Annotated in this window: 93 protein-coding genes, 2 tRNA genes and 2 pseudogenes (2 of these 97 running past the window's edge); 54 read left to right on the top strand and 43 right to left on the bottom strand. The window is 74.7% G+C overall.

The genetic code is table 11. The annotated features are described in order from the left end of the window. From KOV94_RS07815 to KOV94_RS07825, 4 genes and pseudogenes are all read left to right on the top strand, one after another. Positions 1-203, top strand: partial view of a 4-(cytidine 5'-diphospho)-2-C-methyl-D-erythritol kinase gene (locus KOV94_RS07815; protein ID WP_218051735.1) — the 3' portion only. The gene continues 742 nt to the left of window position 1, outside the view; 203 of the gene's 945 nt are visible here — the last part of the coding sequence; its start codon lies off the left edge, out of view; its stop codon occupies positions 201-203. A 78-nt stretch (positions 204-281) separates the two neighbouring features. Beyond that, positions 282-764 (top strand): annotated as a pseudogene (locus KOV94_RS21395) (ATP-binding cassette domain-containing protein); the annotation flags it as partial. A 153-nt stretch (positions 765-917) separates the two neighbouring features. Next, positions 918-2,084, top strand: a pseudogene (locus KOV94_RS21400) (ATP-binding cassette domain-containing protein); the annotation flags it as partial. 28 nt (positions 2,085-2,112) lie between these two features. Next, positions 2,113-2,598 (top strand): hypothetical protein, encoded by a 486-nt coding sequence (locus KOV94_RS07825; protein ID WP_124343793.1) that lies wholly within the window; start codon positions 2,113-2,115, stop codon positions 2,596-2,598. A gap of 12 nt (positions 2,599-2,610) precedes the next feature. Here the strand turns inward: KOV94_RS07825 and KOV94_RS07830 are convergent, their stop codons facing one another. From KOV94_RS07830 to KOV94_RS07865, 8 genes are all read right to left on the bottom strand, one after another. After that, a complete protein-coding gene (locus KOV94_RS07830; RefSeq protein WP_124343792.1) occupies positions 2,611-3,126 on the bottom strand; it encodes a hypothetical protein in 516 nt (171 codons plus the stop codon). A 95-nt stretch (positions 3,127-3,221) separates the two neighbouring features. Further along, complete coding sequence (locus KOV94_RS07835; protein WP_218051737.1) at positions 3,222-3,845, bottom strand: GNAT family N-acetyltransferase; 624 nt, start codon at positions 3,843-3,845, stop codon at positions 3,222-3,224. Next, positions 3,842-6,100 (bottom strand): penicillin acylase family protein, encoded by a 2,259-nt coding sequence (locus tag KOV94_RS07840; RefSeq protein ID WP_218051738.1) that lies wholly within the window; start codon positions 6,098-6,100, stop codon positions 3,842-3,844. Before KOV94_RS07840 ends, KOV94_RS07835 begins: the two co-directional genes overlap by 4 nt. 88 nt (positions 6,101-6,188) lie before the next feature. Next, complete coding sequence (locus KOV94_RS07845; RefSeq protein WP_218051739.1) at positions 6,189-8,060, bottom strand: IucA/IucC family protein; 1,872 nt, start codon at positions 8,058-8,060, stop codon at positions 6,189-6,191. Then, positions 8,057-8,677, bottom strand: coding sequence for a GNAT family N-acetyltransferase (locus KOV94_RS07850; protein WP_124343788.1), 621 nt, complete (start codon positions 8,675-8,677; stop codon positions 8,057-8,059). The genes KOV94_RS07845 and KOV94_RS07850 overlap by 4 nt, the downstream gene beginning before the upstream one ends. Further along, positions 8,674-10,017: a lysine N(6)-hydroxylase/L-ornithine N(5)-oxygenase family protein gene (locus KOV94_RS07855; protein ID WP_218051740.1), complete on the bottom strand. Its 1,344-nt coding sequence runs from the start codon at positions 10,015-10,017 to the stop codon at positions 8,674-8,676. The genes KOV94_RS07850 and KOV94_RS07855 overlap by 4 nt, the downstream gene beginning before the upstream one ends. Further along, a complete protein-coding gene (locus KOV94_RS07860; RefSeq protein ID WP_218051741.1) occupies positions 10,014-11,474 on the bottom strand; it encodes a pyridoxal phosphate-dependent decarboxylase family protein in 1,461 nt (486 codons plus the stop codon). Before KOV94_RS07860 ends, KOV94_RS07855 begins: the two co-directional genes overlap by 4 nt. 194 nt (positions 11,475-11,668) lie before the next feature. Further along, positions 11,669-12,370, bottom strand: coding sequence for a TetR/AcrR family transcriptional regulator (locus KOV94_RS07865; protein WP_218051742.1), 702 nt, complete (start codon positions 12,368-12,370; stop codon positions 11,669-11,671). A 93-nt stretch (positions 12,371-12,463) separates the two neighbouring features. Between KOV94_RS07865 and KOV94_RS07870 the strand changes: the two genes are divergently transcribed. After that, entirely contained in the window at positions 12,464-13,204 is a 741-nt protein-coding gene (locus KOV94_RS07870; RefSeq protein WP_218051743.1) for a DUF4386 domain-containing protein, read from the top strand. A gap of 128 nt (positions 13,205-13,332) precedes the next feature. On the opposite strand, the gene aztD is transcribed toward KOV94_RS07870, so the two are convergent. Then, positions 13,333-14,607: a zinc metallochaperone AztD gene (aztD, locus tag KOV94_RS07875; RefSeq protein WP_218051744.1), complete on the bottom strand. Its 1,275-nt coding sequence runs from the start codon at positions 14,605-14,607 to the stop codon at positions 13,333-13,335. Positions 14,608-14,852: 245 nt separating this feature from the next. Here aztD and KOV94_RS07880 point away from each other — a divergent pair, with 245 nt between their 5' ends. Continuing rightward, on the top strand, positions 14,853-15,497 hold the full coding sequence (locus tag KOV94_RS07880) for a DUF6518 family protein (RefSeq protein WP_124343782.1): 645 nt from the start codon (positions 14,853-14,855) through the stop codon (positions 15,495-15,497). Between the two features lie 114 nt (positions 15,498-15,611). Here the strand turns inward: KOV94_RS07880 and KOV94_RS07885 are convergent, their stop codons facing one another. Genes KOV94_RS07885 through KOV94_RS07895 form a run of 3 tightly spaced genes read right to left on the bottom strand, consistent with a single transcriptional unit; the run spans position 15,612 to position 18,097 of the window. Continuing rightward, a complete protein-coding gene (locus tag KOV94_RS07885; RefSeq protein ID WP_218051745.1) occupies positions 15,612-16,874 on the bottom strand; it encodes an MFS transporter in 1,263 nt (420 codons plus the stop codon). Positions 16,875-16,907: 33 nt separating this feature from the next. Beyond that, the gene (locus KOV94_RS07890; RefSeq protein WP_124344215.1) at positions 16,908-17,432 is read right to left on the bottom strand and encodes a MarR family winged helix-turn-helix transcriptional regulator; all 525 of its coding nucleotides are present in this window, start codon (positions 17,430-17,432) and stop codon (positions 16,908-16,910) included. A gap of 53 nt (positions 17,433-17,485) precedes the next feature. Next, complete coding sequence (locus KOV94_RS07895; protein WP_124344214.1) at positions 17,486-18,097, bottom strand: TetR/AcrR family transcriptional regulator; 612 nt, start codon at positions 18,095-18,097, stop codon at positions 17,486-17,488. Between the two features lie 126 nt (positions 18,098-18,223). On the opposite strand from KOV94_RS07895, the gene KOV94_RS07900 reads away from it, so the two are divergent. The 5 genes from KOV94_RS07900 (at position 18,224) to pth (ending at position 22,848) form a co-directional block, all read left to right on the top strand. Beyond that, positions 18,224-18,295 (top strand) — tRNA-Gln (locus tag KOV94_RS07900). Between the two features lie 158 nt (positions 18,296-18,453). Beyond that, the gene (gene glmU, locus KOV94_RS07905; RefSeq protein WP_218051746.1) at positions 18,454-20,109 is read left to right on the top strand and encodes a bifunctional UDP-N-acetylglucosamine diphosphorylase/glucosamine-1-phosphate N-acetyltransferase GlmU; all 1,656 of its coding nucleotides are present in this window, start codon (positions 18,454-18,456) and stop codon (positions 20,107-20,109) included. Next, positions 20,106-21,089 carry a ribose-phosphate diphosphokinase gene (locus KOV94_RS07910; RefSeq protein ID WP_124342936.1) on the top strand — a complete coding sequence of 328 codons (984 nt, stop codon included), beginning with the start codon at positions 20,106-20,108 and terminating at the stop codon, positions 21,087-21,089. Before glmU ends, KOV94_RS07910 begins: the two co-directional genes overlap by 4 nt. Before the next feature lie 423 nt (positions 21,090-21,512). Beyond that, positions 21,513-22,142: a 50S ribosomal protein L25/general stress protein Ctc gene (locus KOV94_RS07915; protein ID WP_218051747.1), complete on the top strand. Its 630-nt coding sequence runs from the start codon at positions 21,513-21,515 to the stop codon at positions 22,140-22,142. Positions 22,143-22,227: 85 nt separating this feature from the next. Continuing rightward, complete coding sequence (gene pth, locus KOV94_RS07920; protein WP_218051748.1) at positions 22,228-22,848, top strand: aminoacyl-tRNA hydrolase; 621 nt, start codon at positions 22,228-22,230, stop codon at positions 22,846-22,848. 103 nt (positions 22,849-22,951) lie between these two features. Here the strand turns inward: pth and KOV94_RS07925 are convergent, their stop codons facing one another. The 4 genes from KOV94_RS07925 to KOV94_RS07940 form a co-directional block, all read right to left on the bottom strand. Beyond that, positions 22,952-25,159, bottom strand: coding sequence for a right-handed parallel beta-helix repeat-containing protein (locus KOV94_RS07925; protein WP_124342939.1), 2,208 nt, complete (start codon positions 25,157-25,159; stop codon positions 22,952-22,954). Positions 25,160-25,560: 401 nt separating this feature from the next. Further along, positions 25,561-27,183 (bottom strand): right-handed parallel beta-helix repeat-containing protein, encoded by a 1,623-nt coding sequence (locus KOV94_RS07930; RefSeq protein ID WP_124342940.1) that lies wholly within the window; start codon positions 27,181-27,183, stop codon positions 25,561-25,563. Positions 27,184-27,872: 689 nt separating this feature from the next. Further along, positions 27,873-28,973 (bottom strand): glycosyltransferase family 4 protein, encoded by a 1,101-nt coding sequence (locus KOV94_RS07935; RefSeq protein WP_124342941.1) that lies wholly within the window; start codon positions 28,971-28,973, stop codon positions 27,873-27,875. Next, positions 28,970-29,899: a glycosyltransferase family 2 protein gene (locus KOV94_RS07940; RefSeq protein WP_218051749.1), complete on the bottom strand. Its 930-nt coding sequence runs from the start codon at positions 29,897-29,899 to the stop codon at positions 28,970-28,972. Before KOV94_RS07940 ends, KOV94_RS07935 begins: the two co-directional genes overlap by 4 nt. A gap of 112 nt (positions 29,900-30,011) precedes the next feature. Between KOV94_RS07940 and KOV94_RS07945 the strand changes: the two genes are divergently transcribed. The 9 genes from KOV94_RS07945 (at position 30,012) to KOV94_RS07985 (ending at position 46,897) form a co-directional block, all read left to right on the top strand. After that, positions 30,012-31,124: a glycosyltransferase family 4 protein gene (locus tag KOV94_RS07945; protein WP_218051750.1), complete on the top strand. Its 1,113-nt coding sequence runs from the start codon at positions 30,012-30,014 to the stop codon at positions 31,122-31,124. Positions 31,125-31,309: 185 nt separating this feature from the next. Continuing rightward, positions 31,310-32,842, top strand: coding sequence for a sugar transferase (locus tag KOV94_RS07950; RefSeq protein WP_124342943.1), 1,533 nt, complete (start codon positions 31,310-31,312; stop codon positions 32,840-32,842). Positions 32,843-33,008: 166 nt separating this feature from the next. Continuing rightward, positions 33,009-34,256 carry a DUF1972 domain-containing protein gene (locus tag KOV94_RS07955; protein WP_218051751.1) on the top strand — a complete coding sequence of 416 codons (1,248 nt, stop codon included), beginning with the start codon at positions 33,009-33,011 and terminating at the stop codon, positions 34,254-34,256. Then, the gene (locus KOV94_RS07960) at positions 34,253-35,053 is read left to right on the top strand and encodes a CDP-alcohol phosphatidyltransferase family protein (RefSeq protein WP_124342945.1); all 801 of its coding nucleotides are present in this window, start codon (positions 34,253-34,255) and stop codon (positions 35,051-35,053) included. The genes KOV94_RS07955 and KOV94_RS07960 overlap by 4 nt, the downstream gene beginning before the upstream one ends. Beyond that, entirely contained in the window at positions 35,050-35,730 is a 681-nt protein-coding gene (locus KOV94_RS07965; protein WP_124342946.1) for a hypothetical protein, read from the top strand. The genes KOV94_RS07960 and KOV94_RS07965 overlap by 4 nt, the downstream gene beginning before the upstream one ends. A 210-nt stretch (positions 35,731-35,940) precedes the next feature. Further along, entirely contained in the window at positions 35,941-39,471 is a 3,531-nt protein-coding gene (locus KOV94_RS07970; protein ID WP_218051752.1) for a PKD domain-containing protein, read from the top strand. A gap of 270 nt (positions 39,472-39,741) precedes the next feature. Next, positions 39,742-44,451 (top strand): PKD domain-containing protein, encoded by a 4,710-nt coding sequence (locus tag KOV94_RS07975; RefSeq protein ID WP_218051753.1) that lies wholly within the window; start codon positions 39,742-39,744, stop codon positions 44,449-44,451. 59 nt (positions 44,452-44,510) lie between these two features. Beyond that, entirely contained in the window at positions 44,511-45,527 is a 1,017-nt protein-coding gene (locus tag KOV94_RS07980; protein ID WP_308160435.1) for a glycosyltransferase family 2 protein, read from the top strand. After that, positions 45,524-46,897: a flippase gene (locus KOV94_RS07985; RefSeq protein WP_124342950.1), complete on the top strand. Its 1,374-nt coding sequence runs from the start codon at positions 45,524-45,526 to the stop codon at positions 46,895-46,897. Before KOV94_RS07980 ends, KOV94_RS07985 begins: the two co-directional genes overlap by 4 nt. Positions 46,898-46,951: 54 nt before the next feature. On the opposite strand, the gene KOV94_RS07990 is transcribed toward KOV94_RS07985, so the two are convergent. From KOV94_RS07990 to KOV94_RS08005, 4 genes are all read right to left on the bottom strand, one after another. Next, positions 46,952-47,995 (bottom strand): glycosyltransferase family 4 protein, encoded by a 1,044-nt coding sequence (locus KOV94_RS07990; protein ID WP_218051755.1) that lies wholly within the window; start codon positions 47,993-47,995, stop codon positions 46,952-46,954. 175 nt (positions 47,996-48,170) lie between these two features. Beyond that, positions 48,171-49,220 (bottom strand): glycosyltransferase, encoded by a 1,050-nt coding sequence (locus KOV94_RS07995; protein ID WP_218051756.1) that lies wholly within the window; start codon positions 49,218-49,220, stop codon positions 48,171-48,173. Continuing rightward, the gene (locus KOV94_RS08000; RefSeq protein WP_218051757.1) at positions 49,217-50,578 is read right to left on the bottom strand and encodes an O-antigen polymerase; all 1,362 of its coding nucleotides are present in this window, start codon (positions 50,576-50,578) and stop codon (positions 49,217-49,219) included. Before KOV94_RS08000 ends, KOV94_RS07995 begins: the two co-directional genes overlap by 4 nt. A 39-nt stretch (positions 50,579-50,617) precedes the next feature. Beyond that, a complete protein-coding gene (locus KOV94_RS08005) occupies positions 50,618-52,411 on the bottom strand; it encodes a tyrosine-protein kinase domain-containing protein (RefSeq protein ID WP_218051758.1) in 1,794 nt (597 codons plus the stop codon). 408 nt (positions 52,412-52,819) lie between these two features. On the opposite strand from KOV94_RS08005, the gene KOV94_RS08010 reads away from it, so the two are divergent. Together KOV94_RS08010 and mfd are read left to right on the top strand one after the other, a co-directional pair. Continuing rightward, a complete protein-coding gene (locus tag KOV94_RS08010; RefSeq protein ID WP_124341023.1) occupies positions 52,820-53,272 on the top strand; it encodes an FAD synthase family protein in 453 nt (150 codons plus the stop codon). Positions 53,273-53,489: 217 nt separating this feature from the next. Further along, positions 53,490-57,167 carry a transcription-repair coupling factor gene (mfd, locus tag KOV94_RS08015; RefSeq protein WP_218051759.1) on the top strand — a complete coding sequence of 1,226 codons (3,678 nt, stop codon included), beginning with the start codon at positions 53,490-53,492 and terminating at the stop codon, positions 57,165-57,167. A gap of 61 nt (positions 57,168-57,228) precedes the next feature. Here mfd and KOV94_RS08020 read toward each other — a convergent pair whose 3' ends face one another. Together KOV94_RS08020 and KOV94_RS08025 are read right to left on the bottom strand one after the other, a co-directional pair. Beyond that, positions 57,229-57,537 carry a transcriptional regulator gene (locus tag KOV94_RS08020; RefSeq protein ID WP_218051760.1) on the bottom strand — a complete coding sequence of 103 codons (309 nt, stop codon included), beginning with the start codon at positions 57,535-57,537 and terminating at the stop codon, positions 57,229-57,231. Next, entirely contained in the window at positions 57,534-58,025 is a 492-nt protein-coding gene (locus KOV94_RS08025; RefSeq protein ID WP_124341020.1) for a hypothetical protein, read from the bottom strand. The genes KOV94_RS08020 and KOV94_RS08025 overlap by 4 nt, the downstream gene beginning before the upstream one ends. Positions 58,026-58,162: 137 nt before the next feature. Between KOV94_RS08025 and KOV94_RS08030 the strand changes: the two genes are divergently transcribed. From KOV94_RS08030 to KOV94_RS08090, 13 genes are all read left to right on the top strand, one after another. Beyond that, positions 58,163-58,768 (top strand): SurA N-terminal domain-containing protein, encoded by a 606-nt coding sequence (locus tag KOV94_RS08030; RefSeq protein ID WP_218051761.1) that lies wholly within the window; start codon positions 58,163-58,165, stop codon positions 58,766-58,768. Positions 58,769-58,778: 10 nt separating this feature from the next. Further along, positions 58,779-59,426 (top strand): nucleoside triphosphate pyrophosphohydrolase, encoded by a 648-nt coding sequence (locus tag KOV94_RS08035; protein ID WP_308160438.1) that lies wholly within the window; start codon positions 58,779-58,781, stop codon positions 59,424-59,426. 238 nt (positions 59,427-59,664) lie between these two features. Next, positions 59,665-61,227: a Re/Si-specific NAD(P)(+) transhydrogenase subunit alpha gene (locus KOV94_RS08040; protein ID WP_218051762.1), complete on the top strand. Its 1,563-nt coding sequence runs from the start codon at positions 59,665-59,667 to the stop codon at positions 61,225-61,227. Further along, positions 61,227-62,612 (top strand): Re/Si-specific NAD(P)(+) transhydrogenase subunit beta, encoded by a 1,386-nt coding sequence (pntB, locus tag KOV94_RS08045; RefSeq protein ID WP_124341017.1) that lies wholly within the window; start codon positions 61,227-61,229, stop codon positions 62,610-62,612. The genes KOV94_RS08040 and pntB overlap by 1 nt, the downstream gene beginning before the upstream one ends. A gap of 133 nt (positions 62,613-62,745) precedes the next feature. Beyond that, positions 62,746-64,779, top strand: a complete 2,034-nt coding sequence (locus KOV94_RS08050) for an endo-1,4-beta-xylanase (RefSeq protein ID WP_218051763.1) — start codon at positions 62,746-62,748, stop codon at positions 64,777-64,779. 156 nt (positions 64,780-64,935) lie between these two features. Next, a complete protein-coding gene (gene eno / locus KOV94_RS08055) occupies positions 64,936-66,219 on the top strand; it encodes a phosphopyruvate hydratase (RefSeq protein WP_124341015.1) in 1,284 nt (427 codons plus the stop codon). A gap of 423 nt (positions 66,220-66,642) precedes the next feature. Next, entirely contained in the window at positions 66,643-67,119 is a 477-nt protein-coding gene (locus KOV94_RS08060) for an FtsB family cell division protein (protein WP_124341799.1), read from the top strand. Between the two features lie 113 nt (positions 67,120-67,232). Then, on the top strand, positions 67,233-67,736 hold the full coding sequence (locus tag KOV94_RS08065; protein ID WP_124341800.1) for a DUF501 domain-containing protein: 504 nt from the start codon (positions 67,233-67,235) through the stop codon (positions 67,734-67,736). Positions 67,737-67,832: 96 nt separating this feature from the next. Further along, the gene (locus tag KOV94_RS08070) at positions 67,833-68,786 is read left to right on the top strand and encodes a Ppx/GppA phosphatase family protein (protein WP_308160439.1); all 954 of its coding nucleotides are present in this window, start codon (positions 67,833-67,835) and stop codon (positions 68,784-68,786) included. Between the two features lie 158 nt (positions 68,787-68,944). After that, on the top strand, positions 68,945-69,301 hold the full coding sequence (locus KOV94_RS08075) for a PadR family transcriptional regulator (protein ID WP_124341802.1): 357 nt from the start codon (positions 68,945-68,947) through the stop codon (positions 69,299-69,301). Beyond that, the gene (locus tag KOV94_RS08080) at positions 69,298-70,479 is read left to right on the top strand and encodes a hypothetical protein (protein WP_124341803.1); all 1,182 of its coding nucleotides are present in this window, start codon (positions 69,298-69,300) and stop codon (positions 70,477-70,479) included. Before KOV94_RS08075 ends, KOV94_RS08080 begins: the two co-directional genes overlap by 4 nt. Positions 70,480-70,571: 92 nt before the next feature. After that, positions 70,572-72,077: a GH1 family beta-glucosidase gene (locus tag KOV94_RS08085; protein ID WP_308160440.1), complete on the top strand. Its 1,506-nt coding sequence runs from the start codon at positions 70,572-70,574 to the stop codon at positions 72,075-72,077. A gap of 133 nt (positions 72,078-72,210) precedes the next feature. Then, the gene (locus KOV94_RS08090; protein WP_124341805.1) at positions 72,211-73,713 is read left to right on the top strand and encodes an NAD(P)/FAD-dependent oxidoreductase; all 1,503 of its coding nucleotides are present in this window, start codon (positions 72,211-72,213) and stop codon (positions 73,711-73,713) included. A gap of 58 nt (positions 73,714-73,771) precedes the next feature. Here KOV94_RS08090 and KOV94_RS08095 read toward each other — a convergent pair whose 3' ends face one another. Then, the gene (locus KOV94_RS08095) at positions 73,772-74,572 is read right to left on the bottom strand and encodes an alpha/beta fold hydrolase (RefSeq protein ID WP_235843338.1); all 801 of its coding nucleotides are present in this window, start codon (positions 74,570-74,572) and stop codon (positions 73,772-73,774) included. 98 nt (positions 74,573-74,670) lie between these two features. On the opposite strand from KOV94_RS08095, the gene KOV94_RS08100 reads away from it, so the two are divergent. Then, positions 74,671-74,744 (top strand) — tRNA-Leu (locus KOV94_RS08100). Between the two features lie 69 nt (positions 74,745-74,813). Here the strand turns inward: KOV94_RS08100 and KOV94_RS08105 are convergent. Continuing rightward, entirely contained in the window at positions 74,814-75,212 is a 399-nt protein-coding gene (locus KOV94_RS08105; protein ID WP_218051766.1) for a VOC family protein, read from the bottom strand. An 80-nt stretch (positions 75,213-75,292) separates the two neighbouring features. Between KOV94_RS08105 and KOV94_RS08110 the strand changes: the two genes are divergently transcribed. After that, positions 75,293-75,814 (top strand): flavodoxin family protein, encoded by a 522-nt coding sequence (locus tag KOV94_RS08110; RefSeq protein ID WP_124341862.1) that lies wholly within the window; start codon positions 75,293-75,295, stop codon positions 75,812-75,814. A gap of 98 nt (positions 75,815-75,912) precedes the next feature. Here the strand turns inward: KOV94_RS08110 and KOV94_RS08115 are convergent, their stop codons facing one another. The 4 genes from KOV94_RS08115 to KOV94_RS08130 all read right to left on the bottom strand — a co-directional run bounded on the left by KOV94_RS08115 (position 75,913) and on the right by KOV94_RS08130 (position 79,143). Beyond that, positions 75,913-77,139, bottom strand: a complete 1,227-nt coding sequence (locus tag KOV94_RS08115) for a saccharopine dehydrogenase family protein (protein WP_218051767.1) — start codon at positions 77,137-77,139, stop codon at positions 75,913-75,915. Continuing rightward, positions 77,136-77,495: an HNH endonuclease gene (locus KOV94_RS08120; protein ID WP_124341864.1), complete on the bottom strand. Its 360-nt coding sequence runs from the start codon at positions 77,493-77,495 to the stop codon at positions 77,136-77,138. The genes KOV94_RS08115 and KOV94_RS08120 overlap by 4 nt, the downstream gene beginning before the upstream one ends. 158 nt (positions 77,496-77,653) lie before the next feature. Continuing rightward, on the bottom strand, positions 77,654-78,520 hold the full coding sequence (locus tag KOV94_RS08125) for a siderophore-interacting protein (protein WP_218051768.1): 867 nt from the start codon (positions 78,518-78,520) through the stop codon (positions 77,654-77,656). Positions 78,521-78,687: 167 nt separating this feature from the next. Beyond that, positions 78,688-79,143 carry a MarR family winged helix-turn-helix transcriptional regulator gene (locus tag KOV94_RS08130; RefSeq protein ID WP_124341866.1) on the bottom strand — a complete coding sequence of 152 codons (456 nt, stop codon included), beginning with the start codon at positions 79,141-79,143 and terminating at the stop codon, positions 78,688-78,690. A gap of 73 nt (positions 79,144-79,216) precedes the next feature. On the opposite strand from KOV94_RS08130, the gene KOV94_RS08135 reads away from it, so the two are divergent. Next, complete coding sequence (locus tag KOV94_RS08135) at positions 79,217-80,455, top strand: MFS transporter (protein ID WP_218051769.1); 1,239 nt, start codon at positions 79,217-79,219, stop codon at positions 80,453-80,455. Between the two features lie 2 nt (positions 80,456-80,457). Here the strand turns inward: KOV94_RS08135 and KOV94_RS08140 are convergent, their stop codons facing one another. From KOV94_RS08140 to KOV94_RS08150, 3 genes are all read right to left on the bottom strand, one after another. Next, positions 80,458-81,564: a serine hydrolase domain-containing protein gene (locus KOV94_RS08140; RefSeq protein ID WP_218051770.1), complete on the bottom strand. Its 1,107-nt coding sequence runs from the start codon at positions 81,562-81,564 to the stop codon at positions 80,458-80,460. A 150-nt stretch (positions 81,565-81,714) separates the two neighbouring features. Next, positions 81,715-82,581: an ABC transporter permease subunit gene (locus tag KOV94_RS08145; protein ID WP_124341869.1), complete on the bottom strand. Its 867-nt coding sequence runs from the start codon at positions 82,579-82,581 to the stop codon at positions 81,715-81,717. Next, positions 82,578-83,522 carry an ABC transporter ATP-binding protein gene (locus KOV94_RS08150; protein ID WP_218051771.1) on the bottom strand — a complete coding sequence of 315 codons (945 nt, stop codon included), beginning with the start codon at positions 83,520-83,522 and terminating at the stop codon, positions 82,578-82,580. Before KOV94_RS08150 ends, KOV94_RS08145 begins: the two co-directional genes overlap by 4 nt. 241 nt (positions 83,523-83,763) lie before the next feature. On the opposite strand from KOV94_RS08150, the gene KOV94_RS08155 reads away from it, so the two are divergent. From KOV94_RS08155 to KOV94_RS08170, 4 genes are all read left to right on the top strand, one after another. Further along, positions 83,764-84,588, top strand: a complete 825-nt coding sequence (locus KOV94_RS08155) for a Bax inhibitor-1/YccA family protein (RefSeq protein WP_218051772.1) — start codon at positions 83,764-83,766, stop codon at positions 84,586-84,588. Positions 84,589-84,676: 88 nt separating this feature from the next. Further along, a complete protein-coding gene (locus tag KOV94_RS08160; RefSeq protein ID WP_124341872.1) occupies positions 84,677-86,083 on the top strand; it encodes a cystathionine beta-synthase in 1,407 nt (468 codons plus the stop codon). A 206-nt stretch (positions 86,084-86,289) separates the two neighbouring features. Beyond that, positions 86,290-87,324, top strand: coding sequence for an acetylxylan esterase (locus KOV94_RS08165; protein ID WP_218051773.1), 1,035 nt, complete (start codon positions 86,290-86,292; stop codon positions 87,322-87,324). A gap of 116 nt (positions 87,325-87,440) precedes the next feature. Beyond that, positions 87,441-89,132 (top strand): AMP-binding protein, encoded by a 1,692-nt coding sequence (locus KOV94_RS08170; protein WP_218051774.1) that lies wholly within the window; start codon positions 87,441-87,443, stop codon positions 89,130-89,132. Positions 89,133-89,260: 128 nt separating this feature from the next. Here the strand turns inward: KOV94_RS08170 and KOV94_RS21215 are convergent, their stop codons facing one another. Continuing rightward, on the bottom strand, positions 89,261-89,857 hold the full coding sequence (locus KOV94_RS21215) for a TetR-like C-terminal domain-containing protein (protein WP_218051775.1): 597 nt from the start codon (positions 89,855-89,857) through the stop codon (positions 89,261-89,263). Beyond that, the gene (locus tag KOV94_RS08180; RefSeq protein WP_218051776.1) at positions 89,850-90,692 is read right to left on the bottom strand and encodes an alpha/beta fold hydrolase; all 843 of its coding nucleotides are present in this window, start codon (positions 90,690-90,692) and stop codon (positions 89,850-89,852) included. The genes KOV94_RS21215 and KOV94_RS08180 overlap by 8 nt, the downstream gene beginning before the upstream one ends. Positions 90,693-90,806: 114 nt before the next feature. On the opposite strand from KOV94_RS08180, the gene KOV94_RS08185 reads away from it, so the two are divergent. Further along, positions 90,807-91,214, top strand: coding sequence for an FKBP-type peptidyl-prolyl cis-trans isomerase (locus KOV94_RS08185; protein ID WP_124341877.1), 408 nt, complete (start codon positions 90,807-90,809; stop codon positions 91,212-91,214). Positions 91,215-91,360: 146 nt separating this feature from the next. Here KOV94_RS08185 and KOV94_RS08190 read toward each other — a convergent pair whose 3' ends face one another. After that, positions 91,361-92,614, bottom strand: a complete 1,254-nt coding sequence (locus KOV94_RS08190; protein ID WP_218051777.1) for a D-arabinono-1,4-lactone oxidase — start codon at positions 92,612-92,614, stop codon at positions 91,361-91,363. A 48-nt stretch (positions 92,615-92,662) separates the two neighbouring features. Further along, positions 92,663-93,535 (bottom strand): CPBP family glutamic-type intramembrane protease, encoded by an 873-nt coding sequence (locus KOV94_RS08195; RefSeq protein ID WP_372449457.1) that lies wholly within the window; start codon positions 93,533-93,535, stop codon positions 92,663-92,665. A gap of 63 nt (positions 93,536-93,598) precedes the next feature. Here KOV94_RS08195 and KOV94_RS08200 point away from each other — a divergent pair, with 63 nt between their 5' ends. Further along, complete coding sequence (locus KOV94_RS08200) at positions 93,599-94,036, top strand: Rdx family protein (RefSeq protein ID WP_218051778.1); 438 nt, start codon at positions 93,599-93,601, stop codon at positions 94,034-94,036. Between the two features lie 318 nt (positions 94,037-94,354). Here KOV94_RS08200 and msrA read toward each other — a convergent pair whose 3' ends face one another. Continuing rightward, complete coding sequence (gene msrA / locus KOV94_RS08205) at positions 94,355-95,023, bottom strand: peptide-methionine (S)-S-oxide reductase MsrA (RefSeq protein WP_162351142.1); 669 nt, start codon at positions 95,021-95,023, stop codon at positions 94,355-94,357. Between the two features lie 184 nt (positions 95,024-95,207). On the opposite strand from msrA, the gene KOV94_RS08210 reads away from it, so the two are divergent. From KOV94_RS08210 to ilvA, 3 genes are read left to right on the top strand one after another with little or no spacing between them, the layout of a single operon-like run. Continuing rightward, positions 95,208-96,440 carry a cystathionine gamma-synthase gene (locus KOV94_RS08210; protein WP_162351143.1) on the top strand — a complete coding sequence of 411 codons (1,233 nt, stop codon included), beginning with the start codon at positions 95,208-95,210 and terminating at the stop codon, positions 96,438-96,440. Continuing rightward, a complete protein-coding gene (locus KOV94_RS08215; protein WP_443623168.1) occupies positions 96,437-97,849 on the top strand; it encodes an AI-2E family transporter in 1,413 nt (470 codons plus the stop codon). Before KOV94_RS08210 ends, KOV94_RS08215 begins: the two co-directional genes overlap by 4 nt. Next, on the top strand, positions 97,846-99,042 hold the full coding sequence (gene ilvA, locus KOV94_RS08220) for a threonine ammonia-lyase (protein WP_218051779.1): 1,197 nt from the start codon (positions 97,846-97,848) through the stop codon (positions 99,040-99,042). The genes KOV94_RS08215 and ilvA overlap by 4 nt, the downstream gene beginning before the upstream one ends. Positions 99,043-99,160: 118 nt before the next feature. On the opposite strand, the gene greA is transcribed toward ilvA, so the two are convergent. Together greA and KOV94_RS08230 are read right to left on the bottom strand one after the other, a co-directional pair. After that, positions 99,161-99,646, bottom strand: a complete 486-nt coding sequence (greA, locus tag KOV94_RS08225; protein WP_200829719.1) for a transcription elongation factor GreA — start codon at positions 99,644-99,646, stop codon at positions 99,161-99,163. Positions 99,647-99,928: 282 nt separating this feature from the next. Further along, positions 99,929-100,336, bottom strand: a complete 408-nt coding sequence (locus tag KOV94_RS08230; RefSeq protein ID WP_218051780.1) for a DUF4307 domain-containing protein — start codon at positions 100,334-100,336, stop codon at positions 99,929-99,931. Positions 100,337-100,455: 119 nt separating this feature from the next. Between KOV94_RS08230 and mca the strand changes: the two genes are divergently transcribed. Genes mca through KOV94_RS08245 form a run of 3 tightly spaced genes read left to right on the top strand, consistent with a single transcriptional unit; the run spans position 100,456 to position 102,463 of the window. Next, entirely contained in the window at positions 100,456-101,316 is an 861-nt protein-coding gene (gene mca, locus KOV94_RS08235; protein ID WP_225916351.1) for a mycothiol conjugate amidase Mca, read from the top strand. After that, positions 101,313-101,639, top strand: coding sequence for a hypothetical protein (locus KOV94_RS08240; RefSeq protein ID WP_218051781.1), 327 nt, complete (start codon positions 101,313-101,315; stop codon positions 101,637-101,639). Before mca ends, KOV94_RS08240 begins: the two co-directional genes overlap by 4 nt. Continuing rightward, entirely contained in the window at positions 101,636-102,463 is an 828-nt protein-coding gene (locus KOV94_RS08245) for a carbon-nitrogen hydrolase family protein (protein WP_218051782.1), read from the top strand. The genes KOV94_RS08240 and KOV94_RS08245 overlap by 4 nt, the downstream gene beginning before the upstream one ends. Before the next feature lie 61 nt (positions 102,464-102,524). Here the strand turns inward: KOV94_RS08245 and trhA are convergent, their stop codons facing one another. Continuing rightward, positions 102,525-103,220 (bottom strand): PAQR family membrane homeostasis protein TrhA, encoded by a 696-nt coding sequence (gene trhA / locus KOV94_RS08250; protein ID WP_124343082.1) that lies wholly within the window; start codon positions 103,218-103,220, stop codon positions 102,525-102,527. Between the two features lie 176 nt (positions 103,221-103,396). Between trhA and KOV94_RS08255 the strand changes: the two genes are divergently transcribed. The 4 genes from KOV94_RS08255 to KOV94_RS08270 all read left to right on the top strand — a co-directional run bounded on the left by KOV94_RS08255 (position 103,397) and on the right by KOV94_RS08270 (position 107,477). After that, positions 103,397-104,158: an isoprenyl transferase gene (locus KOV94_RS08255; RefSeq protein WP_124343081.1), complete on the top strand. Its 762-nt coding sequence runs from the start codon at positions 103,397-103,399 to the stop codon at positions 104,156-104,158. Between the two features lie 123 nt (positions 104,159-104,281). After that, positions 104,282-105,244: an AraC family transcriptional regulator gene (locus tag KOV94_RS08260; RefSeq protein WP_218051783.1), complete on the top strand. Its 963-nt coding sequence runs from the start codon at positions 104,282-104,284 to the stop codon at positions 105,242-105,244. Between the two features lie 397 nt (positions 105,245-105,641). After that, complete coding sequence (gene phoH2 / locus KOV94_RS08265) at positions 105,642-107,030, top strand: RNA 5'-3' helicase PhoH2 (RefSeq protein ID WP_124343079.1); 1,389 nt, start codon at positions 105,642-105,644, stop codon at positions 107,028-107,030. Between the two features lie 210 nt (positions 107,031-107,240). Continuing rightward, positions 107,241-107,477, top strand: coding sequence for a TM2 domain-containing protein (locus KOV94_RS08270; RefSeq protein WP_218051784.1), 237 nt, complete (start codon positions 107,241-107,243; stop codon positions 107,475-107,477). A gap of 85 nt (positions 107,478-107,562) precedes the next feature. Here KOV94_RS08270 and KOV94_RS08275 read toward each other — a convergent pair whose 3' ends face one another. From KOV94_RS08275 to KOV94_RS08290, 4 genes are all read right to left on the bottom strand, one after another. Then, positions 107,563-108,285: an ABC transporter ATP-binding protein gene (locus KOV94_RS08275; protein WP_124343077.1), complete on the bottom strand. Its 723-nt coding sequence runs from the start codon at positions 108,283-108,285 to the stop codon at positions 107,563-107,565. Beyond that, complete coding sequence (locus KOV94_RS08280; protein WP_200829720.1) at positions 108,282-109,271, bottom strand: ABC transporter ATP-binding protein; 990 nt, start codon at positions 109,269-109,271, stop codon at positions 108,282-108,284. Before KOV94_RS08280 ends, KOV94_RS08275 begins: the two co-directional genes overlap by 4 nt. A 106-nt stretch (positions 109,272-109,377) precedes the next feature. Then, positions 109,378-112,236, bottom strand: coding sequence for an FtsX-like permease family protein (locus KOV94_RS08285; protein ID WP_218051785.1), 2,859 nt, complete (start codon positions 112,234-112,236; stop codon positions 109,378-109,380). Next, positions 112,233-115,343, bottom strand: partial view of an FtsX-like permease family protein gene (locus KOV94_RS08290; protein ID WP_218051786.1) — the 3' portion only. 231 nt of this gene lie beyond the right edge of the window; 3,111 of the gene's 3,342 nt are visible here — the last part of the coding sequence; the start codon falls outside the window, past its right edge; it ends in the stop codon at positions 112,233-112,235. The genes KOV94_RS08285 and KOV94_RS08290 overlap by 4 nt, the downstream gene beginning before the upstream one ends.

The following is a 115,343-nucleotide window of genomic DNA, read 5'->3' on the forward strand; positions in this document are numbered from 1 at the left end:
CCGAGCCGCTGGCCGTCGCCGAGGACGCGGGGGCGCTCGGCGTCGTCGTGTCCGGGTCCGGCCCGACGGTCGCCGCGCTCGCGCGCAGCCGCCAGCACGCGCTCGTCCTCGCGGCCGCGTTCACGGCGTCAGGCGTCGCGGACCGCGTGCTCACGGCGGCCGGTCCGGTCGCGGGTGCGCGCGTGGTGTCGGCGACGGACTGACCGGCGTCGTCGCGCCCGCGGAGGCCTGACCAGCGCGGTCGTCGTGCGGCCTGGGGCGACGGGTAGCCTGTCGCCTCGATGGCTCACCTGCTCGGCGCGGACCGCGTCACCCTCACGCTCGGCACGCGCACGCTCCTCGACGAGGTCAGCCTCGGCCTGGACGACGGCCAGCGCATCGGCGTCGTCGGCCCCAACGGCGCCGGCAAGTCCACCCTGCTGCGCGTCCTCGCCGGCCTCCAGGAGCCCGACGCGGGACGCGTCACGCGCGCGGGCGGTGCGCGGGTCGCCGTGCTCGACCAGCGTGACGACCTGCCGCCCGGCACCGTCCTCGACGCGGTGCACGGGTCCGCCGACGCGCACGAGTGGGCGTCGGACGCCCGCATCCGCGCCGTGCACGCGGGCCTGCTGTCCGACGTCGGCCTCGACGCCGACGTGTCGTCGCTGTCCGGCGGGCAGCGCCGTCGGGTCGCGCTCGCGGCGCTGCTGGTCCGCGACGACGAGGTGCTCGTGCTCGACGAGCCGACCAACCACCTCGACGTCGAGGGCGTCGCGTGGCTCGCCGCGCACCTCGTCGAGCGGTACGCGCGCGGCTCCGGCGCGCTCGTCGTCGTGACGCACGACCGCTGGTTCCTCGACGCCGTCTGCACGCGCACCTGGGAGGTGCACGACGGCGGCGTCGACCAGTACGACGGCGGGTACGCCGCCTACGTGCTCGCGCGCGCGGAGCGTGCCCGGACCGCGGCGACCACCGAGGAGAAGCGGCAGAACCTGCTGCGCAAGGAGCTCGCGTGGCTGCGCCGCGGCGCACCCGCCCGCACGTCGAAGCCGCGGTTCCGCATCGACGCCGCGAACGCGCTCATCGCCGACGAGCCGCCGCCGCGCGACCGCATGGAGCTCGCCCGGATGGCGACGGCCCGGCTCGGCAAGGACGTGCTCGACGTCGAGGACGTGACGCTCGCGTTCGGCGACAAGGTCCTGCTCGACGACGTGACGTGGCGGCTCGGCCCAGGCGACCGGATCGGCGTCGTCGGCGTCAACGGCGCCGGCAAGACGACGCTGCTGCGCCTGCTCGCCGGGCGGCTCGCGCCCACGTCCGGGCGGGTCAAGCGCGGCAAGACCGTCGCGGTCGCCGAGCTGCGGCAGGACGTCGAGGACCTCGACGAGCTCGCGGACCTGCGCGTCGTCGAGGTCGTCGAGCGCGAGAAGCGGTCGATCGTCGTCGGCGGCAAGGAGCTCACCGCGTCGCAGCTCGTCGAACGGCTCGGCTTCCCGCGCGACCGCGCGCGCACCCCGGTCCGCGACCTGTCCGGTGGCGAGCGGCGGCGCCTGCAGCTGCTGCGGCTGCTGGTCGGCGAGCCCAACGTCCTGCTGCTCGACGAGCCGACCAACGACCTCGACACCGACACGCTCGCCGCGCTCGAGGACCTGCTCGACGGCTGGCCCGGCACGCTCGTCGTCGTCTCGCACGACCGGTACCTGCTCGAGCGCGTGTGCGACCGGCAGGTCGCGCTGCTCGGCGACGCGAAGCTCCGCGACCTGCCCGGCGGCGTCGAGCAGTACCTCGAGCTGCGCCACGCGGCCGGTGAGGCGCAGCCGCCCGCGGCTGTGTCGCCTGCCGCCGACACCGCTGTGCCGGGCGACGCCGTCGTGGCCGCAGGCACCACGCAGGCCGAGGTGCGCGCCGCGCGCAAGGAGATCGCGCGCATCGAGCGCCGCCTGTCGCGCATCGCCGACCTCGAGAAGGACCTGCACGACAAGATGGCCGCGCAGGCGACGGACCACCAGGCCGTGCTCGCGCTCGACGCGGAGCTGCGCACGCTCGCGGCCGAGAAGGACGAGCTCGAGGCCGCCTGGCTCGAGGCCGCGGAGGTCGCGGGCTAGGGCGTCCGGCGGCGCGAGGGTCGGGGACGTGCTGGCGACACCCGGTGTCGGCACGGTGCTGAGGCAGGGCGACGGCATGATGTGGGCCATGGGTCTGCTCACCGAGTACTTCGTCGCTCCGACCGACGAGGCCGCAGCCTCGGTCCACTCGGACTCGATCCCGGCGCACGCCGTCGACGGCGGTGGCATCGAGCCGGTCGTGCACCTGGGGACCCTCGAGGAGCTGCTCACCGGCAGGACGTTCGAGGAGGTCCTCGACGACGCACCGACGTCACCGGTCGCCGACCGTCACGGAGGGGAGGAGCTCGTCGTCCGGCTCACGGACGCGCTGACGCGAGCCCTCGCCGACGTGAGCGACGGCCGCCTCGACGAGGTCGCCGTCTCCTGGTCCGAGACCGACGAGCTGGAGGGCGCGGACCCCGCCGACCTGGCTGCGTTCGCCCGAGCGCTCTCCGCACTCGCGCGCCGGGCGCGCGCCGAGGGGGCGCATCTCTACTGCTGGCTGAGCCTCTGACTGCAGCGGATCTCAAGCGCCCAGCAGGTTCGACGCAGCCACTGCCGTCGCTGCCCCCACCACGAGCAGCAGCGTGCCGAGCATCGTGCAGATGCGGCCCGGGGAGAGGCCCGCCAGCACCTGCCGCACGGTGCCGAGGAACGTGCCGAGCTGTTCGAGCGTGGCGCCCGCCGGCAGCATCCCGCCGACCGCGGACTGCGGCTTGTCGGGGTCCGGTGAGATGTGCGGTCCGGGTGCGATCGCGAACGCGTCGGACCGGACAGCCTCCGCCGTGAGCAGTCCGACCCCGACGCCGACGAGCAGCGCCCCGACCGCGACCGCCGCGCCGATGCCGTACATCGCGAGCGCTCGGTCCGCCGACGTCCCGGCGACGACGACCGCGACCGACGCCGCGACGACGAAGCCCACGCCACCCGCGACGCTCCACCACCGCACCGACCGCAGCGCGCTCGCGCGGTCGTGCAGCGGCGCCCACGTGACCGCCCCGAGGTGCGGCTGCTGCTCCGGCTCGCTCGACGTCCCGGCCATGGCGAGGTCCCCCCGATCCTCGTGCGCCCGACCGGTCCAGCGTCCGCCCCTCGGGCGCGCGCGACAAGGATGATCCTCGGGCGCCGGTCGCGCGCTCAGGCCCCGGCGGTCGTGGGGCGCACCTCCGCCCAGCGCTCGCGCGTGAGGAACGCGAGCTGTGCGCGCTTGGTCGGGAGGTCGACGACGGGTCCGAGCACGAAGCCCTGGCGGGTGGCGCGTGACACCGCCCGGTCGTTGCGCGCGTCGGGCTCGATGACGACGCGACGTGCGGCCGGCGGTTGGAAGAGCGCGTCGAGCACCGCGCCCATGAGCAGCGTCGAGAAGCGCGGGGTCGGGCGGCCGCGCGCGCCGAGCAGGAAGTGCAGGCCGAGGTCGCCGGGCTGGACGTCGTAGGCCTCGCCGACGGGGTCGTGCTCGGGCTCGTACGTCTGCAGCAGCGCGACGGGCAGGCCGTCGCGGCGCAGCAGGAACGCGTGGTGGCTCGGCAGGCCGTCGACGAACGCGTACGTGTCGCGCAGCTCGGTGCGGCTCAGCCCGCCGAGGCCCCAGAACCCGGTGTGCGGCTGCGTGACCCAGGCGTGCACGGTGTCGAGGTCGCCGTCGGGGTCGAGGACCGTCGTCGTGAGGACGCCCAGGCCGGGCACGTCGCGCTCGTCGACGACCGTGCCGCGCGGGCCCGAGCGCAGGCGCGCGCCCGTCGTGGGGGCGGTGGTGGTCATGGCAGGTCCTCCCGGTGCAGCCGGTCCCAGTCGGTGACGACCTCGGTCGTGCGGGCGTCGAGCCACGCGTCGAGCTGGTCGAGGGCGTGCGGGTCGCCGGGCACGCCGCTCGCGCCGAAGGGGACGTTCCAGCGGCTGCGCTCGCGGTCGGCCAGGTCCCACACGTAGCGCGCGACCGAGCCGCGCCACGAGCGGTGCGTGACGCCGGGGGTCGACGACGTCGAGCGCACGCACTCCGTGTCGCCGCCGACGCCGGCGTCCACCCTGAACGGGGACGCGCACCCCGGGACCTCGTCGAGCACGTGCAGGGGGTGCAGGCGGTGCAGGTCCGCCCAGGTCGCGGCCTCGTCGTCGGCCGCGGTGCCGTCCGTCCGGGGGGCGTGCGCCTCGGCGATGACGTCCTCGAGCGCGGCACGGGCCAGGCCCGGTCCGTCGAGGCGCAGCCGGTCCGGGTCGGCGCAGTCGGCGTCGAGCAGCGCGGGCAGCGCGTCCGCGACCCGCGCAGGTACGACGAACCACGGCGCCAGGACCGGGCCGGCGCCCGCGTCGTCGTGCAGGGCAGCGAGCGACGGGTGCGCGGCGACGCGTCGGACGAGGGCCGACCGCCAGCGCGCGAAGTCGGCCGCGCTTGGGCTGTCGGCCGCCATCTCCCGATCCCATGCCAGGAGCCGGTCGCGCAGCCGGCGTGCGTCGGCCGACAGGTCCACGGCGTCGGCCGACCGGTCCGCATCGGCGGGCGGGAGGTGCGCGAGGAGACGCGCCGCGCCGTCGTGCCGCACGTCGCCGTGCACGCGCGCGGTGCTCGCCGCGGTCGCGGGCTCGTCGCGGGTCGCGTCGAGCAGCGTGCGGATGCGACGGGCCCGCTGCGGCGGCGCGTAGAGGGCGCCCAGGTCGTGGTCCGCGTGCGCGGGGCGCTCGTTGGCGTCGACCGCGACGTCCGTGACGGGCTCGGGGTCGACGGGCGACACCCAGCGCGGCGGGCGCCCGGCGTCGGACCATGCGTCGTGGGGGCGGTGCCGCAGGCCCGCGTCGCGGTCGGGGACCCGTCCGGCGACGACGCGCAGGACCGTGCCGTGCCGGTCCCCGACGAGCACGCGGTTGACCGGGTCGACCCAGTCCCGCAGCACGCCGGCGACCTCGTGCGCGGTGCGCACGTGCAGCAGCCGACGCAGGCACCCGACGCCCGCGTCCGCCGTCGCGCGCACGGGGAACCGCACGGACCACGCGTCGCGCTCGACCACGTCGTCGCCGGTGACGGCACCGCGTCCACCGGGAGGTGCGGCACGCACGACGTCGGCGACCTCGCGCGCGGGACCGTCGTCGGGACGTTCCCGCCACAGCAGCGGACCGCGCGCGGTCTCGCCGACCAGCACGGGGACGTCGGCGCCGCCGCGGACGCGGATCGACTCGGTGTGCACCGACGCGGGCTCCCAGCCGTCCGGCCCTCGCGCCCGCCACCCGTCGGACGACCGGCGCAGGCGCTCCCGGAACACCTCGACGTGGTGCGCCATCGCGTTCGTCACGCCCCACGCGACGTCGCCGGTGTGCGCGACGTGCGGGACCCCGGGAACTCCGGGGAAGGCCAGCCCGACGACGTCGACGCCGGGGCACGCGAGCCGGACCTGCTGGTAGACGCCCGGCAGCTCGAGCAGCCGGTGCGGGTCACCCGCGACGAGCGGGAGGCCGCTCGCGGTGCGCGACCCGTGCAGCGCCCACGCGTTGCTGCCGCCCGAGCCGGGGTCGCCCGCGCCGCCCGCGGCGTCGAACAGGCCGACGGCGTCGTCGCCGAGCGCGTGCGCGACGTGGTCGTTCCACAGCAGCCGCGGGAACGTCGAGAACAGCACGTGCGCGACGAGCAGCATTCCGACCGGTCCCCACGCGGGCCACGGCTCGCGCGTGGTGGTGCCGCCGAGGTGCGCGTCGAGCGCCTCGACCTCCGCGACCGGGCGCCCGCGCAGGCCGTCGTCGATCCCGCGGACGTACGCGGCCAGCCACGCGCGGTCGTCCTCGGGCAGCGCGTCGTGCACCCGGCGCGCGGTGTCGGCGATGCGCAGGCGACGCGCGAGCACGTCCCAGTCGACGCCCGCGGGTCCGAGGCGCTCGGCGAGCCGACCCTGCGCGCGCCACAGGTCGACCTCGACCTGCCACGCGCGGTCGACGGCCGTCACGAGGCCCTGGCCGTAGGCGAGGCCGAGCTCGTCGTCGGCGCGGACGTGCGGCACGCCCCACGCGTCACGGAACACCTCGACCGTCATGCGCCCACCCTGCTGCGGGCCCGAGCGGTCGCGCACGTCGTCACGCACGCGCGGGCGCGCGTCGCCGGGGACGCGGACGCGCACGCCGTCATGCGTCGCGCCGCCGGGCGACCGGGTTGGCGAGCGTGCCCGCGTAGATGAGCGAGCCCGACGGGTCGGTCAGGTCGACCATCTGCGCGGTGTTGCGCAGCTGCAGCCGGTTGAGGCACGAGTGCGCGAAGCGCCGGGCGCGCAGGTCGACGCGTCGGTGCAGGTCGGGGTGGCGTGCGGCGTGCGCGTCGATCACGTCCGCCACGAGGCCCCAGAACGCCCGCTCGTCGAGCAGCCCGTCGGTGTCGAGGATCGCGGCGAGGTGCCGCAGGAACCCGTCGAACACGTCGGTGAAGACGGCGAGCGCGGCCTCGTCGGCGTCCACTGGGTGCCGCACGCGCGCGACCTCGTCGGGCAGGGGCCGGTCGGTGAGGACGACGACCTCCTCGCCGATGTCCTTGAGGAACGCGCCGACCGGCACGTGCGCGTCGAGGTCGAGGATGACGTTCTCGCCGTGCGGCATGAACGCGAGGTCGTGCGCGAGCAGGCAGTGCACGAGCGGCGTGAGGTAGACGTCGAGGTAGCGCCGCACCCACGCGGTCGCGTCGAGCCCGGACGCGGCGACGAGCGCGCCGACGTAGGACGCGCCGTCCGCGTCGCGGTGCAGCAGCGACGCCATGGTCGCGAGCGCGTGCCCGGCCGGGACGAGCGGGACGGGGCTCTCGCGCCACAGCGCGGCGACCATCTTGCGGTGCGCGTTGGGCTGCGGCGTGCGGTGGTACGCGTCGCCGGTGTACCCGATCGCGACGCGCTCGCGCAGCACGCGGAACCCGAGGGCGCCCAGCACGGGGTCACCCGCGACGAGGTCCGCGACCCAGTCGTTGATCGCCGGCGTCGCCGCCATGTACGCGGGCGACAGGCCGCGCAGGAAGCCCATGTTCTGGATCGCGAGCGCGACCTTGACGTAGTGCAGCGACGGGTCGGACACGTTGAGCAGCGTGCGGATCGACTGCTGCGGCAGGTAGTCGTCGTCGCCCGTGCCCAGGAGGACGAGGTCGCGGCGGGCGACGTCGGGCGCGAACGTGATCGCGAGCCGGTGCTCCCACTGCCACGGGTGCACGGGCAGCCAGCGGTAGCCGGCCGGGTCGAGGCCCAGGTCGCGGAGCTGCGCGTGGAAACGCGCGATCGTCGCGCCGCCCAGCTCGGCGAGGTAGAAGTCGTCCTCGTCGAGCCCGTCGCCCAGCGCGAGGTGGCTCACGTCGCGCCGCACCGCGAGCCAGACGAGCCGCACGGGCCGGCCCGCCTCGGGCGCGTAGGCGGCGTGGTCGCCGACGCCGAAGCCGATGCGGCCGTTGTTCGCGACGAACGACGGGTGCCCCTCGGTCATCGCGGCCTCGACGTCCCACAGCGGTGCGCCGACGAGGTCGCCGGCCGACGGGCCGCCGTGGTGGGCCTTGAACGCGCCGCTCGCGAGGGTCGACGCGAGCTCCTCCAGGTACACCGCGAGCAGGTGGTCGGGGATGCGCAGCAGCGGCTGCAGCTCGAGGACCAGCGCCATCGCGTCGAGGGCCGCGGGCTCGCCGTCGACGTCGCGCGTGAGGCTCGCCTCGTCGAGCGCCCAGTGCTCGAGCGACAGGCGACGCGCGCGGAACCGGTACACGACGCGGCCGTGGTCGAGGACGACGCGGTAGTCGTGCGGGTCGCGCTCGTCGTCGACGGGCCCCGAGGGCTCCAGATGCTCGGCGGGAGCGGTGGCCGTCGCCGCGGCCTCCTCCAGGACAGGCGCGAGCAGCCGCTCGTGCGCGAGCTCCGACAGGGCCTTCGCGACGAGGTGCCGCTGCGCGACGGCCATGGCCTCGGGTCGCAGGTGCGCGGCGGTGCTCAGGACGGGCGCGTGCCCGGTGCCCGGACGTTCGGTGGTGGCGGTCATCGCAGGGTCCTTCCCAGGGGGCTCGCGGCGAGGTCGGCGCGCGTGCAGACGGACAGCAGCGCGCGCTTGCCGGGAAGGTCGACCTCCCGCAGCACGCGGAACCCGGCGGCCGCGTTCTTCGCGGCGATGCGGGTGTTGGTGACGTCGGGCTCGACGACGACGCGCGTCGCGCCGAGGTCGTCGAGCACGAACCGCACGACCTCGCGCATGACGGCCGAGGTCAGGCCGTGCACGGGGGCGCCGGTCGGCGGCGCGACGAGCAGGTGCATACCCACGTCGCCGGGCTCGGCGTCGTGGACCGCGGTGAGCAGCACGTGCGCGGGGTCGTACGTCTCGACGAGGAACGTCGGCTCCCCGTCGACGCGCCCCAGCCAGGCCTGCTGGTGCGGGTCGGCCGCGAGGTCGTCGAGGTACGCGCGCAGCTCGTCGACGGTCAGGTGGCCCATCTCCCACGCCGTGGACCGCGGGTGCGTGAGCCACGCGTGCAGGCGCGGGAGGTGGGCGATCACGTCGAGCGGCTCGAGCGTGACGACCGGCGACGGCGACCCGGCGGTCGTCGCCTGAGACCCGGCCGGTACGTCCGCCGCGACGGCCACGGGCGTGCCGGGCGCGCTCATCGCGCGCCCCCGACCAGCGCGTCGGCGTCCTCGGCGGACGCGACCCGCTGCGCGTCGGCGGGCACCCCGAACTCCTGGAACGCGATGCGGCGCTCGCGCGGGTAGACCTCGCGCCCGACGACGGCCTCGAGGATCGCCGACGACCGCCACGCGCCGAACCCGAGGTCGGGCGCGGTGACGCCGTGCGTGTGCTCCTCGCCGTTCTGCACGAACACGCGCCCGCGCCCGCCGTCGACGGAGTAGTCGCGCGCGACCGCGAACCGCCCGCGCTCGTCGAGGTCGAGGCGGTCGAGCACGGGGTCGAGGAACGCGGGGACCTGCGCGGCGTACCCGGTCGCGAGGACCAGCGCGTCGGTCGTCCGCTCGTGCTCGGCGTCGAGCTGCCCGTGCCGCAGCCGCAGCGTGAACCGCTCGCCGTCCCACCGCGCGCCGACGACCTCGGTGTCCGTGAGGAGCGTCGTCGGGACGGGTCCGGCGGCGCTCTTGCGGTAGAGCGTGTCGTAGATGTCGTCGACGAGCGCCGCGCTGATGCCCTTCGACAGCGCGCGCTGCTCGCGCCCGACCCGGTCGCGCACGTCCGGCGGGAGGCCGTGGAAGTGGTCCGTGTACTCCGGGGACGTCATCTCGAGCGTGAGCTTCGTGTACTCCATCGGGAAGAACCGCGGTGAGCGCGTGACCCAGTCGAGCCGGTAGCCGCACCGGTCGACGTCCTGGAGCAGGTCGCGGTAGATCTCGGCCGCCGACTGCCCGCTGCCGACGACGGTCACGCTGCGCGCCGCCTGCAGCGACGCCCGGGACGGCAGGTAGTCGGCGCTGTGCACGACAGGCCCGCCGAGGTCCCGCAGCGCGGACGGGACGACCGGCTGCGTGCCGACGCCGAGCACGACGTGCCGCGTCCGGTACGTCTCGACGCCGCCGTCGGGCCGCTGGGCGCGTACGAGGTAGTCGTCGCCGTCGGCCTCGACGTGCACGACCGTCCGCCCCCAGCGCAGCGTCGGCAGCTGGTCGGCGACCCACCGGCAGTACGCGTCGTACTCGGCGCGCAGCGGGTAGAACGACTCGCGGACGTAGAAGGGGTAGAGCCGCCCGGTGGCCTTGAGCCAGGCGAGGAACGAGAAGCGCGACGTCGGGTCTGCCATGGTCACGAGGTCGGCGAGGAACGGGACCTGGATCGTCGCGCCCTCGAGCATCATCCCGTGGTGCCACGCGAAGCCGTCGCGGCCGTCGAGGAAGACCGCGTCGAGCCCGAGCGGGTCGGCGAGCGCGGCGAGGCCCAGGTTGAACGGGCCGATGCCGATGCCGACGAGGTCGTGCGTGCGGGTCTGCTCGGCGGCGGTCATCGCGCCACCGCCGCCGCGTCCGCGACCAGGTCGTCGCCCTCGACGAGCGCGGCACCGGCCGCGCGCACGAGCTCGAGCACGCCGGCGACGTCGTCGAGCGTCGTGTCGGGGTTGAGCAGCGTGAGCTTGAGGCACGGCCGCCCGTCGACCACGGTCTTGGCGACGAGCGCGCGTCCCGAGCCGAACAGCGCGGCGCGGACCTGCGGGACGAGGGCGTCGGCCTGCGCGTCCGGGACCCCGGCGGGCTGGTACCGGAACAGGACGGTCGACAGCTGCGAGCGCCCGACGAGGACCAGGTCGTCGTCCTCGTCGACCCACCGGTGCGCGGTGGCGGCGAGGTCCAGCACCTCGTCGAACATCGCCCCGAGCCGGTCGGCGCCGAGCGCGCGCAGCGTCGTCCAGAGCTTGAGCGCGTCGAACCGGCGCGTCGTCTGGAGCGACTTGTCGACCTGGTTCGGCTCGTCGCTGTCCTCGGGGTTGAGGTAGTCGGCGTGCCACGCGACGGGCGCGAGGTCGGCGGGGTCGCGGACGAGGAGCGCGCTCGACGACACCGGCTGGAAGAAGCTCTTGTGGAAGTCGACGGTGACGGAGCGGGCGCGCTCGACGCCGTCGAGCAGGTGCCGGCGCGTGGGGGAGACGAGCAGCCCGCAGCCGTAGGCGGCGTCGACGTGCAGCCAGGTGCCGTCCTGCGCGCACGCGTCGGCGATCGGTGCGAGCGGGTCGATGCAGCCGCGGTCGGTCGTGCCCGCGGTCGCGACGACCGCCATGGGCACGTCGCCCGCGGCGCGGATCGCGGCGAGCGTGGCCGCGACGCCGTCGGACCGCAGCCGCCCGAGCGCGTCGACGGGGGCGGTGACGACGGCCTCGGTCGCGAGGCCCAGCAGGAGCGCGGCCTTCTGGACGCTGAAGTGGCTCGACGTGCTGGCGACGACGCGCAGCCGCGGCAGGATGGCGCCACGGTCGGCGACGCCGGCGAGCGCGTGCTCGCGCGCCAGCAGCAGCCCCTGCAGGTTCGACTGCGTGCCGCCCGACGTGAAGATCCCGTCCCCGGCGGCGAAGCCGATGCGGCGCGCGGTCCAGTCGACGACGCTGCGCTCGACGAACGTCCCGACCCCCGACTGGTCGAAGGTGTCGACCGACGGGTTGACGGCGGCGAGCACGGCCTCGGTCGCGACGGCGGGGAGCACGACGGGGCAGTTGAGGTGGGCCGCGTAGGTCGGCAGGTGGAACCACACCGCGTGCTCGAGGACGAGGTCGTCGACCTCGCGCAGCGCCGCGGGCGTGCCGATCGCCGGCCCGTCGAGGTCGACGGCGTCGACGAGCGACCGCAGCTGGGCGGGCGTCGCGCCGGAGTACGGCTGGGTGGTGGTCCGCAGGCGTGCGGCGATCCGGTCGACGGTGGTGTGGACCGTCTCGGCGTAGTGGTCGGCGGTGCGGGACGACAGCAGCTCGCGCACGCGAGGCCCCCCTGGGGTCGACGAAGTGGAGCACTCCGCCGGTGAGGTGATCCTTACCCAGCGAAGGCTCGCCTAACCTAACCGGGCTCACGCTCGCGTCAAGCCGCGCGCCGAGGCGTGGACGATCCCGGCGAGTCGGACGGGCGTCCGGATGGGAGGGCCGGGGCGCGCGTGCGGACCCGCGACGGCGCAGGTCAGGGGGTGCGGCGAGCAGCGCGCGCGGTCGTCGACGTCCACCCGTCGCGGTGCAGCCGCTCGATCCCGTCGAGCAGCAGGTCGAGCGAGAACTCGAACTCGAACCGGTCGTCGCAGCCGGCCTCGACGACGCTGCCGCGATCGTGCGACGCCGCGCTCGCGACCGCGACGACGTGCGGGAACGCGGCGACGAACATCGCGGCGGTCTCCTCGTCGAGCGGCGTGCCCGCGGCCGTCGACTCGGTGTGCAGCTCCTGGCTGAACCCCAGTGCACGGCTGCCGAGCGTGTGCATGACGTGGTGCGTGAGGTCGGTCGTGAGGCCGCCGCGCAGCAGGATCGCGATGGTCGCGTCGAGGTGGCCGAGGATGACCGGTGTCGGCGCCTCCTGCGCCTCGAGCACGCGGCGGGCCCACGGGTGCCGGAGCAGCGCGGCGCGCGCGTCGAGGATGCGCGTGCGCAGCGCGTCCTTCCACGGCAGGTCGGGGTCGGTCGCCGGGATCTCGCCGACGACGCGGTCGACCATCGCGTCGAGCAGCTCGTCCTTGTGCGCGACGTGCTTGTAGAGCGCCATCGGCACGACGCCGAGCTCCTGCGCGAGCCGCCGCATGCTCACGGCGTCGACGCCCTCGGCGTCGGCCAGGTCGACAGCGGCGTCCAGCACGCGGTCGCGTGTGAGCGGCGCGCGTCGCTCGTCCGCCATTCAGGTCACCTCCTTGACCGGTGTACACCGTACACCTATGGTCGGCAGACATCAGGTGTACGCCGTACACCTCCTCGACCCAGGAGTACCGCCATGAAGCCCAGCCGTGGGAACGCCGTCGTCGTCGGCGCCTTCTTCGTCCTCGCCGCCGTCGCCGCCGTCGCGGGGCTCGTTCTCTACCAGCCCGCGCTGAGCGACCCGGGGTACGTGCTCAGCGCCGGGGCCGACACCCAGGTCCTGCTCGGCGGCTTCCTCGAGGTTGTCCTCGCGGTGTCCTGCATCGGGACGGCCGTCACGATCTACCCCGTGATCCGGCGGCACGCGCCCGCGGCCTCGATCGCGTACGTCGCAGGTCGCCTGCTCGAGGCCGCCGTCATCTGCGTCGGCATCGTCGCGACGCTCGCGCTCGTCACGCTGCGCCAGGATCGCGCCGCGGGCGTCGAGGGGACCGCCGACGACGGTGCGCTCGTCGCCGTCGCGCACGGACTCGTCGCCGTGCACGACTGGACGTTCCTCCTCGGGCCTGGGCTCGTGATCGGTCTCAACACCCTCGTGCTCGCGGCCGTCGTCCACCGCGCGCGCCTCGTCCCGCGCGCGATCACGGTGCTCGGTCTCGTCGGCGGCCCGCTCGTCTTCCTGTCCTCGACGCTCGTGCTGTTCGGGGCGTACGCGCAGGTCTCGCCGGTCGCGATGGCCGCTGCGATCCCCGTCACCGCCTGGGAGATGAGCCTCGCGGTCTACCTGATCGTCAAGGGCTACCGCACCCCCGTGCAGCCGCCGGCCGCGAGCGACGTCGTCGACGCGGGCCGGCGCCCGGTCGCGCTGCCCGCCTGACCGACCCGCGCCCGGCGCGCCGGACCGGCCCTCGCGGCCCCTCCGGTTCGTCGCCGGGCCCCACGACTCACCGGTGCCCGCGCGGGTCACCCCACCGCGCGGGCACCGGGAGAGTCGGAGGGGCGGCGTCAGTGCGCGTGCCGCCCCGCCGCCGACGTCAGCTCGTTCGGCGTGACGTCGAGCTCGGCCGACCGCCACACCTCACCGGTCGCGACGTCGACCGCGAGCACCCTGTTCGTCGCCGGGTCCGTGACGTAGGCGGTCCGGTCGAGGACGTGCAGCGTCGGGCGCGGCTCCTGCCACTCGTCGGGCTCGGTCCACGCGTCGATCAGCGGGATCGAGCGCGTGAGCGTCCCGGCCTCGGGGTCGATCACGTGCAGCGACCCGTCGGTGCCGAGGACCAGCGCCTCGCCGTCGTGGCCGCGGCCGAGCGAGCGGAAGGTGTACGACGCGGGCAGGTCGACCAGGCGCAGCGACGCGGTGCGGGTGTCGACGAGCGACACGCGCGTCGGCCGCTCGAGCTCGGCGTCGGGGTCGGACTTGTAGTCGCCGAGCACCACGGCCGACTCCTCGCTGCCCGCCTGGTTGCCGATGCGCCCGTACGCGTCGGGGCTCGCGACCTTGGTGATCGTGTCCTCGCCGACGACGACGAGGCCGTCCTGGCAGCCCACGACGACCACCTCGTCCGCGGCGACCGCCTCGCCGTGCACGCCGGGGCACGCGTCGGTCGCGGCGACCTCGGCGTCGTCGGCGTCGAGCAGCCGCACGCCGCTGCGCTCCTCCTCGGTGCCGTCGGACACGACGAGCGCGTCGTCCCCGCGCAGCACCGCGACGCCGTGGTGCGGCGACGGGGTCGTGTACGTGCGGGTCACGGCGTCCTCGCCGCCCGCGACGTCGTGCACGTCGAGCACCGTCACCTCGCCGGTGCCGTCGTCGAATAGCGCGACGCGGTCGTCGTGCACGACGACGTGCCCCGGCTTCTCGGCGGCGTAGGTGACGTCGGTGAGGGCCGGGTCGGCGGTCCAGTAGTGGGCGTGGTCGCCGTGCTCCTCGGCCCAGGTGCCCGCGTCGAGCACCTGGAAGCCCGCGTCGGTCGACACCATCACGTGGCGACCGTCGCCGGCGGGGTTGACGCGCAGGAAGCCGTCCTTCTCGATGCGGTCGACGGTCTCGAGCGTGTCCGCGTCGAGCACGAGCAGGCCGCCGTCGTACGTGACGACGAGGCGTGGCTGGTAGGTCGCGGCCTCGGCGGCGTCGCTCGACGGGGTGCTCCCGGTCGCGGTGGACGCGGGGGTCGCGTCCTCGGCGGTGCCGGCGCACGCGGCGAGCAGGAGGAGGGGGAGCGCGGCGGCGGCCGCGCGGGTCGCGCCGCGGAGGCGGGGGCGGGTGTGGGTCTGGGTCATGAGGTCGTCAGGTGCCGCGCGGCGGCACCGGCTCCTTCCTGGTCGTGGCGCGACGCGGCTGCGTCACGAGCAGGACCGTAGCAGACGATGACTATCGTTCTCATTAAGGCGCCGAGGGGCCCGAGGGTCGACCTACGGGCGCACACGACGTCGTCGACCCGTCCGACCACGGGCCGACGTGATCGCGGCACACCCCTCCCGCGGACCGACGCGACGCACCCGTGCGCGGACCTAGCGTCGGGGCCGTGACCAGCACCGTCGACGTCCCCGGCGTCGCCCCCGCGCGCCGCACCACCGCGACCCTCGCCGTCCTCGGGCTCGCCGCGGTGCTCGGGCTCGCCTGGGGTGCCGCCACGTCCTTCCTCCAGACGGTCCTGCCCGCCCCGTTCGCCGGGCTCGCGAACGCCGTGTCCCCGTGGCTCGTCGTGCCGTTCCTCGTCGGCGCCCGCGCGCGGACCCGGCCCGTCGCCGTCGTCGCGGGTCTGCTCGCGTGCGTCCTGCAGGTCGTCGGCTACTACGTCACCGCGGACCTTCGGGGCTTCGGGCTCTCGCTCACGTCGATCGCCGAGTGGATCGTGACCGGCGTCGTCGGCGGGCCGGTCTTCGGGCTCGCCGGCCACCTCTGGCGCACCGCGACGGGACGCCTGCGCGGGCTCGGCGAGGCGCTGCTCGTCGCGGTCTGGGTGACCGAGTCCGTGGTCTCGTACGGCATCCGGCTGCACTACGTGGGCGACGCCCTCGTCTTCGGGTCGATCGCCGTCGCGCTGCTCGTCACCGTCGGACGCCGACCCGGGCCGCTGCGCGCGACGCTCCGGTGGCTCGCGGTCACGGTGCCCGCCGGCGTCGCCGGGATGCTCGCGCTCGACCCGCTGCTGCGCGTCGTCGGCTGACACGCGGCCGCGCGGCACCGACCTGCCCTCGCGGCGGCCGGCGCCCTGACGCCGGCCCGGCCCCGCGCCGGCAGGCCGCGCGCTCGCGCGCCCTCGCGCTCGAGCCGTGCGCCGTCAGGCCGTCCGACGCACGGTGCGCAGCGCGAGCTGCGCCGCCACGGCCATCGTGAGGATCGAGCCGAGCACCACCATGAGCGGCGCCTGCCACCCGCCCGACGCCGCGTGCACCGCGCCGAGCACGCTCGGGCCCGCGGCGCCGCACGCGTACCCGAAGCTCTGGACGGCGGCGGACATGCGCCGCGCCGCGCGCTGCGACCCCGCGGTCTGCGCCACGACCGTGAAGATCACCGCGAAGTTGCCGCCCTGCGCGACGCCCGCGAGCGTGCACCACACGCCCCACGCGCCGGGCGCGAGCACGAGCCCGATGGGCAGCGTGACCCACCCGAGCGCGATCGCGAGCGACACCACCCGCATCGGCACGTGCCGTGACAGCGCGATCGGCACCGCCACGCCGCCGACCATCCCGAACAGCTGGAACAGCGCCGCCGCACCGCCGGACGCGGTCGGGTCCATGCCGGTGCCGTCGTGCAGGACGGTCGGCAGCCACGCGCTCACGGCGTAGTACCCGAACGCCTGGCCGGCGAACGAGATCGCGAGCAGCCACGTCACCGGCCGGCGCAGGGCGTCCGGCACCGCGCGGCCCGCGTGCGCGCGCCCCGTCCCCGCCGCGTCGTCGCCCGACCCGGCCGCCGGTGCCTCGTCGTCGCCCGCAGCCCCCGCCGCCCGGACCCGGGGATCGGCACGCCGGCCGTACGCGCGCCGCCACACCACCAGCCCCACGACCGCCAGCCCGCCCCACGACGCCAGCGCCCAGCGCCACCCGACGAGCGACGCGAGCGGCTCGGTCAGGGTCGTGGTGAGCACGCTGCCCGCGTTGAGCGCCGCGGTGTACAGCCCCGTCGCCCGGGGGACCGCCGACGGGAAGTCGCGGCCGATCACGACCGGCACCGCGACGTTCCCCGCGGTGATCGCGACCCCGATCAGCACCGTCCCGACGAGCGCCGTGCCGAACCCGTCGACGGACCGCAGGACCGTCCCGACCAGCACCGTCACGAGCGACGCCGTCACGACACGCGTCGTGCCCTGCCGCGCGAGCAGGACGGCCACGAGGGGCGTCGCGAGCGCGAAGCACAGCACCGGCACACCCGTGAGCAGGCCCACGCCGGCCGCGGACAGGCCCAGGTCGGCCTGGACGTCGTCGACGACGGGAGCGAGCGCGGTGATGGGTGCGCGCAGGTTGAGCGCGTACAGCAGGACCGCGGCGAGCAGGAGCCCGCGCGCACCGTCCGCGGCAGCCCGCCGAGCCGCCGCCGTCATGCCCTCGGGGCCGGTCGGGCCGCCGTCATGCCCTCACGACGCGTCGAACGGTGCCACGACCTCACGCAGCAGGTCCGCGAGCCGCTGCCGGTCCGCCTCGTCGAGCTCGCCGAGCAGCCCGCGCTCGACGTCCAGCAGGTCCGCGAACGCGGCGTCGACCCGCGTCCGGCCCGCCTCCGTCAGCTGCACCAGCACACCGCGCCGGTCGTCCGGCGACGGCTGCCGCTCGACCAGACCGTGCTCGACGAGCCGGTCGATGCGGTTCGTCATGGTGCCGCTCGTCACGAGCGTCTGCGTGAGCAGCGCGCCAGGGGAGAGGCGGTAGGGGGCGCCCGCGCGGCGCAGCGCCGACAGGACGTCGAACTCCCACGTCTCCAGGTCGTGCCGCGCGAAGGCCCCGCGGCGGGCGAGGTCGAGGTGGCGCGCGAGCCGGCTCACGCGCGAGAGGACGGTCAGCGGGCGCACGTCGAGGTCCGGCCGCTCGCGCTCCCATGCGAGCACGATCCGGTCGACCTCGTCCTGCGCCCCGGGGTCGTCGGGCGCCGTCCCCGGCGTCATGAGCGCGAGATTACTCGACGTCGACACAACCGGACCGGGACCCGGGCGTGTCGTCACGCGACCGGCTCGGTGTTGCGCGTGAGCTCCGGGCGCCGCTCGAGCCCGGCCAGCCCGTTCCACGCGAGGTTCACGAGGTGCGCCGCGACCTCGGCCTTGCGCGGGCGGCGCGCGTCGAGCCACCACTGGCCCGTGAGCGCGACCATCCCGACCAGCATCTGCGCGTAGATCGGCGCGGTCCGCGGGTCGAGCCCCTGACTGCGGAACTGGTCGGCGAGCAGGTGCTCGACCTTCGTCGCGACGTCGCCGATGAGGCTCGAGAACGTGCCCGTCGCCTGCGCGACCGGCGAGTCGCGCACGAGGATCCGGAAGCCGTCCTCCGACGCCTCGATGTAGCTGAGCAGCGCGAGCGTCGTCCGCTCGACCAGCACCTTCGGGTGGCCGCCGCCCTCCAGGGCGCCCGTGAGCGCCCCGGTGAGGGCCGTGATCTCCCGGTCGACGACGACCGCGTAGATCCCCTCCTTGCCCCCGAAGTGCTCGTACACGACCGGCTTCGAGACCTCCGCGCGCGACGCGATCTCCTCGATGCTGGTCCCGTCGAAGCCCTTCTCGGCGAACAGGCGGCGGGAGACGTCGAGCAGCTGCGCACGACGTTCGGTCCCCGTCATGCGCGAGCGGGGTGCTCGCCTCGTCTCCGCAGCCACGGGGAACATCATGCCGTGTGCGCCCGCCGGGCCCGCCGTGGTCCGCCCCGCGGTCCCTGGCAGACTGTCGCCCCGACGGCACGGCGCCGGTCCGCCCTGGTGTAACGGCAGCACGCAGGCCTTTGGAGCCTTGCGGTCCAGGTTCGAATCCTGGGGGCGGAGCAGGGTGCACGACGGCACCGTGCGCGGCGCGTCCGGGGGGAGCGGTGCGCGCCGGCGGGACGGGCCGTCGGGACGCCCCGGACGCGGCGGTAGAGTGCAGGTGCCCACGGTCCCGCCGCCCGGAGTGCTCCGGGCAGACCCGCGAGGAGCACCCACAGGTGACGTTCCCCCGCCCGGCTGCCGTCGTCGTCCTCGCTGCTGGTGAGGGAACGCGGATGCGCTCGGCAACCCCCAAGGTCCTGCACACCCTCGCCGGCCGGAGCATGCTCGGCCACGCGCTCGCCACGGCGCGCGCGCTCGACCCCGGTCGGGTCGTCGTCGTGGTCCGCCACGGTCGCGAGGCCGTCGCGGCGCACGTCGCGGAGGTCGACCCGCAGGCGCTGCTCGCGGACCAGGACGACATCCCCGGCACCGGCCGCGCCGTCCAGGTCGCGATGTCGGCGCTCGACGCCGCCGCGCAGGCGCAGGCGGCCGGCGCGACCGGTCACGGCGTCGGTGAGCCCGGCTCCGCCGCGGGCGTGCTGCTCGACGGCGCGGTCGTCGTGGTCGCGGGCGACGTCCCGCTGCTCGACGCGGGCACGCTCGGCGAGCTGCTCGCCGCGCACCACGTGGACGGCAACGCCGTGACGGTCCTCACGACCGAGGTCGACGACCCGACCGGCTACGGCCGCATCCTGCGTGAGCCCGGCACGGGCGACGTGCTCGGCATCGTCGAGCAGAGGGACGCGGACGACGAGCAGCGCGCGATCACCGAGATCAACTCGTCGATCTACGTGTTCGACGCGGCGGTGCTGCGCGGCGCGCTCGGCCGGCTCGGTCGCGACAACGCGCAGGGCGAGGTCTACCTGACGGACGTGCTGGCGATCGCCCGCGCCGACGGGCGCCACGTCCGGGCGCTGCGGACGGACGACCCCGTGATCGTCGAGGGCGTGAACGACCGCGTGCAGCTCGCGCGGCTGCGGGCGGAGCTCAACCGCCGGATCCTCGAGGACTGGATGCGCGACGGCGTGACCGTCGTCGACCCGGCGACGACGTGGGTCGACGTGGACGTCGAGCTCGAGCGCGACGTCACGCTGCTGCCGGGCACGCAGCTGCACGGTGCGACGGTCGTCCGCGAGGGCGCGACGGTCGGCCCGGACACGACGCTCACGAGCGTCGAGGTCGGCCCCCGCGCGACGGTGAGCCGCACGCACGGCGAGCTCGCGGTGATCGGCGAGGGCGCGAGCGTCGGCCCGTTCGCCTACCTGCGGCCCGGCACGGTGCTCGGCACCGACGGCAAGATCGGCACGTTCGTCGAGACGAAGAACGCGCAGATCGGCACGGGCTCGAAGGTCCCGCACCTGTCCTACGTGGGTGACGCGACGATCGGCGAGCACACGAACATCGGCGCCGCGTCGGTGACCGTCAACTACGACGGCGTCAACAAGCACCGCACGACGATCGGCTCGCACGCCCGCACGGGCGCGGACAACATGTTCGTCGCGCCCGTCACGGTGGGTGACGGCGCGTACACGGGTGCGGGCAGCGTGATCCGGCGCGACGTCCCGCCCGGCGCCCTCGCGGTGTCCGCGGGCTCGCAGCGCAACATCGAGGGCTGGGTCGTGCGCGCCCGGGCCGGCACGGCCGCCGCCGACGCCGCCGCGCGTGCCGGTGTCGGCGCGGCCGACGAGCTGTCCCCGCAGGCGCGCGCCGAGCGCGAGCGCGCCGCCCAGGCCGCCAGCGGCCCGCGTCAGACGCCCCCGCCCGACCTGCCCGACCAGCCCACCCCGCTCGCCGACCCGGCCGGCACGACCCCTGAGGAGTCGGCGCGATGACCGGCATCGTCTCGAACGACGGCGAGAAGCGCCTCGTGCTCGTCTCCGGACGCGCGCACACCGAGCTCGCGACGGACGTCGCGGAGCACCTGGGCATCGAGCTCGTGCCGACGACGGCCTACGACTTCGCGAACGGCGAGATCTACACCCGGTTCGGCGAGTCGGTGCGCGGGTCGGACGCGTTCGTCCTGCAGTCGCACGCCCGGCCGATCAACCAGTGGATCATGGAGCAGCTGCTCATGGTCGACGCCCTCAAGCGGGCGTCCGCGAAGACGATCACCGTCGTCGCGCCCTTCTACGGCTACGCGCGCCAGGACAAGAAGCACCGCGGTCGCGAGCCGATCTCGGCCCGCCTGCTGGCGGACCTGTTCAAGACGGCCGGCGCGGACCGCCTCATGAGCGTCGACCTGCACACCGCGCAGATCCAGGGCTTCTTCGACGGCCCGGTCGACCACCTGTGGGCGATGCCGACGCTCATCGACTACGTGCGCACGCGCGTCGACTCGTCGAACGTCACGGTCGTCTCGCCCGACGCCGGCCGCATCCGCGTCGCGGAGCAGTGGGCGGCGAAGCTCGGCGGGGCGCCCCTGGCGTTCGTGCACAAGACGCGTGACATCCGCAGCCCCAACAAGACGGTCGCGAACCGCGTCGTCGGCGAGGTCGAGGGCCGGTCGTGCGTGCTCGTCGACGACCTCATCGACACGGGCGGCACGATCGCCGGCGCGGTGCGCGTGCTGCTCGACGCGGGTGCGAAGGACGTCATCGTCGCCGCGACCCACGGCGTCCTGTCGCACCCGGCGGCCGAGCGCCTGCAGGAGAGCGGCGCGCGTGAGGTGATCGTCACGGACTCGCTGCCGATCGAGGACGAGACGCGCTTCGAGAAGCTCACGGTCCTGTCGATCGCACCGCTGATCGCGCGCGCGATCCGCGAGGTCTTCGACGACGGCTCGGTGACGTCGCTCTTCGACGGCAACGCCTGACCTGCACCGACGGCCCCGGACCTGCGCGCGACGCGGGTCCGGGGCCGTCGCCGTGCCCGGCCCCGCACGACGTCCCGGGCACGGTCGCCGGGTGTGGTGACCGGGCGGTCACCCGGTCGTGGGCCGGCCGGGGGGAGTTGGGGATGGGTGCCGCCAGCGGGTAAGATCGTCAGGTTGCCTCGGCGAGGGACGTCGGACGGTCGTACGACGTGGCCCAGGTGCGGTGGAGGTCCACCGCCCGGGTCGCACGGCCGCCCCGCTCCGTGATCGACTGGGCGCACGCCTCCGCGTGCCCGTCCTGCGCCCCGCGTCGAGGCCACCACCCACGCCGTTCGTCACGTGCCGCCGCCCCGGTGGCGGCACCGTCATCTCACCGTCACCCCGTCCGCGCCCGGTCGCGGACGCCTGCTCCTGGGAGTCACCGTGTCCGAGGTCAAGCTCGTCGCCACCGCCCGCACCGAGTTCGGCAAGGGCGCCGCCCGCCGCCTGCGCCGCGCCCACCAGATCCCCGCCGTCCTGTACGGGCACGGCTCGGACCCGGTCCACGTGTCCCTCCCGGGCCACGAGACGATGCTCGCGGTCAAGCACGCGAACGCGCTCTTCGAGATCGAGCTCGACGGCAAGACCACCCTCGCGCTGGCCAAGGACGTCCAGATCGAGCCGGTGCGCAACGTCATCGAGCACGTCGACCTGCTCATCGTGAAGAAGGGCGAGAAGGTCTCCGTCGAGGTGCCCGTGCACGTCGTCGGCGAGTCCGCGCCCGGCACGATCCACGTCGTCGAGACGCAGGCCGTGTCCCTCGAGGCCGAGGCGACGCACCTGCCGCAGAACGTCGAGGTCGACATCGCGGGCCTCGAGGCCGGTGCGATCGTCCACGCCGGCGACATCACGCTGCCGAAGGGCGCGACGCTCGTCACCGACGCCGAGGCGATCGTGCTGACCGTCTCGCAGCCGCAGGCGTCGGCCGACGACATCGCCGCCGACGAGGCCGCTGCCGAGCTCGCCGCCGAGCAGTCGGCCGCCTCCGCCGCGGACGCCCCGGCCGAGGCCTGAGCCTCCAGCACCACCCGCGACGCCCGGTACCGTTCCTGCGGTGCCGGGCGTCGTCGTTCGTCCGACCTCGACGCAGGGAGCGTTCATGACCGACGGACCGTGGCTCGTCGTGGGTCTCGGCAACCCCGGGCCGCAGTACGCGGGCAACCGGCACAACGTGGGCCAGATGGTCCTCGACGAGCTCGCGCGCCGCACGGGCGCGTCGTTCGGCGGCAGGGGTGGCGGCGTGCTGTCGCGCCGGCCCCAGGCCGCCGTCGCCGAGGCCCGGCTCGGGACGCTCCCGGGCGGGGTACCCGGTCCGCGCGTGATCCTCGCGAAGCCGACGACGTACATGAACGTGTCGGGCGGGCCGGTGGCGGCGCTCGCGACGTACTACGGCGTGCCCGTCGAGCGGGTCGTCATGGTGCACGACGAGCTCGACATCCCGTTCGCGGACGTGCGGCTCAAGCGTGGCGGCGGAGAGGGCGGGCACAACGGTCTGCGTGACACGACGAAGGCGCTCGGGTCGAAGGACTACGTGCGGGTGCGCGTCGGCGTGGGCCGGCCGCCGGGCCGGATGGACCCCGCCGACTTCGTGCTGCGGGACTTCGCGAAGCCGGAGCTCAAGGACCTGCCGTGGCTGGTCGACGCGGCGGCGGACGCCGTGGAGGCGGTCGTGGTCGAGGGGCTCGAGAAGGCGCAGCTGCGCTTCCACACCAAGGCCTGACCGCGGGCCGTGCGGCGGCGTCCGCCGTACCGCCGCGCGCCTGGACGTGACCGAGGCCGGCACCCCGTCGATCGGGTGCCGGCCTCGGTCGTCCGCGCTGCCGTCAGTCGCCGCGTGAGACGCTCACGGGGCTGCCGTCGGTCCACGTGTTGCGCGCCACGGTCAGCACCTTGGTCGTGCTCGACGGGGCGATGATCGCGCAGTTCGCGACGCGCTGGTCGCGCGTGAACACGTTGTCGGTGATGACGACGCCCTGGAACGCGCCCTTGCCCTTCTCGGCGAAGTTCACGGTGCACCCGCCGCCGCCGGCCCAGTTCTTGGAGATCGTCACGTTCGAGACGACGCCCTGGTCCTGCGTGAACTGGATGCCGCTGTTGGTCGCGTCCTCGATGGTGTTGCCGACGATGGTGATGTTGGACCCGGCCTGGATCTGCACGGTGTCGTCGTGGCTCGGGGTGTTGTTCTGCAGCGGGTCCTTCTCGTAGTGCAGGTTGTCGTGCAGCCAGGACGACTCGATCGTCACGTTGCCGCCCGTGAGGTGGAAGACGTCGATCACGTCGTGGATGTTGCTGCGGCGCACGGTGATGTTCGAGCCGCGCACACCGTCGATGTGGGCGGACGGTGCCTGCGCGTAGAGCTCGCTGTCCTGGATCAGCACGCTCGCACCGCTCGTGTTGTTGGTGACGAGCGCGCGCTGGATGGTCGTCGCGTAGCCGCGGATGATCGAGTTCTTGATCGTCACGTTGGGCGCGGCGATCTTGACGAAGCCGCGGATGTCGAGCGAGTCGACGACCGCTCCGGGCGTGGTGACCGTGAGGTCGCCCTCGTGCACCGTCAGCCGCGTGCCGGCGGGGACGCCCGTGTTCGAGGCGCCGGGCTTGGCCGAGCCGGGTGCCGCCGTCGTCTGCGGCTTGGGCGTCGGCGTCGCCGTGGGGGCCGCGGTCGGCTTGGGCGTGGCGGTCGCGGTCGGCGTGGCCGTCGGGGTCGGCGTCGGGGTCGCGGTGGGCGTCGGCGTGGGGGTCACGGTGGGCGTGGGCGTCCGCGTCGGGGGCGGCACGGTGACGCCGCCGGGGCCGACGACGTACCCGACGACCTCGGGCGTGACGCGCACGCTCGCGTCGGTCGACGTGAGCGTGATGGTGTCGCGCGCCGAGCCGCCGAGCGGGACGAGCGCCTGGTTGCGCGCGGGCGCGTCGGGCGACGCGACGAGGAAGGACGTCTCGCGGCACTCGTCGGAGGCGGCGGTGCCCGGGCACGCGCTCACGCTGGTCGGGCGCCACGCTCCCTTGGCGGTCAGGCGGACCTGGACGGCGGTCGCGTTGGCGGGGACGTCGTCGAGCCGGAGCGACGTGCTCGCGCCGGACCTCACGACCGTCGCGCCGAGCGTGTCGGGCTCCTCGAGCGTCTGGAGGTTGCCGCCGGTGCTGCTGACGGTCCGGGCGACGTACCAGCCGTCGACGTCGACCGCGACGGTGTGATCGCCCTGCTGGTTGAAGAGCTGGAGGGTCCCGCCCGCGCCGAGGCGGACGACGAGCGACGCCTGCCGTGCGCGTTCCGGGATCGGGTTGAGCACCGACGTCGCGGCGCACGTCGCGGCGGTCTGGCCCTGGGGGCAGACGGCGACGTAGGACGTCTCGGTGCTGGCGGTCGACGTGAGGCGCAGGGCGACGGCGGTCGCGCCCTTCGGCGCCTCGGGTACGGCGACGGTCGTGGTGCCCCGGCCCGAGACGGTGGTCTCGAGCACGCGGTGCGGGTCGACGGGCACGTACAGCGAGTCCTCGGCCGCGGAACCCTTGGAGGCGTCGACGCCGAACCCGTGCAGGTCGGCGAACACGCGGGTGTCGGCGCTCGCCTGGAGCGTGACGGTCGGGTGGGCGGCGCTCACGGGCACGGAGACCGTCGCGGACGCGGGCTCCTCGGCCGTGACGACGAGCGCGGGGGCGGCGGTGCAGGCGTCGGTCACCGCGGTGCCGGGGCAGACGGAGACGCGGGTGGTCGCCGCGGTCGTGCGGGCGGCGGTGACCTGCAGCGTCGCGGACGTCGCGCCCGCCGGGACCGCGGGGAGCGTGACGGTGACGGTGCCGCCGGCGGCGAGCGTCGTGCCGGAGAGCACGCGGTCCGGGGCGACGGGGCGGTAGACGCCGATGGGCGCGGACTCCGCGGGGGCGATGATCGCGACGACGAGGGCGACGGCGAGTGCGGCGGCGGAGGCGACCGTGGTGACGAGGCGCCGCGTCGGTGCGGCCGCCCGTGGGCGGCGTGCTGCGCGGTGGGTCGGCGGGTGCTGCGTCTCGCTGTGTCGTCCTCGCACGGGCGGTCTCCGAAGGTCGGGGCCAGGTCGTCGAGCGGCGATCCGACAGGGTCCGTCACGGGTGGGAGCACCCGTTCGTGGAGGGTCCTGCCGTGCCCGCGAGAGCCCGGGCCTGCGACTTCGTCGCGTAGACGGCCCTGGCTCGCCGCGCACGCCGACTATAGGAGAAACACCCATTCGGCGGAATCACGGCGTCTCGGACACCCGTCCCGCACGCCGTGACCTGTTCGTGACCTGCGTCGGGACCGCGGGGCAACGGATCTCGACATGTGGGACGTCTTCACCCGGCCGTCCTGAGCCACCACGGACGGAGCCCGCCCCGGGGTGTCCGGGGCGGGCTCCGTCGTGCTCCTGCGCGGGCCCGGTGGGACCGGCGCAGCCGGGGTGTGCAGAAGGGCTGGTCAGCTGCCCTTGCGGACCGAGGCGACGACGCCGTCGGTGAAGTAGTTGTTCGAGGTCGTGACGACCGTGGTGGTCGGCGAGATGATCGCGCAGTTGTAGTTCTTGGTCGTGCGCCCGAACTTGTTGTCCTTGACGGTGATGCCCTGGAAGGGGCCCTTGCCCTTCTCGGCGAGGTTCACGGTGCAGCCGCCGCCGTCGAGCATGTTCTTGTCGATGGTGACGTTGGAGACGGTGCCCTGGTCCTGGGTGAACTGGATGCCGGTGTTGAAGGCGCCCGAGATGTTGTTGCCGACGATCCGCATGTTGTTGCCCTTCTGGATCTGGATGCTGTCGTCGTGGCTCGGGGTGTTGTTCTGCGCGGGGTCGACCTCGTAGTGCAGGTTGTCGTGCAGGTAGGAGGCCTCGATGGTGACGTTGTCGCCGTAGATGTGGGCCATGTCGATGACGTCGTGCAGGTTCACGCGCTTGAGCGTGAAGTTGTAGCCGCGCACGCCGTCGACCCAGGGGCCGGGGACGGAGTTGTAGAGCTCGGAGTCGACGACCGTGACCGACGCCGTGGAGGACGCGCTCGTGACGAGCGCGGTCTGCGTCGAGGTCGCGCGGCCGCGGATGATCGAGTTCTTGATCGTCACGTTCGACGCCGCGACCTTGACGAAGCCGCGCACGTCGAGCCCGTCGATCACGGTGTTCGGCGTCGTGATGGTCAGGTCGCCGTTGTGCACGGTGAGCTTGGTGCCGTTCGGGACGCCCGTGGTCGTGGCGTCGGGGACGTACGTGCCGACGGCACCCGGGGCGACGGGCGCGGGGACCGACGCCTCGGTCGACGTGGCGCGCACGTCGGCGACGCGGACCGTGATGGGGGCGTTCGTCACGGACGATCCGGTGTAGCCGGCGAACGCGATGCCGCCGGGGGCCTGCAGGGCCGCGGTGCTGTCGGTCGCGGTGAGCTGCCAGTCGGCGGGCTCGGTCGCGGTCGTCGACCAGACCTTCGCCTTGAGCGTGGTGGGCGCGGTGCCGGTGACGACCAGGCGCACGTTGAGCTGCTTGCCGGCCGTGCCCAGGCCCATGAGGGTCTGCGAGGAGAGCGTCGTGACGGTCGAGCCGTTCACGCTGATCAGCGACGCGCGGATGTTGCCGTCGGCCAGCACCTTCGCGCGCAGGCGGTAGGCCGCGGTGGCCGAGACGTTGCGGCCCGTGACGTCGGCGTCGACGGCACCGCCGACCGGCGCCTTGTCGAGGCTGACCACCGCACGGAGGTCGGTGTCGGTCGACTTCACGGTCGGCAGCGAGGAGCTGAGCTGCCAGCCGGCCTTGCGCACGGCCATGCTCGCGGTGCCGTTGGCGACGGTGTAGTCGGTCGCGTCGCCGCCGGCGGCGGCCCACGCCCCACCCGTGGTCGCGGTGCCCCAGCCGCCCTGCACCGTGCGCCCGAACGCGTCGACGGCGACGGTCTTCGGGGCGGTGGTGGTCGCGGCGAGCGACTGGGCGCTGCTGGTGTAGTCGGGCGTCGTCGCGGAGGCCGGGACCGCGAGGCTCACGAGGCCCACGGAGAGCGCACCGGTGAGCACCGCGAGGGCGGCGCGGCGGACCGGCGCGGAGGTGTGCAGGCGTGCGGAAGACATGCGAAAACTCCTCGGGGTATGAGAGTCGCTGGGGCCCTCGACCGGGTCGGGTCGTGGCCGGGGCAGGAGCCCTGGTGGTACCTGCGGGCTGCCTGGCCCGCGGTTCGCGACGCCACTCAACTTATCGGCGGGATTCCGCCGGACTTGGGCCGCTGGTCCCGACTTTATGTCAGCCGTTATGTCCCGAAGTGCGCGTGCGGCGACATCCGACATTCCCTGACCTGTGCCTTCACCGGCGAATGTCCGGATTGCCCGGGGTGACAAGTTTTCCAGGTGAGTTATGTCACAGGTGCGTCGCGTTTCGCCCACCCTGGTACCAATCGGACGAAATCGTTATCGATGCTGTCACCCGAACGGCCCTGGCCGGGCGTCGGGGCGGGTGCGGCGGGGCCCCGCCGGCGCGCTCTCCGGGTCGCCGCGCTCCGCCGCCCGGGGGAGTGGGCGCACCCGCGCGGCGTGCTTCTGCTAGGCGTGCGCGAGGGGGTGAAACCGCGCGTGCGCGACCGGCGGGGAGGGCCGGACGGGTGAACGCCTCGTCACGCGTCCAGGTGACGGACGGTCGTCCCGTCCAGCGGACGTGGACGGTCGGCGCGCCGCGACGGCCCGAAGGCGGGCCGCCTGCGACGAGACGGGGCGCGCTCGGCGCACGGAGGTGGTCCGGACGGGGCCGTTGCCGGCAGGACCGGCGGTCAGCGCGCGGCGGTCTCCCGGGGGGCGACCGCGCGACGCAGCGCCGCGACCAGCTCGTCGGCCGACCGGTCCCACCCGAACGCCTCCACGTGTCGGCGCGCCGCGTCGGCGTCGAGCACGAGCCGGCCCGCGAAGGCGTCCGTGAGGTGCGCGGCGAACGCGGCCGCGGCGTCCGGCGCCGCGAGGTCGACGTAGGTGCACGCCGCGCCCCCGGCCTCCGGGATGGCGGTCGCGTCGGACGCGACGACCGGGGTCCCCACGGCGAGCGCCTCGAGCACCGGGATGCCCCACCCCTCGCCCCGGCTCGGGAACAGGAACACGGTCGCGTGCCGGTACAGCTCCCACAGCTCGTCCTGCGGCACGTCGCTCAGGTGGACGGCGCGCGGCTCGGCGGCGAGGCGCGCGAGCGTCGCCGGGTCCTCGAAGTCGTCGCGCCCGACGACCACCAGACGCACGTCGGGGTCCTCGACCCGCGCGAACGCGTCGAGCGCGAGCGCGAGGTTCTTGCGCGGCTCCAGGCGCCCGACCATGAGCGCGTACCGCGTCCCGGCCGGCACCTGAGGAGGCAGCGTGGCGCTCGACGGCGGAGGCGGCTCGACGCCGTTGTGCACGAGCAGGACGTCCTCCGTGCGCCGGCCGTAGACGCGCGCGATCTGCGACCGCGAGTACTCCGACACCGTGGCGACCGTCCCCGCGCGCCGGGCCGACCAGCCCACCAGCAGCTTGTTGCGCCAGCGTGTCCCGCGGCCGAAGAACTCCGGGTGGGTCTCGAACAGCACGTCGTGCACCACGACGAGCTGACGGTCCGGGTGGCGCGGCGGGCTGAAGTACTGCGTCACCAGCACGTCGAGGCGGTCCTCGCGCATCGCGCGCGGCCAGAAGCGGAGGTTGCGGCCGACCGGCCCGCCGGGGGGCAGCACGCGGTGCTCGACCTCGACGTCGCCGAGCATCGCCGCCGTCCGCGCGGGGTCACCCGAGTACACGACGAAGGCGAGGTCGGGCGCGAGCGCCGGAGCGCGTCGCAGCGTCTCGAGCACCCACGTCCGCGTGCCCTGGAACTTGCCGTCGAGCACGTGGGCGTCGACCCCGACCCGCGTCACGCGGCCACCTCCGTCCGTCGTGCGCGCGCCACGGGGCGCACCAGGGCGCGCACCGCCCAGCCGACGCCCTCCGCGGAACCGCGGACGACCGCCCCCACCGGGCGCACGGGCCGCATCAGCTGCCGCCGCCCGCCGCGCAGCAGCACCTGCCACGCGTACGCGGGCGTGCGCCACAGCCAGCGGCGGACGTCGGCCGGGGGCAGGTTCTTCGCCGCGAACACGAGCCGGTTGCGGCAGTTGTAGCGGTAGTACGTCGGCGACTTCGCGCGGGACCCGGCCGTCTCCTGCGTGCCGCCGACGTCGTGCACGACGACCAGGTCGTGCCGGACCTCCAGCGTGCCGCCGGCCGCCGTCCAGCGCGCCGACAGGTCGACGTCCTCCCAGTAGAGGAAGTAGTCGTCGTCGAACCCGCCCACGCGCGTCCACTCGTCGACGTCCGCCGCGAGGCACGCGCCCGACAGCCACCCCGTCGTCTGCGGGCCCGCGGGCGCCTCCACGTTGCGCGTCCGGGCGCCGGCGACGTCGAGCGCGCCGCCCGTGAACCACGGACGGCCGTCCGGCCGGAGCACGCGCGGCGACACCAGGGTCCCGGGGGACGTGGCGACGGCGTCGGCGAGCGCGGCGAGCACCGCGGCCGTGACGCGCGCATCGGGGTTCACGACGACGACGGACGTGCAGCCGAGCGCCGCGGCCCGCGCCACGCCCGTGTCGACCGCAGCGCCGAACCCCGCGTTCGTCGGGTTCTCGACCAGCTCCCAGCCGTGCTCGGCGGCGACCGCGCGCACGTCGGAGCGCTCGCGCGGACCCTTGAAGTTGTCGACGACCACCACCGCGGCCGGTCGGCGCAGGGCGGCGACGTCGACGTCGGCGAGGTTCGCGCGCAGCAGCGAGGCGGAGCCGTAGCTCACCACGACGATCCCGAGCACGGACGAACGCTATCTTGTCGCACACCCCGCGACGGCGGCCGGGAGCGGGTGAGACCGCAGGCCGGACGGCCCTCCGGCCCCGCGGGGTCACCCGGACGACGAGGAGAGACCCGTGACGACAGCGAGCGCCGCAGGCACCGGCCGCACCGCGCTGCCGCGCGTCCGGCTCTACGAGACGCTGCGCACCGCGCACCTCGAGCGGGCCCACGAGCTCGCGCCCGCCTCGATCGTCTACCGGCGGCGTCGCTACGACTTCGACACGGCGCTCGCGCGCGGGCTCGACCTCGTCGAGGCGGGGCCCGCCCGCGCGGCGTGGGTGCTCGCGCGGTCCGACGTGCGCGAGGTCGAGGTCAACGAGCCCCTCATGGTGTCGAGCCTGCGGCGGTCCGCGCTCGCGCTCACGGCCGTCGACCTGTCGCGGCGCGTCCGGCGCCGGCCCCGCGCCCTCGTCGTCACCTACGCCATCGCGAACGACGACCCCTTCCGCCCGCCCGCGCGTCCCGGACCCGCCGGCCGCGCCCGGCGCTGGCTCGACGCGCGCCTGATCGCGCGCGTCGCAGGCCGCGTCGACCGCGTCGTGTTCGGGACGCCCGCCGCGCAGGAGCTCTACGAGGCGCGGGTCCCCGCGCTGCGGGGCGCGGACCAGGTGCTGCTGCCCGCGCTGCCCACGGCGTGCGCGTGCGGACCGCTGGACGGCAAGGACCCCGACGCGGTGCTGTTCGTCGGCGCGTTCGAGGAGCGCAAGGGCGTGCGTGAGCTGCTCGCGGCCTGGCCCGCGGTCGTCGCGGCGCACCCGGGGGCGCGGCTCGCGCTCGTCGGCAAGGGCCCGCTCCTGGACGAGGTGCGGGCGGCCGTGGCCGACCGGCCCGAGGTCACGGTCGTGGTCGACCCGCCGCGCGCGGAGGTGCACGCCCACCAGCGTCGGGCCGCCGTCGCGGTGCTGCTGTCGCGGCGGACGCGGACGTGGCGCGAGCAGGTCGGGCTGCCGGTCGTCGAAGGGCTCGCGCACGGCTGCGCGGTGCTCGCGACGACCGAGACGGGGCTCGCCGCGTGGCTCGCGGACCACGGTCACGGGGTCGTGGCGCCCGACGCGCCGCCCGCCGAGGTCGCCGCCGCGCTCGTCGACCTCCTCGCGTCGCGCCGCCCGGTGGCGTCGGTCCTGGCCGACCTGCCGGACGTCGACGGCCGGCTCGCCGCGGACGCCTGGCTGCTGCGCGCGCGCTGACCTGGACGGACACCCTGCACACGCGGAGAGCGCTGCCCGGAGGGGGCCGGCACCGGGTGAACACGATCGGGTGTGAGTCAGGGCACAGTGGGGCGCACGGGTGAAAAGCGGCCGAGCGTGATGAATCAGACATACACCCCGTATTACGTTCATCCACAGTTCTCGCACGAGGGGGGTGGGTGTTCATGACGCTGACAGCCGGGCACGGGTCCGAACGGACCGACGCGTGGCTCGAGCGGCGCCGACCCGCCAAGTTCCCCCGACGCTCGTGGGCGTCCCCGGAGCCGTTCGTGCGCCGGGCGACCGAGCACAACTCCGGCGAGGACGCGCTCGGCGCGCTCCCGTGGGTGCACAGCGCGTCCGGCTACCAGCGCGTGACAGTCGCCATCGACGCGATCGCGGTCGGCGCGGGCGTGACCGCGGCCGCGGCTCTCGGCGGGGACTCGTGGTCCTCCGCCCTGCTCCTCGGCGGGCTGTCCGCCGTCGCGCTGCCCGTCACGGTCGCCGCGATGCGCGGCTACGAGCGACACAACCTGGGCGACGGTCCGGGCGAGTTCCAGGTGCTGCTGCGCTCGTCGGTGCTGCTCGCGGCACTCGTCATGGCCATCGCCTACCTCACGACGCTGCCCGTCCCGCGTGAGGTCGTCCTCGTCGGCGTCCCCGTCGCGGCCGCCGCGGCGTGCACCGCGCGCTACGTGCACCGCCGGTTCCTGCACGCCCGACGCAACCGCGGGCAGGCGATGATGCGGACGATCGTGGTCGGCGACACCGTGGCCGTCGCCGACGTGATCGACGACCTCGGCCTCGCGCCCTACCACGGCTACCTCGTGATCGGCACGTGCCTGTCCGACGTCGAGCCCGAGACCGAGGTGCCGGTCCCGACGCTCGGGGCGCTCGCCGACATCCCGCAGATCGTGTCCGACTACGCCGTGTCGGTCGTCGTCGTCGCGGGTAACGCGCTGAGCGGGCAGGCCCTGCGCCGCCTGTCGTGGGCGCTGCGCCGCGCGGGTGCCGAGCTCGTCGTCGCGCCCGGACTCGTCGAGGTCGCGCAGGAGCGCGTCAGCGTGCACCCGACGGCCGGCCTGTCGCTGCTCCGGCTCGAGATCGAGCCCCCGCGGCGGCGCCTGGTCGCCAAGGCGGTCATGGACCGCGTGCTCGGCCTCGTGGCCCTCACGCTCGTCGCGCCGGTCATCCTCGTGGCCGCGCTCGCGGTGCGGCTCACGTCGCCCGGACGTGCCTTCTACACGCAGACGCGTGTCGGCGTCGACGGGCGCGAGTTCACGATCTGGAAGCTGCGCAGCATGTACCGCGACGCCGACCGGCGCCGCGCCGAGCTGCTCGACAGCAGCGACCGCGACGGGCTCATGTTCAAGATGGCGCGCGACCCGCGGGTCACGCCCGTCGGGCGCGTCCTGCGCCGGTTCTCGCTCGACGAGCTCCCGCAGTTCTACAACGTGGTCCGCGGCGACATGTCGCTCGTCGGCCCGCGCCCGCCGCTGCGCGAGGAGGTGCTCGGCTACCACGACGCCGTCCACCAGCGCCTGCGCGTCAAGCCCGGCATCACGGGGCTGTGGCAGGTCAGCGGCCGCTCCGACCTGCCGTGGGACGAGTCGATCCGGCTCGACCTGCGCTACGTCGACAACTGGTCCGTGACGATGGACCTCATGATCCTGTGGAAGACGTTCCGCGCCGTGGTCACCGGCGCCGGCGCGTACTGACGCAGCGCCGCCCGCACCGCGGCGAGCTCACCGGTCCGGTCGCGGCCGGAACGGACACAGACGGACGACCCGGACGGCGGTACCCGCCGCGCCCGCGGCGAGGGATGCTCGACGTCCCCCCACGGACCGGACCCACCCCCGCGTGCGGGACGACGGAAGGACCCTCATGACGCGCTCGCAGGACGGGCCGCTGCGCATCGCGCTCATCGGCACGCGCGGCGTCCCGGCTCGCTACGGCGGCTTCGAGACCGCGGTCGACGAGGTCGGCGGCCGGCTCGCCGCGCGCGGGCACGACGTGCTGGTCTACTGCCGCACGCCCGAGCCGGCGGACCGCGTCCCCGCGTACCGCGGCATGCGCCTCGTGCACCTGCCCGCGCTGCGCCGCCGCTCGCTCGAGACGCTCAGCCACACCGCGCTGTCGGTCGGGCACCAGGTGGCGCACCGGCACGACGCGGCGGTCGTGTTCAACGCCGCGAACGCCGTCTTCCTGCCCGCGCTGCGCGCCGCGCGCATCCCCGTCGCGACCCACGTCGACGGTCTCGAGTGGCGCCGCGCCAAGTGGGGCGGCGCGGGCCGTCGCTACTACCGGGCCGCCGAGGCGCTCGCCGTGCGCTGGTCCGACGCGCTGATCGCCGACGCCGCCGGGATCGCGGACTACTACACCGCCGAGTTCGGCGCGCGCACCGAGCAGATCGCGTACGGCGCGCCGCTGCTCGACGACCTCGGCACCGACAAGCTCACCGAGGTCGGGCTGGAGGCGCGCGGGTACCACCTCGTGGTGGCCCGGTTCGAGCCGGAGAACCACGTCGAGCTCGTCGTCGAGGGCTACCGCCGCTCGGGGGCACGGCTCCCGCTCGTCGTCGTCGGGTCCGCGCCGTACGCCGACGAGTACACGCGTCGGGTACACGCCGCAGCCGACGACCGCGTGCGGTTCCTCGGGGGCGTCTGGGACCAGGACCTGCTCGACCAGCTCTACGCGCACGCGCTCACGTACCTGCACGGCCACAGCGTCGGCGGCACCAACCCGTCGCTGCTGCGCGCGATCGGCGCGGGCGCCCCGACGGTCGCCTACGACGTCTCGTTCAACCGCGAGGTGCTGGGCGACGCGGGCCGCTGGTTCGCGACGCCCGACGACGTCGCGCGCCGGGTCGAGGACGCGGAGGCCGACCCGGCCGGTGCGCTCGTGCGTGGCGCGGCGGCCCGCCGGCGGGCCGAGGACTACGACTGGGACGACGTCGCCGACGGGTACGAGCGGCTGTGCCGCCGGCTCGCCGCGGGTGAATTCCGCGGCCGTCGCCGACCGTCGGGCCGCCGGCGTCCCGCGTCCGACGCGACGGCGGTACCGTCGCCTGACCCCGCACCCGTGCGCGTCCCCACCGACGCCGTCCCGGCCCGCCCGGACGGTGCCGCATGACGACCACGCCGCTGCACCAGGAGGAGCCGGTGACCACCTCGGTCTCGGAGTCGTTCAGCGAGACGCTCGGTCGTCTCGGCTCCGTCCAGAAGGGCGCCCGCGGGGCACCCGCCTACTCGCGGTTCGTCAACCGCCGGGCCGGGCGCGTGCTGGCCGCGTGGGCGTACCGCGCGGGTCTCACGCCCAACCAGGTCACCGCGATCAGCGCCGTCTGGACGTTCGCCGCGATCGGCGTGCTCGCCCTCGCGCCCGTCGCGTGGTGGACCGGCGTGGTCGTGTCCGTCCTGCTGCTGGTCGGGTACGCGTTCGACTCGGCCGACGGGCAGGTCGCGCGGCTGCGCGGCGGCGGCAGCATCGCGGGGGAGTGGCTCGACCACATCATCGACGCGGTCAAGGTGTCGAGCCTGCACCTCGCGCTGCTGGTCGGCCTGTACCGCGCCGACGTCGTGCCGGACGCGTGGCTGCTCGTGCCGCTCGCGTACTCGGCGGTGTGGTCGGTGCTGTTCTTCGCGATGATCCTCAACGACCAGCTCCGCCGGCAGGCGGGCGTGACGATGCGGGCGACCGCGGGCGGCGACCGGCCGTCGGTGCTGCGCTCGCTGGTCGTCGCGCCGACCGACTACGGCGTGCTGTGCCTGTCCTTCCTGCTCTACGGGTGGACCACGGGGTTCGGGGTCGTCTACGCGCTGCTCGCGCTCGCGACCGCCGGGTACCTCGCGCTCGCGCTCCGCTCGTGGTTCGCGGAGATGCGCACGCTGCGCCGTCCCGTCGGCGACGCCCGGGGTGGTGAGGCGTGAGCGAGGCACCTGCGCGCCGGCCCGTGCCGCGCTGGGCGGTCGTCGCCGTCGCCGTCCTCGTCGTGCTCGTGACGGGCGGGGTCGTCTGGGCCGCGGTGGCGCAGTCGGGGAGCGCCGAGGCGGGACCCACGTCGTCCGCGACCCCGTCCCGGTCCGCGGCCGACGCGACCACCGCACCCGCGACCCCGGTCGAGACGCCGACCGCACCCGCACCCGGTGAGCCGGGCGGCGGCGCGACGGACGACGCCGACCCCGCGGCCCCGTTCACGCCGGTCACCGAGGCCGCCGTCGCGCTCGACCAGCCCGCGACGTTCGCGTCGGGGGTGACCGCCGAGCTGACGAAGGTCGAGTCGGTCGCCGGCGAGGCGCAGGGCCCGGGCGAGGTCGCGGGGCCTGCGGTCCGCGTGACCGTCCGTCTCACGAACGGCACCGCCGCGGCCGTCCCGCTCACCCAGGCGGTCGTCAACGTCTACGCGGGGCAGGACCTGGCGCCCGGCGAGCCCCTCAGCGGGCCGGGCGGCAAGCCGTTCACGGGCTCGGTCCAGCCGGGGGCGACGGCCACGGGCGTCTACGTCTTCAACGTGCCGGCCGACCAGCGCGACCGGCTCCAGGTGACCGTGAGCTACGACCCGACCGTCACGACGGTCCTCTTCGAGGGCGCCGGCCCGAGCGCCTGAACACCCGACGCACGCCCGGCCCGAGCCGTACCCGGCGCGGGCCGGGCGACGTGCGTCTGCGCAGGTCATCGCGTCCCTCTCGCTCGGACGGGTGTCCGAGTATCACCCGTCGTGACCGGTGTTTTCACCCGTCCTGTCCTGTTTTGCGCGGTTTCGCGCTCGTAGGATCGTGCGCGTTCGCCCACTGTCCGAGCGCCCCGGGGTGTCGTCATGTCTCTGCGTCCAGTCACCGACCGTCGTCCGGTCGCTCGTGCGTGGGCCCTTCTCACCGCTGCGGCGACGGTCGCCGTCGGGCTGGTCGTCGGCGCCGCGCCGGCGCAGGCCGACACCGCCCCGCCGCCCGAGCTGCCCCCGACGGTCGCCGCCGACGCGCTCCCGACGGTGCAGATCAACGGCGTCGTCTGGCAGCAGACGATGGTCGGCAACCAGGTGTACGCGGGCGGCGACTTCCAGAACGCGCGCCCGGCAGGCGCGGCGGCAGGCGTCAACACGGTCACCCGCACCAACCTCCTGCGCTTCGACGTCACGACCGGCGTGCTCGACAGCGGCTGGGCGCCGAACCCGAACGCGCAGGTCCGCGCGGTCGTGAAGTCGCCGGACGGCTCGCGCATCTACGTCGGCGGCAACTTCACGAGCATCGCGGGGACCACGCGGTACCGCATCGCGGCGTTCGACGCGGCGAGCGGCGCGCTCGTCACGACGTTCAACGCGGGCACCAACGGCCAGGTCCGGGCGCTCGCCGCGACCAACACGACTGTCTACGCGGGCGGTATCTTCACGCAGGCCGGCAGCGCGACGCGGACGCGGCTCGCCGCGTTCAACGCCGCCAACGGTGCGCTGCTGCCGTGGAACCCGACCGTCGACGACGGCTCGGTGAGCGCCCTGACCGTCTCGCCCGACGGTGCGACCGTGATCGTCGGCGGCAACTTCACGTCGTTCAACGGCAGCACCGCGGCCCCGGACGGGCTCGCGCGCGTCGACGCGGTGACCGGCGCCCCGCTGTCGTTCCCGGCGACGTCGCAGATCCGCAACAGCGGCACCGCGGGGTCGATCACGGGCCTCACGGGCGACGCGGACAACATGTACGGCACGGGCTACACGTTCGGGCGCTCGGGCGGCACGCTCGAGGGCGTCTTCGCCGCGGACTGGGAGACCGGCTCGATCCGCTGGATCGCCGACTGCCACGGCGACTCGTACGCCGTGCACGCGCAGGGTCCCGTGGTCTACGCCGCGAGCCACCACCACTACTGCGGCAACGTCGGCGGCACGCCGCAGAACGACGAGTGGCTGTTCTACCGCGCCGACGCGTACACCAAGCAGCCGATGCGCAAGCTCGGCCGCGAGCACCTCGGCTACACCAACTTCGAGGGCACGGACGCGCCCGAGATGCTGAACTTCTACCCCGACCTGGACACCGGCACCTACACGGGCCAGAACCAGGGCCCGTGGGCCGTCACCGGCGACGACCGGTACATCGTCTACGGCGGCGAGTTCCTCAACGTGAACTTCCGCCGCCAGCAGGGTCTCGTGCGGTTCGCGGTGCCGAGCATCGCCCCGAACGACCAGGGTCCGCGGTTCTCGGGCGCCGACTTCACGCCGACGGCCCGCGGGATCGGGACGGGCGCGGTGCGCGTGTCGTGGACCGCGAACGCGGACTTCGACAACGAGGGCCTCACCTACCGCGTGCTGCGCAACGGGACGCCGGTCTCCAACGAGGTCAAGCCGTCGACCATCTGGAAGCGGCCGACGCAGGGGTACACCGACACCGGCCTGACGCCGGGGCAGTCGTACACGTACGCGGTGCGGGTCTCCGACCCGTACGGCAACACCGTCACGAGCCCGTCGGTCCAGGTCGTCGCGGACGGCACCGGACCGGTGAGCCCGTACGCCCAGACCGTCATGACCGACGGCGCGTCGCACTACTGGCGCCTCGGCGAGCCGAGCGGCACGACCGCGCTCGACGCGGCCGGCACGGACGACGCCACGACCGGCACCGCGCTGACCCGTGGCACGACCGGCGCGATCGCGGGCGACTCGACGACGGCCACGACGTTCGCGGGCACGACGAACAGCCGTGTCGTCGCGCCGCAGCGCGAGCAGGACATGAACGAGCTGTCCGTCGAGGCGTGGATCCGCACCACGTCGAACCAGGGCGGCTGGGTCGTCGGGTTCGGCAGCTCCACGAGCCTGACGGGCACGAGCGGCACGCGCGACCGGCAGCTGTACGTCGACAGCGCGGGACGGGTGCAGTTCGGCGCGAGCCCGGGCCAGAACCGCACGGTGAGGTCGCCGCAGGCGGTCAACAACGGCCAGTGGCACCACGTCGTCGGCACGATGGACGGCCACGGCATGGCGCTCTACGTGGACGGCGCGCTCGTCGCGTCGCGCACCGACAACCCGTCCGGCCGCAACTTCACGGGCTTCTGGCGGATCGGCGGCGACAGCCTGAGCGGCTGGCCGAACGCGCCGACGTCGAACAACTTCAACGGTGCGATCGACGAGGTCGCGGTGTACCCGTTCGCGCTCGCGCCGGGGACGGTCGCGGCGCACCACACGCTCGGCGTGACGGGCGAGGCGCCGGAGCAGCCCCCGGTGGCCGCGTTCACCCCGACGCCGAACGGCCTGACGGTGAACGTCGACGGCTCGGCGTCGGCCGACCCGGACGGCACGATCGCGTCGTACGCCTGGAGCTTCGGCGACGGCGGCACGGGCACGGGCGCGACCGCGTCGCACGCCTACGCGACCGGCGGCACCTACACGGTGACGCTGACCGTGACGGACGACGACGGCCACACCGCGCAGGTGTCGCACGACGTGACGGTGACCGCGCCGCCGCCGAACCAGCCGCCGGTCGCCGCGTTCACGACGGCGACGACGGGGCTCTCGGTGCAGGTCGACTCGGCCGGCTCGTCCGACCCCGACGGCACGATCGCGCAGCGCGCCTGGAGCTTCGGCGACGGCGGGACGGCGACCGGCACGACCGCGTCGCACGCCTACGCGACCGACGGCACGTACACGGTCACGCTGACGGTCACCGACGACGACGGCGCGACCGCGCAGACGACGCACGACGTCACGGTCACGACACCGCCGGCCGACGCGCCGTTCGCCGCGGACGCGTTCGCGCGGACCGTCGCGGGCGGCTGGGGGACGGCCGACACGGGTGGCGCGTGGACGGTCGCGGGCGGCGCGGCGAACTTCTCGGTCGCGTCGGGCGTGGGTGCCATGCGCGTCACGGGTGCCGGGTTCCGGCTGTCCTCGTTCCTGCCGGTCTCGTCGACGAGCTCCGACGTCCGGGTGGACGTCGCGCTCGACGCCGCGCCGACGGGCAGCGGGACGGACCTCGAGGTGGCGGGCCGCACGGTCGGCACGACCGACGGGTACCGCGCGCGGCTCAAGATGCTGAGCACGGGTGTCGTGCGCGCGTCGCTCATCGGGGTGTCCGCGGGCGCGACCGCGACCGTGGCGCAGGTGAACGTCCCGGGCGTCACCTACACGGCCGGGCAGACCCTGTCGGTGCGCCTGCAGGTCGAGGGCACGGGCACGACCACGCTGCGGCTCAAGGTGTGGCCCGCGGGCTCGCCCGAGCCCGCCGCGTGGACCCTCACCGGCACCAGCACGACGGCGGCGCTCCAGGTGGGCGGCGGTGTGGGCCTGTCGGTCTACACCTCGTCGACCACCACGACGCTGCCGCTGACCGCCCGGTGGAGCCAGCTGACGGCGCGTCCCGTGACCGCCTGACCGGCGCCCAGCACAGGCACACCGACGGCCTCGCCGTCCCGCGCACCCGCGGGAGGCGGGGCCGTCGTGCGTCTCGGGAGAGCACGGCAAAGGCGTCCCCTGGACGGCCCCGCGCGCCGCGCCACTCACCGCGACGAAACGATTCGTCCGAATCACCCGGTTGCGCGTCCAGTTCACCCGGTTCCACCCCCTTCGGGGCGGTTTCCGCTGCTTACGATCCTCGTGCGCGGCTCGCCCTGCCGTGCGCCCCCGTCGCCCCCGAGGTGCCCCATGACCCGCTTCCGCGGACTCGTCGCCCGATCCTCCGCGCTCGTCGCAGCCGCCGCCCTGACCTTCGCCGGCGCGACGCTCGCGACGCCGGCCGCCGCCGACACCGCCCCGCTCGAGGGGACCCCGCTGACGGTCGCCGCCGACTCCCTGCCGACCGTGCAGATCGACGGCGTCGTCTGGCAGCAGGGCATCGCGGGGTCGCGCGTCTTCGTCGGCGGCGACTTCGCGAACGCGCGCCCGGCCGGCTCGTCCGCGGGCACCAACCTCGTGCCCCGCGCCAACCTCCTCGCGTACGACCTGGCGACCGGCGTGCTCGACGCGTCGTGGGCGCCGAACCCCAACGCGCAGGTGCGGACGGTCGCGGTGTCGCCCGACGGGACGCGCGTGTACGTGGGCGGCAACTTCACGAGCATCGCGGGGCAGGCGCGGTACCGGATCGCGGCGTTCGACGCGGCGACGGGCGCGCTCGTCACGTCCTTCAACCCGGGCGTCGACTCGCAGGTCCGCACGATCGTCGCGACCAACACGACCGTGTACGTCGGCGGCTCGTTCACCAACGCCAACGGGTCGGCGCGCAACAAGGTCGCCGCGTTCAACGCGGCCGACGGCGCGCTCCTGCCGTGGGCGCCCAGTGCCGACGACGGCTCGGTGAGCGCGCTCGTCGTGTCGCCCGACCAGACGCAGGTCATCGTCGGCGGCAGCTTCTCGACGTTCAACGGGAGCGGGAACCCGGGCTACGGACTGGCGCGCGTCGACGCCGTCACGGGTGCGACGCTGCCGCTCGCGATCAACGGGCTCATCCGCAACGGCTCGACCCAGGCGTCCATCACGAGCCTGTCGAGCGACGCGACCAGCTTCTACGTGACGGGCTACGTCTTCGGCAGCACCGGCAACCTCGAGGGCACCGCGCGCGGCGACTGGGCCACGGGCGAGCTGATCTGGGTCGAGGACTGCCACGGCGACACGTACGCGGCGTGGCCCGGCCCGGGTGACGCGGTGTACGTCGCGGGACACCCGCACTACTGCGGCAACATCGGCGGCTTCCCGCAGACCGAGCCGTGGACGTTCTACCGCGCGCTCGCGTTCAGCAAGGCCGTGACAGGCGTCGCGACCGCCGACCCGTACGGCTACTACAACTACGCGGGCAAGCCCACGCCGACGCTCCTCAACTGGTACCCGGACATCAACTCGGGCTCGTACACCGGCCAGGGTCAGGGCCCGTGGACGGTCACCGGCAACGACCGGTACCTGCTGTACGCGGGCGAGTTCACGATCGTCAACAACAAGGGCCAGCAGGGCCTCGCGCGGTTCGCGCGCACGGACACCGCGCCCAACAAGCAGGGTCCGCGCCTGGGCTCGTCCACGTGGCCGCTGTCGGCGGCGTCGTTCCAGTCCGGCACGGTGCGCCTGAGCTGGCCCGCGAACTACGACCGCGACAACGAGAACCTCACGTACACCGTGTCGCGCAACGGCCAGGTGATCCACACCGTCACGGCGGCGTCGGTCATCTGGAAGCGCCCGCAGATGGGCTTCCTCGACACCGGGCTGACGCCGGGGACGACGTACACGTACCGGATCAAGGCCGTCGACCCGTTCGGCAACTCCGCGATCACCGACCAGGTCCAGGTGACCGTCTCCGACGACGCCTCGACCAGCGCGTACGCGCAGCAGGTGCGCACCGACGGCGCGACGTCGCTGTGGCGGCTCGGCGAGCCCAGCGGCACCACCGCGTTCGACTGGGTGGGCTGGTCCGACCTGACGCTCGGGTCGACCGTGACCCGCGGCGCGGCCGGCGCGATCGTCGACGACCCGAACGCCGCCTCGACGTTCGACGGCACCGCGAGCTCGACGGGCGCCACGAGCACGGCGATCCAGGGACCGGACTCGTTCGCGGTCGAGGCGTGGGTCAAGACCACGACCACGCGCGGCGGCAAGATCGTCGGGTTCTCCAACCTCCAGACGGGCTCGTCGGGCAGCTACGACCGGCACGTCTACATGGAGAACTCCGGGAAGATCACGTTCGGCGTGTACCCGGGCTCGGTCCGGACGCTCACGAGCTCCGCGTCGTACAACGACGGCCAGTGGCACCACGTCGTGGCGTCGATGGGCACCGAGGGGATGAAGCTCTACGTCGACGGCCGTCGCGTCGGGCAGCGCGCCGACACGACCACGGGCCAGGCGTACGCCGGCTACTGGCGGATCGGCGGCGACAACCTCGGCGGGTGGCCGAACCAGCCGACGAGCAGCTACCTCGCGGGCAGCATCGACGACGTCGCCGTCTACCCGGCGCCGCTCACGGTCGCGCAGGTCGAGAACCACTACACGCTGTCGGGCCGCACGGTCGCCAAGCCGCCGGCACCCGCCGACAAGTACGGCAAGGCGGTCTACGACGCCGGCCCCGAGCTGTACTGGCGGCTCGGTGAGGGATCGGGCACGACCGCGGCCGACTCCGGCCCGTACGGCACGCCGGGCGTGTACCGCGGCACGTTCCTGCGCAGCCAGACCGGCGCGCTGTCGGGCGTGAGCAACACCGCGGTCCGGTCGCTCGGCTCGAGCAACACGCTCGTCGCGAGCACGCAGCAGGTCTCGAACCCGACGGTGTACTCGCAGGAGCTGTGGTTCAAGACGTCGACCAACAACGGCGGCAAGCTCATCGGCTTCGGCGACACCAACACCGGGGTGTCGGGCAGCTACGACCGGCACGTCTACATGGAGACGAACGGGCGTCTGACGTTCGGCACCTGGACGGGCGTGGCCAACACGATCACGACGGCCGCGTCGTACAACAACAACCAGTGGCACCACCTGGTCGCCACGCAGGGCCCCGACGGCATGAAGCTGTACGTCGACGGCGCCCTGCAGGGCACGAACCCGCAGACGGGTGCGCAGGCGTACAACGGCTACTGGCGGATCTTCGGCGACACGACGTGGGGCCCGCAGGCGTGGTTCGCGGGCACGATCGACGAGGTCGCGGTCTACTCCTCGGTCCTCGACGCGCAGACGGTGACCAACCACTACGCGCTCGGCAAGACCGGCCAGCTGCCCAACCAGCCGCCCGTGGGCGCCTTCACGTCGACGCCGACCGACCTCGCCGTGGCGTTCGACGCCACCGGGTCGACGGACTCCGACGGCACCGTCGCCGGCTACGCCTGGACGTTCGGCGACGGCGCGACCGCCACGGGTGCGACCCCGTCGCACACGTACGCGGCGGGCGGCACCTACACCGTCACGCTGACGGTCACGGACGACAAGGGCGCGACCGCGCAGGTCGCCCACGACGTCACCGTGGTCGCGCCGAACCAGCTGCCGACGGCCGGGTTCACCGCGACGCCGACGGACCTCACGGTCGCGTTCGACGCCGGCACGTCGTCCGACCCGGACGGCACGATCACGCAGCACGCGTGGACGTTCGGCGACGGCACGACGGGCGACGGACCCGCCCCGATGCACACGTACGCGGCGGGCGGCGACTACGAGGTGACGCTCACCGTCACGGACGACCGCGGCGGCAGCGCGCAGACCGTCCGCACGGTCACGGTCGTGGCGCCCAACCAGGCGCCCGTGGCGGCGTTCACCGCGACGCCGACCGACCTCACGGTCGCGGTCGACGGCTCCGCGTCGGCCGACGCCGACGGCACCCTGACCGCCCACGCGTGGGACTTCGGTGACGGCGCGACCGGCACGGGCGCGACGGCGTCCCACACGTACGCGGCGGCCGGCACGTACACGGTCACGCTGACCGTCACGGACGACCGCGGCGACACCGGCACGACGACCCGTGAGGTCACCGTGGCGGCGCCGGTCCCGAACCAGGGCCCGGTGGCGGCCTTCACGGCGACGCCGACGCACCTCGCGGTGGCGGTCGACGCGTCGGCCTCGACCGACGCGGACGGTCAGATCACGTCGTACGCCTGGCAGTTCGGCGACGGCGCGACCGCGACCGGCGCGACGGCGAACCACACGTACGCGGCCGACGGCACGTACACGATCACGCTCACGACGACGGACGACGACGGCGACACCGGCACCACGACCCGCGAGGTCACCGTGGCCGCGCCGCCCGCCGACGCCCCGTTCGCGCTCGACCCGTTCGCGCGGTCGGTCACGGGCGGCTGGGGCTCGGCCGACACCGGCGGCGCGTGGACGGTCCAGGGCGGGGCGGCGAACTTCTCCGTCGCGAGCGGCACGGGCGCGATGCGCGTCACCGGCGCCGGGTTCCGCCTGTCGTCCTTCCTGCCGGTCTCGTCGACCAGCACGGACCTCACGGCGAAGGTCGCGCTCGACGTCATGCCGACGGGCTCGGGCGCCGACCTCGAGCTCGCGGGTCGCACCGCGGGCACGACCGACGGCTACCGGCTGCGGCTCAAGATGCTGTCGACGGGCGTGGTCCGGGCGTCGATCGTCGGGATCTCCGCCGGCACCACGGTCACCGTGGCCCAGGTCAACGTCCCCGGCATCACGTACGCCGCCGGGCAGACGCTGCAGACCCGCTTCCAGGTGACCGGGACGGGCACGACGACGCTGCGCGCGAAGGTGTGGGCCTCGGGCTCGCCGGAGCCGACGGCGTGGACCCTGTCGGGCACGAGCACCACGGCCGCGCTGCAGGCCGCGGGCGGGATCGGCCTGTCGGTGTACACGTCGGCGACCACGACGACGCTGCCGCTCACGGCTCGGTGGAGCGAGCTGGTGGCGCGCCCGGTCGTGCCATGATCGCCGCTCAGGGGGAGCGACGTCCGGCAGGGGGACCGATGGAGGACGGCTCGAGGACGGTGGCTGCGCACGACGCGGCGACGGCCGGTCACGACGACCCGCGCACGGTCGTCGGGGTGCTGACGTACAGGCGCCCCGACGACCTGCGGGCGGCGCTGCCGATGCTCGTGGCGCAGGCCGCGCTGCTCGACCCGCCGGCGGAGGTGCTCGTCGTCGACAACGACCCCGACGGCGGTGCGCGCGGGGTCGTGGAGGACGAGGCGGCGCGGTCCGCGGCCGACGGCGGTCCCGTCGTCCGGTACGCGCACGAGCCGCAGCCGGGCATCGCCGCGGCCCGCAACCGCGCGTTCGACGAGTCGGGCGACGCCGACCTGCTGGTGTTCATCGACGACGACGAGCGGCCCGTCCCGACGTGGCTGCGCCTGCTCGTCGACACGTACCTGGTGGACCGACCGGAGGGTGTCGTCGGGCCCGTGGTCTCGGAGTTCGAGCAGCAGCCCGACGCGTGGGTCGCGGCGGGTCGGTTCTTCGACCGCCGACGCCTGCCGACGGGCACGACGACCGACGTCGCAGCCACCAACAACCTCCTGCTCGACCTGGCGCGCGTGCGGGCGCTCGGGCTGCGGTTCGACGAGCGGTTCGGCCTGTCCGGCGGCTCCGACCAGCTCCTCACGCGGCAGCTCGCGAAGGCAGGCGGGCGGATGGTGTGGTGCGACGAGGCCGTCGTGGTCGACGTCGTCCCGCCCGACCGCGTGACGCGACGCTGGGTGCTCGCGCGCGCGTTCCGCAACGGCAACACGTGGGGCCGCACGTCCGTCGTGCTGGCCGACGGCCCGCTGGACCGCGCGCTCGTGCGGGCGCGCGTGACGGGTCAGGGGGCGGTCCGGGCCGCTGGGGGCGCGGCCCGCTGGGCGCTCGGCACCGTCACCCGCTCGCACGTCCACCAGGCGAAGGGCCGTCGCACGTTCGCACGCGGGACGGGCATGATCGCGGGGGCGTACGGCACGGTGTACGTCGAGTACGCGCGCGACGGGCGGCGTACGGTGCGCGCCGGGAAGGTGCCGGGCGCGTCGTGACCCGCAGGACCGGGGAGACCGGGGGGCCGGCGGTGGAGGACCGCACGAAGGCGAAGGGCGGCACCGCCCGCAGCATGACGATCACGCTGGTCGGGAACCTGTTCCCGCCCGTGGTCGCGCTCGCGAGCGGCCCGATCCTCGCGCAGTCGCTGGGCGTCGACGGACGCGGTGCGGTCGCCGCCGCGACGGCGCCGCTCGGGCTCGCGATCGCGCTCATGACCTTCGGCGTGCCGGAGGCCGTGTCGTACGCGGTCGCGCGGCACCCGCGGCTCGTCCGGGTCGCGGCGCGCAACGGTGCGGCCATCGTCGTGCTCGCGGGCCTGCTCGCGACCGGGGCCGTGTTCGCGGCGCGCGAGTGGCTGTCGGGCGGCGACCTCGAGATCCAGAAGCTCATGGCGGTCGCGTCCCTCGCGGTGCTGCCGACGCTCCTGCTGGGCGTCCTGCGCGGCATCGCGTCCGGCCTGCAGCGCTGGGCGATGGTCGCGTGGGAGAAGGTCCTCGCGTCCGGCCTCCGCCTGGCCGTGCTGATCCCGCTGTGGCTCACCGGCCACCTGACGCCGTTCACGGCGACCGTCGTGCTCGCCGTCATGCCCGTGATGGGTGCGCTCGCGTACCTCACGCTGCCCCGACGGCTGCCGCCCGCCGAGCCCGACACCGAGGGCCTGGCGTCGACCCGCGCGCTCACCGGGTACGGCCTGCGGCTCTGGATCGGCACCATCTCGGGGATCCTGCTGTCGCGCGTCGACCAGACGATCATGACCCCGCTGAGCAGCGCCTACGAGCTCGGCCTCTACGTCGTCGCGGTCAACGTGAGCGAGCTCCCGCTCGTCATCCACCGCGCCGTGCGCGACGTGACGTTCGTGACCGACGCGAGCCGCAGCGAGGACGCGCGCCTCGCCGCCGCCGCCCGCATCTCGACGCTCATCTGCACGGTCGTCGCGCTCGTCCTCGGCGGCACGATGATCTGGTGGCTCCCGCTGCTGTTCGGCGAGGAGTTCGCGCCCGCGGTGCCCATCGCGTGGCTTCTGCTGGTCGCCGTGGTCATCAGCACGCCCGGGTCCATCGCCGGCGCCGGCCTGTCCGCGCGCGGCCGGCCGGGCCTGCGCAGCATCGCGCTCGTCATCGCGTGCGTGCTCAACATCGGCCTGCTGGTCCTGCTCGTCCCCACGTACGGGGCGATGGGCGCCGCGTGGGCGACGCTGCTCGGCTACGTCGTCTCGTCCGGCCTGAACCAGTGGTTCCTCAAGCGGCTGTTCGGCGTCTCGATGCTGTCGTTCTACGGCGTCCGCCGCACCGACCTGACGATCCTGCGCGGCTACGCGGGCTCACTGGTCGGCGGCGTCACCCGCCGCCTCCGCCCCCGCCGCTGACGCGCCCCGCCGCTGACGCGCCCCGCCGCTGACGCGCCCCGCCGCTGGCGTCTCTCAGACGAGGCCGACCGCGCGGGCCATGCCGTCGACGAGGTGCGCGGACGTGAACCGGTCCTCGACCGCCTTCCGCGCGCGCTGACCGAGCGCGACCGCCGCGTCCGGGTCGTCGAGCAGGCCGAGCACGCGGTCCGCCAGCTCCGTCGGCTCCTGCGGCTCCACCAGCAGCGCCGTCTCACCGTCGCGGTGGTAGTCCTCGTGGCCGGGCGTCGCGGTGAGCACGACGGGACGCGCGGTCGCCATCGACTCGAGGCTCACGGTGAGCCCGGACATGTGCAGGTTGGGGCGGGTCGCGATCGCGACGACGCTCGCGCGCGCGTACAGGTCGCGCAGCTCGGTGTGCGACAGGCGCGGCACCTTCGTGACCCCGGGGGGTGCGGGCACGTCGGAGGAGTTCTGCACGACGATCTCGACGTCCGGGCGCGCCTCGTGCACGCGCGACAGCGCGGCGAACAGCGTGGTGGGGTCGCGGTCCCGGTCGCCGCCGACGCTCACGACGAGCGGTGCGGGCGCGGGCGGCTGCGCGGAGAAGAACTCGTGGTCGACGCCGAACGTGAAGAACGACACCGGCGGGCCCGACCGGCCCAGCGCGGCCTCCAGCGGCTCGACCTGCGCGCGGCTGTTGACGAACACGCCGTCCATGCGCCGCAGCACGTCGAGCGCACCGCGCACCCGCTCGGACGACGGGTCGATCTCGAGGGCGTCCGTGAGCCAGATCGTGCCGGCGAACATGCGGGCGTGCGGCGACAGGACGAGCATGCGGCGCGCGAGGTTCTCGTCCCAGGCGATCCCGACGTCGGAACGGCTGCGGTGCGGCACCGCGGAGCGCAGCAGCGCGCGCACGCGGTCGGCGCGCGTCGGCTCGGGCAGGCTCGCGGTCGTCACCGCGGCACCGGTGCGCTCGAGCAGGTCGAGCCCGTACGGCCAGCGGCCGGGCACCTCGCCGCGCGCGTGCCGGGCCTCCCACGACGCGACGTCCCGCTCGGCTCGGAAGACCACCTCGACGGCGGTGCGGGTCGCGGTGACCGGGGTCGCGGTCATCGGGGCTCCTCGGGGTGCAGCACGACGGTACGCGGCGCGCCGACGGCGCGTGCGAGAGCGGGACGCGGCACGGGTGCGCGGCGTGCGAGGGCGGCGGCGCCGGGGTGCTGCGGACAGGCGGCGCGCGCGCGAGCGGAGCGTCGGGCCGCGGCGGCCGCACCGGACGCGTGCGGGCTCACGACACGTCCTGCGTCACGAGCTGCGGCATGGTGCGCCCGTGGGCGCGCGCGACGGCGTCGTGGAAGACGGCGGCGTGCCCCGCGGCGACGGCGGGCCAGTCGCGCGCCGACAGGTCGGGGCGGTCGCGGCCCAGGTCGAGCGCGGCCGCGCGGTCCAGGCCGGTGCGCAGGTCGGCGGGCGTGACGGACCCGGTGAACGTCGTCACCCAGGCGCCGCCTACCTCGTCGGCGAGCGCGGCCGACGTCGGCCCCTCAGGGACCAGGACGGGCCTGTCGAGCGAGAGCGCGAGCAGCGCGGCGCCGGAGTTGTGCAGCCGGCGGTAGGGCAGGACGACGAGCGACGCGGCGGACACCTCGGCCGCGAGCACGTCGTCGTCGACGTACGCGAGGCGCAGACCGACGCGCGGGTCGGCGGCGGCGAGGGCCTCGACGGTCGCGCGCAGCTCGGCGGTCTCGGGGCTGCCGACGACGCGCAGCTCGAGCTCGTCGCCCGGCGTCGCGGCGAACGCCTCGACGAGCTCCTCGACGCCCTTGTAGGGGCGGACGAGCCCGAAGAACAGCACGCGTCCGGGTCGTGCCTCCCCGCGCGGGTACGGGGCGTACCAGTCGCGGTAGTGCGGGTGCGGCACGGTCACGAGCGGGGTGCCGGGGCGCGCGTCGTCGGGCAGCGGCGTCGTCCCGTTGAGTCGCACGAACACGGTCGTCCGGCGGTCGACGACGCGCAGGAGCCACCGCTCGAGCGCGCTGCCGGACTCGTGCGGCTCGACGTTGTGCAGGGTCCGCACGACGGCCGTGCGGGTCAGCGCGAGCCGTGCGAGCAGGGCCGCCGTGGTCACGAACCGCGCCGCGGTCTTGAGCCGCGACGTCCCGCGGAGCAGCTTCTCCGGCCAGTGCACGTGGAAGACGTCGTAGCGCCCGAGGAGCGCGGTGCGCCAGTCGAAGGTCAGCGCGTGCACGTCCTCGGGCAGCTCGACGAGCAGCTGCGCGAGGTACGGGTTGGTGGTGCGGCGGGGCCGCGGGAACGACTCGAGCACCGTGACGGTCATGCGCGCCCTTCCGGCAGGGGGTCCGGCACGGCGGCCGGTCGGGTGTCGTCGAGGGTCGCCTCGCCGGCGTCGACGCCGGGTCGGGGGAGCAGCAGCATGCCGAGCGCGAGCACGATGATCGGCATCGAGCTGTAGATGGGACCGAACGCGAAGTTCCAGAGCATGACGCACGTGAGGTAGATCGCGAGGCCGGACGCGACGCGGCGCGCGGCGGCGCTCGCGATCGACCATACCGACAGCCCGAGGATCCACGCACCGAGCGCGACGCCGGGGATGCCGAAGTTCGACCAGAGGTCCGCGATCACCGCGTGCAGCTTGATCTCGCTGCCGAACATGTAGTTCTCGACGTACCCGTTGTCGGGGTCGTAGTTGAGGGCGGCCATGCCGGACTTCGCGACGAGGATGTCGTCGAGGTTCGCCTGGACGCCGACGCCGTACCCCATGGGCCGGGACTCGGCGAGGGCGAGGCTCGCACCCCACTCCGGCCGGCCGCCCAGCAGGATCGAGCCCGACGCCTGCACCTGCTCCTGCGACCGCTGCTGCGTCGCCGCGCCGAGGTACCCCTCGAGGATCAGCGTGGTGCCGACCGAGTAGACGCACGCCGCGATGCCCGCGAACAGCGCGATGGTCGCGAGCGCGCTCGACCGCCGGCCGAGCGTCGTCGGACGCAGCTGGTAGGCGACGAGGAGCGCGGCGAGCACGAGCGTCGCGAACGCCGACCGCGAATCGTTGAGCATGCAGACGGCGGCGAGCGCGAGCAGCAGCACGATCTCGACGGGCCGAGGCCGCTTCCGCACGACGAGTCCGAGCGCGAGGACGGTCACCGCGTAGGAGAAGTTGTACTTCCACGGGTTGGCCGGGTTGATGGGCTCGAGCCCGATGCGCAGGACCAGGCCCGCGGCGGCGGACAGCGCGACGGTCCGCAGGGAGAGCACGGTGCGGGCCCACAGCAGCAGGCCGATCGCGCAGAAGCCGCCGACGACCAGCAGGAGGTTCGCGCGCAGCACGACCGGGCTGATCGTGTGCGACGCCGACGACACCGCGGTGAGCCACACGCCTGACGCGAGCGCGATCCCGCCGAGCAGCAGCAGCCCGCGCGCGCCGACGAACCGCTTCGGTGCGGACCACCAGACGGGCACGAGCGCGAGCGGGACGACGATCGCCGTCGTGAACGCGTCGACGAGCTGGTAGTTGAGGGCGACCATGGCGACGGCGGCCATGGTGACGTACCGCGTCGAGCGCCGGGGGACGCGCAGCGGTGCCGGGACACGCGGGTGCGCGCGGGCGTGCGTCGACCCCGTGCCGGGCCGTGCGTCGGCGGCGCCCGGGTGCGGGGCGGGGGCGGTGCGCGTGCTCATGCGGCACCGTCCTGCGCGGCGGGGGGCGTCACGACGGGCTCACAGCCAGGAGGCGTGCGCGCCGCGCTCCTGCGCCATCGGGCGCGGCGCCGACAGCTCCAGGTCGTCGAGCCCGGCGAGCTCGCGCCCCGGCAGCAGCGCCTCGCCGGAGCGTGCCGCGGGACCCGAGCCGTTCGTCCCGCCGGACGCTGCGCCGACAACGACGGGCGCCGGCCGGGACGCCGCGGAGGCCGTGGGCGTCGCCGTCCCGGACGTGCCGGCGTCGACGGGGGCGCCGTCGCGCTCGGGTGCGGCCTCGCCGGGGTGCGTGCTCGGCGCCGTCGCGCCCGCGGGCGCGGTCGCCTGTCCGGGAGCCGACGGGACGGGTCCGGCCAGCGGCGCTGCAGCGGCCTCCGGCGCCGGTGCGTCGCTCGGCGTCGGGGTCCCGCGACGGCCGGCCCGGCGACGCCCGCCACGCTGCCCGAGGGACCATGCCTTCGCGGTCGACTGCGGCGTCGAGCCGTACGTGTAGACCGCGCCGGACGCCTTCGCGGAGACCTGGTTGAGCAGGAGCCCGAGGACGCGCGCGTCGACCGCGGTGAGCGACGCGAGCGCGTCGGAGAGCTGCGGCCGGTGCACGGTCCGGCAGCCGACGACGACGAGCGCGCCGTCGGTGAGCCGCGACAGGACGGCCGCGTCGGTGACGGGCAGCAGCGGCGCGGAGTCGAGCAGGATCACGTCGTAGCTCAGCGCGAGGCGCTGCAGCAGGCGGCCCATCGCGGGGGAGTCGAGCAGCTCGCTGGGGTTGGGCGGGATCTGCCCGGCCGGCAGGACGTCGAGCGAGCCCTCGCCCCACGGCTGGATGACGTCCTCGGCCGTGGCCTCGCCGATGAGCACCGTCGTCAGGCCGACCGCGCCCTCGATGCCGAGGTAGCGGTGCACCGACGGGCGGCGCAGGTCGGCGTCGATCAGCAGGATCCGCTGGTTGCCCTCCGCCATCGCGATCGCGAGGTTGATCGCGGCGGTCGACTTGCCCTCGGTCGGCAGCGACGACGTCACGACGATCGACCGGCTGGGGCCGGCGATCGTGAGGAACCGCAGGTTGGTGCGCAGCCGACGGAACGCCTCGGCCTGGTCGCCGAACGGGTCGCGGCGCATGAGCAGCGGGCTCTTGCGGTTCTTCCTGTCCCAGCGCACCGACGACAGGACGGGCGTGTCGGTGACGCGGCGCAGGTCCTTCATGGAGCGGATGCGGGTGTCGAGCAGCGTGCGGGCCAGCGCGATCACGACGCCCGCGATCAGGCCGAGCGCCATGCCCGTCGCGGCGTTGAGCTTGGTGTTGGGCGCGAACGCGTACGACGGCGGCGAGGCCTGCCCGACCAGCGTGATCTGGACGTTCGGCTCGCCGTCGGCCGAGTCGCCCTCGAGGTCCTCGACGGCGACCGCGAGCTGCGTGGCGACCGCGTTCGCGATGTCCGCCGAGCGCTCGGGGTCGCCCGACACGACGGAGATCTCGAGCATCGTCGCGTTGAGCAGCGCGGACACGCTCACCGACTTCGCGAGCGAGCGGCCCGTGGTGTCGAGGCCGAGCTGCTCGATCACGGGGTCGAGCACGTAGGGCTTGGTCGCGAGCTGCGCGTAGTTCTCGATGCGGTTGAGCGCGTAGGTCGACCCCTGCACGAGCTCGCCGGGCGAGCTCGTGCCGGTCGCGGTGACGTAGACGCTGGACGTCGCGCGGTAGCTCGACGGGATCGTCGTCGAGTAGGCGTAGCCGGCCGCGAAGCCGAGCGCCGCGAGCACGCCGATGAGCAGCCAGTGCTTGCGCAGCGCTGCGAGGTACTCCGCAGGCTCCATGCCGATCCCCTCTCGTTCCGGTGCACCCCTGTGCAGGACGTCCACCGGGGATCACCGTCGCCCGAGCTGCCCCCACCCGTGGTCAGTGCTCTTGATTGTCGACGATCCTGCCTCGGAAAGAGCCGTGGCGGTGTGGGCGAAATGTGAAACCTCGTGGGTTTTCGCCCGGTCGGCCCACCGTGACGCCGCAGGTCCACCCGATCGCCGCGCCGCAGGGGCACGATCGTGGCGCCGACCCGGACAAGTGGGTGAAAAACGGTTCGTGCGGGTGACGTCGCCGGTGCGCTATGTCCGGGTTGCGCGGATTCCCTCTACAGTCGGCTGGTCGGGTTGCGGCAGTGCAGCCCGCGACAGGAGGTCCTCGACGGCGCGGGCCCGTGGTCCGTCTCGTCAGCAGGAGGGTGTGGCATGGCACGCATCGTGGGGTACGCGCCGGGCGCGTACGACCTCTTCCACGTGGGACACCTCAACATCCTCCGGCACGCGAAGCGCCGCTGCGACTACCTGATCGCCGGCGTGGTCGCGGACGAGGTGCTCGAGCTCACCAAGGGCCGCCGGCCGATCATCCCGCTCGCGGAGCGCATGGAGATCCTCAAGCACATCTCGTACGTCGACGAGGTCGTCGCCGAGGTCCAGCCCGACAAGGTCGAGACCTGGCGCAGCGTCGGGTTCGACGTGATCTTCAAGGGCGACGACTGGCGCGGCACGCCCAAGGGCGACCGGCTGGAGCGCGACTTCGCCGCGGTCGGTGTCGAGGTCATCTACTTCCCGTACACCGTGCACACCTCGAGCACCGCGCTGCGGCGTGCGCTCGCGGCGATCGACGGCCCGGACGAGCTCGTCGCGTCCGAGGTCGGCTGACTCCGACCGCGCGGCGCCCCGCCGGTTCGCACGGCGCCCCGCCGGTTCGCACGGCGCCCCGCCGGCTCGCACGGCGACCGTCGCCGCTCCGCCCGCGGGCGGTGTCGGCGGGGGCTCGTAGACTCGTGCTGCACCCCGGATCCACGCGGATCCGGGGCGTTCGTGCTGTGCCCGGACAGGGCCACCAGCGCTCCGTCGAGCCCTCCGCGAAGGAACCATGGACCTCACCGGCCTGCTGCCCGCGCTCCTCGACGACCCCGCGCTCGCGGAGGCCGTCTCGCTCGTCCCTGCGCGGGGCGAGCTCGACGTCGTCGGTCCCGCGGGTGTGCGACCGCCCCTGCTCGCGGCGCTCGCGGGCGCGCACGCGACGGCCGGCGCGCCGGGACCGGGCGCGAAGGGGCGGCCGCTCGTCGTGGTGACCGCGACGGGCCGCGACGCGGACGAGCTCGCGGCCGCGCTGCGCTGCTACCTGCCCGACGACGCGGTCGCCGTGCTGCCGGCGTGGGAGACGCTGCCGCACGAGCGGCTGTCGCCGCGGTCCGACACGGTCGCCCGCCGGCTGGCGGTGTTCCGCCGGCTGGCGCACCCGACCGCGGACGGCCCCACGGGCCCGGTGCGGGTGCTCGTGCTGCCGGTGCGCGCGCTGCTGCAGCCGGTCGTCGAGGGGCTCGGCGAGCTCGAGCCGGTCGCGGTCGCGGTCGGCGACCGCGTCGACCTGGACGACCTCACCGAGCGGCTCGTCGCGGCGGCCTACCAGCGCGTCGACATGGTCGAGAAGCGCGGCGAGTTCGCGGTGCGCGGCGGCATCCTCGACGTGTTCCCGCCGACCGACGACCACCCGCTGCGCATCGAGCTCTGGGGCGAGGACGTCGAGGAGGTCCGCTGGTTCTCGGTCGCGGACCAGCGGTCCCTGGAGGTCGCCCAGCACGGGCTGTGGGCGCCGCCGTGCCGGGAGATCCTGCTGACCGACGAGGTGCGCGCGCGGGCCGCGTCGCTCGCCGAGCGGCTGCCGGGCGCGGTCGACATGCTCGACAAGCTCGCGCAGGGCATCGCCGTCGAGGGCATGGAGTCGCTCGCGCCCGCGCTCGTCGAGCGCATGGTGCCCGTGCTGGACCTCGTGCCCGACGACGCGCTGCTCGTCGTCGCCGACCCGGAGCGTGTGCGGCGTCGTGCGCACGACCTGGTCGCGACGACCGAGGAGTTCCTGGCCGCCGCGTGGACGTCCGCCGCGGCGGGCGCGGCGACGCCGCTCGACCTGTCGGCCGCGTCGTTCGCGTCGTTCGCCGAGGTGCGCGCGCTCTCCGCCGTGCGCGGCCTCGGCTGGTGGACGCTCAGCCCGTTCACGCTGGACGCCGACGCGGCGGTCGCAGCGGGTGCGCCCGGCGCGGACGCGGGCGATGCACCCGCCGCAGGCCGGGCGCTGCCGGACGACCTGGCCGCCGACGGGCACACCGTCGTCGTCGCGGCGCGCGACGTCGAGCGGTACCGCGGGGAGGTCGCCCGCGCCGTCGCGGACGTGCGCACGCTGCAGCAGCAGGGCTGGCACCTGGTGCTCGCGACCGAGGGGCACGGGCCCGCGCAGCGCATGGTCGAGCAGCTCAAGGCGTCGGACGTCCCGGCACGGCTCGTGACGTCGGTCGACGACCGGCCCGAGGGCGGGGTCGTCCTCGTCGTGCCCGCACCTGCCGGGCCGGGCTTCGTCGCCGAGCCGCTGCGGCTCGCCGTGTTCTCGGAGGCCGACCTCACGGGCCGGGCGGGCAGCAGCACGCGGGACATGCGGCGCATGCCGAGCCGGCGGCGCAACGTCGTCGACCCGCTCCAGCTGCGGCCCGGGGACTTCGTGGTGCACGAGCAGCACGGCGTGGGGCGGTTCGTCGAGCTCGTGCAGCGGACGATCGGGACCGGCGCGAACGCGGCGACGCGCGAGTACCTCGTCATCGAGTACGCGAGCAGCAAGCGCGGCCAGCCCGGCGACCGGCTGTTCGTGCCGAGCGACCAGCTCGACCAGGTGACGAAGTACGTGGGCGGCGAGGCGCCGACGCTCAACAAGATGGGCGGCGGCGACTGGGCCAAGACGAAGGGCCGCGCGCGCAAGGCGGTCAAGGAGATCGCGGCGGAGCTCATCCGGCTCTACAGCGCCCGCATGGCGACGCCGGGGCACGCGTTCGGCGCGGACACGCCGTGGCAGCGCGAGCTCGAGGACGCGTTCGCGTACGTCGAGACGCCCGACCAGCTCGCGACGATCGACGAGGTCAAGGCCGACATGGAGAAGGCGGTCCCGATGGACCGCCTGGTCTGCGGCGACGTCGGCTACGGCAAGACCGAGATCGCGGTGCGCGCGGCGTTCAAGGCCGTGCAGGACGGCAAGCAGGTCGCGGTCCTCGTGCCGACGACGCTGCTCGTGCAGCAGCACCTCGACACGTTCTCCGAGCGGTACTCCGCGTTCCCCGTGACCGTGAAGGCGCTGTCGCGGTTCCAGACGGACAAGGAGTCGAAGGAGGTCGTCGCGGGCCTCTCGGACGGGTCCGTCGACATCGTCATCGGCACGCACCGCCTCATCACGGGCGAGGTGCGGTTCAAGGACCTCGGGCTCGTCATCATCGACGAGGAGCAGCGGTTCGGCGTCGAGCACAAGGAGACGCTCAAGGCGCTGCGCACCAACGTCGACGTGCTCGCGATGAGCGCGACCCCGATCCCGCGCACGCTCGAGATGGCCGTCACGGGAATCCGGGAGATGTCGACGCTGGCCACCCCGCCGGAGGAGCGGCACCCCGTCCTCACGTTCGTCGGCGCGTACGACGAGAAGCAGATCAGCGCGGCGGTCCGTCGCGAGCTGCTGCGCGAGGGCCAGGTGTTCTACGTGCACAACAAGGTCGAGTCGATCGAGCGCGCCGCGTCGCGGATCACGGAGCTCGTGCCGGAGGCCCGCGTCGCCGTGGCGCACGGGAAGATGAACGAGCACCAGCTCGAGCGCGTGATCGTCGACTTCTGGGAGAAGAGGTTCGACGTCCTGGTCTGCACGACGATCGTCGAGACGGGCCTCGACATCTCGAACGCCAACACGCTGATCCTCGAGCGCTCGGACCTGCTGGGCCTGTCGCAGCTCCACCAGCTCCGCGGCCGGGTCGGCCGTGGTCGCGAGCGCGCGTACGCGTACTTCCTCTACCCGCCGGAGAAGCCGCTCACCGAGACCGCGCACGACCGCCTCCAGACGATCGCCGCGAACACCGACCTCGGCGCGGGCATGGCGGTCGCCATGAAGGACCTCGAGATCCGCGGCGCGGGCAACCTGCTGGGCGGCGAGCAGTCCGGGCACATCGAGGGCGTGGGCTTCGACCTGTACATCCGCATGGTCGGCGAGGCCGTCGCGTCGTTCCGCGGCGACCAGCCGGAGGAGCTGCCCGACGTCACGATCGAGCTGCCCGTCGACGCGCACATCCCGCACGACTACATCGCGCACGAGCGCCTGCGTCTCGAGGCCTACAAGAAGATCGCGGCGGCCGCCGACGCCACGGCGCTCGGCGAGGTGCGGGCCGAGCTCGCGGACCGGTACGGCGCGGTTCCCGCCGCCGTCGACAACCTGTTCGAGGTGGCCGAGTTCCGCCAGAAGGTGCGGGCTGCCGGGCTCACCGACGTCACCGCGCAGGGCAAGTTCGTGCGGTTCGCGCCGGTCGAGCTGGCCGAGTCCGCGCAGCTGCGGCTCAAGCGGCTGTACCCGGGGTCGATCCTCAAGCCCGCGACGCGCACCGTGCTCGTGCCGTTCCCGACGACCGCGCGCATCGGCGGGCGGCCTCTGCACGGGCGCGAGCTGCTCGCGTGGGCGCGCCAGCTGGTCGACGCGGTCGTGCTCGGCGACGTCGCGGCGGCGGCGAGCGTGGGGACGGGCGGCCGCTGACGCTCCGGTCGCCCGGTGGCCCGGGTCGACCCGCAGGACGTCGTCGAGCAGTCGTGCGCGGTCAGCCGCGGGCGATCTCCGCGAGCGCGGCGAGGTGCGCCTCGACCGCGCGTCGCCCGTCAGGGGTCAGCGTGACCCACGTGAGCCGGCGCGCGTCGGCGCGGGCGGGCGACCGTTCCTTGCGGACGCTCACGTAGCCGGCGTCGGTCAGCACGCGCAGGTGCTTGGACAGGCTCGTGTCGGTCAGCCCGAGCGTGTCCCGCAGCACGGCGAACTCGAGCTCCGTGCCGCGTCGCAGCACTCCGGCGATGCGCAGCCGGGCGGGCGCGTGGACGACCTCGTCGAAGGCCGGGACGACGTCGCCGGTCATGCGTGCGGGTGCTCCGCGGCGAGCTCGCGTCGCTGCGCGTCGTCGTACCAGGGGCCGAGGACGACGGCCGCGACGAAACCGACGGCGGCGGGCACGAGCGCCCACACGTACGCGACGTCGGTGAGCCGGACGACCAGCGTGGCGGCGAGGACGAGCACCAGGACGACGATCAGCGCGCGGTACAGCGCACGCGACCGCGGGCCGGCGGGCTCGGCGACCCAGACCCCGTAGCGCCGGCGGTAGAGCACGACGAGCGCGGGCAGCCCGAACAGCGCGACGGGCAGCAGGACCAGCGACGCGGGCGACGGGAGGGCCTGCGTGCAGACGATCAGCGCGACGACCGCGCCGAGCGTCGGGTGGTACCACCAGGGCGTGACGACGCGCGCGGCGAGCGACGCCCGGTCGGCCGCGAGGTCGGCGAGCGCGCTGCGCGCCTCCGCCGGGGTCGGTCGGGGCGAGGGCACCGCGCCGTCCAGGTCGTTTTCCATGTCGGCAAGTCTACGGATGACTTGCCGATCGGGAAAGTGTCTTCTGCGGGCGAGCTCGTCGGGGGAGGGATGCGGGATGCGCGGCCGGACCGCCTACGATGACGCCGATCGACGAGCGACGACGCGGGAGGTCCCTGGTGGCGGTGCAGTGGCGTGCGGGTACGGGCGTGCGACGGGTCGGTGTGGTGCTGGCCGGCGGTGTGGCCGCGGGCGTGCTCGCCGGGTGCGCGGGACAGCCCGGTGCGGCGGCGGTCGTCGACGGGACGGCGATCCCCACGTCCGACGTGCGGGTCGCGTCCGACGAGCTGCGGCCCTACCTGCAGGACGTGTCGCCGGCGAACGTGCTCACGGTCCTGGTGCACGAGCCGACGATCGTCGCGATCGCGGAGGAGAACGGCGTCGGCGTCTCCGAGGAGGAGGCCGCCGAGCTGCTGGACTCGGTCGCGAAGCAGCGCGACCCGGAGGCGGACGCGACCTTCTCGCAGCCGTCGCTCGACGTCGCGCGCTACTCGCTCGCGTACACGCGCCTGCAGGAGCTCGAGGACGCGCAGGAGGTCCTCGGTGACGCGCAGGACCGCATCGCGAAGCTCGACGTCGAGGTCAACCCCCGGTTCGGCACGACCGACGACGTGAACACGATCCTCCCGCCGACGGCCCGCCCGTGGATCGTCGTGCCGGCGACTGGCGGTGGCCAGGGCGACGGCACCGCGCCCGCACCCGAGCCCAGCCCGTCGGCGTCCTGACGGGGGCGACGTGAGCGCCCGGTCGGGCCCGCACGACGACGCGCTCACGCAGCTGGTCGCCGTCATGGACCGGCTGCGGTCGCCCGGCGGCTGCCCGTGGGACGCGCAGCAGACGCACCGCTCGCTCGTCCCGTACGCGCTCGAGGAGGCCGCCGAGCTCGCCGAGGCCGTCGAGGCCGACGATCGCGCCGGGCTGCGCGAGGAGCTCGGCGACCTGCTGCTGCAGGTCGTCTTCCACGCGCGGATCGCGCAGGAGGACCCCGACGACCCGTTCGACGTGCAGGACGTCGCAGGGGACCTGGTCGCGAAGCTCGTCCGGCGGCACCCGCACGTGTTCGGCGACGCCGAGGCGGTCCACGACGAGGAGGGGCAGCACGTCGCGTGGGACCGCGCCAAGCGGGCGGAGAAGCAGCGCGCGTCGGTCTTCGACGGCGTGCCCCTCGGGCTCGGGGCGCTCGCGCGGGCGCAGAAGCTCGTCTCGCGGGCGGAGCGTGCGGGCCACGACGTGTCCGTACCGGCGGCGGCGCCCGACGCACCGCTCGGCGACCGGCTGCTCGCGCTCGTCGCCGAGGCGCGCGCGGCGAACCTCGACGCGGAGGGCGAGCTGCGCCGCACGACGGCCGCGTGGGAGCAGGGCCACCGTGCGGCGGGCCTCTGACCCCGCGGGCCGCCTGGCGTGGAGCGTCTGTCGCGCTCCGCGCGACACCTCCTCCACGCGAGCGGCGTCCGGAGGGCGCAGGCCGCGCGCCCGCGCTGCCACCTGCGCGGCCGGGGCATGCTGGCAGAAGGATCGGGTTCCTTCCCGGACGAAGGTCTCCTACCGGAAGGCGCTTTCCCAGGTACGCTCTGCACCGTGACCGGGCACGACCCGGCCGCCCAGACCGACGGAGGTACGTGTGACGACCATCGGGGTGCCGCGCGAGGCGCGACCCGGCGAGCGGCTGGTGGCCGCGACGCCCAAGACCGTCGCCCAGCTGCGCGCGCTCGGCTACGACGTGCTCGTCGAGCACGGTGCCGGCGCAGGCGCGACGTTCGACGACGCCGCCTACGAGGCCGCGGGCGCGACGACGGTCGACGCCGCGCAGGCGTGGGGAGCGGACGTCGTCACCGCGGTGGGCGCCCCGGACGCGGAGCAGGTCGCCGGGCTGCGGCCCGACGCGGTCCTGGTCGCGATGCTCAACCCCGGCGGCCGGGCCGACCTCGTCGACGCGCTCACCGCGCGCGGCGTCACGGCCCTGTCGCTCGACGCCGTGCCGCGCATCTCGCGCGCGCAGAGCCTCGACGTGCTCTCGACGCTCTCGAACGTCGCCGGCTACCGGGCCGTCGTCGAGGCCGCGCAGGAGTACGGCGGCATGTTCGCCGGGCAGGTCACGGCCGCGGGCAAGACGCCGCCCGCGAAGGTCTTCGTCATCGGCGCGGGCGTCGCGGGCCTCGCGGCGATCGGTGCCGCGGACAGCCTGGGTGCCCAGGTGCGCGCGTTCGACGTCCGGCCCGAGGTCGGCGAGCAGATCGAGTCGATGGGCGCGACGTTCGTGCGGGCCGAGTCCGCGCAGCAGCAGGTGAGCGCGGACGGGTACGCCTCCGCGCTGACGCAGGACCAGGAGGCCGCGACCGCTGCGGTGTACGCCGCCGAGACGGCCGGCGCCGACGTCGTCATCACCACGGCGCTCGTGCGCGGCACCGCGCCGCGGACGATCACCGCGGCGATGGTCGCCGGGATGCGGCCGGGCAGCGTGATCGTCGACCTGGCGGCGTCGGGCGGTGGCAACTGCGAGCTCACGGTGCCGGGAGAGCGGGTCGTCACGGAGAACGGCGTCGTGATCCTCGGCTGGACCGACCTCGCGGGGCGGCTCCCGCAGCACACGTCGCAGCTGTTCGGCACCAACGTCGTGCACCTGCTCCAGCTCCTCACGCCCGGCAAGGACGGCGAGCTCGTCCTCGACCTCGACGACCCGGTCCAACGCGGCATGACCGTCACGCGCGCGGGCGAGGTGCTGTGGCCGCCGCCGCCCGTCGCCGTGTCGGCCGCGATGCCGCCGCCCGCCGACACCGCGCCGAGCCTCGAGGAGATCGCCGCCGCCGAGGCTGCCGCGCACGCGCTCGCCGAGCGCCGCACGCAGCGCCGGACGGTGACCTTCGCGCTCGCGGCCGTGCTCGTCGCGCTCGCGGTCTCGTTCGCGCCCGCCGCGTTCCTCGGCCACTTCACGGTGTTCGTGCTCGCCGTGTTCGTCGGCTACTACGTCATCTCGAACGTCAGCCACTCGCTGCACACGCCGCTCATGGCCCAGACCAACGCGATCTCCGGGATCATCCTCGTCGGCGCCCTGCTGCAGATCGGGTCCGACGACTGGGTCGTCACGGTCCTCGCGTGCGTCGCAGCAGCCGTCGCGAGCGTCAACATCTTCGGCGGGTTCCTCGTGGCGAACCGCATGATCCGCATGTTCCGGAAGGACGCCTGATGTCCCTCACGTCCGTCGCGCAGGCGGTCTACCTCGTCGCCGCGGTGCTGTTCATCCTGTCGCTGGCCGGGCTGTCCCGGCAGGAGACGGCACGCCGCGGGAACCTGTCCGGGATGGCCGGGATGGGCCTCGCGCTCGCCGCGACGGTCGCGCTCGCGCTCGACGGCAGCGAGCGGGAGGTCGGTGTCACCGCGGCGCTCATCGCGGCCGTGCTGCTCGTGGGCCTCACGGTCGGCACGTGGCAGGCGCGCCGCGTCGAGATGACGCAGATGCCCGAGCTCATCGCGATCCTGCACAGCTTCGTCGGTCTCGCCGCGGTGCTGGTCGGGTTCAACTCGTACCTCACCGAGCCCGCCGACCCCGTGCACCTCGTCGAGGTGTTCCTCGGCGTCCTCATCGGTGCGGTGACGTTCACCGGCTCGGTCGTCGCCTACCTCAAGCTCTCGGCGAGGATCGCGTCGGCTCCGCTCATGCTGCCGCGCCGGAACACGCTGAACCTCGTCGCGCTCGTCGTCAGCGCGGGCCTGGGCGGGTGGTTCGTCGCGGCGCCGTCCATCGTGCCGCTGCTGCTCATGACCGTCGTCGCGCTCGCGCTCGGCTGGCACCTGGTCGCGTCGATCGGCGGCGGCGACATGCCCGTCGTCGTGTCGATGCTCAACTCGTACTCCGGGTGGGCCGCGGCGGCCGCGGGCTTCATGCTGAGCAACGACCTGCTCATCGTCACCGGCGCCCTCGTCGGGTCCTCCGGTGCGATCCTCAGCTACATCATGTGCCGGGCGATGAACCGGTCGTTCGTCAGCGTGATCCTCGGCGGGTTCGGGGCCGAGGAGGGCACGGTCGCCGCGGTGGACCGGGACTACGGCGAGCACCGCGAGATGTCCGCTCAGGACGTCGCGGACCTGCTGCGCGACGCCAAGCGCGTCGTCATCACGCCCGGCTACGGCATGGCCGTCGCGAAGGCGCAGTACCCCGTCGCCGAGCTCGTCGCGAAGCTGCGGGCGCGCGGCGTCGAGGTCCGGTTCGGCGTGCATCCCGTCGCCGGACGGCTGCCCGGGCACATGAACGTGCTGCTCGCCGAGGCCAAGGTGCCCTACGACATCGTGCTCGAGATGGACGAGATCAACGACGACTTCGGCGACACCGACGTCGTGCTCGTCATCGGCGCCAACGACACCGTCAACCCGGCGGCGCTCGACGACCCCGGCTCGCCGATCGCCGGCATGCCCGTGCTCGAGGTGTGGCACGCCAAGCAGGTCGTCGTCTTCAAGCGCTCGATGGCCACCGGGTACGCGGGCGTGCAGAACCCGCTGTTCTTCCGCGACAACACCGCGATGCTCTTCGGCGACGCCAAGGAGCAGACGGAGAAGATCGTCCACGCCGTCTGACCGGCCGACGGCACGTCCCCGCGCCCACCTGCGGGGACGTGCCGTCGAAACGCTTCACACCTGGACCGCCGACCCGCCCGCTCCGTAGCGTCACGCGCGCCCCCGCCGCCTGTCGCGAAGGAGCTCCCCGCTCATGCCCCACCCCGGCGCCCGCACGCCGCTGCGCACCGCGACCGTCCTGGTCGCCGCGCTCGCGCTCGTCCTCACCGGTGTGCTCGCCGCGCTCCGCGCCCAGCCCGCGGCGGCGGCCGCGGTCACGGTGCTGAGCGCCGACTTCGAGTCGGGCGCCGCCGGCTGGGCCGGGCGGGGCGCCGCGACCGTCGCGGTCGACGGCACCGACGCCCCGCGCGGGACGCAGAGCCTGCGGGTGACGGGCCGGACGGCGTCGTGGAACGGCGCGACGCGCGACGTCACGGACCTGTTCGAGCCCGGCACGACCTACACGGTCTCGGCGTGGGTGCGGCTGCCCGCGGGATCGTCGGGGACCGCGGGCGTGCGGCTGTCCGCGCAGCGCGACAACCCGAGCGGCACGGCCTACGAGACGATCGCGACGGCCGAGGGCGTCACCTCGGGCTCCTGGTCGCAGGTCACCGGCTCCTACACGCCCGGCCCGTTCGCCACCGCGTCGCTCTACGTCGAGACGACGGGCTCGCTCACGGACCTCCTGCTCGACGACGTCCTCGTCACCAGCACGGCACTCACGCCGGACCTCACGCTGCCGTCACTCAAGCAGACGTGGGCGACGTCGTTCCCGCTCGGTGCGGCCGTCGAGGCACCCGAGACGCTCGGCGCGCGCTCCGACCTGCTGCTGCGGCACTTCGGCCAGGTCACCGCGGGCAACGCGATGAAGCCCGACGCGACCCACCCCGCCGAGGGCACCTGGACGTTCGCGGGTGCCGACCAGATCGTCGACTACGCGGTCGCCCACGACCTGCGCGTCTACGGGCACACCCTCCTGTGGCACCAGCAGACGCCGGCGTGGTTCTTCCAGCGCGCCGACGGGTCCGCGCTCACCACGAGCGCCGAGGACCAGGCGGTCCTGCGGTCGCGGCTGCAGACGCACATCCAGACGCTCGCCGACCACTTCCGCACGACGTACGGCGAGTACGGCACCGCGGGCAACCCGATCTTCGCGTTCGACGTCGTCAACGAGGTCGTCGACGAGAGCCAGCCCGACGGCCTGCGGCGCAGCGAGTGGTACCGCGTGCTGGGCCCGTCGTACATCGCGGACGCGTTCCGCTACGCGCGCGCCGCGTTCGGCCCCGAGGTGCTGCTGTTCATCAACGACTACAACACCGAGTTCTCGAACAAGCGCGCGCCCTACCTGTCGCTCGTGAAGAGCCTGCTCGCGCAGGGCGTGCCCGTCGACGGCGTCGGCCACCAGCTGCACGTCGAGGTCGGGCGGTCGATCTCCGGCATGGAGAACACGATCACGGCCTTCGAGGCGCTGCCCGTGACGCAGGCCGTGACCGAGCTCGACGTGTCGACGTACCGGTCGTCGGGGGAGTCCTGGACCACGCCGCCGCAGTCCCGGCTGGTCGAGCAGGCGTACTACTACCGCGACGTGTTCGCGATGCTGAAGAAGCACGCGCCCTCGCTGACGTCGGTCACGCTGTGGGGGCTCGACGACAGCCGCACGTGGCTGCGGTCGGGCGCCGCGCCGCTGCTCTTCGACGGCACGCTCACGGCCAAGCCCGCCTACTGGGGGCTCGTCGACCCGTCGCGCGTCGAGGGCACGCCGACCCCCACCCCGACGACGCCGACGCCGACGACGCCGACCCCCACACCCACCACGCCGACCCCGACGCCGACGTCGCCCACCCCGACGCCGACGTCCGGCGGAGCGTGCGTCGTCGACTACCAGGTGAGCAGCGCCTGGCCGGGCGGGTTCGTCGGGCAGGTGACCGTCATCAACAACGGCCCCGAGGCCGTCGACGGCTGGACCGTGCGCTGGACGTTCGGCGCGGGCGAGCGCCTGTCCCAGGCGTGGAGCACGACCGCGACGCAGCAGGGCAGCACCGTCACCGCGACCCACCTCTCGTGGAACTCCCGGCTCGCCGCCAGCGGCGGGTCGACGACGTTCGGGTTCATCGGCACGTCGACGGCGACGCCGGCCGCGAACCCGACGGCCGCCAGCCTCGACGGCACGGCATGCGTGGTGCGCTGACCGCAGACGGAGCACCGGCGTTGCGCCGCGCGGGGGACGGGGGCGACCCCTACCCGCGCGGCGCAGCCGTGTCCAAGGCCGGACGTCCCAGCACGGTCCTCCGTGCACCCCACTAGGGTGAGGTCGTAAACCCACCCGCTCGTCGAAGGAGCACCCATGGCCAGCATCGAGGCCGTCGGCGCCCGCGAGATCCTGGACTCGCGCGGCAACCCCACCGTGGAGGTCGAGGTCGCCCTCGACGACGGCACCATCGCCCGCGCTGCCGTGCCCTCGGGTGCGTCGACCGGTGCGTTCGAGGCCGTCGAGCGCCGTGACGGCGACAAGTCCCGCTACCTGGGCAAGGGCGTCGAGGAGGCCGTGAACGCGGTCATCGACGACATCGCCCCCGAGCTCATCGGCTTCGAGGCCACCGAGCAGCGTCTCGTCGACGCCGCGCTCATCGACCTCGACGGCACCCCGAACAAGGGCAAGCTCGGCGCCAACGCGATCCTCGGCGTCTCGCTCGCCGTCGCGAAGGCCGCGGCCGACTCGGCCGACCTGCCGCTGTTCCGCTACATCGGCGGCCCGAACGCGCACGTCCTGCCCGTCCCGATGATGAACATCCTCAACGGTGGGTCGCACGCCGACTCCAACGTCGACATCCAGGAGTTCATGGTCGCCCCGATCGGCGCCACGACGTTCCGCGAGGCGCTCCGGACCGGCACCGAGGTCTACCACTCGCTCAAGTCCGTGCTGAAGTCGAAGGGCCTCGCGACGGGCCTCGGCGACGAGGGCGGCTTCGCGCCGAACCTCGAGTCGAACCGTGCCGCGCTCGACCTCATCCTCGTCGCGATCGAGCAGGCCGGCTTCACGGCCGGCACCGACGTCGCGCTCGCGCTCGACGTCGCGTCGACCGAGTTCTTCAAGGAGGGCGCCTACCAGTTCGAGGGCCGCGCCCACACGCCGGAGGAGATGGTCGCCTACTACGAGCAGCTCGTCCGCGACTACCCGCTGGTCTCCATCGAGGACCCGCTGTCCGAGGACGAGTGGGGCACCTGGTCCCAGCTCGTGGCCGAGGTCGGCGACCGCGTGCAGATCGTCGGCGACGACCTGTTCGTCACCAACCCGGAGCGTCTGGCCAAGGGCATCGAGCTCAAGTCCGCGAACTCGCTGCTGGTCAAGCTCAACCAGATCGGCACGCTCACCGAGACGCTCGACGCGGTGACGCTCGCGCAGCGCAACGGCTTCACGACGATGACCTCGCACCGCTCCGGCGAGACCGAGGACACCACCATCGCCGACCTGTCCGTCGCGACCAACGCCGGCCAGATCAAGACCGGTGCCCCCGCCCGTGGCGAGCGCATCAACAAGTACAACCAGCTGCTCCGCATCGAGGAGGAGCTGGACGACGCCGGTCGCTACGCCGGGCGCTCCGCCTTCCCGCGGTTCCGCCAGGGCTGACCCGACCGGGTCCCGCTCGACGACCGGAGGCCGGTCACCCCACGGGGTGGCCGGCCTCCGGCGTCCCCGCCGGCTCCGCGACCCGCCCGACGCACGTCCGGGCTGGTGGCGTCGCCGCAGGGCACAATCGACGCCATGCCCTCCCCGCGCCGACCCGTGCCGCCGCCGAGCGGCCCGGGTCGACGGACCGGGTCGCCGCGGACGGCTCCGGCGACCCCGGCAGCCGGAACCCCCGCGTCGGGCACCCCCTCCGCACGCCCCGCGAACCGTCCGACGGCCCCGCGCTCCGGCCAGGTGCCGCGCGTCGGATCGCCGCCCAGCGGCTCGCGTCCGGCCGCACGGCCTGGCGCGTCCGCCCGCCCGGCGTCGCGCGGGCCGTCGTCGACGCCGCCGCGCGGCACGCCCCGCGCCGAGCGGGTGCAGGTGCGCCTGCCGCGGCTGTTCACCGTGCGGGTCCTCGTCTTCTCGCTCGTGCTGCTGCTCGCGTTCGTGCTCGTCTACCCGACGCTGCACTCCTACCTCCAGCAGCAGCAGGAGCTCGCGCAGCTCCGTGCGCAGGTCGCCGCGGCCGAGCAGCGCAACGGCGACCTCGAGGCCGAGAAGGGCCGCTGGGACGACCCGGCGTACGTCGCCGCGCAGGCCCGTGAGCGGCTGTCGTTCGTGCTGCCGGGGGAGAAGGCGTTCCGCGTCCTCGACCCCGAGACGGTGCCGGACACACCCGCCGTCGACCCGGGGCCGTCGTCGACCGTGCTCGACGAGAGCGCGACGCAGCCCTGGTACACCTCGGTGTGGCAGTCGGTCGAGATCGCCGGGACGGCACCGAGCCAGGAGCGCGCGCCGACCACCGAGCAGCCCGCGACGCCCGAGGGTGGCGGCCAGGAGCCGGCGCCCACACCGTAGGGACGCGTCGCGGCGTGCCCCTGGCGGTACGGCTGCGGGTCGGCGTCGGGGGAGAATGCGTGCAGCGGGTGCCGCGCCGGCGCCCGGACCCGTCCCCGACCGATCGGACCGTCGTGACCCCGACCGCCGCCACCGCCGTGACCGACCAGGACCTCGTCGTGCTGGCCGAGCAGCTCGGCCGTCCCCCGCGCGGCGTCGTCGGGATCGCCGCGCGCTGCGTCTGCGGGCGCCCGCTCGTCGTGCGCACGGCGCCCCGGCTCGACGACGGCACGCCCTTCCCGACGACGTACTACCTCACGTGCCCGCCCGCGGTCGCGGCCGTGAGCACGCTCGAGGCGTCGGGGCTGATGAAGGACCTCACCGCGCGGCTCGCCGAGGACGAGGAGCTCGCGGCGGCCTACCGGCGCGCCCACGAGGCCTACCTCGCGGACCGCGAGGAGCTCGGGCACGTCGAGGAGATCGCCGGGATCTCGGCGGGGGGCATGCCGACGCGCGTGAAGTGCCTGCACGTCCTCGCGGGGCACGCGCTCGCGGCGGGACCGGGCGTCAACCCGATCGGCGACGAGGTGCTCGACCTGGTCCGCGACGAGTGGCGCCCCGACCGCTGCACCTGCTGACGACGACCGTCGACGTCGCGGGCGACGCATGACACGGACCTCGTGACGCCCTGCGACGGGCGCGAGGACCCGCGCGCCGGATGGGAGGATGTGCCGGTGACGCGTGTGGCTGCCATCGACTGCGGGACCAACTCCATCCGGCTCCTGGTGGCCGACGTCGACCCCGACGCCGGGACGCTGGTCGACCTCGACCGGCGCATGGAGGTCGTGCGGCTCGGCCAGGGCGTCGACCGCACCGGCCGGATCGCCCCCGAGGCGCTCGCGCGCACGCTCGACGCGGCCCGCCGCTACGCGGACGTGTGCGACGACCTGGGGGTCGAGGCCGTCCGGTTCGTCGCGACGTCGGCGTCACGCGACGCCGAGAACCGCGCGGACTTCGTCGACGGCGTGCGCTCCCTGCTGGGCGTCGAGCCGGAGGTCGTCGGGGGCGAGGAGGAGGCCGCGCTGTCGTTCCGCGGTGCGACGGGCGTCCTCGCCGCGACGCACCCCGGGCCGTTCCTCGTGGTCGACCTGGGCGGCGGCTCGACCGAGCTCGTGCTCGGCACGTCGGCGCCCGAGGCCGCGTACTCGATGGACGTCGGCTGCGTCCGGCTGACCGAGCGGCACCTGCTGTCCGACCCGCCGACGGCCCACGAGGTCGCGGGTGCGCGTGCCGACGTCGCCACCGCGCTCGACGTGGCCGCGGGCGTCGTGCCGCTCGGCAAGGCCGTGACGCTCGTCGGCCTCGCCGGGTCGGTGACGACGGTGACCGCGCACGCGCTGGGGCTCGACCGCTACCGGCCGGAGCGCATCGACGGCGCGGTGCTGCCCGTCGACACCGTGCTCGCGGCCTGCGACGACCTGCTGGGGCGGTCCCGTGCGGACCGCGCGGCGCTCGGCTTCATGCACCCCGGCCGCGTCGACGTCATCGGTGCGGGCGCGCTGGTGTGGCACGACGTCGTGACGCGCGTGCGCGACGAGGTGGCCGCGGCGGGCGGTGAGCTCAGCGAGGTCGTGACGTCGGAGCACGACATCCTCGACGGCATCGCCTGGAGCGCCGTCCCCGCCTGATCGGGTTCCCGCGGAGGCCCCAGCACGACACGCTGCGGAATCCCACCGCTAGTGCGCACTGTGTACTAGTGTGCGCCGTGCGGGAGCCTGGAGGGAGGTTCCCGCACCAGACACGACGGCCCCGCGCCACGGGAGCCGTGACGGGACGGAGGCGGCCGATGGACACGACCCAGCTGCTCAAGGGGGTGCTCGACCTCGCGGTGCTCGCGGTCGTCGCCGACGAGGACGGGTACGGGTACGACGTCGTCCGCCGGCTGCGAGCCGCGGGCATCGAGGAGGTCGGCGACGCGTCCGTCTACGGCACGCTCCGCCGCCTGTACTCGTCCGGTGCGCTGACCTCGTACGTGGTCCCGAGCGACGAGGGGCCGCACCGCAAGTACTACGGCATCAACGCGCAGGGCCGGGCGATGCTCGAGGCCCAGCGCAAGGACTGGCAGGAGTTCGCGGGCACCATGGCCCGCCTGCTGGACACGGACGTCCCGGGCGCTGCGCGGGGCCGGAAGGGAACGCGATGAGCACGCAGGCCGTCACCTCGGACGTCGCGCAGTACGCCGCGGCGGTCCGCCAGCACCTCGCGGGACTCACGCCCGAGCAGGTCGAGGACCTGACCGACGACCTCGAGCTCGACCTCCAGGACGCGCTCGACGACGACCGCCGCGTCGGCCACGGCCGCACGCTCGCGGACCTGCTCGGGACGCCCGAGGCGTACGCGACCGACCTGCGCACCGCCGCGGGCCTCGACGCGCCCGCGCCGCAGCGTGCGCGTCGTCCGGTCCGCGACGCGCTCATCTGGCCGGTCCGCCGCGGGCGCGAGCTCGGGCGCCGTGTCCTCGCGACACTCCGGCAGCACGCGTGGTGGTCGCCCGTCGAGTCGTTCGCCCTGTCCCTGCGGCCGGTGTGGTGGGTCGCGCGCGCCTGGGTCGTCTACGTGCTGGTCGTCGCGCTGCTCGTCGGCGGCTATCAGTGGGTCCCGCACACGGCCTGGACGTGGCTGCTGCTCGGGGCCGCCGTGGTCGCGAGCGTGCAGTGGGGACGCGGCTCATGGGTGGCGTCCCGGCGGACCAGGTGGATGCCGCTCGTCGCGAACGCCGTCGCCGTCGTCGCGATCCTGCCCGTCCTGTCGACGCTGCAGAGCGACGTCCGGACCGCCCGCTGGTACCCGACGACCTCCGCGGGGACCGCGGTCGAGTACCGCGACCAGATGGTCGACGGCGTGGTCGTCGACGGCGTCCAGGTGAGCAACCTGTTCGTCTACGACGCCGAGGGCAACCCGCTGAGCGACGTGCAGATCTTCGACGACCGCGGGCGGCCCGTCCGCACGACGTTCGACGAGGGCTGGGAGCCGTGGACGCTCCCGGGCGTCGACGAGCCGTGGCAGTTCGTCGGTGCGACGGCCGAGGACGGTCGGACGCGGTGGAACGTCTACCCGCTGCGCGGCGGCCCGTCGTCGCAGTTCACGTACGACGACGAGGGCGGCCGCATGGTGCTCAGCGTCGGCTCCCGCGCGGGCCTCCCGCCGCTCCCGTTCGCGAAGGCGCCCGCGGTCGACGTGCCCGCGGCGCAGGGCGCGACGTCGTCGGGCGGGACGGTCGTCGCGGACGGTCAGGACGGCGCTGCCGACGCGGGTGCCGACGCCGGGACGCCGTCGCCGCAGCCGACCGGCCCGGTCGTCGGTGAGACGTCCGGCCCCTGACGCACCCACCTCGCGCCGGTCGGCCCGCCGACGGCGTCTCTGGTCCCGCCGGGCTCTGGACGGCGGGTCGTCGCGGCGGGAGCATGCGGGACGTGCCCGATCGCCGCGCCTGCCCGACGTGGACGTCCGCCCGGCCCGTCTCCCGCCGCGACGTCCTGCGGCTCGGCGGGGGAGCGCTCGCGCTCGGCGCGCTCGCCGCCTGCACGCCCGGGTCCGACGGGTCGCCGCCGGTCGTGAGCGCCACGCCGACCTGGACGCCGCCCGCGGAACCGATGCGGCTGCCGGACGGGTTCGTGCTCGGCGCGGCCACGTCAGCGTTCCAGGTCGAGGGCTCGACGACCGCCGACGGCCGCGGCACCTCGATCTGGGACACGTTCGCCGCGCAGCCGGGGAACGTCCGCGGCGGTGCGACGGGCGACCCGGCCGCGGACCACTACCGCCGCTGGGAGCAGGACGTCGACCTCATGGCGGACCTCGGCCTCGACGGGTACCGGTTCTCGGTCGCGTGGCCGCGCATCCAGCCGACGGGCTCGGGGGCGGTGAACCAGGCGGGCGTCGACTTCTACCGGCGCCTCGTCGACCTGCTGCTGGAGCGCGGCATCGAGCCCGCGGTCACGCTGTACCACTGGGACCTGCCGCAGCCGCTGCAGGACCGCGGGGGCTGGGCGGCGCGCGACACGGCGTCGCGGTTCGCCGACTACGCGGCGATCGTCGTCGACGCCCTGCCGGATGTCACGGGCCCGTGGCTGACGATCAACGAGCCGAAGACCACCGCCTACGTCGGCTACGGCAGCGGGTACCACGCGCCGGGCGTCAGCGACGTCGACCAGATGGTGGCGGCCGTCCACCACCAGCTGCTGGGCCACGGGCTCGCGGTGCAGGCGTTCCGCGCGTCGGGCGTGGCCGGGCGGATCGGCATCGCGCTCAACCTGCAGCCCGTCTACGCCGCCGGGGCGGGCGCGGACGACGTGGCCGTGCGCGCGGACGCGGTCGAGAACCGGCTCTTCCTCGACCCCGTCCTGGTCGGCGCCTACCCGGACGACGCGCTCGGCGACCGGCCCGGTCAGATCCCGGCCGACCCGGCCGTCCTGGACGCGCTCGTGCGCGAGGGCGACCTCGCGACGATCAGCGCCCCGCTCGACGTGCTCGCGATCCAGTACTACGGGGTCACTGGCGTCGACAGCGGCGGGCAGAACGTGCAGCTGTACCCGACGTCGGACGCGCCCTGGCAGCAGGTCCACCCCGAAGGGCTCTACGAGACGCTGACCCGCGTCCGCGACGACTACCCCGGCGCGCCGCCGCTCGTGATCACGGAGAACGGCATCCCCGACCGCACGCCCGAGGGTACGACGGACGACCCCGAGCGTGTCGCGTTCCTGCGCGCGCACCTCCAGCAGGTGGCCCGGGCGGTCGACGACGGCGTCGACGTGCGGGCGTACTACGCGTGGTCGCTGCTGGACAACGTCGAGTGGGCCGAGGGGCTGGACCAGCGCTGGGGGCTCGTGCACGTCGACTTCGAGTCGCAGGAGCGCACGCCGAAGGCGAGCGCGCGCTGGTACGCCGACGTCGTCGCGCAGCACGCCGTCCCGCTGGCCTGACCGGCGTCGACGCGGCGCCGCAGCCGCCGGGCGGCAGCCGTGAGACCAGGCTCACAGCCGTTTCCCAGGCCGTGTGCGCAGCGTCACCGTCCACCGGACGGCATGGTTCGACGGTGGCGGATACCGTGGAGATATGCCGACTTCTGCCCAGACCCCGGTCGACGCCGCACCCGCGGCCGGTGCGGTCGTCCCCCGTGGCAAGCCCCGCAAGGTCCCGCGCGTCGTGATCCTCGGCGGCGGCTCGGTCGGTCTCACGACCGCCCGCCGTCTGCGCAAGCGACTCGGCAAGCGCGAGGCTGCGATCGTCGTCGTGGACCCGCGCCCGTACATGACGTACGCGCCGTTCCTGCCCGAGGCCGCGGCCGGCTCGATCGACGCGCGCAACGTCGTCGCCCCGCACCGCCGCGCTCTCAAGGGCGTCGACGTGCTGCAGGGCAAGGTGTCGCAGATCCACCACGCCGAGCGCACGGTCGAGATCACGCCCGAGGAGGGCGACCCGTACTGGATCACGTACGACCACCTGGTCGTCGGTCTCGGCTCGGTCGCCCGCACGCTGCCCATCCCCGGCCTCGCGGAGCAGGGCATCGGCTTCAAGAACGTGGAGGAGGCCATCGCGGTCCGCAACCACGTGCTCAACCGGATCGACGTCGCCTCGAGCACCTGGGACCCCGAGCTGCGCAAGCGCATGCTCACGTTCGTCTTCGTCGGCGGCGGGTTCGCCGGCATCGAGGCGCTCGCCGAGGTCGAGGACATGGCGCGCTACTCGGTGCGCCACTACAACCAGATCGAGCAGGAGGAGCTGCGCTTCGTCCTGGTCGAGGGCTCGCCGCGCATCCTCCCCGAGGTCAGCGAGGAGCTCGGCGGCTACACGCTCGAGCAGCTGCGCAAGCGCGACATCGAGATCTTCCTCTCGACGTTCCTCAACTCGTGCGTCGACGGGCACGTCGTGCTCTCGAACGGCCAGGAGTTCGACGCCGAGACGATCATCTGGACCGCGGGTGTCAAGGCCAACCCCGTCCTGCAGCAGTCCGACCTGCCGCTCGACAAGATGGGCCGCGTCACCTGCAACCCCTTCCTCCAGGTCGTCGACGCCGACGGCACGCCCGTCCCCGACGCGTACGCCGCGGGTGACTGCGCTGCCGTGCCCGACCTGTTCAACCCCGGCCAGTTCTGCCCGCCGAACGCGCAGCACGCGGTCCGCGAGGGCAAGCACCTCGGTGACAACCTCGCGCGTGTGCTCCGCTCGGCCGAGCTCACCGAGTACAAGCACAAGAACATCGGCGCCGTCGCGTCCCTCGGCATGTACAAGGGCGTCGCGCAGATGTTCGGCAAGATCAAGGTCCGCGGTGTGCTGGCGTGGTTCCTGCACCGCACGTACCACGTGTACGCGATGCCGACGATCAACCGGAAGCTGCGCATCATGGCCGGCTGGACCGGATCGATCCTGCTGCGCCGCGAGGTCGTCGCGCTCGGCTCGGTGCACGACCCGCGCGCCGAGTTCCGTGCCGCCGCCGTCCCGCCGAAGCCGCGCGCCGTCGACACGGCCGCGCTGCCGCCGCAGAAGGCCGAGGCGGGCTCGCCCGCCGAGAAGCAGCAGGCGACGGGCAGCGGCCAGGCCGCCAAGAGCGCCAGCTGACGCACGCCGTCCGCCGACGAGGCCCGGCTCCCCACGACGGGGGCCGGGCCTCGTCGCGTCAGGACCGCTCCGCCGCCTCGACCGCGACCTCGTCGAGCCACGCCGCGAGCGCGGCCGCCGTCGCGCGCGGCTGGTCGAGGTGCACGTTGTGCCCGGCGGCGTCGAGCACGACGTACGACGCGCGCGGGTAGTGGTCGAGCCGCCGCCACGCGTCGGCGTACCCGACGACGTGGTCCTGCCGCCCGCACAGCACCAGCGTCGGTGCCGTGAACGGCTCGGGCGACGCGTCCTCGGGCTCGACGTCGAACGGGTACCGCGCGCGCAGGACGTCGAGCGCGTCCTGGTCGGCGTCGTCCTCGCCTGGCTGCACGAACCGCCGGTACGCGTCGAGGCCCGCCGCGGACTCGACGACCGCCATCGCGCGGTATCCGCTCGCGACCACCGGGTCGACGCCGGTCAGCGCCGCCGGGTCCTCCCGCAGGACGGTCCGCGGGGGCAGGACGCGCGCGTCGACCTCCCCGGCCCAGAGTCCCGCGACCGTCGCGAGCCCGAGCACCTGGTCGCGCAGGTCGTGCGCGAGGCGCCGCGCCATCATCCCGCCGTACGAGCTGCCGACGACCGCGAACGGCTCGTCACCGAGGCGCTCGCGCACCGCGTCGCGCACCGCGCCCGCCACGTCCTCGCTGCTGCGGACGCTGCCGAGCGGCGTGCGGGCGGTCCAGGGCAGCGACACGTAGAGGCGACGCCACGGCCCGTGCGCCGCGAGCACGGGGTCGAGCGGCAGCATGATCCGGTGGTCGACGCCGAACCCGTGGATCATCACGACCGGGATCCCGGCTCCGCGCTCCTCGATGTGCACGCGCAGGACCCTAGGACGGACCACCGACAGCGCCGGGTACGGCGCTGGCAGGATGAGCGTGCACGTCGCCCGCCGCGCTCCCATGACGCTCGGGCGGCGCCCCCGTAGCCCAATCGGCAGAGGCAGCCGGCTTAAACCCGGCCCAGTCCGGGTTCGAGCCCCGGCGGGGGCACGGACGGATGCCCGGACGCCACGGGTGATACCGGTCGTCGCACCGACGGCGGACGCGGCAGACCGCGGCTCACGCCACGCAGAACTCGTTGCCCTCGGGGTCGAGCATCACGACGTGGCCGAGCACGGTGCGCCCGGTGTCGTCGCCGTACCGCTCCTCCCGCACGACCGTCGCCCCGGCATCGACCAGGACGTCGACCTTCGCGCGGATCGCGGCCTCCCGCTCGGTCCCGTCCCACGGCGGCTCGCCCGCGACGCGGATGTCGACGTGCAGGCGGTTCTTCGCGGTCTTGGGCTCGGGCACGCGGAGCCAGCTGATCGCCGGGCCGACGCCGTCGGGGTCGACGATCGACGCGCCGTCCGGCTCGTCGTAGCCCGGCTCCGGGACGTACCCCAGCGCGAGCGCCCAGAACGCGGCGAGACGGTGCGGGTCGGCCGCGTCGCCGCCCAGGGTCCAGCGGGTCGCCATGCCCGCACGCTACGACGTCGTGCTGACACCCGGGACCAACGGCCGCGGCGCCCGGTGCACCCGGCGAGGAGCGTGGGGGCATGACAGCGATCGTGGTGTTCGAGTCGATGTTCGGCGGCACCCAGGCCGTCGCGGAGTCCGTCGGGGCCGGTATCGCGTCGTGCGGGCTGCCCGCCGACGTCGTCGAGGTCGGGCGCGTCGTGGGCGACGGCGAGCGCGCGCCGTGGTGGCCGGACGACGTGCTGCTCCTGGTCGTCGGCGGCCCGACGCACCGGCGGGGCCTCAGCACGGAGGCGACGCGCGCCGCCGCGCGCGCGCACGGCGACGTCGTCTCGGGCCTGACCGGGCTGGACCGGTGGCTCGCGGCGGCCCCCGCCCGCACGGTCGGGACGCTGCCCGTCGCCGCGTTCGACACCGCGTGGGGGACCTCCGACGGCGGGTCGGCGTCGACGGAGATCGCCGAGCGTCTGCGCGCGCTGCGCGGCCGGCTCGTCGTCCCGCCGGAGACGTTCCGCGTCGTCGGCACGTCGGGCGGACCCGCGCAGGGCGAGGTCGACCGGGCGTGGGAGTGGGGTCGGGGGCTGGTGTCGGCCGTGCGTTGACGGTGGTCGTCGCGCCACCCTCACCCGAGACCGGTACCGGGACTGGGGCGGCCGGCCGGTCACCCGGGCGGCGACATCACGCGGCGTCGCCCGCGTCGTCAGCGCGCGCGGACCTCGTACGTCTGCCCCGCTGCGCGCAGCCGCTCGACGAGGACGTCGCCGAGGCCCGCCGCGGGGGTGAGCGAGCCGGCGCGGTCCGGCAGGCGTCCCTCGTCGTGCGCGAGCGCGAGCGCGGCCTGCCCGAGCATGACGGCCGTGGCGGCGTAGCCGGGGTCGCCGGGACCGGACGCCTGCGCGCGGTAGTGCCGGCCGCCCGCGGTCACGGCGACGAGGTCCATGCGGAACCAGCCGGACTCCCGGGTGGTCGCGTCCGGCCCGGTACCGGCGGCGGGCAGCACGCGGCGCACGAGCGCGCGCGTCGGCGGCAGGGCGAGGGCGGCGACGGCGACACCGAGCCCGGCGGTGAGGCCGAGCGCGGCCACGCCCCCGCGCAGGCCGTGACCGATGCCCATCGCCTCGGCGTACCGCAGGTCGCGGCCGTAGGCCCAGCCCTGCAGCGCGTTGCTGCGCCGCACGACGCGCGTGTTGAACGACGCCATCGGGAACGGCGCGGTCCACCGGCCGCCGGGCAGCACGCGCACGGGCTGCGTGTCGGGCGGCTGGGGCGTCGACGGCTCGGCGGCGCGCTCGGGGCTGAGCGCGTACGGGTCGGCCAGCAGGTGGCGCACGGCGGACGACCGGGCGGCCTGCTCCACGATCCCGACCACGGAGTCGACGGTGCCGCCGGAGACCCCGCCGCGCGCCCGAGCGAGCAGGCGCACGTCGCGCAGCGGCCCGGCGTCGTCGGCGGTGGCCCGCCGGTGCAGGACGAGGACGCCGAGGTCGGACGGCACGGAGTCGTAGCCGCACGCGTGCACGATCCGCGCACCCGAGGCCCGGGCGGCAGGGTCGAACCGGTCGGCGGCCTCCCGGACGAACGGCGTCTCGCCGGTGAGGTCGGCGTAGTGCGTCCCGGCGCGGGCGCACGCCGCCACCAGGGGCAGCCCGTGGCGGGAGTAGGGGCCGACGGTGCTGACGACGACGCGCGCGGACGCAGCGAGTCGCGCGAGCGCGGCGTCGTCGTGGGAGTCCGCGACGACGAGCGGCCAGCCGTGCGCGGACGGCGGGAGGCTGTCGCGGACCTCCGCGAGCCGGTCGGCCGACCGTCCGGCGAGCGCGACGCGGGTCCCGGCGGGTGCGTGCTCCGCGAGGTGCCGTGCGACGAGCCGGCCGACGAACCCGGTCGCGCCGAGCAGGACGACGTCGTGCTCGCGGTCGGTGCTCACGGTTCGACCGCCACCGCGGTCAGCAGGGCCACGACCTGCGCCTGACGGACCAGGAACGCGCCCTCGTCGAGGCGCTTGCGGCGCATCCACGTGGTCACCTCGGCGTTGCACTTGCTCGCGTTGCACGCCCGGCAGGCGGGGACGACGTTGCCGAGCGTGTAGCGGCCGCCGCGCGAGATCGGCAGCACGCAGTCGCGCTGCAGGTCGCCCGTGGTCGCGCCGCAGTAGGCGCAGCCCGCCCACGCGTCGCGCAGGGCCGCCCAGTCCGCCGTGGTGAGGTCGTGGTCGACCTGCGCGAGTCGCCGACGTCGGCGACGGTCCGCGCGGACGCGCCGGGTGCTGCGGGTGGTGGCCATCGGCCCGACCCTACGAGGCCACGGCGTGCGGAGCCCGGCGACATCCCGAGCGACGCCGTCCCGAGCGAGGACCTCCTGGGCGAGCCGACGTCGTGGGTGCGGGCGTCGCCACGCGCGCCGGGCGCGCCGCGCGGTCGACGACGTCCGGGCCGACCCTCTCAGACGAGGCCTGCGGCGACCTCCGCCTGCTCGATGTCGGCGAGCCACGCGCGCTTGCCCGCGCGCCACCCCTCGTCGTCGGTGCCGAGCCGCCAGTAGCCGGACACCGAGAGCTGGTCGCGGCCCACGCCGCGGTCGGTGCGCAGGTGACGGCGCAGCTCGCGCACGGCACCGGCCTCGCCGTGCAGGAACGCGCTGACCGGTCCGGGCAGCGGCGGCAGGGCGAGCACGGCCTCGACGAGCGCGACGCCGGGGACCCCGAGCCCGCTGTGCACCCACTGCACGCGGACGCCGTCGGGCGCCGCGAGGGGCAGCTCGTCCTGCGGGTCGTGGACCTCGACGACGACGTGCCCGACGGCGTCCCTGGGCACCCGCTCGAGCGCGACGGCGATCGCGGGGAGGGCGCTCGCGTCGCCGACGAGCAGGTGTGACGCGGCGGCCGGGTCGGGCGACCAGGCGCCGCCCGGGCCGATCAGGAGGACCTCGTCGCCGGGCTCGGCGGCCGCGGCCCACGGTCCGGCGACGCCCTCGTCGCCGTGCACGACGAAGTCGAGGGTGAGCTCGCGCGTCGCGGGGTCGAACGCCCGGACGGTGTAGGAGCGCAGGCGCGGTGCGTCGGTGGGGTCGAGCGCGGCGCGCACGGTGTCGAGGTCGAGGCGTCCGTCGTCGCGGCGGGGGCGGTGACCGTCGGCGGCGGGCGGGAGGAACACGAGCTTGACGTAGGAGTCGGCGTGCGGCGACGGCTCGAAGGTGTCGAGCCCGGGTCCGCCGACGACGACGCGCACGAACGACGGCGAGAGGCTCTCGGTGCGCAGCACCTCGGCGACGAGCGGGGCGGGACGGGGACGGGCGGGCGCGTCGGTCACCGGGTCACCGTAGTCGTCGCGCCTGTGCGCCGCCGGGTCGCTGCGCCGAGCGCGCGCATCCACGGGCCGCGCCGGTCCCGGGCGGGGTCGGCGGGAGCGCCCGGGGCAGGGCGTCGTCGCGCGCGCGACCACGCGTGACGCCGGAGCCCGGCCACGCGCGCCCGGCGTCAGCGGTCCTCGGCGGCGCGGTCGAGGTCGGCGTCGAGGTCGGCGTTGAGACGGATGAGCGCGTCGGCGAGGGCGCGGCGGTCCGCGGTCGACCAGCGCCGGAGGATCTCGTCGTACACCTCGGCGCGGACCGCCCGGGTGCGTGCGAGCGCCTCCTCGCCGGCGGGTGTCGCGGTGACGACCGCGCGGCGGCCGTCGGTGCTGTCGCGGCCCCGCGTGACGTACCCGTCCTCCTCCATCGCGACGACCTGGCGCGTGACGGTCGACGCGTCGAGCCGCAGGCGGTCGGCGAGGTCGTTGATGCCCGACGGTCCGGCCACCGTGAGGTGGCGCAGCGCGATGTAGGCGGACCGGTCGAGCGTGCCCTCGAGGCGGCTGCTGCGGCGCCGGTTGCGGTCGGCGAGGCGGAGCAGGAGTGCGACCTGCTCCTCGACGTCGGGGACGGCGTCGTCCATGTCGGCGACTCCTTCACTAGATAGATGTATGATACAGATAATCCCACCGACGCTCGTCTACCCGAGGATCCGCATGGCCTCCCGCCACCACGAACCGCACCGCACCGCCATCTACGCCACCGCCCTCACCGCGTTCTTCGCGATCGCCGGCATCGCGATCGTCGACCCGATCCTGCCCGCCATCGGCGCCGCGATGGGAGCCACGACCTGGCAGGTCGAGCTCCTGTTCACCGCGTACATCGCCGTCATGGCCCTCGGCATGATCCCCGCCGTGCTGCTCACGGGGAAGTTCGGCTACAAGAAGATCCTCGCGACGGGCGTGAGCGTCGTCGCGGTCGCCGCCGTCGCCGCGTCGCTGACCGGCGGGATCGGCGCCCTGGCCGCGCTGCGCGGCCTGTGGGGCCTCGGCAACGCGATGTTCTTCGCGACCGCCATGGTGCTGCTCGTGTCCCTCGCGCAGGACCGCGAGTGGGTCGTCGAGCTCTTCGAGACGTGCGTCGGACTCGGCTTCGCCGTGGGCCCGCTGCTGGGCGGGCTGCTCGGCCAGATCTCGTGGCGCGTGCCGTTCCTGCTGTGCGGCCTCTTCATGCTCGTGGCGCTCACGCTCTCGGTGACCCGGCTCAAGGACCCCGCCGAGCCGCCCGCGCCGCTGCGCCTCCGCGAGGTGTTCACGCCGTTCCGCCGCCCCGCGTTCGTCGCGCTGTGCATCGTCACCGCCACCTACAACTTCGTGTTCTTCGTCGTCCTCGGCTACACGCCCGTGTTCCTCGGCCTCGACGTCGTCCCGCTCGGGCTCGTCTTCACCGCGTGGGGCATCGGCCTCGCGGTCGGCATCCTCGTCGTCGGGCACCGGCTCGCGCACCGCCTCGGCGCGGTGCAGACCGTCGGGCTCGCCGTCGTCGTCCTGCTCGTCGCGCTCGTCGGCCTCGCCACGTCCGGCGGCACCGCGCAGTCCGTCGCCGTGCTCGTCGTCGCGGGCGTCGCGATGGGCGTCGCCAACGCCAACCTCACCGACCTCGCGCTCGCGACCGGCTCGCCCGACCGCCGCGTCACGACCGGCGCGTTCAACCTGGTCCGCTGGGGCTTCGCCGCCCCTGCGCCGGTCGTCGCCGGGCTGCTCGCGGAGCACGCGAGCCCGACCTCGCCGTTCTGGGTCGGCGTCGGCGTGCTCGGCGTGGGCGTCGTCGCGTTCCTCGTCACCGGGCACGTCATGGCACGCAGCGTCGGGGAGCGCGTGCTGTGGCAGCGCTGGGACCGCGGCGCGCGCGCCGTCGAGCGGACGCCCGAGGAGGCGCTGGGCGAGGTCGTCTGACCTCACACGCGCTCGCCGGCCAGGAGCCGCGTGCCGACCGCGTCGACGCTCGACGCCACGTCGGACAGCACGACGACGCCGCGCCGCGCGGCGCGGTCCAGGCCGACGAACGACGCGAACCCGCCCGTCATGCCGTTGTGCCACGTCGTCGTGCCGACCTCGGTCGAGCGGGTCAGCCAGAACAGGCCGACCCGCTCGGTCGCGTCCAGCTCGGCGCGCGGGTCGAGCGCCCACGTGCCCGGTGCCGCACCGTCGAGCAGCGCCGTCAGCAGCACCGCGAGGTCGGCCGTCGTCGACCGCACGCCGCCGGCGGGTGCGAAGCCGTCCATGGTCCACGGCTCCTGCGGCCGGCCGCGGCGACTCGTCCCGGTCTGCATCAGGTCGTCGGCGTGCGCCGCGGCGGGCGCCGTGGTCGCCGTCATCCCGAGCGGGCCCGTGAGGCGGTCGGCCAGCAGCTGCGCGTAGGTCGTGCCCGCGCGCGCGGCGAGGGCCTGACCGACGAGCGCAGCCCCGAGGTTGGAGTACTGCGGCGTGGCGGTCGTGGCGAGCGGGGTGCGGGCGGCGGCCGTGAGCAGCGCCGCGACGTCGACGCCGTCGTACGGGTTGCGGCCCGCCACCGACGCCCAGGTGCCACGCACCAGCAGACCCGGGTCGACGGGCAGCCGGGGGAGGCGGCCCGCGTGCGCCGCCGCGTCGCCGAGCCGCACGCCCGCCACGTCGCCGCCGCCGAGATCGAGGTGGTCGCCGAGCCGGTCGTCGAGCGTCACCTCGCCGCGGTCGACCGCATCGGCCAGCAGCAACCCGGTCATCGCCTTCGACACCGAGCCGACCTCGAACTCCGTCCGCTCGTCGGCGCCGAACCCCGCGAACGTCACGCGTCCGTCCTCCACGAGCGCGACCGCGAGGCGGTGCGTCCGCACACCCGGCAGGGCGTCACGCACCGCCGCGGCCAGCGCGACGTCGCCCGTCATCCCGGCCGCGAGCACCGGGCGCCGTGCCCGCGCCGCGAGCGCCGTCACGACGGCCATGAGCACGAGCACGACGGCGGCCACGACGACGGCGGTCGGCACGGGGCCGTCCGCGGTCGGCACGGCGAGCGCCTCGGTCATCGGACGGTCCTCCGGTCGAGGGCTGCGGGTGTGGGGCGGGGACGCGACGGGCGCGCCACCGCTGGATCGAGCCGGGGCTCGATGACGGTGGTGCGCCCGTGCGTGGGACGGCCGGTCGTCGCGAGGAGGCGACGACCGGCCGTGAGGACGTCAGACGTCGCGTCGCTTCATGAGCACCGCGGCCACGCCGAGCAGCACGACCACCCAGGCCACGAGGACGCCGTAGCCCTGCCACGCGGTGAGGTTCGCGCCGTGCTCGGACATCGAGTTGACCATGTCGACCGTCATGTCGGTCTGCGTGATCTTCGACCCCGCGGTGGCCGGCAGGAACGGGCTCACGTACTGCAGCGGCTCCCACGGGATGGCCGCGACGACGTTCTCGACGACGAGCAGCAGCGCCAGGATCGTCGCGAGCGCCGCGGCCGAGTGGCGCAGCAGCGCACCGATCGCGAACGCGAACGCCGCGATCGTCGCGAGGTACAGCGCGCACCCTCCGAGGACCCGCAGGACCTGCGGGTCGGACAGCTCGGGCGCCAGGTCGATGCGCGACAGGAAGAGGTACGCGACGGCGTAGCCGAGCGCGACCGCGACGGCCGCGACGACGAGGATCGTCGCGGTCAGCACCGCGAGCTTCGACCACAGCACGGGCGTGCGGCGCGGGGCCGCGGCGACGCTCGACCGGATCATGCCCGTCGTGTACTCGCCGGAGATCGCGAGCACGCCGAGCACGACGACCGCGATCGACGCCATCTGCACGGCCGGCAGGAACGGCGTCAGGCCGAGGTCGACCGCCTCGGCACCCGTGGGCGCGTCGTCGATCTGCGTCGACATGACGCCCGCGACGGCGGCGACCAGGCCGACCATCACGACGACGGTCATCGCGAGCGTCCAGATGGTCGAGCGGACCGTCCAGAGCTTGATCCACTCGGCGCGCAGCAGGTGCCCGAACGTCACCCGGTACGGGCTCGCCGACGGCGCCTTGGCCGGCGCGGTGGGGGACAGGGTCGCGGTGCTCATGCGGACTGCTCCTGGGCGGTCGTGGCCGTGCCGGGCACGGTGGCGGAGTGGTACTCGACGGCGTCCTGCGTGAGGCTCATGTACGCGTCCTCGAGCGAGCCGGTCACGGGCGTGAGCTCGTGCAGGACGATGCGCGCGGCGGCCGCGGTCTCGCCGACGCCCTCCGACGTCGCCCCCAGCACCTCGAGCACACCCGGCTCGACGGGGTTGACGGTGACCTCGGGACCGGCGAGGAGCTGTGCGAGCTGCGTCGCCTGCGGCGAGCGGACCCGGACGGTCGAGCGCGTCGCGCGGGCGACGACGTCGGACACCGGTCCGTCCGCGATGATCCGGCCCTTGCCGATGACCACGAGGTGGTCGGCCGTGAGCGCCATCTCGCTCATGAGGTGCGACGACAGGAAGACCGTCCGCCCCTCGGAGGCGAGGTACTTGACGAGGTTGCGGACCCACAGCACGCCCTCGGGGTCGAGGCCGTTGACGGGCTCGTCGAGGATCAGCGTGCGCGGGTCGCCGAGCAGCGCCGCCGCGATGCCGAGGCGCTGGCCCATGCCGAGCGAGAAGCCGCCGACGCGACGCTTCGCGACGCCGTCGAGACCGGTCATCCCGATGACCTCGGTCACGCGCTTCTCGGGGATGCCGTGCGTCGCCGCGAGCGCCCGGAGGTGGTTGCGCGCCGAGCGGCCCGTGTGGACGGCCTTTGCCTCGAGCAGCGCGCCCACCTCGGTGAGCGGCGACCGGTGCTGGGCGTACGGGCGGCCGTTGACCGTCACCGTGCCGTGCGTCGGGCGGTCGAGGCCCACGATCATGCGCATCGTCGTCGACTTGCCGGCGCCGTTCGGGCCCAGGAAGCCCGTCACCTTGCCGGGCTGGACGGTGAACGAGATGTCGTTCACCGCGGTCTTGCTGCCGTATCTCTTCGTCAGGCCCTGTGCCTCGATCATCGTCTTTCCTCAAGTCGGGAGCGTTGTGGCCGTGATCGACCCTAGGCCCGCACGGACGCGCAGGTCATCCGTCAGAAGACCTGAGATCGAGGTCAGGGTCACCCTGAGGTCGCATCAGGGAGATCGCCCTCCTCCTCCCTTGGAACGATCCGGGCTCCTGCGACGTTCCGTACGATGGACGCCCGATCTCGGCGCGTCCGACAGTGACCGACCGCCTGCCCAAGCCGTCCCGGAGGACGCCATGAGCAACCCCGTCTTCAGCAACAGTCCCGTCTTCGGGGACCCGAACGACCGGCGCAACCGTGCCCGTGCCCAGGCCGGTGCCGGCAGCGGCGCCATGGCGACGCAGACGATCGACGCGGTGACGCTCGACAAGATGTACGAGGCGCCGTCCGCGACCGCGCGTGACACCGGACGCCTCACCTACGACGACGTCATCATCAAGACGGCGGGCCTGTTCGCGCTCCTCGTGGTGAGCGCCGCGGTCACGTGGACGCTCGTGCCCGGCCTGTGGGTCGTGGGCGCGGTCGTCGGCCTGGTGCTCGGCCTGGTCAACGCGTTCAAGCGCGAGCCCAGCCCGGTCCTCATCTCGCTGTACGCCGTCGCGCAGGGCGTGTTCCTCGGCGGCATCAGCCTGTACTTCGAGCAGCGCTGGCCGGGCCTCGTCGTCCAGGCCGTGCTGGCGACGTTCGCGGTGTTCGCCGCGTCGCTGTTCCTGTTCCGCTCGGGCCGGGTCCGGGTCACGCCGAAGTTCACGCGCTGGCTGATCGTCGCGCTCGTCGGCTACCTCGTCTTCTCGCTGGTCAACGTCGTCCTCATGATCTTCAACGTCGGCGGCGGCGAGTTCGGCCCGCTCCGCAGCGGCCCGCTCGGGATCGTCGTCGGCCTCGTGGCCGTGGGTCTCGCGGCGGCGAGCCTCATCGTCGACTTCGACTCGATCAAGCGCGGCGTCGAGATGGGCGCCCCCCGCAAGCTCGCGTGGTCGGCCGCGTTCGGCCTGGTCGTCACGCTGGTGTGGCTCTACCTCGAGCTGCTCCGCCTGCTCGCGATCCTGCGCGGAGACTGATCCCGGGCCGTCGCCCGCGACGACCCCTCGCACGACCTCACCGGCCGGTAGCGCACCTCCTGCGCTACCGGCCGGTAACGTCGTGTCGGTGAAGTACGCCGAGCACATCTCCGAGCTGGTCGGCGGCACGCCGCTCGTCCGGCTGTCGTCGGTCACCGCGGGCCTGAGCGCCACGATCCTGGCGAAGGTCGAGTACATGAACCCCGGCGGGTCCGTGAAGGACCGGATCGCGCTCAAGATGGTCGAGGCCGCCGAGGCGACCGGTGCGCTGCGCCCGGGCGGCACGATCGTCGAGCCGACCTCCGGCAACACGGGGGTCGGGCTCGCGCTGGTCGCGCAGCGCAAGGGCTACCGGTGCGTGTTCGTGTGCCCCGACAAGGTGAGCCAGGACAAGCGCGACGTGCTCCGCGCGTACGGCGCCGAGGTCGTCGTCACGCCCACCGCGGTGCCTCCGGACCACCCCGACTCGTACTACTCGGTGTCCGACCGGCTCACGCGCGAGATCGAGGGCGCCTGGAAGCCCAACCAGTACGCGAACCCGAACGGCCCGGCGAGCCACTACGAGTCGACCGGCCCGGAGATCTGGGCCGACACCGACGGGCGGGTCACGCACCTCGTCACGGGTGTCGGCACGGGCGGCACGATCACGGGCACCGGCCGCTACCTGCACGACGTGTCCGCGGACCGGTCCGAGGCCGACGGCGGTCGCGTGGTCGTCATCGGTGCCGACCCGGCCGGCTCGGTCTACTCGGGCGGCGACGGCCGGCCCTACCTGGTCGAGGGCGTCGGGGAGGACTTCTGGCCCGCCGCGTACGACCCGACCGTCCCCGACGAGATCATCGCGGTGTCCGACGCCGACTCCTTCGCGATGACGCGGCGACTCGCGCGCGAGGAGGGACTGCTCGTCGGCGGCTCGTGCGGCATGGCCGTCGAGGCGACGCTGCGGTACGCCCGCGAGCTGCAGGAGCGCGACCCCGAGGCCGCCGCACGGGCCGTGATCGTCGTGATCCTGCCGGACAGCGGGCGCGGCTACCTGTCGAAGATCTTCAACGACTCGTGGATGCGGTCGTACGGGTTCCTCGCCGACGACCAGGGTGCGACCGTCGCCGACGTGCTGCGCACCAAGACGGGCTCGCTGCCGTCGCTCGTGCACACGCACCCGACCGAGACCGTGCGCGACGCGATCGAGATCCTGCACGAGTACGGCGTCTCGCAGATGCCCGTCGTCGGGGCCGAGCCGCCCGTCAAGGTCGGCGAGGTCGCCGGGTCGGTGAGCGAGCGCGACCTGCTCGACGCGGTCTTCTCCGGGGCCGCGGCGCTGTCCGACCGGGTCGACCGGCACATGTCGGCGCCGTTCCCGCTCATCGGGTCGGGGGAGTCCGTGCAGGACGCGCGCGAGGCCCTCCAGAAGGCGGACGCGCTCATGGTCGTCGACGACGGCGAGCCGGTCGGCGTCCTCACGCGCCACGACCTCCTGGGCTTCCTGGCCCGCTGACGCGCCACCCGGCCCCCGCCCTCCGGCGACGACGGGGCGACCCGGGTCTGGGTACCGCTCAGGGGCGTGTCCCGGTCGCCAGGCCCGGGTCGGCGGCCGGTCTCGGCGGGAGGCGGTTTCCTGAGGTCGGCGCGGGCGGGGTAGCGTCCCGACGTGCGCCGTCCGCGGCGCGCTGCGCGTCCGCACGTCATCGCCGAAGGAGCACGATGGCCCTGTTCGACCTGCCCCTGCCCGAGCTCGAGCGGTACCTCCCGGAGCTCGACGAGCCCGCGGACCTCGACGACTTCTGGGCGACCACGCTCGCCGAGGCCCGCCGTCACGAGGTCCTGGTCGACGTGACGCGGACCGACGCGGGCCTGCGCCTGGTCGACGTCGACGACCTGACGTTCGCGGGCTTCGACGGCCAGCCGGTGCGCGCGTGGGTGACCCGCCCGGCGGGCAGTGCGGAGTCGGGCGAGCTGCTGCCCGCGGTGGTCGAGTACATCGGCTACGGCGGCGGGCGCGGGTTCGCGCACGAGCGGCTCGCGTGGGCGACGGCGGGCTTCGTGCACGTCGTCATGGACACGCGCGGGCAGGGCTCGACGTGGGGCAACGGCGGCCACACGCCCGACCCGGCGGGTTCCGGACCGGCGTCGCCGGGCGTCATGACGCGCGGCATCCAGGACCCCGAGCAGCACTACTACCGCCGGCTCATGACGGACGCGGTGCGAGCGGTCGACGCGGTGCGGGCGCTGCCGGGCGTCGACCCGCGGCGCGTGACCGTGGCGGGCATCAGCCAGGGCGGCGGCGTCGCGCTCGCGGCCGCGGGACTGTCCGACGGGCTCGCGGCGGCCATGCCGGACGTGCCGTTCCTGTGCCACTACCGCCGGGCGGTCGACATCACCGACGCGTTCCCGTACGGCGAGCTCGTCCAGTACCTCGCGGTGCACCGCGGCGCCGAGGAGCGCGTGTTCCGCACGATGGCGTACTTCGACGGCGTGCACCTGGCCCGACGGGCGACCGCGCCGGCGCTGTTCTCGGTCGCGCTGCGCGACATGACGTGCCCGCCGTCGACGGTGTTCGCGGCGTACAACCACTACGCGGGCCTGACCGGTGACCGGCCGCGCACGGACATCGAGGTCTACACCTTCAACCAGCACGAGGGCGGCCAGGCCCACCAGCTCGAGCGCCAGCTGCGGTGGCTCCCGTCGGTGCTGTGCGCGTCGGAGAGTGCCGCGGTGGAGACCGCGACAGTCCGCTGACAGGGGTCCGCGGCCCCATCGCGTCGGGACGGCACGGGCGTCGCCGCCGGCTCCGGACCGGGTGACATCTAAGTTACGCACTAGTAACTTACGGTTGCGTAGGTTACGGTCGTGCGATGGACAGCGCGCCGCCTCTCTCGTTCGACCTCCCCCGCGGGGTCCCGCGGGACGTCGACGTCCCCGACGAGCCGCTCACCGCCGCCCTCGACCGCGCCGCCGCGACCTGGCCCGACCGCGTCGCGCTCGACTTCCTCGGCGCCACCACGACGTACCGCGCGCTCGCCGACCGCGTCGCGCGCGCCGCGCAGGTGCTGCTCGACCTCGGCGTCCGCCCCGGTGACCGCGTCGCGCTCGCGCTGCCCAACTGCCCCGCGCACGTCGTCGCGTTCCAGGCCGCGCTGCGGGTCGGGGCGGTCGTCGTCGAGCACAACCCGACCTACACGGCCGACGAGCTCGCGCACCAGCTCGCCGACTCCGGCGCGGTCGTCGCGCTCGTCTGGCAGAAGGCGGTCCCGGCCGTGCTCGCCGCACGCGACCGCACCGACGTGCGCACCGTCGTCGCCGTCGACCTCGCGGCCGACCTCCCGTGGCGCAAGCGGCTCGCGCTGCGACTGCCCGTCGCGAAGGCCCGTCGGACGCGTGCCGCCATGCAGGGCCCCGTCCCGGCCGGCACCCCCTCCTGGCACCGCCTCGTCGCCGGCGCGCGACCGCTCGACCCGGCGACCCCGCAGCCCCAGGCGCACGACGTCGCGCTCCTGCAGTACACCGGCGGCACGACGGGGACGCCCAAGGCCGCGGTGCTCAGCCACCGCAACCTCGTCGCGAACGCGATCCAGGGGCACGCCTGGACCGGCGTCGCACCCGGCACGGAGGTCGTCTACGGCGTCCTGCCGTTCTTCCACGCGTTCGGCCTCACGCTGTGCCTCACGTACGCGGTGCGCGTGGGCGCGACGCTCGTCGTGTTCCCGTCGTTCGACCCCGCCCTGGTGGTCGCGGCGCAGCGCCGCCGTCCCGGCACGTTCCTCCCCGCCGTCCCGCCGATGCTCGACCGGCTCGTCACGGCCGCCGAGTCCGCGGGTGCGGACCTCACGTCGTTCACGCACGCGATCTCCGGCGCCATGGCGCTCCCGGCCGAGACCGCGCGTCGCTGGGAGGCCGCGACCGGCGGGCTCGTCGTCGAGGGGTACGGCATGACGGAGACGTCGCCCGTCGCGCTCGGCAACCCGCTCACGCCCGAGCGTCGCCCCGGCACGCTCGGCCTGCCGTTCCCGAGCACCGAGGTGCGGGTCGTCGACCAGGAGGACCCGACGCGCGACGTCGACCCGGCCACCGGCGGCGAGCTGCTGATCCGCGGGCCGCAGGTGTTCCAGGGCTACTGGCAGCGCCCCGACGAGACCGCCGCGCAGCTCCTGCCCGGCGGCTGGCTGCGCACCGGTGACGTCGTGCAGGTCGTCGACGGCAGCGTCGTCCTGGTCGACCGCATGAAGGAGATGATCGTCACCGGCGGCTTCAAGGTGTACCCGTCGCAGGTCGAGGACCACCTGCGCGGCATGCCGGGGATCGCCGACGTCGCCGTGGTCGGCGTGCCGGGCGGTGCGATGGGCGAGTCCGTCGTGGCCGCGGTCGTCCTGGCCGACGACGCCTCCGGGGTCGACCTCGCGGCCGTCCGCGCGTGGTGCGAGCAGCGGCTCGCCCGGTACGCGCTGCCGCGCCGGCTCGTCGTGCTCACCGAGCTGCCGCGCTCGCAGGTCGGCAAGGTCCTGCGCCGGGTCGTGCGCGAGCAGGTGCTCGCGGGCGGCGCCGCCTGACCCCTCGACCCGTGAGGGGCGGTCGTCGGCGAGTCGTGCGTCCGGGCCGACGCCCACACCGGCGTCCGCGGCGAGCGCCGCCCCTGACGTCCCGGCCGCCGTGACGTGCGCGTGCCACCCCGAGCGGGTCAGGCGACGGGGGTGCCCGCCGTCGCGTGCAGGCCGCGGACGAGGCCGTCGACGAGGTAGCGGTAGCTGACGTCGACGTCGTCGGGCATCCCGAAGCCGCCGTCGAGCTCGAGCACGACGAACCCGTGCAGCGCGGCGCGCACCGCCCGGACCGCGTCGACGTGCCGCGCGGCCGGGACGCCGAGCCCGGCCACCGTCTCCGACATCAGCGTCACGGTCCGGGCCGCGGCCACCTGCACCGCGGTCGCGTCGGCGTCCTGCGGCCAGCCGCCCACCTGCACGGCCCGGTAGCGGCCGGGGTGCCGGCGCGCGTAGTCGCGGAGGGCGTCCGCCATCGCGCGCAGGCGCTGCTCCGGCTCGGCGTCGGCGGGGGAGGCGTCGTCGAGGGTCTCGGTGAAGTCCTCGACGCACGCGCGCGCGACGTCACGCCGCAGACCCGGCAGGCCGTCGACGTGCTTGTAGAGGCTCGGCACGGCCACGCCCGCGCGCGCGGCGACGGCGGCGAGCGTGAGGTCGCCGAGCCCGCCCGGGGACTCGTCGAGGACGGCGAGCGCGAGCGCGACGACGGCCGACCGGTCGAGGCCGGCCCTAGGCACGTCGGTCCGCCCCGCCCGCGACGCGGTCGACGAGCGCGACGAGGTGCTCGGCGACGGTCGCGGTGGCCTCGTGCTGCGGGTAGTGCCCGACGCCGTCGAGGAGGACGGGGGTGACGTGGGGTGCGGTCTCGGCCACGCCGCGCAGCGTAGCCGCCGGGTCCTTCGACTCGGGGTCCGCGCTGCCGGTGATCGCGAGCACGGGGACGGTGACGTCGGCGAGGCGCGTGTCCTCGTGGCCCTCGAGCAGCCGCAGGGCGAGGGTGCGGAGCTGCTCGAGGTGACCGGGCCGGGCGAGGTCCCGCCGCAGGGCGTCGAGGTGGGACCGCACGTCGACCGGTGCCTTGACGAGGGTGCTGTAGAACCACGCCCAGGCACGAGGGCCCCACGGGCGGCGGAGCAGGACGTGGACCTGGGCGCGCACGGCACCCGGCGCTGCGCCGTCGTTGGCGGCGTAGGCGAGCAGCGCGACGCCCGCGACGAGGTCGGGGCGGTCGGCGGCCGCGCGTGCGACACCACCGGCGCCGACCGAAGAGCCGACCAGGACCGTGGGCCGCTGAGGTGTCGTGCCGAGGTGCTCGGCGAGCGCGAGCGCGTCGCCGGCGATCCCCTCGACGCCATGACCCTCGGGGTCGACGGGGTCGGTCTCGCCGTGGCCGCGCAGGTCGAGCGCCGCGGTGCGGTAGCCGTGCGCGTGGAGCTCCGGCAGGACCGGGGCCCAGGTCGAGCGCAGGTCGCCCATGCCCGGCACGAGCACCACGAGGGGCCCGTCGGTGGGGCCGTCGACGGTGTAGGCGAGCCGCCCGAACGGGCGCAGGAGGTGCTGTGTCGTCGTCATGCGGTCAAAGCTAATGCCATTAGCCAACGCGCCGCAAGGGGGTGTGCGCAGCGCGTGACCCCGCGAGGTGCGGCACGATGGTCCGGCACTGTCACCCACCGAAGGAGTTCCGTCATGTCCGCAGCGCTGCCCGAGGTCTCGGGGTCGTTCGGCGACAAGCCCACGCTGACGTTCCCCGACGCGCAGCCGTCCGGCGAGCTCGAGGTGGTCGTGCTGTCGCGCGGCGACGGCGAGCTGGTCGAGGCCGGCGACGACATCGAGGTGCACTACCTCGGCCAGTCGTGGCAGGGAGGCGTCTTCGACAACTCGTACGACCGCCGCTCGACGATCTCGTTCGGGATCGGCGTCGGCCAGGTCATCGCCGGCTGGGACGAGGGCCTCGTCGGCCAGCAGGTCGGCTCGCGCGTGCTCCTGTCGATCCCGTCGCACCTCGGCTACGGCGACCGTGGCGTGCCGCAGGCCGGCATCAAGGGCGGCGACACGCTCGTCTTCGTCGTCGACATCGTCGGCACCAGCCGCTGACGTCGACGCGCACCGGCCGCTGACGCGCCGGTCGCCGAGCACGACACGCCCCCCGTCGCCAGCGAGCGACGGGGGCCGTGTCGTGCCCGGACGGGTGTCAGCGGTGCCCGAGCGGTGGCAGCCCTGGCAGCCGTGGCCCGACCGTGTCAGCCGCGCAGCACGTGCCGCGCGATGAAGTCGTTGCGGAACTTACCGTCCGGGTCGGTCCGCGCGACCAACGCGGCGAAGTCGTCCCACCGGGGGTACAGGCGGGCCAGGTCGCGGCCAGGGTCGGCGAACAGCTTGCCCCAGTGCGGCCGCGCGTCGAACGGCTGGAGGGCGGACTCGAGCGTGGGGAGCACCGCCTCGACCTGCGGCTGGAGCGGCTTCCACGTGAAGTGCAGCCCGACGCGGTCGTCGCCGTAGGCCGTCGAGAGCCACAGGTCGTCGGCGGCGATCGTGCGGACCTCGCTGACCTGCAGCAACGGCGACACGACCTCGGCCAGGCCGCGCACGGCCTGCAGTGCGTCGACCGCGTGCGCGCGCGGCACGAGGTACTCGGACTGCAGCTCGTCGCCGTTGCTCGGCGTGAACTCGAGGCGGAAGTGCGGCAGCCGCTCGTGCCACGGGCCGGGGACGCCGAGCTGCTGCGTGCAGTTGACGGGGTCGATGCCCGGCAGCGGGTGGCGCGGGCCGTCCGCGGGCGTCGCGCCGAACAGCTCCGCGCGGCGCTCGTAGCCGTCCGCGCCGACGCGCGACTTGCGCCACACCTGCTGGACCGCGTCGCCCGTCCAGTCCGTGAAGAGGCTCACCGAGTCCGCGCTCGACGTGACCGCGTCGAGGTCGGCCAGCACCGCGGCCCAGGGCAGGCCGACGTGCACCTCCTGCGCGACGAGGAACGTCGGCTCGACGTCGAGCGTCACGCGCGCCGCCACCCCGAGGGCGCCGAGCGCGACGACGGACCCGGCGAAGTCGTCGTCGCCCCGCGCGACATGCCGCAGCGAGCCGTCGGGCCCGACGAGGTCGAGCGCCGCGACGGCCGTCGACAGGTTGCGCGAGCGGTCGCCCGAGCCGTGCGTCGCGGTCGCGACCGCCCCCGCCACCGAGATGTGGGGGAGCGACGCGAGGTTGTGCACCGCCCAGCCGGCGTCGTGCAGGAACCGCGCGAGCGTCCCGTACCGGGTCCCGCCCGTCACCGTGACCGTGCGCGCGTCCTCGTCGAGCGTGATCTCCGGCTCGAGACCCTCGAGCGAGACGAGCACGGCCGGACCGTCGGCGAGGTCGTTGAAGCAGTGCCGGGTGCCCAGGGCGCGCACGCGGTCCTCACCGGCCACCACCTCCTGAAGCTCCTCGACCGTGGCCGGCGCGAGCACCCGCGGCGCGCGGTAGGTGTAGTTGCCGGCCCAGTTCGTCAGGCTCACGGGGCTGGGTCCTCTCGTCGTGCGGCTGGGGATCACCCCAACCTACGGTCACCAGGACGACGGTGCCGTCACGAAGACGTCGAACAGGGACGGCTCGTGCGCGTGCACGAGCACCATGAACACGACGAGGTCGAACAGCAGGTGCACGGAGACGACGTACGTGAGCGACGCCGTCTTCCGGAAGATCCAGCCCTGCACCAGCGCGAACGGGACCGTCAGCAGCGGACCCCACTCGCGGTACCCGAGCTCCCACAGGAACGACACGAACACCGCGGCCTGCAGGACGTTCGCGATCGGGAAGGGGAAGTGCACGCGCAGCAGCGCGAGGACCGTGCAGACGAAGAACAGCTCGTCCCAGATGCCCACCGCGTTGACGCCGACGAACAGCCGCGCGACCTCCTGCCCCGTGTCCACCACGGGCCAGTTGAGGTACGCGCCCGAGCCCAGGAAGTACCAGGGCAGGAGCAGGTACGCGAGCAGCACGACGACCAGCAGGTAGACGACCTGCGTCCGGCTCCAGCGGCGGCCCGTGCGCACCGGGAAGCGGATCGCGTCCTGCTTCAGGAGGTAGCGGTGCACGACGTAGGGGACGAGCACCGCCGCCGACAGCACGACCCCGAACCGCGCGATCCCCGCGTCGGACAGGTCGGCCTTGAGCGAGATCGTCGTGATGATCGCCATGCCCAGCCCGACGACGGCGAGGTCGCGGCCCAGCGCACGGTCGACCGCGAACGCCAGGAGGACGCCCGCGACGAGCGGCACGTACCCCCAGGGCCGCACGTGCACCGCGAACAGGAGCACGGCCGACCCGCAGACCAGCGCGGCGGCGAGCACGCGCAGCACGTCGCGCGGCGCCCAGCTCAGGCGCGGGACGGTCGGCGTCGTCGGGGCGGCAGGGGCGTCGGTCGGGGCGGCGTCCACCCGTGCAGTCTGCGGGGCCGGACGTGGTCCACGCGACCGCTCGCGGGGTGGAACGCTGTGCGGATGCCCGACGACCAGCCCTCCGGCGCACCCGCCGACCCGCACCCCGACCGCGCCGCCGACCAGCCCGTGGCCGCGACCGCCGACCGCCCGACCGACGAGCCCGACGCGGCGACCGCCGAGCGCGCCGCGGACGCCGTCGCCCCGCCGGCGGCGTCGCCCACGGCGGGCCCGCGCGTCGTCATCACCTACTGCACGCAGTGCCGCTGGCTGCTGCGCGCCGCCTGGTACACCCAGGAGCTCCTCACGACGTTCCACCGCGAGCTCGGCGAGGTCGCGCTGCGCCCCGGCAACGGCGGCGTCTTCACGGTCGAGGCCGACGGGCAGGTCGTCTGGGACCGCAAGGTCGAGGGCGGCTTCCCGGAGATCACGGTGCTCAAGCGCCGGGTCCGCGACGTCGTCGCCCCGGACAAGCCGTTGGGGCACTCGGACGGCCTCTGAGAGTCGCTGCCCGTCGCCGGCCGACGCCCACGGGCGAGGTCGCTGACCGCCCTGTCAGCCCGTCCGACCTGCGCAGACGTCCTGGACCCCGGTCCGGTCCCACGTGGACAGGCGTGGACCGGCGTCACCCGCCCGGACTACCTTCGCGGCGAACGCAGGCCTTCACCGGAGGCGGCGGGTCAAGCGGTCACGGGGGCCCGCGACCCGCCGCAGGGTGGGCGGACGGCAACGGGAGAGGGGCGCTCCTCGCCGTCCGCCCACCCGAGACGTCCCCCTGACGTCCCGCGCCGAGTGCGGCGGGACGTCAGGGGCGGACGGTCAGGCGCCCGTCGGGCGGGGGCAGGAGACGCCCGTGCCGCCCAGACCGCAGTAGCCGTTCGGGTTCTTGTCGAGGTACTGCTGGTGGTAGCCCTCGGCGTAGAAGAACGGCCCGGCCTCGTCGGCCGTGCGGATCTCCGTCGTGATGTCGCCGAAGCCCGACCGCGTCAGGCGCGGCTGGTACTCGTCGCGCGTGCGGACCGCCGCCTCCGCCTGCTCGGGCGTCGTCGTGTAGATCGCGGACCGGTACTGGGTGCCGACGTCGTTGCCCTGGCGGTAGCCCTGGGTCGGGTCGTGCGACTCCCAGAAGGTGCGCAGCACGTCGTCGTCGGACAGCACGGTCGGGTCGTACGCGACGAGGACCATCTCGGTGTGCCCGGTCATCCCGGTGCACGTCTCCTCGTAGGTCGGGAAGGGCGTGTAGCCACCCTGGTAGCCGACGGCGGTCGTGACGACCCCGGGCAGCTGCCAGAAGGCGCGCTCGGCGCCCCAGAAACAGCCCATCGCGACGTACAGCACGCGCGTGCCCTCGGGCCACGGGCCCGCGAGCGGGGTGCCCAGCACGGTGTGCGTCTCCGGGACCGTGTACGCGTAGCCGTCGCGGCCCGCGAGGGCCCGGTCCGGGGCCACCATCGTCGAGCGGAGCGCTGAGCCGAAAAGCCAGTTCATGGTCGCTGGTCCTCTCCGGGAGACCGGCGGTTCGCCTGGTCCATCCCGGCCAGCACAACCGTGCGCGCACGTCCGGTGTTCCCGGTGCCCGTGGACCGCGGGAGAGGCGCTGCGGACCGACGCGGCGACCGCCTGGGCGCGCGTCCGGGGGCAGTCCCGGGGCGCCACGGCCTAGCCTGGGGCGGTGACCACCCCACACAGCACCGACGGCGACGACCGACCCACCGCCGGCTTCGCGACCCGCGCCATCCATGCAGGTCAGGACCCCGATCCGACGACGGGTGCCGTCGTCCCGCCGATCTACCAGGTGTCGACGTACAAGCAGGACGGCGTCGGCGGCCTGCGCGGCGGCTACGAGTACTCGCGCTCGGCCAACCCGACGCGGGCGGCGCTCGAGGCCGCGCTCGCCGACCTCGAGCTCGGCGCCGCCGGGTTCGCCTTCGCGTCCGGCCTGGCCGCCGAGGACACGCTGCTGCGCGCCGCGCTGCGACCGGGTGACCACGTGGTCGTCCCCGACGACGCGTACGGCGGCACGTACCGCCTGATCGCGCGCGTGTTCGGGCCCTGGGGGATCGAGCACACACCCGTCGACCTCACCGACGCCGGCGCCGTGTCGGCGGCGATCCAGCCGGGCCGCACCAAGCTCGTGTGGGTCGAGACGCCGACGAACCCGCTGCTCAACGTCGCCGACATCGCCGCGATCTCGGCGCTGGCGCGCGGCGTCGGCGCGCTCCTCGCGGTCGACAACACGTTCGCGACGCCGTACCTGCAGCAGCCGCTCGCGCTCGGTGCCGACGTCGTCGTGCACTCGACGACGAAGTACATCGGCGGGCACTCCGACGTCGTGGGCGGCGCGCTCGTCGTCGCGGACGGCGCACAGCTCCCGGTCGGGCTCGACGGCCCGACCGGCACGACGCACCTCGCCGACGCCGTGGGCTTCCACCAGAACGCGTCCGGCGCGATCGCCGGTCCGTTCGACGCGTGGCTCACGCTGCGCGGCCTGCGCACGCTCGCGGTCCGGATGGACCGGCACGTCGCCAACGCGCAGCGCGTCGCCGAGTTCCTCGCCGCGCACGACGCGGTCACGTCCGTCATCTACCCGGGGCTCGAGTCGCACCCGGGCCACGAGCTCGCCGCGCGCCAGATGCGCGGCGCCGGCGGCATGGTCTCGTTCCGCACCGGCAGCGAGGCGTCGGCGCTCGCGGTGTGCGCGGCGACCGAGGTGTTCACGCTCGCCGAGTCGCTCGGCGGTGTCGAGTCGCTCGTCGAGCACCCCGGGCGCATGACCCACGGGTCCGTCGCGGGCACCGCCCTGGAGGTCCCCGACGACCTCGTCCGGCTGTCCGTGGGCATCGAGGACGCCGACGACCTGATCGCCGACCTCGACCGCGCCCTCGCCGCGGGACGTGGCGCGTGACCCTCGACAAGCCGGCCGCCGCGCAGGAGCCCTCGGTGCTCGGTGCGGCGCCCGCCGCGCTCGCGGCCACCTCCGCGACGCGCCCCGACGCGGACCGCCGTGCGCGCGCCGGCAACGAGTCGGTGCCGCCGTCCGTGCGCGCCGCCGCGTCGTGGTCGTGGCGCCTCCTGCTGATCGGCGCGGCGCTCGCCGTGCTGCTGTGGCTGATCGCGCAGCTCAAGGTCGTCGTCGTCCCCGTCGCGATCGCGCTGCTGCTGACCGTCCTGCTGACGCCGCTCGTCGGCTGGCTGCACCGCCGCCTGCGGCTGCCGCGCGGGGCGGCCGCGGGGCTCGCCGTCGTCGCGCTCGTCGCGGTCGTCGGGACGCTGCTCGGGCTCGCCGGGCGGTCCGTCGTGCGGGGCATCGGCGACCTGTGGTCGCAGGCGTCGCAGGGCGTCGACAAGATCCTCGACTGGCTCGCGACCGGCCCGCTCCAGCTGTCGACCGACGACATGCAGACGTGGGTCGACCGCATCCAGGAGTCCGCGTCGGGCGCGTCGTCGAGCGTGCTGTCCGGCGTGGTGACCGGCGCGACGACCGTCGGGCACGTCCTGGCCGGCGCGATCATCGCGCTGTTCTGCACGTTCTTCTTCCTGCTCGACGGCCGCACCATCTGGGCGTGGGTCGTCGGGCTCCTGCCGCGCGGCTCGCGCGAGCACGTGCACCAGGCCGCCCGACGCGGCGTCGTCACGCTCGGCGCCTACACGCGCACCCAGATCCTCGTGGCCGCGGTCGACGCGATCGGCATCGGCGTCGGTGCGGCGATCCTCGGCCTCCCGCTCGCGCTCCCGCTCGCGATCCTCGTGTTCCTCGGGTCGTTCGTGCCGATCGTCGGCGCCGTCGTCACCGGGTCCATCGCGGTGCTCGTCGCGCTCGTCGCGCAGGGACCCGGCGCCGCGCTGATCATGCTCGCGATCGTCCTCGGCGTGCAGCAGCTCGAGGGGCACGTGCTGCAGCCGTTCCTCATGGGTCACGCCGTGTCGCTGCACCCCGTCGCGGTGCTGCTGTCGGTCGCGGCCGGCTCGTTCGTCGCGGGCATCGTCGGCGCGCTGTTCGCGGTGCCGATCGCGGCCGTCCTCAACACCGTCGTGCTCTACCTGCACGGGCACGACAAGTTCCCGCAGCTCGGCACGCACGACCACGTCCCCGTGCGTGGACGCGGTCACCCCGTGCTCGACCGGGCCGTCGCGCAGGTCGCCGAGCGCGAGTCGGAGCGCGACGCGACCGAGCGGACCGACGAGGAGCTCGGCGCGGGCGAGGCGACCGGCGAGGACGAGGCCGCGACCGTCCAGGGAGCCGACGACCCGCCCGTCCAGCGAGCCGACGACCGGCCCGGCCGTGGTGCGACGGCCGACGGCGGGACGCGGTGAGCCTCGACGTCGCCGCGGCCGCACGCCTGCTCGACGGCGTCGCCGAGCGCACGCCCGTGCAGCGCAGCCGCGCCGTCAGCCAGGTCGCCGGTGCGGAGGTCTGGCTCAAGTGCGAGAACCTCCAGCGCGCCGGGTCGTTCAAGATCCGCGGCGCCTACACGCGCATGGCACGCCTGACCGACGAGGAGCGCGCGCGGGGCGTCGTCGCGGCGTCGGCGGGCAACCACGCGCAGGGCGTCGCGCTCGCGGCCCGCATCCTCGGCATCGAGGCCTACGTCTACATGCCCGTCGACGCGGCGCTGCCGAAGATCGCGGCGACGCGCGACTACGGCGCGCACGTCGAACTGGTCGGGACGTCCGTCGACGAGGCCCTCGTGCACGCGCGCGAGCACGCCGAGCGCACGGGCGCCGTCCTCGTGCACCCGTTCGACCACCCCGACGTCGTCGCCGGGCAGGGGACCATCGCGCTCGAGATCGCGGAGCAGGTGCCCGACGTCGCGACCGTCGTCGTGCCCGTCGGGGGCGGCGGGCTCGCGGCGGGCGTCGTCGAGGCCCTCGCGCAGGTCCGCCCCGACGTGCGGGTCGTCGGCGTGCAGGCCGCCCGCGCCGCCGCGTACCCCGCGTCGCTCGCGGTGCACCACCCGGTGCCGGCCCCCGAGCTGCGGACCATGGCGGACGGCATCGCGGTCGGGCTCCCCGGCGGTGTGCCGTTCGAGGTGCTCGACCGGCACCACCTCGAGGTCCGCACGGTCTCCGAGGAGGACATCTCCCGGGCCGTGCTGCTCGTCGCGGAGCGCGCCAAGCTGCTCGTCGAGCCGTCGGGGGCCGTCGCCGTCGCGGCGCTCATGGCGGCACCCGGCACGTTCGAGGGTCCGGTCGTGGCGATCCTGTCCGGCGGCAACATCGACCCGCAGGTGCTCCTGCACGTCGTCCGGCACGGCCTCGCGTCGGCCGGGCGGTTCCTCGCGCTGCGCGTCCGGATCGACGACCGGCCGGGTGCGCTCGCGTCGCTGCTCCAGGACATCGCGGAGGCCGGCGGGAACGTCATGCACCTCACGCACGCCCGCACGGGGTCCGACCTGGCGTTCGACCAGGTCACCGTCTCGGCGCAGGTCGAGACGAAGGGGCCTGAGCACTGCGCGCAGGTCATGGCGCACCTGCGGGCGACGGGCTACCAGGTCCAGGGGGACTGAGCCACCGCGCACGGGCCGAGCCGCCGAGCGTCGCCGGCCCGTGTCGGCCGGCGCCGCTCCCCGAACGCCGACGCGGCGCCCCCTCAGCAGGGGAGCGCCGCGTCGAGGACCGTCGAGGTCAGGCGTCGAAGGGCTTCGCGCCGAGGATCTTGACCGGGATCTCGTTCCCGTTCGGGGCGGCGTACGACGTCGTGTCGCCCACCTTGGTGCCGTTGATCGCGGCGCCCAGCGGCGACGTCGGCGAGAACACGTCGATGTCCGCGGTCCCGGCGATCTCGCGCGAGCCCAGCAGGAACACCATCTCGTCGCCCGCGACCTCGGCGGTCACGACCATGCCGGGCTCGACGACGCCGTCGTCGGGCGGCGTGCCGATCTGGACGTTGCGGAGCTTGGCCTCGAGCTCGCGGATGCGGGCCTCCTGCTTCGCCTGCTCCTCGCGCGCGGCGTGGTAGCCGCCGTTCTCCTTGAGGTCGCCCTCGTCGCGGGCCGCGGCGATGCGCGCGGTGATCTCGTTCCGACCCTCGCCCTTGAGGCGGTCGAGCTCGGCCGAGAGCCGGTCGTAGGCCTCCTGCGTCAGCCACGTGGCCGCAGTCGTGTCGGTCACGATCGCTCCTTCCATGCATGCGTGCCGGTCGGTGACCGGCGGTTCGCCCCGGGGTGCCGCGCCGAGGTCGGCACGCACGTCGTGAGGCACGGTGATGAGGTGCACGCCGTTCCCACTCGGTCGCGTCGACCAGCGGTCACGCCGGACCGGGGCGGCGTGTGAAACGACCAGGATAGCGCACGGGGTCGGTCCGCCCGGTGCGGACCACTGCGGTGACGCTCGGTCGACCGGCTCGGAGGACCCGCTCGGCCGACGAGTCGGACGGCCGCTCGGACGACAGGCTCAGTCGATCGGCGTGCAGCCCGCCACGACGCCCGACACGGCGAGCTCGGCGGTCTGCACGGTGACCGTGACCCGCTGCGTCGCGGTGTCCGCGGGCCCGACCTCGACCGACCGCACGCCGACCTGCGCATACGACTCCGACAGCGCCTGCACCTGGCACGTGACGGTCGCGTCCCGGTCCTTGGTGACCTCGAACGTGACCTGCGTGGACGTCGGGCCGTCGACGCGGAACCCGACGTCCTTCCACTGCACCGGCTCGCGCACCACGCCGATGCCCACCCACGCGAGCACCACGACCGCGACCAGCACGAGCGCACCGAGCCCGACGCGTCGGAGCGTGGTCGACCGGGACGTAGGCTCGGGTCCGTAGCGCCCGGCGGGCGGGCGCACGGCGGGGGACTGGCTCACAGGGCTCCTCGGCGACGGGACGGGCGGGGGCAGCGCGCGTCGTGTGCGCGATCATTGTCCCTCGTCCCCCCGCACGTCCCGAACGGAGGCCTCGCGTGACCGGAGAGCGGCTGCGCCTGATGGCGGTGCACGCCCACCCTGACGACGAGTCGAGCAAGGGCGCCGCCACGACCGCGATGTACGCGGCGCACGGCGTCGACGTGCTCGTCGTGACGTGCACGGGCGGGGAGCGCGGCGACGTGCTCAACCCGTCGTACGGCGAGGTCGAGGGCGGCATCGAGGGCATGCGGGCGGTGCGGACGGCGGAGATGGCCGCGGCCGCGGAGGCGCTCGGCGTCCGCCAGCACTGGCTGGGCTTCGTCGACTCGGGGCTGCCCGAGGGCGACCCGCTGCCGCCGCTCCCGGAGGGGTGCTTCGCGCTGCAGCCGCTCGAGGTCGCCTCGGCGCCGCTCGTCGAGCTGGTCCGCGAGTTCCGGCCGCACGTGATCACGACGTACGACCCGTCGGGCGGCTACCCGCACCCCGACCACATCATGTGCCACCGCGTCGCGTACGAGGCGTACCACGCGGCGGGCGACCCGGAGCGCTACCGCGACCGTGGCGAGCCCTGGACGCCGCTCAAGCTGTACTACAACCACGGGTTCTCGATGAAGCGCATGCGGGCGATGCACGACGCGCTCGTCGCGGCTGGCCGGGAGTCGCCGTTCGGCGACTGGATCGACTCGCGGCAGGCGCGCGAGATCCCCGAGCGCACCGCGACGACGTTCGTGCCGGTCGCGGACTTCTTCCCGCAGCGTGACGCCGCGCTGCGCGCGCACGCGACCCAGATCGACCCCGACGGCTTCTTCTTCGCGATCCCGCGCGAGATCGAGCTCGCGCAGTGGCCGACCGAGGAGTACGAGCTCGCGCACTCGCACGTGCCGACGACGACGCCCGAGGACGACCTGTTCGCGGGCATCGCGCGGGTGGTGGGCGCGTGAGCGCGGTCGTGGCGCTGCTCGCGGCGGCGCCGAGCCCGTCGCCGAGCGACGTCGAGCTCACCGCACCCGGCGGCGGGTCGCCGGGGTTCCTCGGCTTCGTCGTGACGTTCCTGCTCGCCGTGGCGGCGATCGGGCTGTTCCTGTCGCTGACCAAGCAGCTGCGCAAGGTCGACCGGCGCGCCAAGCAGCTCGGGCTCGACGACGACGGGACCGGCGACGGGACCGGCGACGACACGACGGCCCGGGGTGACGGCGGCGCGACCGACGCGCCGGACGCGTCCGACCGCCCGGACGGGCCGGGCGCCACGGGCGGCGGCCGGTGAGCACGCGGCCGGAGCCGCCGCTCCGACCGGCGGTGCGCGTGACGGTCGCGCAGGTCGCCGTCAGCGACGACCACGCGGCGAACCGCGAGATGGTCCGCGACGCGTTCGCGACCGCCGAGCGGGCGCGCGCCGACCTGCTGGTGCTGCCCGAGTACGCGTCGGGCTTCCAGCCGCACGGCGTCGGGCCGGAGCACGCCGAGCCGCTCGACGGGCCCTTCGTGCGGCTGCTGCGCGAGCGGGCCACGGCGTCGGGCGTCGCGGTGGTCGCGGGTACGACGCTGCCCGGGACCGACGCGCGCGCGGTCAACGCGGTCGTGGCCGTCGACGGCACCGGCGACCTCGTCGGCGTCTACCGCAAGGTGCACCTGTACGACGCGTTCGGCCACCGCGAGTCCGAGCGGCTCGAGGCCGGGCCGGCCGACGCGCCGCCGCTCGTGCTCGACGTCGCGGGACTCCGGTTCGGGGTGCTGACCTGCTACGACCTGCGGTTCCCCGAGTCGTCGCGGCGCCTGGTCGACGCGGGTGCGCAGGTGCTGGTCTACCCGGCCGCGTGGGCGGCGGGCGAGCTCAAGGCGTGGCACTGGCGGTCGCTCGCGGTCGCCCGCGCGATCGAGAACACCGCGGCCGTGGTCGCCGTCGGGCAGGCGGGCAAGGGCGTCACCGGACGGTCGCTCGTGGTGGGTCCCGACGGCGTCGTCGGGCTCGAGCTGGACGAGGCTCCGGACGTGCGCACGGTCGACGTCGACGGTGCGCTGCTCGCGCAGGTGCGCGAGACGAACCCGTCGCTGGCCAACCGCCGCTACGCGGTGGTCCCGCGCGACTGACCGCCCGCCGCGGCGGCCGCGGGCTGCGCGCCGGACGGGTCCGACGGGCCCGGCGTGGGCGTCATGCGGACCCGTACGACGCGATCGACACCGCGACGTAGTGGCACGTGTACCCGACGACGGTCAGCGTGTGGAACACCTCGTGGAACCCGAACCACCGCGGGCTGGGGTTGGGTCGCTTGAGCCCGTAGACGACGGCGCCCGCGGTGTACGCGAGACCGCCGGCGGCCACGAGCCAGACGATCGCGGGACCGCCGGACCGCCAGAACTGCGGCAGGAACGCGACCGCGACCCAGCCGAGCGCGACGTACACGGGCACGTAGACCCAGCGCGGCGCGCCCAGCCACAGGACGCGGGCGAGCAGGCCGAGGAGCGCGCCGGACCACACGATGATCAGCAGGATGCGCGCGGTCTGCTCGGGCAGCAGGAGCACCGCGAGGGGCGTGTACGTGCCCGCGATGATGAGGAAGATGTTCGTGTGGTCGAGCCGCCGCAGGATGCCCTGCACGCGCGGGGACCAGCGCCCGCGGTGGTAGACGGCGCTGGTGCCGAAGAGCATGACCGCGGTGAGCCCGAACACGGCCGTGGACCACTTCGCGGCCGGGGTGGGGGAGAGGACGACGAGCACGATCGACGCCACGAGGACGAGCGGCGCGACCCCTGCGTGGATCCACCCGCGCAGCTTGGGCTTGATCGCGTCGGCCACCTGGCCGACCGCACCGGGGAGCCCGGAGGGCTGCGCGGAGGTGGAGCTCATCGGCGGTCTCGCTTCCGTCGTCCGACGTAACCTACGAGCCCGTAGGTTACGACACCGTAGGTAGCGCTGTCGACGCGCCCGACGTCGCGTCCATCCTGTCCGATCCGTCTCCTGCGCACACGACGGACGGGTACCGTGAGCGGGTTCCCGCCGTCGCCCGCCAAGGAGAGGTCCGCGTGCGCCTGCCCCACCCGGTGTACTCGCTGTACGAGAAGCGACTCGCCGCCTCGCTGCCACGCGACCGGGCACCCCGCCACGTCGGCGTCATCCTCGACGGCAACCGCCGCTGGGCGCGCAGCATGGGCGAGTCCACGCGGCACGGGCACCAGGCGGGCGCCGCCAAGATCGCCGACCTGCTGGGCTGGAGCGAGGACGTCGGCGTCGAGGTCGTCACGCTCTGGATGCTGTCGACCGACAACCTCAACCGCCCCGCCGACGAGCTCGAGCCGCTGCTCGACGTCATCGAGCACGCCGTCCGTGACCTCGCTGCCGCGGGGCGCTGGCGCCTGCAGGCCGTCGGGTCGCTCGGCCTGCTCCCCGCGAGCACCGCGGCCGCGCTGCGGGAGGCCGAGGCCGCCACCGCGCACGTCGACGGCCTGCACGTCAACGTCGCCGTCGGCTACGGCGGCCGGCACGAGATCGCGGACGCCGTCCGCTCGTTCCTGCGGGAGCACGCCGAGGCCGGCACGAGCGTCGACGAGCTGGCCGAGCAGTTCGACGTCGAGCACATCGCCGAGCGCCTCTACACCAAGGGCCAGCCCGACCCCGACCTCGTCATCCGCACGTCGGGCGAGCAGCGGCTCGGCGGGTTCCTGCTGTGGCAGTCGGTCCACTCGGAGTTCTACTTCTGCGAGGCGTACTGGCCGGACTTCCGACGCGTCGACTTCCTGCGCGCGGTCCGCTCCTACGCGGCCCGGGAGCGCCGGCTCGGCCGCTGAGCCCCAGGCTGATGCCTCGGACAACTGTCCGGGTGCGCGACCCGGGCGGTCGGACGAAGATGGAGGCCGGTCCGGAGCAGCGCGCTGCGGGCCGATGGCGCGCAGCGCAGGGGGGTGCCGTCGATGCCGGTCCATGTCCTGAAGGTGTCCACACGTCAGCCGGACGTCGCGTACTCGGTCCTCAAGGACCTGTACTGCCCCCACCAGCGCCTGACGCTCGCCACCGCCTCGCCGACCTTCCTGTGCGACCTCCGGGCGACGAACGCCGGTGACCTCGGCGCGGACACCGTGCGCCTCTCGACCGGCGTGCAGTGCACGGTCGCGCCCGTCGACTACCTGCTCGTGACGACCGGCGTCGTGGGCACCGGGCGCTACGACGTGGGCGGCGACGAGGTCCGCATCGGGGCCGGGTCGGTGTTCCGGTTCCCCGACGACGACCCGCTGACCGCCACCTGGGACGGCATCGAGCTGCTCGTGCTGCGGCTGCCGCGGTCGGTGGTCGGGCGGGTCGCGTCGGAGAGGCTGCCCCTCGACGCGCGCGACGTGCGTTTCGGCGGGCTCGAGCCCGTGTCCGCAGCCGCGGGCCGGGCGTGGGTGCGCCTCGCGCACTTCGTCGCCGGGCAGCTCGCCGACGACGCGCCGAGCGCCGCGAACCCGATCGCCGCCGCCGCGCTCGCGGACCTGGTCGCCGCCGGCGCCCTCGCCACCTTCCCGAACACCACCCTCGACAGCGCGCTCGTGCGCGGGCCCGGGTACGCCGCGCCGTCCACGGTGCGCCGCGCGGTCGCGTTCATCGACGACCACGCGTCGCTGCCCGTCACGGTGACGGACATCGCGCACGCCGCGGGCGTGAGCGCACGCGCGCTCCAGAGCGCGTTCCAGCGGCACCTCGGCGTGACGCCCATGGCGTACCTCCGGCGCGCGCGCCTCGAGGGCGCGCACCGCGACCTCCAGGCGGCCGACCCGACGGCCGGCGACACCGTCGCCGACGTGGCGCTGCGGTGGGGGTTCGTCAAGACCGACCGGTTCGCGGCGGCGTACCGGCAGGCCTTCGGCGTCCCGCCCAGCCGCACGCTGCGCGGGTGAGCGGGTGCGGTCCGCGGGGGAGCGACGTCGTTATGCGGGTGGACGCGTGCGCCCGCCGGGGGCATCCGGACGTCGTGACGACACGGACGGCGGAGGCCACGCGCCGCACCGACCCGACCCGCCGGTGGCGCCCCGGTGAACGATGCGTGACACCGTCGCGTGTCGTGCGTCTCCTGTCGGTGGGCGGGGTTACCTTCCGCGTAGAGGACGGCGACCGCCGTCCCCGGGAGGCCAGCCCATGGAGCATCCGCTCCGGGAGGAGGGTCGGTCCCGGCCCTCACGCACCGGGCCGGCCGCCCCCGTCCCGCCGCCGAACGTCGGCCCCCTCCGCCCGCGCGAGCGGGCTGCCGTCGTGAAGCGTCCGTCTCGGCGCACCTAGCGCCGGAGGGAGCCTGCCGTGGTCAGCACCGCACAGCACACCCCGGGCACGTCGCACGGAACCGAGGCCCCGGACACGTCCGGGCGCATCACCTACGTGCTCGACACCTCGGTGCTCCTGTCCGACCCGCGGGCGATCCTGCGCTTCGCCGAGCACGACGTCGTCCTCCCGGTCGTCGTCATCACCGAGCTCGAGGCCAAGCGGCACCACGCCGAGCTCGGCTACTTCGCCCGCAGCGCGCTGCGCATGCTCGACGACCTGCGCATCAAGCACGGCCGGCTCGACCACCCCCTGCCCATGACCGACCAGGGCGGCACGCTCTGCGTCGAGCTCAACCACACCGACCCGAGCGCCCTGCCCGCGGGCTTCCGGCTCGGCGACAACGACACCCGCATCCTGGCCGTCGCGGCGAACCTGGCCGCCGAGGGCCGCGACGTCACCGTCGTCTCGAAGGACCTGCCCATGCGGGTCAAGGCCTCTGCGGTCGGCCTGCGCGCCGAGGAGTACCGCGCCGAGCTCGCGGTCGACTCCGGCTGGACCGGGATGGACGCGCTCGACCTCACCGAGCAGCAGATGGCCGACCTCTGGGAGCACGAGTCGCTCGCGCTCGCGGACGTCGCCGACTACGACTCGTCGGGCCTCGTCACGGCGCCGCGCGACCTGCCCTGCCACACCGGGCTCGTGCTGCACAGCCCGCGCGGGTCGGCGCTCGGACGCGTCACCGCCGACAAGCACGTGCAGCTCGTCCGCGGCGACCAGGACGTCTTCGGGGTGCACGGCCGCAGCGCCGAGCAGCGCGTCGCGATCGACCTGCTGCTCGACGAGGAGGTCGGCATCGTCTCGCTCGGCGGCCGCGCCGGCACCGGCAAGTCCGCGCTCGCGCTGTGCGCCGGTCTGGAGGCCGTGCTCGAGCGGCGTCAGCACCGCAAGGTCATGGTGTTCCGCCCGCTGTACGCCGTCGGCGGCCAGGAGCTCGGCTACCTGCCCGGCAGCGAGGCCGAGAAGATGAGTCCCTGGGCGCAGGCGGTCTTCGACACGCTCGGCGCGCTGGTGTCGAAGGAGGTCGTCGAGGAGGTCCTGGACCGCGACATCCTCGAGGTGCTGCCGCTCACGCACATCCGCGGGCGCTCGCTGCACGACGCGTTCGTCATCGTCGACGAGGCCCAGTCCCTCGAGCGCAACGTGCTGCTCACCGTGCTGTCGCGCATCGGCCAGTCGTCGCGCGTCGTCCTCACGCACGACGTCGCGCAGCGCGACAACCTGCGCGTCGGGCGGCACGACGGGATCGCCGCCGTGATCGAGGCGCTCAAGGGGCACCCGCTGTTCGCGCACGTGACGCTCACCCGTTCCGAGCGGTCGCCGGTCGCCGCGCTCGTCACGGAGCTGCTGGAGGGCATCGAGGTCTGACCGACGCCCGACCGACCTCCGAGCCACGACGGCCGGCCGCAGCACGACCGCGGCCGGCCGTCGCGTGCGTCGCTGCCCCGGACGGGGGACGTCGCGCGAAGTCACCTGGCGAAACGGCCACGCGTGGTGTCGGGACTCACTACTGTGCGCTCGACCGATGCGGCGCCGACAGCGTCGCCGGCGCCGTCCACCCCTCCAGGAGGCCCTCCCATGACCGCTCCCGTCGCGACCGGCACCAGCCCGAAGCTGCTGCTCCCCACGGTCCTGCTCTGCTTCTTCCTCGGCACGCTCGGTGTGCACCGCTTCTTCGTCGGGAAGATCGGCACCGGCGTCCTCATGCTCGTGACCCTCGGCGGCCTCGGCATCTGGACCCTCATCGACCTCGTGATCCTCATCATCGGCAGGTTCACCGACAAGGAGGGCCGCGTCCTCACGCAGTGGACGTGACCCGCTGAGCACGCACGACGGCCCCCGACCGCGCTGGTCGGGGGCCGTCGTGCTGCCTGGCGCGGTCGTCCGCCCCGGTTCGGGGTCAGCCCTCGACGAGGCGCCCGTCCGCGATCCGCAGCACGCGGTCGGCGAGCGACATCATGAGCGGGTCGTGCGTCGAGACGATCGCCGTCATGCCCTCGGCCTCGACGACGGCCCGCAGCAGCGCCATCACGGCCGTGCCGGTCTCGGTGTCGAGCTGCCCGGTCGGCTCGTCGGCGACCAGCAGGCGCGGCGAGTTCGCGAGGGCGCGGGCGATCGCGACGCGCTGCTGCTGACCGCCCGACATCTCGCCGGGTCGCTGCTGCGCGTGCGAGCCCAGCCCGACGAGGTCGAGCAGCAGCTCGACGCGCGCCTCGCGGTCCGCGGTCGGCAGCTTGCGCAGCCGCAGGGGCACGCCGACGTTCTCCGCCGCCGACAGCACGGGCACGAGCCCGAACGTCTGGAAGACGAACGACACGACGTCGCGCCGCAGCTCGACGAGGCCGCCCTCGTCGAGCGACGACACCTCGCGCCCGTCGACGACCACGCGTCCCTCGTCCGGCTTGTCGAGCCCGCCGATGATGTTGAGGAGCGTCGTCTTGCCGGAGCCCGAGCGTCCGACGAGGGCGACGAGCTCGCCCGGTGCGATCGTGAACGACACGTCCTGGAGCGCGTGCACCGCGGCGCTCCCCGTGCCGTACGTGCGGCCGACGTGCTCGACGCTGACGAGGGGGACGCCGGCCGGTGCGGCGCCGCCCCGGAGGGCCGCGGTCGTGGTGGTCACTGCTGCTCCTCGTGGGCGGGGACGGCGCGGTGGCGACCGGTGCGCGTCGGGGGCTCCTGCGGGCGGTCCGGCGGCAGGCGGTCGGGCCACACGCTCACGTGCGACGACTCGAGCGCGAGCCGGACCTTGCCGACCAGGTCGAGCGCCTCGCGGTACTCGCGGGGGAGCTGGACGCGGCCCGCGCGGTCGAGGACCGCGAACTCCTCGGCGACGACGTGCTCGGTGCCGTCGTCGGCGGTGTGCGTGCGCCGCACGACCTCGGAGCTGGTCCGGCCGTCGCGGATCGCGACGGTGCGCTGCACGTGCTCGCTGACGCTCGAGTCGTGCGTGACGACGACCACGGTCGTGCCGAGCTCGCGGTTCACCGTCCGCAGCCCCTCGAGGACGTCGTGCGACGTGGCGGTGTCGAGCTCGCCGGTCGGCTCGTCGGCGAACAGCACCTGGGGGCTGTTGGCGAGCGCGACTGCGATCGCGACGCGCTGCTGCTCGCCGCCCGACATCTGCGACGGGCGGCGGTCGGCGCAGTAGCCGACGCCGAGCACGTCGAGGAGCTCCGCTGCCCGCGCGCGCCGCACCCGACGCCGCGCACCCGCCAGGGCGAGGGGGAACTCCACGTTCTCCGCCGCGGTCAGGTACGGGACGATGTTGCGGGCCGTCTGCTGCCAGACGAACCCGACCATCGACCGCCGGTACGCGACGCGCTGCTTGGCCGACATCGACATGAGGTCCCACGGCCCGACGCGCACCCGGCCGGCCGTCGGCACGTCGAGGCCCGACAGCACGGACAGCAGCGTCGACTTGCCCGAGCCCGAGGCGCCGACGATCGCGACGAGCTCGCCCTGCTCGACGAGCAGGTCGAGGCCCTGCAGCGCCTGCACCTCGACGCCCTCGGACTGGTAGATGCGGACCAGGGAGTCGCACACGATGAGCGCGTCCTCCCCGAACGCGCCGGTGCGCTGCCGGGCGCGCTCCTCCAGCGTGCCCAGCGTCGGCGCGAGTGCCGTCGGCGTGGCGTTCACGAGGACCTCCGAGGGGGACGGGGCAGGAGCGGGGACGGGACGGGTGGGGCGGCGTGGCGCCGCGGTGGGGCGGTCATCGTTCACCGACCCGCAGCACCTCGCCGAGCCGGTCGCGCCGGCGCACGGCCGACTCGACGAGCACGGCGGCGACCAGGCTCACGGCGATGACGGCGGCCGCACCCGCGACGGGCACCCACGTGAGCCGGAGCTCGGCGGTGCCGGGCGCGCCGGTCAGCAGGTCCAGCCCGAGCGCGTCGGTCAGCGCCCACGGGACGACGACACCGATCGCGGTGCCCGCCAGGACGGAGACCACGGCGAGCGGGGCGAGCTCGCCGAGCGTGAGGGCGCGGGCCGTGCGGGCGTCGAGGCCTTGCGTGCGCAGCGCCGAGAGCGTGCGCCCGCGTTCGCGGGACGTCGCGACGACGGTGAGCGCGAGGGCCACCGCGGCGTACATCGCGAGGACGGCCGCGGACCCGAGCAGCAGGATCGTGAGACCCGCACCGACCGGTGACGAGCGGGCGGAATCCAGCCACTGCTCGCGCACGGTCACCTTGACGCCGGCCTTGTCCTCCAGCCCGGCGTCCCGGACGGCGGCGGCCGCTCCCTCTCCCTGCACCCACACGGTCTGGAGCGGGACGGCAGAGCCGACGACCTCCTGGTAGCGCGCACGGTCGACCACGAACGCGGGGTCCGTGCCCCCCGCCTGCAGCTCGGCCAACGCCTCGTCGTCGAGCGGCACGACGCGCGGCACGTCGTCGACGGTGCCCTGGACGTCGATCGGCACGAACCCGTCGGCGGCCATGAACTCGGGCTCGAGGATCTGCGCGGTCCGCAGGAGATCGGGCGTCAGCAGCGCCGGGAGGCCTGCGGTGGAGGGTTCGGCGAGCCGCGCCCATCCGTCGGACGGCTCGCCGCGCGCCTCGAGCACGCGGGCCATGTCGACCGCGTCGACCATGAGCACGCGCGCCTTGACGCCGCTCGACTGCCCGAAGGACCGTCCGATCCGCTCGGACGCCGACGCGACGGCATCGACGCCGGGCGCCGTGCGCAGCAGGTCGACCTCCTCGGTCGAGACCGAGCCGTCGAGCCGGACGGTCGCGCCGACGACGACGTCGGCGGCGGTCAGCTGTCCCGCACGGACCGTGACGGCGGTCGTCCCGCTGAACACGACGAGCGCGACGGCCGTCGTGAGCGTGAGGATCGGCACGAGCGTGCCGGTCGCGCGCGCGGCGCGGGCGGACGCGACGACGCCGACCAGGCCGCGCCGCCGGGTCGCGGCGCGCGACAGCCCGCGGAGCACGGGCGGCAGGACGCGTGCGGCCAGCACGGTCGCGGCGGCCGCGAGAAGGGCCGGGGCCGCGGCGAGCAGCAGGTCGACGTCACCCGTGCTCGACGGGACGAGCCCGCGACCGCGCACCGAGACGACCGCGGCGGCGGCGATCGCCGCGAGCGCGAGCTCCGCGGTCACGCGCCGGGCGCCCTGCCGGCGGGCGACCCGCTCGCGGTCGCTGCGGTTCGCGGGCTGGCGTGCGCCGGTCCACGCGCGCCGGACGACGAGCGCCGACGCCACGGCCGGGGCCACCATCGCGACGACCGCGACCAGGCCGGCCACGAGCCAGCTGCCCTCGGTGCCGGGGACCACGAGGACGGCCACGAGGGCGCCGGTCGCGGCGGCGACCAGGCCGACGGGGACGCTCTCGGTGAGCGCCCGCACGACGACCGACGCGACGGACGCGCCGCGTGCGCGCTCGGCGAGCAGCAGACCCTCGCGCCGCCCGACGAGCAGCCGTGCGGCGAGCACGAGCGCGAGCGCGCCGACGGTCGCGAGACCCACGAGCAGCACCGAGGCCTGCGCGCGGGCGGCGGTGAGCCGGTCGACGGCGTCGTCGAGCACGGCCGGCAGGTCCGTCTCGATGCCGGGCTGCCCGTCGGGCGTCGCATAGGTGCCGGGCGTGGCGAGCAGGACCGAGAGGTCGCGCGCGACGGTCGCGGCGCCCCGCTCGGAGAACGCCTCGGGCTCGGCCGGCAGCCGCACGAGCCGCGAGATCGCGGTGACCTGCAGCGCCGCCATCGCGTCGGCCAGCGACTCGTCGGACAGGAGGTAGGCGACGCGGTTCTCGGCCTTGCTTCCCGTCGCGGCCGGGAACGGTGCGAGCAGGTCGTCGTAGGTCTGCCACTGCGCCGCCGTCGCGTCGATCGGCTCGAAGAGGCCGGTGACGTGCGCGACGACGCGGCCCGGAGCGGGCAGCGTCAGGGGGAAGCGGGTGCCGACGTCGATACCGAGCTCCTCGGCCGTGCGCGCGGCGAGCCCGACCTGGATCTCGCGCTCAGGCGCCGGCCTGTCGATGATCGCGGGTCCCGTGCTGCCGGTGTCCTCGACCGGAGCGGCCCAGACCGACGCCGCCGGCGCGGTGCCCTCGACCCAGCGGACGAGCGGGACACCGACCTCGTTGCTGCCGACGTGCACGAGCCGCATGACCTGGCCGGCGCCAGCGACGCGCGCCGTCCGCGTGATCGTCTCGACGCCGGTCACCGGCGCCGACGTGACCGCGCGGATGGTCCGGGGCGTCTCGCCCCAGACCACCGACGCGGAGTTGGCGAGGAGCGTCGCCTCGTCCGGGTCGGGCTCGCGCGCGCCGATGTCGTCGCGGTTCGGCAGCCGGATCGCGACGTCGGCATCCGTGCCGGCCTCGGCGACGACGCCCCGCACGGTCGCGTCGGCGGTCCGCGCCTGCAGGCGTGGGAGTGCGACGGACAGCAGCACGGTGACGGCGAGCAGCACGGCCGCGAGCGTGAGCAGACCGGCGTCGTCCCGGCTGCGCCGTCTGCTGACGAGCGGTGCGAGGGCGGTCGCGGCGCGCAGCGCGCCGCCCCGCTGGTCGGGGGGCGGCGCCGCGGCGGGCGTGCCGGGCCGCGTCGTGGTGGTCGTCATCGTTCGTCCCCCAGCCGGAGCAGCGTGCCGGACGCCCGGCGCACCAGGGCGTTCGTCGTGGTGGCGACCGCGAGCGCGACCAGTGCGACGAGGACCGCGACAAGCACGGCCTGCGCGGGCCACTCCCACTGGACGAGCGGGCGCGGCACCGGCCGGCGGCCCTGGCCGGACACCGTGAGCAGCGGTCCGACGACGCCCGCGAGCAGCCCGCCGATCGCGAGCCCGGCGGCCACGCCGAGGACGCCGATGATCCCGTGCTCGACGAGCACGGCGCGGACGATGCCGCCGCGCGGCGCGCCGAGCGCCTGCAGCCGCGCGAGCTCGAGCCGTCGGGTGCGGACGGACACGGTGGCGCTCATCGCGAACCCGGCGAACGCGAGCGCGAGCGCCGCGATCGTCACGACCCACAGCGCGGCCTGGACGCCCACCCGGAGCGGGCCGTCGGTCGCGACCGCGCGCGCGTCGACGCGTGTGGTCGGGTCGCCCAGCTCGGTCCGCACGATCTCCCCGGCGACGTCGGCGACGCGGTCGTCCGGGACCTCGAACCACCACTCGTCGAGCATCGGGTCGGCCCACCCCCACAGGAGCGTGGCGCGCGAGAGCACGTCGCGGTCGACCAGCAGCGCGGACCCGCGCGGGTGCCCGGGCAGGTACGGCACGATCCGCTCGACCTCGACGGCCAGTGCGCGGCCGTCCCCGAGGTCGAGCGCGACCTCGTCGCCGACCTCGGCCGTCGTGGCGGTCGCGAGCGTGTCCGTGATGACCGCCGGCACGGCCTCGGGCGCCTCGAACGTCGCGCCCGCGAAGGTGAGGCCGCCCGCGCGCAGGAGCTCGGGGATCATGCTGACGCCGAGGCGCAGGCTTCCGTCGACGACCGCGACGCCGGGCGGCTCCGGGAACCCGAGCACGGGGGGCCGGGCGTCCCAGGCCGCGCTGTCGAGCGCGACGGGCGTGACGGCGCCGGTCGCGCTGCCGTCCGCGCCGGGCGCGACGACGCGGAGGTCGGAGAGCGAGACCGTCATCGCGGACGCCTCGCCGCGGACGCGGCTCGCGCGGTCCTCGGGTGCGTCCTCGTCCTGCCCGGACTCGAGGTCGACGACCAGGCCGACGAGCGACAGCCCCTCGATGGCCTCGGGCAGCTCGACACGGAGGTCGTCGACGTCCTCCCCGACGTGCGGCGTGACGGGCACGGCGAGCGGGGTGCGGACCCCGAGGGCGTCCTGCAGGACGAGCGTGACGGAGGCGACGACGTCGGCCGACGGCTTGGCGTCGGTGCCGACGTCGACGAGGAGGGCGCGGACCTGACCGGGCAGCGCGACCCCGGTGGCGGGCTCGTCGGGGGCGAGCCGTTCGGTGACCTCCGCCCAGCCGCCGTCGATGCGACCGCGCAGCAGCGCGTCCGCGTGCGTCGTGTCGACCGCGAGCAGCTGAGCCCACGGCCGGCGCGCGTCGCTCAGCGTGTCGATCGAGCCACCGACGGCCACCTGGCGGTCGGTGACGGCGCTGACGGCGGTCGTGCCCTCGAGGGCGGAGACCCGGGTCGACTGCTCGAGCGGGGCGCCGGGCAGCCGGTCGAGGCGCAGGTCGGTCCCCGTCGCGAGGTCGGCCTGCTCCTGCTGCGAGGTCCGCCACGTCCCGAGGAACGCCTGCGCGAACGAGGCGACCGCGACGGCGAGCGTGAGCAGCAGCACGGCACCGGACGCGCGCGCGGGCCGGCGGCCGACCTCCCACGCGCCGAGCGGCACGACCAGCGAGCGGCTGCGCGACGCGACGCGCTCGCCGAGTCCGGCGACGAGCGGCAGCAGCCGCAGCGTGAGCACGGCGCCGGCGAGCAGCAGCAGGGCGGGCGCGGTGACGAGCACAGGGTCGATCCGGGCGGGTCCGGTGCCGGCGAGCACGGGGGAGCGATAGCCCTGGAGCTGCCAGATCCCGAGCCCGGCGAGCACGAGGATCGCGAGGTCCGCACCCGAGCGTGCGAGCCCGCCGCGACGGTCCTGCCGGACGAGCTGCTGCTCGGCCTCGACGACGCTGCCGCGCCGCCGCAGCAGCGGCAGCAGGAGCACGCCGGCGAGCAGGAGCGCGGCGACCGCGCAGGTCAGCCACAGGGAGACGGGTGTCCCGGGGTCCTGGTGCAGGCCGGCGGCGCGCAGCACGTCGAGGCGCGTGATCGCGTCGTAGGTGAGGCGCGCGAGCCACGGCGCGGCGAGCGCGGTGACGGCGGCGACGCCCGCGGCCTCGATCGTGGCGAGGCGCAGGATCTGGCCGGTGGTGGCGCCGCGCGACGCCATGAGCGTCTGCTCGGCCGCCCGGCGCTCGGCGAGCAGGCGTGCCGCGAGCAGCAGGACGGTCACCGCGAGGACGACGAGCAGAAGGCCGACGACCACGAGCGTGATCCGCGTGACCGCGAGCCCGGCGACGGCCTCGTCGATCGTCATGGGCAGGAAGGTCGCGAGCCGCGCCCCCGTGGAGACGGGCGAGGCGGCCGCGCTCAGGGTGGCCTGCCCGTCGGTGAGCGCGGTGCGCAGCGCGTCGACGTCGGCCGTGGGCGCGTCGGCGAGGTGCGGCGCGGCGACGACGCGCACGTTCGCGACCTGCACCGGTCCGGCCGCGAGGGCCTCGGGGACCGTGACGAGCGGGCCGTAGAGCGGGGCCGTGTTGAAGCCGAAGGTGCCCGGGATCGGCCACGCCGGGTGGAACTGCGCGCCGTCGAGCAGGTCGCGCGTCCACAGCGCACCGGGTCCGTCGAGCTCGTGCACGCCGACGACGACCATCGGCAGGTCCTGACGCGTCTCGGAGCTGCGCCCCGGCAGGACCGTGCCGACCGTCCAGCCGAGCGCGTCGGCCGCGGTGCGCGGGACGGCGACGGGCACGCGTCCCTCGGCGTCGACGGCGACGTCGGGCCACGTGCCGGCGACCAGCGTCGCGTGCTCGGGGATCGTCGGCTCGGAGGCGAGGTACGCCATCGGCAGGCCGATCCGGTTGCCCGTGCCGACGTGGTAGAGCGCGGACGTGAGCCACCGCTCCCGGTCGGCGTCGACGCCGCCGAGCAGGTCGTCGAGGTAGTCGTCGGCGACGGGGAGCGCCTCGGCCGGCGTCTCGCGGCCGAG

Source organism: Cellulomonas algicola (assembly GCF_019024305.1).
GTDB lineage: Bacteria > Actinomycetota > Actinomycetes > Actinomycetales > Cellulomonadaceae > Cellulomonas > Cellulomonas algicola.

Coding starts and splice junctions, on each gene's coding strand:
- KOV94_RS08010 (WP_124341023.1), top strand. CDS start 52,820: ATGGCACGCATCGTGGGGTACGCGCCGGGCGCGTACGACCTCTTCCAC.
- aztD (WP_218051744.1), bottom strand. CDS start 14,607: ATGACCCAGACCCACACCCGCCCCCGCCTCCGCGGCGCGACCCGCGCG.
- KOV94_RS07885 (WP_218051745.1), bottom strand. CDS start 16,874: ATGACGGCGGCGGCTCGGCGGGCTGCCGCGGACGGTGCGCGCGGGCTC.
- KOV94_RS08000 (WP_218051757.1), bottom strand. CDS start 50,578: ATGAGCACGCGCACCGCCCCCGCCCCGCACCCGGGCGCCGCCGACGCA.
- KOV94_RS07835 (WP_218051737.1), bottom strand. CDS start 3,845: ATGACCACCACCGCCCCCACGACGGGCGCGCGCCTGCGCTCGGGCCCG.
- KOV94_RS08285 (WP_218051785.1), bottom strand. CDS start 112,236: ATGACGACCACCACGACGCGGCCCGGCACGCCCGCCGCGGCGCCGCCC.
- KOV94_RS07895 (WP_124344214.1), bottom strand. CDS start 18,097: ATGACGGGGACCGAACGTCGTGCGCAGCTGCTCGACGTCTCCCGCCGC.
- KOV94_RS08150 (WP_218051771.1), bottom strand. CDS start 83,522: ATGATCGAGGCACAGGGCCTGACGAAGAGATACGGCAGCAAGACCGCG.
- KOV94_RS08005 (WP_218051758.1), bottom strand. CDS start 52,411: ATGGAGCCTGCGGAGTACCTCGCAGCGCTGCGCAAGCACTGGCTGCTC.
- eno (WP_124341015.1), top strand. CDS start 64,936: ATGGCCAGCATCGAGGCCGTCGGCGCCCGCGAGATCCTGGACTCGCGC.
- KOV94_RS07865 (WP_218051742.1), bottom strand. CDS start 12,370: ATGGCGGACGAGCGACGCGCGCCGCTCACACGCGACCGCGTGCTGGAC.
- KOV94_RS07975 (WP_218051753.1), top strand. CDS start 39,742: ATGACCCGCTTCCGCGGACTCGTCGCCCGATCCTCCGCGCTCGTCGCA.
- KOV94_RS07955 (WP_218051751.1), top strand. CDS start 33,009: ATGACGCGCTCGCAGGACGGGCCGCTGCGCATCGCGCTCATCGGCACG.
- KOV94_RS07990 (WP_218051755.1), bottom strand. CDS start 47,995: ATGACCGCGACCCCGGTCACCGCGACCCGCACCGCCGTCGAGGTGGTC.
- KOV94_RS08260 (WP_218051783.1), top strand. CDS start 104,282: ATGCCGGTCCATGTCCTGAAGGTGTCCACACGTCAGCCGGACGTCGCG.
- KOV94_RS08170 (WP_218051774.1), top strand. CDS start 87,441: ATGGACAGCGCGCCGCCTCTCTCGTTCGACCTCCCCCGCGGGGTCCCG.
- KOV94_RS08165 (WP_218051773.1), top strand. CDS start 86,290: ATGGCCCTGTTCGACCTGCCCCTGCCCGAGCTCGAGCGGTACCTCCCG.
- KOV94_RS07890 (WP_124344215.1), bottom strand. CDS start 17,432: ATGACGCCGGGGACGGCGCCCGACGACCCCGGGGCGCAGGACGAGGTC.
- KOV94_RS08135 (WP_218051769.1), top strand. CDS start 79,217: ATGGCCTCCCGCCACCACGAACCGCACCGCACCGCCATCTACGCCACC.
- KOV94_RS07870 (WP_218051743.1), top strand. CDS start 12,464: ATGAAGCCCAGCCGTGGGAACGCCGTCGTCGTCGGCGCCTTCTTCGTC.
- KOV94_RS08145 (WP_124341869.1), bottom strand. CDS start 82,581: ATGAGCACCGCGACCCTGTCCCCCACCGCGCCGGCCAAGGCGCCGTCG.
- mca (WP_225916351.1), top strand. CDS start 100,456: ATGGCGGTGCACGCCCACCCTGACGACGAGTCGAGCAAGGGCGCCGCC.
- KOV94_RS08110 (WP_124341862.1), top strand. CDS start 75,293: ATGACAGCGATCGTGGTGTTCGAGTCGATGTTCGGCGGCACCCAGGCC.
- KOV94_RS07840 (WP_218051738.1), bottom strand. CDS start 6,100: ATGACGGTCGAGGTGTTCCGTGACGCGTGGGGCGTGCCGCACGTCCGC.
- KOV94_RS07995 (WP_218051756.1), bottom strand. CDS start 49,220: ATGACCGTCACGGTGCTCGAGTCGTTCCCGCGGCCCCGCCGCACCACC.
- trhA (WP_124343082.1), bottom strand. CDS start 103,220: ATGAGCTCCACCTCCGCGCAGCCCTCCGGGCTCCCCGGTGCGGTCGGC.
- KOV94_RS08120 (WP_124341864.1), bottom strand. CDS start 77,495: ATGGCCACCACCCGCAGCACCCGGCGCGTCCGCGCGGACCGTCGCCGA.
- KOV94_RS08075 (WP_124341802.1), top strand. CDS start 68,945: ATGGACACGACCCAGCTGCTCAAGGGGGTGCTCGACCTCGCGGTGCTC.
- KOV94_RS08080 (WP_124341803.1), top strand. CDS start 69,298: ATGAGCACGCAGGCCGTCACCTCGGACGTCGCGCAGTACGCCGCGGCG.
- KOV94_RS08155 (WP_218051772.1), top strand. CDS start 83,764: ATGAGCAACCCCGTCTTCAGCAACAGTCCCGTCTTCGGGGACCCGAAC.
- KOV94_RS07855 (WP_218051740.1), bottom strand. CDS start 10,017: ATGACCGCCGCCGAGCAGACCCGCACGCACGACCTCGTCGGCATCGGC.
- KOV94_RS08270 (WP_218051784.1), top strand. CDS start 107,241: ATGACCGCTCCCGTCGCGACCGGCACCAGCCCGAAGCTGCTGCTCCCC.
- KOV94_RS08140 (WP_218051770.1), bottom strand. CDS start 81,564: ATGACCGAGGCGCTCGCCGTGCCGACCGCGGACGGCCCCGTGCCGACC.
- pth (WP_218051748.1), top strand. CDS start 22,228: ATGACCGACGGACCGTGGCTCGTCGTGGGTCTCGGCAACCCCGGGCCG.
- KOV94_RS08185 (WP_124341877.1), top strand. CDS start 90,807: ATGTCCGCAGCGCTGCCCGAGGTCTCGGGGTCGTTCGGCGACAAGCCC.
- KOV94_RS08090 (WP_124341805.1), top strand. CDS start 72,211: ATGCCGACTTCTGCCCAGACCCCGGTCGACGCCGCACCCGCGGCCGGT.
- KOV94_RS07845 (WP_218051739.1), bottom strand. CDS start 8,060: ATGACCGCCACCACCGAACGTCCGGGCACCGGGCACGCGCCCGTCCTG.
- KOV94_RS07910 (WP_124342936.1), top strand. CDS start 20,106: ATGACCGGCATCGTCTCGAACGACGGCGAGAAGCGCCTCGTGCTCGTC.
- KOV94_RS08105 (WP_218051766.1), bottom strand. CDS start 75,212: ATGGCGACCCGCTGGACCCTGGGCGGCGACGCGGCCGACCCGCACCGT.
- KOV94_RS08130 (WP_124341866.1), bottom strand. CDS start 79,143: ATGGACGACGCCGTCCCCGACGTCGAGGAGCAGGTCGCACTCCTGCTC.
- KOV94_RS08020 (WP_218051760.1), bottom strand. CDS start 57,537: ATGACCGGCGACGTCGTCCCGGCCTTCGACGAGGTCGTCCACGCGCCC.
- pntB (WP_124341017.1), top strand. CDS start 61,227: ATGTCCCTCACGTCCGTCGCGCAGGCGGTCTACCTCGTCGCCGCGGTG.
- KOV94_RS07970 (WP_218051752.1), top strand. CDS start 35,941: ATGTCTCTGCGTCCAGTCACCGACCGTCGTCCGGTCGCTCGTGCGTGG.
- msrA (WP_162351142.1), bottom strand. CDS start 95,023: ATGAACTGGCTTTTCGGCTCAGCGCTCCGCTCGACGATGGTGGCCCCG.
- KOV94_RS08180 (WP_218051776.1), bottom strand. CDS start 90,692: ATGACGACGACACAGCACCTCCTGCGCCCGTTCGGGCGGCTCGCCTAC.
- KOV94_RS07930 (WP_124342940.1), bottom strand. CDS start 27,183: ATGTCTTCCGCACGCCTGCACACCTCCGCGCCGGTCCGCCGCGCCGCC.
- KOV94_RS07950 (WP_124342943.1), top strand. CDS start 31,310: ATGACGCTGACAGCCGGGCACGGGTCCGAACGGACCGACGCGTGGCTC.
- KOV94_RS07830 (WP_124343792.1), bottom strand. CDS start 3,126: ATGGCCGGGACGTCGAGCGAGCCGGAGCAGCAGCCGCACCTCGGGGCG.
- KOV94_RS07960 (WP_124342945.1), top strand. CDS start 34,253: ATGACGACCACGCCGCTGCACCAGGAGGAGCCGGTGACCACCTCGGTC.
- KOV94_RS08025 (WP_124341020.1), bottom strand. CDS start 58,025: ATGGAAAACGACCTGGACGGCGCGGTGCCCTCGCCCCGACCGACCCCG.
- KOV94_RS08200 (WP_218051778.1), top strand. CDS start 93,599: ATGCCCGACGACCAGCCCTCCGGCGCACCCGCCGACCCGCACCCCGAC.
- mfd (WP_218051759.1), top strand. CDS start 53,490: ATGGACCTCACCGGCCTGCTGCCCGCGCTCCTCGACGACCCCGCGCTC.
- KOV94_RS08050 (WP_218051763.1), top strand. CDS start 62,746: ATGCCCCACCCCGGCGCCCGCACGCCGCTGCGCACCGCGACCGTCCTG.
- KOV94_RS07850 (WP_124343788.1), bottom strand. CDS start 8,677: ATGAGCGCGCCCGGCACGCCCGTGGCCGTCGCGGCGGACGTACCGGCC.